We start from the raw sequence: 112,079 nt of genomic DNA on the forward strand, positions 1-112,079 counted from the left end.
CTGGTCGCGATACTCGCGCAGGTAAGCGAGCACCTTGCGGTTGCCCGGCTCGAGGAATCGCAGCATGCCGCGGCCGAACGCGCGCGAGCTGTTGCGCATCGCGATCAGCCGCCGCGTGAAGTTCAGCAGCGAATGCGGGTTGCGCGCCTGCGCTTCGACGTTGATCGCCTGGAAGCCGTAGATCGGGTCCATGATCGGCGGCAGGTAGAGCTGCTGCGGGTCGGCGCGCGAGAACCCGGCGTTGCGGTCCGGCGTCCATTGCATCGGCGTGCGCACGCCGTCGCGGTCGCCGAGGAAGACGTTGTCGCCCATGCCGAGCTCGTCGCCGTAATAAAGGATCGGCGAACCGGGCATCGTCAGCAGCAGGAAGCTCATCAGCTCGACGCGGTCGCGGCTGTTCTCGAGCAGCGGCGCCAGCCGCCGCCGGATGCCGACGTTGATGCGCATGCGCGGGTCGTTGGCGAAGAACTGCCACATGTAGTCGCGCTCGCGGTCGGTGACCATCTCGAGCGTCAGCTCGTCGTGGTTGCGCAGGAAGATCGCCCACTGGCAGTTTTCGGGGATGTCCGGTGTCTGGCGCATGATGTCGACGACCGGGAAGCGGTCTTCCTGCGCGACCGCCATGAAGAGCCGCGGCATCAGCGGGAAGTGGTAAGCCATGTGGCATTCGTCGCCGTCACCGAAATACTCGCGCACGTCCTCGGGCCACTGGTTCGCTTCGGCGAGCAGCACGCGGCCGCGGTAGTGCGCGTCGATGCATTTGCGGATCTCGCGGATCACGTCGTGCGTTTCGGGCAGGTTCTCGTTGTTCGTCCCTTCGCGCTCGCGCAGGTACGGAATCGCATCGAGGCGGAAGCCGTCGACGCCCATGTCGAGCCAGAAGCGCATCGTGCGCAGCACTGCCTTCAGCACGTTCGGGTTCTCGAAGTTCAGGTCCGGTTGGTGGCTGAAGAAGCGGTGCCAGTAATACGACTTCGCGACCGGATCCCACGCCCAGTTCGACGTCTCGGTGTCGGTGAAGATGATGCGCGTGCCGCTGTAGCGCGTCGGATCATCGCTCCACACGTAATAGTTGCGCTTCGACGACCCGGCCGGGGCGCGGCGCGCGGCCTGGAACCACGCGTGCTGGTCCGACGTGTGGTTGACGACCAGTTCGGTGATCACGCGCAGGCCGCGCCGGTGCGCCTCGCGGACGAATTGCCGGAAATCCGCGCGCGTGCCGTACGCCGGCAGTACTCCGTGGTAGTCGGCGACGTCGTAGCCGTCGTCCTTCAGCGGCGACGGGTAGAACGGCAGCAGCCAGATCGTGTTGACGCCGAGGTCGCGGATGTAGTCGAGCTTGCGCGTCAGACCGTTGAAGTCGCCGACGCCGTCGTCGTTGGCGTCGAAGAACGCCTTGACGTGCAGCTCGTACACCACCGCGTCCTTGTACCAGAGCCCGTCGTCGGTTTCCTTGTCCGGCGCGGCCATTGCGGGCAACAGATCCATCGTCGACAGCCTTTACAGGAAGTAGTCGAAATCGCGTTCGCTGCGCACGCGGCGGCGCAGCACGAAAAGGTGCGCCGGAACGCGCTGCGGGTCGAGGCGCACGAAGTTGCGCGCGCTGCTCCACAGATAACGCGCACCGGACAGCAGGTCGTGCATCTGGAAGCTCGTCCCGGGCGTGATGCCCAACGCGCCGAGGTCGAGGTCGAGCCAGCCCGAATGGACGTTGTGCGGATCGAGATTCGCGACGACGACGACGATGTTGTCGCCTGCCTCCGCCGTCTTCGAGTACGCGATCAGCTGGTCGTTGTCGATAGGCAGGAAACGCAGCGACGTGTTGTCATGCAGCGCCGGATTGTCGCGGCGCACGCGATTGACGCGCCCGATCAGCGCGGCGAGGCTGTCGGGCCGATCGAGGTCCCATTCGCGCAGCTGATATTTCTCGGAATTGAGGTATTCCTCGCTGCCCGGCTCGCGCGGCACGTGCTCCATCAGCTCGAATGCCGGACCGTAGATGCCGTAGGTCGCCGCCAGCGTCGCCGCGAGCACGAGGCGCACGACGAACGCCGGCCGGCCGCCCAGCTGCAGATATTCGGGCAGGATGTCGGGCGTATTGGGCCAGACGTTCGGGCGGAAGTAACCGGCGCCTGGGCCGTGCGCGAGCTCGGTGAAATAATCGGTGAGCTCGGCGCGCGTGTTGCGCCACGTGAAGTACGTGTACGACTGCGTGAAGCCGAGCTTCGCGAGCCGGTGCATGACGCGCGGCCGCGTGAAGGCTTCGGCGAGGAAGATCGTGTCCGGATGATCGTGGCGGATGCTCGCGATCGCCCATTCCCAGAACGGAAAAGCCTTGGTGTGCGGGTTGTCGACGCGGAATATCCGCACCCCTTCGGCGATCCAGTGGCGGAAGATGCCGGCGAGCGCGTGCCACATCGCCTGCCAGTCGCCGGTCTCGAAGTCGAACGGGTAGATATCCTGGTATTTCTTCGGCGGGTTTTCGGCGTACTGCACGCTCCCGTCGGGCCGGCGGCGAAACCACTCGGGATGCTCGGCGACCCAGGGATGGTCCGGCGCGCACTGCAGCGCGATGTCGAGCGCGAGCTCGACGCCGTGTTCGCGCGCCCGCGCAATCAGGTAGCGCAGGTCCTCGACGGTGCCGAGCAGCGGGTGCACCGCAAGATGACCGCCTTCCGCGGCGCCGATCGCCCAGGGGCTGCCGACGTCGTCCGGCCCGGCGACGAGCACGTTGTTCGGTCCCTTGCGCCGCTCGCGGCCGACCGGATGGATCGGCGGCAGGTACAGCACATCGAAGCCCATCGCGGCGATGTCGGCGAGACGGTCGGCGCAGCTGCGCAGCGTTCCGTGCGCGCCGGCGACGGGCGCGGTCGACCGCGGGAAAAGCTCGTACCACGCGCCGAAGCGCGCGAGCGGACGGTCGATGTCGAGCGGCAGCATCGGGTGGACGGCAGCGAAGCGGCGGTCCGGATGGCGTGCCGCGATCTCGCCGAAGCGCGCATCGAGCCCCAGCGCCTTGAGCGCCTGCGCATCCGCGCCTTCGGCCTGGCTCGCGTCGCGCAGCCGCCGCGCCCACGCCGCGAGCCGCTCGCGGTCGTCGCCGATCGTCGCGCGTTCGGCGGTCTCCTCGATCAGGTCGGCGCCGATCAGCCCCGCCATGCGGATGTCGTCGGGCTCGATGCGCCGCGCGAGATCCCGGCGCCACGACTCGAACGCATCGACCCACGCCGTGACCGTGTACCAGCAGCGCCCGATCTCGCCGAGCCTGATGCGCCCGCGCCAGCGGTCGTTGCCGATTGCCGTCATCGGCACCACATGCCACTGCTCGTCCTGGTCACGCCGCCAGCACAGCATCGCGAGCACTGCGTCGTGACCATCGGCGAAGCAGTCGGCCTCGACGTCGAACTCGTCACCGGCGACGCGCTTGACGGCAAAGCGACCGCCGTCGACCTGCGGCGTGACCGATTCGATGACTGCGCGAATCCGCCCTTCGTCCGGCACGCGGCGCGCATCATCGATTACGTCAGCTGTCCGGGCGCGCATCGTCGACCTCCGGAATCAGGAACAGCACCGCCAGCGGCGGCAGCGTCAGCGTCAGCGACTGGTAATGGCCGTGCGCAGGCACCGGCACGGTTTCGACGCCGCCCAGGTTGCCCGCCCCGCTGCCGCCGTACAGCGTCGCGTCGCTGTTGAGGGCCTCGCGCCAGAACCCGGCGCGCGGCACGCCAAGCGTGTAGTTCGGCCGCGTCACCGGCGTGAAATTGCAGATGACGAGGACAGTGGCGCCGTTGCGCGACTTGCGCAGGAACGACAGCACGCTGTTTTCGCTGTCGTCGCTGTCGATCCACTGGAAACCGGCTTCGTCGAAATCGAGCTCGTGCAGCGCGGCGCGCTCGCGATACAAGCGGTTCAGGTCGCCGACCCAGTGCCGCAATCCGGCGTGTTCCGGCCGGTCGAGCACCCACCATTCGAGTTCGCCCTCGTGCGTCCATTCGCGCCGCTGGCCGAACTCGCCGCCCATGAACAGCAGCTTTTTGCCGGGATGCGCCCACATGTAGCCGAACAGCGCGCGCAGCCCGGCGAACTGCTGCCAGCTGTCGCCGGGCATCTTGCCGATCAGCGAGCCCTTGCCGTAGACGACTTCGTCGTGGGACAGCGGCAGCACGAAGTTCTCGTGGAACGCGTACCAGATCGAGAACGTGATCCGGCCGTGGTGGAACTTGCGGAACAGCGGGTCGTGGCGGAAATAGTCGAGCGAGTCGTGCATCCAGCCCATGTTCCATTTCATGCCGAAGCCCAGGCCGCCGACATACAGCGGGCGCGACACCATCGGCCACGCAGTCGACTCTTCCGCGATCGTCTGCACCCCCGGGTGGTCACGATACACCGCCTCGTTGAGCCGCCGCAGGAACGCGACCGCGTCGAGGTTCTCCCGGCCGCCGTAGCGGTTCGGCACCCACTCGCCGTGCTGGCGGCCGTAATCGAGATACAACATCGACGCGACCGCATCGACACGCAGCCCGTCGATATGGAAGCGTTCAAGCCAGAACAGCGCGGACGACAGCAGGAACGCACACACTTCGTGGCGCCCGTAATTGAAGATGCACGAATGCCATTCCGGGTGGAACCCCTGGCGCGGGTCCGCATGTTCGTACAGGTAGGTGCCGTCGAACTCGGCCAGGCCGTGCGCATCGCTCGGAAAATGCGACGGCACCCAGTCGAGGATCACGCCGACGCCCGCCTGGTGCAGCGTGTCGATCAGGAACATCAGGTCGTCCGGCGTGCCGTAGCGCGCCGTCGCGGCAAAATAGCCGGTCGTCTGGTAACCCCACGAACCGTAGAACGGGTGCTCCGAGAGCGGCATCAGTTCGACATGCGTAAAGCCCCACTCGACGACGTACGCGGCGAGCTGCGGCGCGATCTCGCGGTAGCCCGGCAGCGCACCGTCCTGCGCGCGACGCCACGAGCCGAGGTGCAGTTCGTAGATGCTGAACGGCGCATCGAGCGCGTTCGCACGGGCGCGCCCGGCCATCCACGCGTCGTCGGCCCAGCGGTGAGCGCTGCGCCACGCGCGCGAACCGGTCGCCGGCGGTACCTCCGCATACTGCGCGAACGGGTCGGCCTTCTCGGCGACGCGCCCGTCCTGGCACACGATGCTGTACTTATAGACGTCACCCGCCGCGACGCCGGCGACGAAACCTTCCCAGATGCCCGACCCGTCGTCACGCGGACGCAGCACTGCGGCATCGTCGCGCCACGCATTGAAGCTCCCGATCACCGCTACCGCCCGCGCGTTCGGCGCCCACACGGCGAAATGCGCGCCGGCCTCGTCTAACTGGCAGCCGAGCTTGTCGTAGAGCCGGCCGTGCGAACCCTCCCGGAACAGGTAGATGTCGTGTTCGGAGAGGCGGCTGTGCGTCGTCGTGGCGTCCATCCGGTCCCCCGCCTGGTCAGCGGATCCGTTCGATCGCGGCGCCCGCACTGCGGACCGGGGAGCCGGGCGCGCGGGGCGTGCCGTTGCGCATCGCCTGCAGGGCGCGGCGCTCCTCCTCGATCTCGCCCGCGGTGCGCACGCCCAGGCGCCGGAACAGCGGCAGCGGCGGGCACCAGCCCTGCAGCGCATGCTGCAGCAGGAACGCGCCGACGAGCGCGGGCAGCGCCAGGAAGCGGCGATCGACGAACACCGCCAGCGCCGTGCCGGCGAGCACCACCGAAGCGGCATTCGCTTCGAGCGTACGCTCGATGTCCCACTCCTCGTCCAGTTCCGCGAGCCGCCGGTCGATCTGCGCCGGCCCGCCGAGCGACGCGCGTTCGACGTTCTCCTGTGTGAGCTGCCGGATCCGTTGGTTGATGTGGGCTGCGGTATGCGCCGGGACGCGGTCTACGGTCGATGACAACATGGCTGCCTCCTGAAAGCTCAAAGCGCTAAGAGCGGACGCGAACGGGGCCGGGCCGGCAAAGCAGCAGCCTTGCCGTCGCGGCGCTGTCGCCATCCGCAAGCGCCGTGCCTTGGCGTCGCAGGCCGGTCAGGCCACTTCGAGCCAGTGCAGGCTGAACAGGCGTGCCGCATCGATCCAGTATCCGCGCGGCACAAACCCCGCCTGTTCGGCCAGCGAGCGGAACCCGTCGATGGTGTACTTGTAGGAATTCTCGGTGTGCAGCGTCTCGCCGGCGGCGAAACGGAATTCCCGGCCGGCAACCCGCACCCGCTGGGCGGCGAGGCTGACCAGATGCATTTCCACGCGTCGCGCGAGCGGCTGGTAGAACGCGTAATGGGCGAAACCGTCGTCGGTGAAATCCGCACCGAGCTCGCGGTTCGCCCGTGCCAGCAGATTCTTGTTGAAGGCCGCAGTGACACCCGCTGAATCGTTGTACGCGGCATGCAGAAGCGCCGGCTCCTTGACCAGGTCGACGCCGATCAGCAGACCGCCGCCCTCCAGCAAAACCGCAGCCATGCCGAGGAATCCGGTCGCCTCTTCCGGCGCGAAATTGCCGATCGTCGAACCGGGAAAAAAACCCACACGACGCTGCGCCCCGGGCAGGCTTGCCGGAAGATCGAACGCACGCGTGTAATCGGCGACGACCGGCCGGATCTCGAGCCGCGGGTAATCCGCCCTCAGCCGGCCCGCGGCCTGCTGCAGATGTTCGCCCGAGATGTCGACCGGAACGTAGGCACGCGGCCGTTGCAGCGCGTCGAGCAGCCGCCGCACCTTGCGGCCCGAGCCCGCGCCGAACTCGACGAGCTCCACGTCCGGACCGATGAGCCCGGCCAGTTCGGCTGCGTGGCGTTCGAGAAGGGCGAATTCGACGCGGGTCGGGTAATACTCCGGCAGCGTGCAGATGCGGTCGAACAGCGCCGAGCCTTCGGCGTCATAAAAAAACTTGCACGACACCTGTTTCGGTATCGTTGCCAGTCCGGCAAGCAGCGCATTGCAGAAGTCGTCATCCTCCGCCCCATCCGGCAGGGGATGCTGCGCCCCATCTGTTGTCGGTGCTTTCCACAACGGGCCTTTGCCCGGGTCACTCATCTGCATCGGCGTCCCCCTGCAATCGTCCGGCACCGGCCGCGGAGGGGGCCAGCCGCCTCGGGCGCATGGCAAAACCACGGCCCGGTTTTTCCAGTGTAGTAGGACAAGCGCGCAAGCGAACCCGTCGCATCGCTCCGAACGGGGTGCATTTGCCGTACGCCCGGCCTACTTGCGGTCCTGCTCGCGCTCGCCCGGAGACTTGTTCATGTCACGCCGTAAGGCCGGATCGTTCATATCGGGCCAGTGCTTCTCGTCGAAGCCCCGGCTCGTGTCGAACCCCTCGCGCGACTCCTTGAGCATGACCTTCTCATCGTCCGTAGAAAACTCGAACGAAGACAGCGGAAGCGGAATCAGCTTGTCGTCGGCGCTCCACGCCTTGTCCAGATCGAGCACGGCATACGGCACCGTTCCGTCCGCGAGGCTTACGACGAGATCCTTGATTTCGCCCGCGTTACGCTTCTCGCGGTCCTCGACCTTGACGTCGAGCAGCTTGCTGGCCTGCATCAGTTGCGGATTCGGTCCGAGTGCGGTGGGCCGGTCGGTCTTGAAATACTCGTCGACGCTGCGGCGATACGAATCGACGCCCCAGTCCGGCCAGTTGCCCGGCCCGAACCCGGGCGCTGCCTCGAGCCTCGAGCGTTGGATGTCGAGTATCAACTCGTCCTTGCCCGGGCCCCACCGCAACATGCTCACCGGATAAGCAAAGAGCTTGTCGGCAATCCCCGCGATGCCGCCGAACGACAACACCGCGTAATGCGCCGTCTGGTTTCGCACATCGACGACGAGGTCCTTGATCTCGCCAAGCTTTTCGCCGACCGGATTCTTTACTTCGGCGCCGATCAGCTTGCTCGCTCGCGCAACGCGCGACTGGGCGGCGGTAGCGGCGTCCGGGGCAGCGGCCGGCGGCGCTTCGCGCGTCGAAGTCGCGGGGGGAGCCGGGCGTTCTTCGGCAGCGTGTCCCATGTAGGCGGGCAGCCCGACGGCCGTTGCCGCGAGCGCAGCGATCAATTTGCGCTTGGTCCTTGCATTCATATTCATTTCGATCCCTCCTCATGACGGAGTGCGATGGAGCTACTACCCCCTCCCCGGGTCGGGCTCCCGCCCCTGCCTCGGCGAAGCAAGCGGAGGGCCCGACTGTCATGCGCGGAGCGCAATCGTCCTGCAATACCCGGTGCAACAACTACACGGCCTTGTAAGAAGCACCCGGCGACCCTGCTCGGCCCGCGCCGGTCACGCGCGCCCGTCCCGACAGCCTCCGGCCATGCCGCCAATGCGGCCCGGCATCCCGATTGCAGCAGCGCAAGCCCATCTTTGGCAGGAAATCCGCATGCAGCATCTCTTGCTGGACGTTCTGCAACCGCAGACGATCGTCGTGTTCCGGGCGCTGCAACTGGGCGACATGCTGTGTGCCGTGCCTGCGCTGCGCGCATTGCGTGCAGCCTGTCCGCACGCGCGCATCACGCTCGTCGGCCTGCCCTGGGCGGCGGCGTTTGCCACCCGCTACCCTCGCCATGTCGACGATTTCGTCGCTTTTCCCGGCTTTCCGGGCCTTCCGGAACAGCCTCCCGATTCGGCCGCACTGCCCGGGTTCCTTGCCGCGATGCGGGCGCGGCGAGCCGGTCTGGCGATCCAGATGCATGGCAACGGCACGATCACGAACCCGCTCGTCGCGCAGTTCGGCGCACGGTTCAACGCCGGTTTCGGCGCTCCGGGCAGTGGCGACGGGGCGTTCCTGCCGTATCCCGACGACGGCGCGGAGATCCGGCGTCTGCTCGCGCTGATGCGCTTTCTCGGCGCCCCGCCCGTCGGCGAGCAACTGGAGTTTCCGCTGACCGCTGCCGACCATGCCGAACTCGCCGCGAGCGGCGTCGCCGCGGGCCTGCGGCCGAATGCGTACGTTTGTCTGCATGCCGGCGCACGAGCAGTGGAGCGGCGCTGGCCGCCGGAGCGCTTCGCCGCGATTGGCGACGCCTTGCACGACGACTGCGGCCTGCCGCTGGTGCTGACCGGCTCGCAATACGAGACCTCGATCACCGCTGCGGTGACGGCCGCGATGCGCGCTCCCGCGATCGACGCTGCGGCGCCGATCTCCGCCGGCGCCCTTGCGGCGCTGCTGGGCGGCGCGCGGCTGCTGGTGTGCAACGACACCGGCGTCGCGCATCTCGCCGCGGCGCTGAAACTGCCGTGCGTGATCGTCTTCCGGGCCTCCGAGATCGCGCGCTGGGCGCCGCTCGATCGCGCTCTGCATCGACCGGTATGGGCGCCGGCGGCGCGCGATGACGGGGTCCAGCACGGCGGCGACGAAGACCTCACCGAAGTTCTGGCGCAGGCGCGAGCGCTGCTGGCGATGCCTGCGCGTCACGCCACAGTTCCAGCGCCAGCTCCGTGACTTCGGCGGCCTCGACGTCATCGACGAACGACGGGTCGTGGTCACATCGGCTGTCCAGGTTTTCGCTGCCGCAGACCGGGCATTGCAGCCGCAGCGACAGTGCATGCCGATGTCCTGCAGCGGTCAGCGGACCCGAAACGAACAGGTTCTTCAGCCAGTAGATTCCCACCGTCCGCGTGCCGACCGCGTGCGCGAGATGGAGCGGCCCGCTGTCGCTCGCGACGACGAGTTCCGCACGTCGCAGCAACGCCGCAAGGCCGTCGAGCGACAACAGGCCGCCTGCATCGAGGGCGGGCATCCGCATCGCCGCGACCACTCCGGCGCTGAGCTGCCGCTCATCGGCGCTCCCCTGCACGACGACGAGCGCGCCGGCCCGCACCAGCGCGTCGCCGACTTCGGCGAAGCGATCGATGCTCCAGCGCCGCCGCGCGTCGCTCGCACCGGGGCTCAACACCGCGAGCGGATGCGGCGGCAGAGGCAAGTGCTCGTCGAGCTCCGTCTCGTCGCGCTCCAGCACCGGCAGCGGCGGCTCGAGCGCCGCGGTGCGCGCTCCGGCGAGCGCGGCGACTTCGAGCAGCCGCAGGCGCTCGTTGTGCCAAGGCACGTACGGCAATGAACGCTCGAGCGCCGCGGCGCCAGGCGCACGCAGGCCGATGGTGTGTCGCGCATCCAGACGCAGCAGGAACGGATTCGAATACCTTCCGCCGCCGAACATCTGGCAGGCGAGATCGAAGTTGCGCCGACGCAGCAGCGCGCAGAACGAGTCGATCGCGCCTTCGTCGCAGATGGCGCCGGGTGGGGCCCCCACGCCCGGAACCGGCGGCAGGGCAACGACCTCGTCCACCAGCGGCGTACGGCCGTCGAGAAAGACCTTGTGCCACGGCTTGCCGAGCAGCACGATCCGGGCTTGCGGGTAGGTTTCCCTGAGCGCCGCAAGCGCCGGCAGCGCGAACACGAAGTCGCCGACGCCATTGGGCCGAAGCACCGCGATCGTCGCAACTTCGGCGAAACGCGCGGGAGGAGCGTTGCCCGCCGACCCCGTCATCGTGCCTCCAGCTTCGTGCGCAGCACGCGGGGAGCATCGACGTCACGCCGCGGCACCGTCGTCGCGAGCTCCTGGTGGTAGGCGCCCGACGGGATGATGCCGCAGCCTCCGTCGCGCGCCATGACTCGCAGCTGCGCGAACACGTCCTCGCCGCAGTGCTCGGGGGGCAGCTCGCGCCAGAATTCGAATCCGCCCGCAGCCTCCAGCTTCGCCCGGTCGAACAGCACGCAGCCGCCGACCCACGCGACACGATAGAGCCGCTGCCGGCCCGGCGTGAGGCCGAGATTCGTCTGCACGTGGTACAGGTTCGCAGCACTGTGCAGCTGGTGGCGTGCCCACTCCGGACTGTCCGGCAGCACCTCTTCGGGCTCGACCGGACCGTCCCAGAACTCGATGCGCTGCTGGTGCGGCCGCCGGTCCGCGGCATGACTCAGCCCGATCAATGCGCTGCCGACGAAGCCGCAACCCTGCTCCCGGATCGCCTTCAGCAGACGCTCGACGAGATCCGGCTCGACGAGGACGTCGTCGTCGAGAAACAGCACATAGGGCGCCTGCGCCTGGGCGAGCAGGAAATGGCGCTGCTCGGCGAGGCCCCGGCGCGGCAGGTGACGGTGGAACTCGACGGCATGCCCCTTGGCGGCGAGAAGCCGCACGACCGCCCGCACTTCGGACGAGGCCTCGACGTTGGACGTGGCGCCCTGGTCGGACACCACGATCCGCAGCGCACCGATGCTTTGCGCGAAAAGCGAAGTCAGCGTCACGGCGAGCGCCGCAGGCCGGTCGCAGGTCGGGATCAGCACATCCACGGCGAACGGCGTCTTCGCCGGCGCCGCACCATTTTCCGGGCGCGAGCGGCGGTACAGCTCGGGATTCAGCGACGGATCGTTGTACATCTTGAACTGCCGGTAGGTCCTGAAGCGCGCGACGCCGCAGCTCGCTTCGTCCAGCAGTCGGTCGAGACAGGCGGCGAGGTCGGTGCGCTGCGCGACCAGCGTCGCGAGCTTGTCGGCACACCGCTGCATGTGCTCGGCGCCGGCCTCGCGACGTTGCGATGCTTGGCGCATGTGATGGATCTTCAACGCCAGGATCGACAGCCGGTCGATGATCGCACCCGCGGTCTCGCTCGACAGCCGCGCATCGGGAGCGGGTGCCGACGCGACGCGCTCGAGAGCCGCGAGAAGGCAATCGTCCAGCGCCTCGACCGCGTCATTGCGCCGCTGGTTCAACGCATCGATGGTGCGCTTGCAACGCACGATTTCGTCGTCCGGCACGTCGGTGCGTCGCGCCCGGTCCTCTTCGCGCCACAACGCCGTGTTGGTGCGGTGGTTTTCCTCGATCCACTGCCACCACGGCGCCGGCTCGGCAGGCGACGGGGCATCCCCGCCGGCAAGGAGACCATCATGAAACGCGACGACGGAGGCGGCCTGCAGTTCAACGCGCGAAGCCGAATCAGCCGAAGCCGTCGCGGCTGCGGTTCCCTCAGCCAAGTTTGCCAATCTCCGCAGACACCGAGACGGGACTCTCATACTGTCGATCCGGAATCCGCTCGAGCGCCTCCATCACGTTCGCGTCAGCGCCTTTCTTGCGCGCCTGTTCGACAAGCTCCTGCTTCCCGACCGGGTAATCCAGGCCGCCGAGGAATTTCTGAACCTGGACCGGGTTCGGCACCGCTTGGCCCGACGTCGTTTCGTCTTTCTGCTGGCTGGCCATGATCGTCTCCTGAAGTGGCACTGGGCCAGCCTCGTGCAATCGCAATGCCCGTGGCGCTCCCCGTGCCGCTACAGGTTCCGCGTTCCCAGCCTGAAAACCGTTACAACGCCACCGCCAACCTTACCCGGTCATCGCCCCGTGATCTCCCGCGCGACATGGCGCCCGATCGCCATCGCCGCCGTGAGACCGGGCGATTCGATGCCGAACAGGTGAATGAGTCCGCGCACGCCATGCCGGCTCGGCCCGTCGATGCGGAAATCCGCATCCGGCATACCAGGGCCGGCGATCTTCGGACGCACGCCGGCATATCCCGGCACCAGCCGTCCATCTTCGAGCGCCGGCCACCAGCGGCGGATCGCGGCGTAAAAACGCTGCGCCCGCGCGGGATCGACGTCATAGGCAGGGGTATCGATCCATTCGACGTCCGGTCCAAACTTCGCCTGGCCGCCGAGATCGAGCGTCAGATGAACACCAAGCCCGCCGGGCTCGGGGATCGGATAGATCAGCCGCGAGAACGGCGCCTTGCCGCTCAAGGCGAAATACACGCCGCGCGCGAACCACGCGCGGGGCAGGTCTTCGGCGGTCGGGCCGCTGAGACGATGGCCGAGCGCCACGGCGTCGAGGCCGGACGCGTTGATGACCCAGCGCGCGCGCAGATCGCTCTCGCGCTCGCCGCCAACCTGCAGCACCATGCCTATGGAATCGGAATATCCATCGAGGACCGGACTGCCGAATGCGAACATCGCACCATCGCGCTCGGCGTCACCGAGCAGCGCAAACATCAGCGCGTGGCTGTCCACAATGCCGGTCGATGGCGACAGCAGCGCCGCGTGGACGTCCAGCGCCGGTTCAAACGCTGCAACTGCGGCACGATCGAGCTCGCGCAGGTCGCCCACCCCATTGGCTTCGGCACGCCTCCGGATCTGCCGCAGCGCGGCGGCTTGTTCGGCGCGCGCCGCGACGACGAGCTTGCCGCAGCGCGCGTACGGGATCGCCCGCTCGTGGCAGAACGCGTAAAGCATTTCGCGTCCCTCGACGCACAACCGCGCCTTGAGCGACCCGGGCGCATAGTAAAGGCCGGCGTGGATCACTTCGCTGTTGCGCGAGCTCACGCCGGTTCCGAAAGTCGCTTCGCGCTCGATCACGACGACTTCGCGCCCGGCAGCGGCGAGCGCGCGGGCGCATGCGAGACCGACGACGCCGGCACCGATGATCGCGCAATCGATGGTCTCCATTCCGTTCCTCCACGAGTTCTTTCCATTGCCGCAGGAGTACACCGCAGACATCCGCAGCCATGAAAACGGTTCCCCGTCGATCATGACCCCACGAATCCGGCCGGCCTTGAAGTCGGGTCAATACCAGAAAATTCGGGAATATCCGCGCCAGTATCGATCGGCTGGAGGGCTTCAGCGAGCCAGGGGAGCGGCCTCAGGACGGGACACGCCTCACCCGACGACTGCCACCGGGAAAATGGCAAGAGGAGATGGCATATAATGAAAAGCCACATTCCCCAAGTCATTGAAAGAAATGGAAAATGTGGCTCTTGAATGCTTATGGCGGAGAGGGTGGGATTCGAACCCACGGTAGGCTCGCACCTACGCCTGATTTCGAGTCAGGTACATTCGACCACTCTGCCACCTCTCCGCGTCCCGCGATCGTCTCGCGGGAGGGCGCATTATACGTACACGATCGATATCAAACAAGAAATAACTTCGCATGCCGAGCGGCATTTCAATGGCATGGACTGGAAGCGGACGGGCACGCTGGCGCCGCTGCTACTCGAACAACTGGGGACGGCCCGGCGTTTTCTCGAGGCTTCAGCCGCGGGGTTCGAGCACCTCGATCCCGCCCATCCACGGCACCAGGACCTTCGGCACGACGACCGAGCCGTCGGCCTGCTGGTAGTTCTCGAGCACGGCGACGAGCGTCCTGCCGACTGCCAGGCCCGAACCGTTCAGGGTGTGCACCAGTTCGTTCTTGCCCTGCGTGTTGCGGAACCGCGCCTGCATGCGGCGCGCCTGAAAGGCCCCGGTGCATGAGCACGACGAAATTTCGCGGTAAGTTTTCTGCGCCGGCAGCCACACTTCGAGGTCGTAGGTCTTGGCGGCGGAAAACCCCATGTCGCCGGTGCACAGCACGACTTTGCGATACGGCAACTCGAGCTTGCGGAGGATCGCCTCGGCGTGACCGGTCAGTTCCTCGAGCGCCGCCCATGACGCATCCGGATGTTCGATCCGCACCAGTTCCACCTTGTCGAACTGGTGCTGGCGGATCATGCCGCGCGTGTCACGACCGTAACTGCCTGCTTCGGAACGGAAGCACGGCGTGTGGCCGACGAACTTCAGCGGCAGCACATCGTGCGCGAGCAGCTCGTTGCGCACGATGTTCGTGATCGGGACTTCCGCGGTCGGGATCAGGTAGAAACGCCCGTCGTCCTTCATGACGGAAAACAGCTCGGCCTCGAACTTCGGCAGCTGGCCGGTGCCGAACATGCTGTCGGGGTTGACGAGATAGGGGACGTGGACCTCGGTGTAGCCATGTTCGCGGGTATGCACGTCGAGCATGAACTGGGCGAGCGCGCGATGCAGCCGCGCGAGGCCGTCGCGCATCAGTGCGAAACGCGAGCCCGAGATCTTCGCCGCAGTTTCGAAATCGAGTCCTCCGAGCCCGCTTCCGATATCGACGTGATCGCTGACCTCGAAGTCGAATTCCCGCGGCGTGCCCCAGCGGGCGATCTCGACGTTCGCCGACTCGTCACGGCCCGGAGGAACACTGTCGTGCGGCAGGTTCGGCAGGCCGGCGACGAACGCATTGATCCGCTCGAGGAGCGTCGCCAGCGCCTGTTCGTTCGCCTTCAGCTCGTCGCCGATGCCCCCGACTTCGGCCATCGCCGCCGAAGCGTCCTCTCCTCTGCTCTTCAGGACGCCGATCTGCTTCGACAGCGTGTTGCGGCGCGCCTGCAGGTCCTGGGTGCGCGTCTGCAGGGTCTTGCGCTCATTCTCCATGGACTGGAACGCGGCGGCGTCGAAATTTGCCCCCCGCGCGGCAAGCGCTGCCGCAACGGCGTCGATCTGGGTGCGTAGAAGCTGGATATCAAGCATGGCAATTCCGGAACTCGAGTGGATTCAATGGGAAAGCGGGGTTTTCTGGCAGGACATCTTCGGGCACCGCGCCGCTTTGTTCGCCGGCCTTTCGTCGGCCTCGTGAAGAGCTTGCGGCGATGCACAAATCCATTAATGGAATCAATCGTTTATAGCCGCTGCGATGGACAGGATTTCCTTGCATTCCGCGCCCTGTATCTTAAGCTTAGTAAGCCAACACCGCGGAAGACGGTGTGCGCAACACTAGAGGAGATCCCGATGTTGTCCATTAGAGACTGCCTTGATTATTGCGATTTGACCGATGACGAAGTTGCGCTCGTTGCAGAACACGAGGGCATTCCCGAAGGCGCCGCCGCGCAAGTTGTATGCGGCATGGTGCAAACCCCGGAAGGGGTGTTGATGTTGACGACCTACATGCAAGACCTTATCGAGCGAGCCACCAAACGTGGCGATCTCGAAAGGGCCGAGCGGGCAAGGAATGTGCGCGCCCGCTTCATGGCCGACCACCCCCTCCCGCACTGAAAGCTGTTCCTCCGCATCAATCCGCGTCTCGACTCGCGTCCTTCGGGACGCGCGTAGCCGCTTGGTTGTCGAGCTCGCGCAGATGCTCGAGCTTTGCCGCGATCCGCGCTTCCAGTCCGTACTGCGTCGGGCGATACCATCCGGGCGCCTTCATGCCGTCGGGCAGGTAGTTTTCGCCGGCGGCATAAGCCTCGGGTTCGTCATGCGCATAGCGATAAGCCTTGCCATGGCCCAGTTCCTTCATCAGGCGGGTCGGAGCGTTGCGCAGATGCAGCGGCACCGGACGCGAGACGTCCTGGGCGACGTGTTTGCGTGCGGCATTATAGGCTTTGTAGACTGCGTTGGATTTCGCCGCGCAGGCCAGGAAGACCGTTGCCTCGGCGAGGGCCAGTTCACCTTCGGGAGACCCCAGCCGTTCGTACGTCGCACAGGCGTTCAACGCGATTTCGAGTGCGCGCGGATCGGCGAGCCCGATGTCCTCGGTCGCCATGCGGATCAGGCGCCGTCCGAGATAGAGGGCATCCGCCCCCCCGTCCAGCATCCGGCACAGCCAATAAAGAGCGGCATCCGGATTCGAACCCCGCACCGATTTGTGCAGTGCAGATATCTGGTCGTAGAACGCTTCGCCTCCCTTGTCAAAGCGTCGCAGGCGAGTCGATAGCGCTTCGTCGACAAACTCGGGCGTCACCGTCACCACGCCTGCGGTTTCGGCGGCGACCTGAACCTGCTCGATGAGGTTCATCAGGCGCCGTGCGTCACCGTCGGCAAAACCGATCATGCGCTCGCGCGCGGCGGGCGCAAATTCCAGTTGCGGACACGCCAGCAGACGGGCGCGTTCGAACAGTTCGCCCTGCGCTTCGTCGTCGAGGGGTTCGAGCACGTAGACTGCCGCGCGCGACAGCAACGCCGAATTGACTTCGAACGACGGATTCTCGGTCGTCGCGCCGATCAGCGTCACGACGCCTTGCTCGACGTAAGGCAGAAACGCATCCTGCTGCGCCTTGTTGAAGCGATGCACCTCATCGACGAACAGGATCGTGTGGCGTCCGCGCGCCTTTTCAGTCTGCGCGTGCGCGACCGCTTCGCGAATGTCCTTGACTCCGGAGAACACCGCCGACAGTGCGATGAATTCCGCATCGAAAGCCTGCGCCATCAGGCGTGCAAGCGTCGTCTTGCCGACACCCGGAGGTCCCCACAGGATCATCGAATGCAGCTTGCCGGATTCGAAGGCGAGCCGCAGCGGCTTGCCGGGACCGAGCAGGTGGCGCTGGCCGGCGACCTCGGCGAGCGTCGTCGGGCGCATCCGCTCCGCGAGCGGTACGCGCGGCGGCTCGACGTCGTCGAAAAGGTCCGCCATCCGCGTCGCGCGTCAGTCGCCGATGACGTCGGCGCCCGCGGGCGGGACGAAACGGAACAGCGACGGATCGGGACGCGCGTTCGGTTCAAGCGACGTGAACACGATCATCGTCGTCTGGCCGAAGTTGTCCTGCAACTCCATGCGCTTCAACAGCTCCCCCGCGAGGCCCAGGCGTATCGACTGGAAACTGCTTTCCGCGTGCTTCGGTGTCGCCAGGACCCAGTCGAGCCCGTCGCCCGAGCCCGCTTCGGCGAGATCGAAGTCGCGGTCCAGCGTGCCGCTGCCCGCCAGGATCGCGGCCGGCGTGCTCCCGAGCGCGTCGCCGAGGCGCTTCACGGTGACCTGGTTCAGATCCCGGTCCCACGACCACAGTTTCTCGCCGTCGCTGACGAGCAGCTGCGGATACGGCTTGTCGTAGCTCCAGCGGAATTTGCCGGGCCGCAGGAACACGAAGCTGCCGCTCGCCTGCTGCGCCCGGCGCCCCGACGCGGACGACACGGTCTGTTCGAATTCGCCCTGCGCGCTGCGCGCGGTGTCGACGAACTCGCGCAGCTGCTCGACGCCGCTCGCCGCTGCCGCCGCTCCCGATGATATCCAGGCGGCTGCCGCGCACAGCAGCATGCGGGCCGTGAACGCTGCCGGACCCATGCCCCGATGTCTCATTCGGTCTCCTTCACCGGCGCAATCACTTCGCGATTGCCGTTGCTGCCCATCGTCGATACCAGGCCGGAACGTTCCATCTGTTCGATCAATCGTGCGGCGCGGTTGTAGCCAATGCGCAAATGTCGCTGCACGAGCGAAATCGACGGTCGCCGCGTCTTGACGACAATCTCCACGGCCTGGTCATAGAGCGGATCGGCCTCGCCATCGCCGCTGTCTCCGCCGCCGAGCGCGCCGTCAGCCTCCTCCTCGGCGGCCGAAAGAATCCCTTCGACATAATCCGGCGGACCGCTGTGCTTGAGATGGTCGACGACCTTGTGCACCTCGTCGTCGGCGACGAACGCGCCGTGCACCCGCACCGGCAGGCCGGTGCCGGGCGCGAGGTAAAGCATGTCGCCCATACCGAGCAAGGCTTCCGCGCCCATCTGGTCGAGGATCGTGCGCGAGTCGATCTTGCTCGACACCTGGAACGCGATGCGCGTCGGCACGTTCGCCTTGATCAGGCCGGTGATGACGTCCACCGACGGGCGCTGCGTCGCGAGAATCAGGTGGATGCCCGCCGCGCGCGCCTTCTGTGCAAGCCGCGCGATCAGCTCCTCGACCTTCTTGCCGACGACCATCATCATGTCGGCGAGCTCGTCGACGACGACGACGATGTGCGGCAGCGTCTCGAGCGGCTCCGGGTTGTCCGGGTTGATCGCGAAGGGGTTCGTCAGCGGTTTCTCGGCTTTCGCTGCGTCGGTGACGGCCTTGTTGAAGCCGGCGAGGTTGCGCACACCGACTGCCGCCATCAGCTTGTAGCGCTTGTCCATCTCGACGACGCACCAGTTCAGCGCGTTCGCCGCGTGCTTCATGTCGGTGACGACCGGCGCCAGCAGGTGCGGGATGCCCTCGTAGATCGACAATTCCAGCATCTTCGGGTCGACCATGATCAGCCGTACCTTCTCGGGCTCGGCCTTGTACAGCAGCGACAGGATCATCGCGTTGATGCCGACCGACTTGCCCGAGCCGGTCGTGCCGGCGACGAGCAGATGCGGCATCTTCGCGAGGTCTGCGACGACCGGCTGCCCGCCGATATCCTTGCCGAGCGCGACCGTCAGTGTCGAATGCATGTCCTGATACGCCTTCGAGCCCAGGATTTCGGACAGGCGCACCATCTGCCGTTTCGGGTTCGGCAGCTCCAGCGCCATGCACGACTTGCCGGGCACCGTCTCGACGACGCGGATCGACACCAGCGACAGCGCGCGCGAAAGATCTTTCGCCAGATTGACCACCTGGCTGCCCTTGACGCCGGTCGCCGGCTCGATTTCGTAGCGCGTCACGACCGGCCCGGGATAGGCCGCCAGCACTTTCACCTCGACGCCGAAATCCGCAAGTTTCGCTTCGATCAACCGCGATGTCGATTCCAGCAATTCGGCTGACGGCGGCTCGACGTCGGCAGACGGTTGATCCAGCAGCGCGAGCGGCGGCATCGATCCGGCCGGCAGATCGACGAAGAGCGGCTGCTGCCGGCCCTTCTCGACGCGCTCCGGTTTCGGCGTGTCGACCATCGCAGGCTCGATCCGCGCCGGCTCGATGCGCACGGACCGGGACGGTGCCGCTTCGGCTTTGCGCCGCTTCGGCTCGCCAAGCGCGTCGCCCTTCTGCGCGACCGGTTGCGCCGCCTTGCGCTCGGTTCGGCCACGCCATGCCTGCCGAAGCGTGCTGCACCCGCGTTCGACCGAAGTGCCGATCCGCTCGACGAGCGACAGCCACGAGATCCCGGAGAAAAGACTCAATCCGGACGCGAACAGCGCCAACAGCAGCAGGGTGCCGCCCGTAAAGCCGAGATAACGCTGCACCGCGGCGCCGAGTTCCATGCCGATGAGGCCGCCGGGCGCCAGCGGAATGCTTGCGCCGTGCGAGTGAAAACGCAGCGACTCGAGCGCGCTGCTCGCGACCAGCACGACGAAGAAACCCACCAGAACGATGAAGAACGACCGCCTGTCGAGGCGCAGGTCATGCTTCAGCCGGCGAAAGCCCCACACCAGCCCGTAGCCGAGAAAAACCACCCACCACCACGCGGACACGCCGAACAGGTAATACAGCAGATCCGCGAGCCACGCGCCAAAGCGCCCGCCCGGGTTGGCGATACGCGACACTTCGGCGGCGTGCGACCAGCCCGGATCGGCCTTGCTGTAGCCGAGCAGCACGAGGCCGACGTACAGCGACATCACGCCGAGAATCAGCCAGCGGGCTTCCTGCAACAGCAGCGAGATCTTTTCCGGCAAAGGTTGGGAACGTGAGGACAGGCGGGACGACATGAGGAGAAACTTGAGGGCGAAGGGAAACGACGGTGCGTAATTATATGCGATCCGTCAAAACGGCCGTTGCCGCTGTTGCGAAGGGAAACAGACCCGCCCGATTCAGACGCTCTGCAGGCGATCGCGCAGCACGATGCCGGCGCCGGTTTCCTCGATAAGCCCCTGCGCCGCGAGGTCCTTCATGACCCTGCTGACCATCTCGCGCGACGCCCCGATCATTTTCGCGATGTCCTGCTTCGTGATCTTGCGCACCACCACCACCGCCCCGTTCACTTCCTCCGACATTTCGAGCAACAGGCGCGCGACGCGGCCGTAGACGTCCATCAGCGCGAGGCTCTCGATCTTGCGATCGGCACTGCGCAGGCGGTCGGCGAGGTTGGCCATGATGCGCCAGGCCACTTCGAAGTTGCCCTGCAGGATCGTGCGAAAATCGTTCTTCGCGATCATCACGAGGTCGGAAGGCATCACCGCGACGACGGTCGCCGAGCGCGGCTGCTCGCCGAACATGCTCATCTCGCCGAACAGTTCGCCCTGCCCCAGAATCGTCAGGATCACCTCACGGCCATCTTCGTCGCTGACGACGACCTTGAGGCTCCCCGTCAGGACCAGGTAGACAAAATCGCAGCGCTCGCCTGCATGCACCACGCTCTGCCCGCGCGGGATGCGGCGCATCATCGCCAAGCGGGAAACCGTGGCCAGGGTGTCGTCGGACAAGCCCTGAAACAGCGAGAAGGTCTTCAAGGCGGTGGTGGAAACCGCGGTGGGCTGTGTCATGGCGACTCCGGAATGTGCTCGAACGGGCGTATCAGAAAACGGGAAAACTGGCGACGCACAATATCACTGATTTTACCGGAATCCGCGATTGACTTTCCCGACCGAACCCCAGCATCGCGTGGCGTCGATGAGGCACCTGCACTGATGAAAAACGCTTTTCGCGATCGTCCCGCACTATGGACATCATTGAATCGGCGGGACAAACCCCTCGGCTATAATCCCGCTGTCGCCAACCAGAAAGAAGATCACGCTATGACAACCAAGCACGCCCGCCTGCTCATCCTCGGCTCCGGCCCGGCCGGTTACACGGCCGCAGTGTACGCCGCCCGCGCCAACCTCGATCCGGTCCTGATCACGGGACTGGCGCAGGGCGGTCAGCTGATGACCACGACCGATGTCGACAACTGGCCCGCGGACGCCGATGGCGTGATGGGGCCTGACCTCATGGCCCGCTTCCAGAAGCACGCCGAACGCTTCAATACCGAGATGGTCTTCGATCACATCCACACCGTGAAGCTCGGCGAGAAACCGTTCCGGCTCGTCGGCGACGCCGGCGAATACACTTGTGACGCGCTGATCATCTCGACCGGCGCGACGGCGAAATATCTCGGCCTCCCGTCCGAAGAGAAATTCTCCGGCCGCGGCGTCTCCGCATGCGCGACCTGCGACGGTTTTTTTTACAAGAACCAGGACGTTGCAGTGATCGGCGGCGGCAACACGGCAGTCGAAGAAGCGTTGTACCTCGCCAACATCGCGAAGAAAGTCACGGTTGTGCATCGCCGCGAGAAGTTCCGCGCCGAGAAAATCCTCATCGACAAGATGATGGAGAAAGTCGCCGCCGGAAAGATCGAACTCGCGCTCAACTCGACGCTCGACGAAGTGCTGGGTGACAACACCGGCGTGACCGGCATGCGGGTCAGGGATGCGAATACCGGTGCGACCCGCGACGTCGCGCTGCAGGGCGTGTTCATCGCGATCGGCCACAAGCCGAACACCGACATTTTCGAAGGCCAGCTCGAGATGGAAAACGGCTACATCATCACCAAGGGCGGCCGCGAAGGCGACGCCACGGCGACCAGCGTGGCCGGCGTGTTCGCCGCGGGCGACGTGCAGGATCACATCTACCGTCAGGCGGTGACATCCGCAGGCACGGGCTGCATGGCCGCACTCGATGCGGAGCGCTACCTGGACACGCTCGCCGGCTGAGCACGACGATGACCCGGCGGCTTCCCCCTGCTGCACCGAAACCGGGAAGCCGGACCGGGCGAACATCGCATGCCTTCGAAGAACTTGCCGCCTTGCGCGGCAAGCTGAAACCGGCCGCGAGCAGCCAAAAGCCTGCGAAGCCGGAGATGCCCCACCCGGGTGCGGCAAAAAACACCCGCGACGCGACGGCCGCCGGAGTTCTCCCCGGCGCGTCCGCCGATGACGATCCGGCGCTGTTCCGCGAGGCTGTGCGGGATGTCGCACCAATCACGAAAGGGTGCGGACGAGCGGAAATCGAGACGCCGAAGCCGGCACCGGTACCGCGTCCGCAACCGCTCGAACCTGACACCCCCTCTCCCGCCGTGCGCGCGTCCCTCGATGGACTCGAGGACGCAGCGCTCTTTCGCTCGGCGACCGGCGACGTGACGCCGCTTCGCGACACCGGTCACGCGGAGCTCGGTCGCGCCCGTCCGTCGCCGTATCCACTGCACATGCGCGACGAGGACCGGCATCGCATCGAGACGGACCCGGCGTCGCTGCTGTTGCCGCCCGATCACGACGCGCTCGATCCGGCGGAGCTTTTCCGTCATGCGGTGCGCGGCGCCCGACAGATCGAATCACGCGACCGGGTCGAGCTGCAGCCTCCGCCGCCCCGCCCGGAGCCATTGAAGCACAGCGAAGACGAGCAGGCTGCGTTGCGCGAATCGCTCGACGCGCCGATGAGCCTCGAAGACCGGCTGGAAATGGGGGACGAGGCGATCTTCCTGCGCCCCGGCCTGCCACGCCGCGTGCTGATGGACTTGCGCCGCGGGCGCTGGGTGCTGCAGGGAGAAGTGGACCTGCACGGCTACAATCGGGACGACGCCCGCGAAGCGCTGGCACGCTTTCTCGCGGCGAGCCTGCAGCAGGGGCGCCGCTGCGTGCGGGTGATTCACGGCAAGGGGCTGGGGTCACCGGGCAAACTGTCGATCCTCAAGCACCTGTCGCGCGGCTGGCTCGCGCAACGCGAGGAAATCCTCGCGTTCTGCCAGGCCGGCCCGAACAAAGGCGGCTCCGGAGCGCTGCTGGTGCTGCTGAGGGCCGGCAATCCGCCGAAGGAGTGAACGCAGCCCGCAAGCCGGAAGGAAGCAATCAGATTGCGGCTTCGTCCGTTTCGCCGGTGCGGATGCGCACGACCTGCTCGACAGCCGTGACGAAGATCTTGCCGTCGCCGATCTTGCCGGTGCGCGCAGCCTTGATGATCGCTTCGACCGCCTGGTCCACGAGGTCGTCGCCGAGGACGATTTCGACCTTGATTTTCGGCAGGAAATCAACGACGTACTCGGCGCCGCGATACAACTCGGTGTGGCCTTTCTGGCGGCCGAAGCCCTTGACCTCCGACACGGTCAGACCAGCGATGCCGACTTCGGACAGCGCTTCACGGACCTCGTCGAGCTTGAACGGCTTGATGACGGCTTCGATTTTCTTCATGTAATTTCTCCTCGAGGGCTGGCGGACGCCGATTCGGCTCGGTCCTGCGCAGTCAGTATTCGTCCTGATAGCGCGATGTTATCGGATAACGCCAGTCCCTGCCGAAACCGCGCCTCGTCACCCGGATGCCGACCGGCGACTGGCGGCGCTTGTATTCGTTGCGCTTGAGCATCGCGACGGTGCGCCTCACGTCGGCTTCGGGGAAGCCGCGCGCGATGATCTCGCGCGGCGACTCGTCACGCTCCATGTAGGCCTCGATGATCGCGTCGAGCACGTCGTACGGCGGCAGCGAATCCTGGTCGGTCTGGTCCGGTTTGAGCTCGGCCGACGGCGGCCGGGTGATGATGTTCTCGGGCATTACCGGACTGACCGTGTTGCGCCAGCGCGACAGGCGGAACACGAAAGTCTTGTACAAGTCCTTCAGCACCGCGAAGCCGCCTGCCATGTCGCCGTACAGCGTCGCGTAGCCGGTTGCCATCTCGCTCTTGTTGCCGGTCGTCAGCACGATCGCGCCGGTCTTGTTCGACAGCGCCATCAGGATCATGCCGCGGATGCGGCTCTGCAGGTTTTCCTCGGTGGTGTCCGCCGGCAGCCCCTCGAACTGCCGGGCGAGCAGGTCGGCGAACGTGTTCATCGCCGGCTCGATCGGGATTTCGTCGTAGCGCACGCCGAGGTTCGCGACCAGTGCGCGCGAATCGTCGAGGCTCATCTGCGCCGTGTAGGGCGAAGGCATCATCACCGCACGCACCCGCTCCGGCCCGAGCGCGTCGACGGCGATGCACAGCGTCAGCGCGGAGTCGATGCCGCCGGACAGGCCGATGATCGCGCCGGGAAAACCGTTCTTGCCGAGGTAGTCGCGCACACCGGTCTTGAGCGCTTCGTAGACTTCCTCCTCGATCGGCCGTGCGGGAACGATTTCGCCCGGCTCCCAGCGTCCGCCGCGAAAATGCAGCACGTCGAGCCGCTCCTCGAACGAAGCCGCCTGATACCTGACTTGGCCGTCCGCGTCGAGCGCGAACGATGCGCCGTCGAACACCAGTTCGTCCTGGCCGCCGACCATGTTGCAATAGACCACCGGCAGGCCGGTGTCGGCGACGCGCCCGCGCAGCACTTCGTAGCGGCGCGCGAGCTTGTTCATGTGGTACGGCGATGCGTTCAGGCCGAGCAGCAGTTCCGCGCCTTCGGCACGCACCAGTTCGGCCGGGCCCGACTCCCACAGGTCGGCGCAGATATTGACGCCGAGCTTCACGCCGTTCAGTTCGAACACGCACGCGTCGAGGCCGCGGTCGAAATAGCGTTCCTCGTCGAACACTTCGTAGTTCGGCAGCAGATGCTTGTGATAGGTGGCGAGGACTTCGCCGTCGCGAATCACCGACGCGGCGTTGTAGCGCCAGTCGCGCCGCTCTTCCGGATGCCCGAGCACCAGCGTGATGCCGTCGGTGTGCAAAGCGATGCGTGCCACTTCGCGGCTGCATGCGCGGTAGAAATCCGGGCGCAACAGCAGGTCTTCGGGCGGATAGCCGGATAGCGCCAGTTCAGGCGTCAGCAACAGGTCGGCGCCAGCCGCGCGAGCCTGGTCGAGAGCGCGGATGATCCGGTCGGCATTGGCCGTGAGGTCGCCGACGGTAAAATTGAGCTGGGCGACAGCGATAGCGAGCGTTTTGTCCATGGGCGCAACTATACCGTTTCAGCCTGCAATCGGCGGACCACGAGCCCCACTCGATCGGCCGTTTTTCACCCACAGGGGGCGTGGGGAAAGCTGTGGATAAGACGTGAGCAAGCGCTACAAATCCCCTGCCCGCAAGGAAAATACGAAGTTGCGCAATAATTGGGCAGCTGGGCGGACGCTGCGGCACGCGACAAACGAATCGCGCCGGCCGCGGTCCCACCGATCGCTTCGATCACCACCGGGCTGCCAACGTGCCGACATACCGCTTTCGCCGCTTCGATGATGTGATCGGCATCGATCCCGCCGCCTGGGATGCGCTCACCAACGGACAGGTCTGCGTGTCGCACGCCTTCCTCGCCGCCCTCGAGGCGACGGGCTGCGTCGGGGCGGGCACCGGCTGGCTGCCGCGCCACGCAACGCTGTGGGAAGGGCCGCAGCTGGTCGCGGCGATGCCGTTGTACGAGAAGCACCACTCGTACGGCGAATACGTCTTCGACTGGGCGTGGGCCGAGGCGTATGCGCGCCATGGCCTCGCCTACTATCCCAAGTGGCTTGCGGCAGTGCCGTTCACGCCGGTGCCCGGGATGCGCCTGCTCGGCCGCGACACCACAAGCCGCAAAGCGCTGTTGCAGGCAACGCTGGCGTCGGCCGAGGAAAGCGGTTTGTCGTCGCTGCACGTGCTTTTCCCCACCGAAACCGAGGCTGGATGGATGCGCGAAGCCGGCCTGCTGATCCGCCAAGGCGTGCAGTTCCACTGGTTCAACGCGGGTTACCGGGATTTCAACGACTTTCTCGGCAGCCTGAATCACGAAAAGCGCAAGAAAATCCGCCAGGACAGGCGCCACGCCGCCGCCCATTCGCTGACGTTCCGCTGGCTCGACGGCACGACGGCGAACGCCGCCGACTGGGCGTTCTTCCATCGCTGTTACGCGGCGACTTACGCGCTGCACCGCTCGACGCCCTATCTCGGCGCGCCGTTTTTCACGCAGCTGGCGTCGCGCGCGCCGCACAGCGTGCGCCTGCTGCTCGCCGAACGCGAGGGCAAGCCGGTCGCAAGCGCCTTTTTCCTGTGCGACGGCGAAGCGCTTTACGGCCGCTACTGGGGCGCGACCGAACATCTGCCGTTCCTGCATTTCGAGTTGTGCTATTACCGCGCGATCGACTACTGCATCGGCCACCGCCTGAGCCGCTTCGAGGGCGGCGCACAGGGCGAGCACAAGCTCGCGCGCGGGCTGCAGCCGGTCGTCACGCGCTCCGCGCACTGGATTCGCGAACCGCGCTGGCGCGACGCAGTGGACCGCTTTCTCGCGCAGGAAACGGCGGGCATCGACTTCTACCTCGACGAACTTACCGAGCGCTCGCCGTTTCGTGCCTCGCGAAGGACAGCGCCGGAATGAAAAACAGCCCGCGCTCGGCGGGCCGTTTTCGGACAAGACAGCTTGCAGTGTATTTATTTTGCGGCGTTCTTCAGGCCGTTGAGGATTTCCTGCTTCGCATCTTCCACGGTGCCCCAGCCGAGCACCTTGACCCACTTGCCCGGCTCGAGATCCTTGTAATGCTGGAAGAAATGCACTGTCTGCTTCATCAGCAGCTCGGGCAGGTCGTCAGTGGTCTGGACCTTGTCGTACAGCGGCGTGAGCTTCGACACCGGCACAGCGACGACTTTCGCGTCCTGCCCGCCGTCGTCTTCCATCTTCAGCACGCCGACCGGACGGCAGCGGATCACCACGCCCGGCATCAGCGGAAACGGGGTCACCACCAGCACGTCGACCGGATCGCCGTCGCCGGCGACGGTGTGCGGCACGTAGCCGTAGTTGATCGGGTAGCGCATCGACGTGCCCATGAAGCGATCGACGAACACCGCACCGCTGTCCTTATCCACTTCGAACTTGATCGGCTCGCCCTGCGCCGAAATCTCGATGATGACGTTGATGTCGTTCGGCACGTCCTTGCCGGCCTTCACGAGCTCGAAACCCATAATTCCCTCTCCCATGGAAAATGTGGCGCGGATTATAAGGGGAAACGCGTCGCCCGTCGCTGCTCGCAACGCCCATCGGACCGCGCTCCCGGTTTCGCGCGACCGACCCTCGGCGCGGTGTTCGAAGCGGGCCGGACCGGCGTCGCCGCAACATCGTCACGTGACGAACACCACGGGCCACAGCAGACCTGAGGTGATAGCATCACGCCCGGCTGGCCTCTTCGGAGGACGGCCTCAGCTTTCCGACCTCGTTCCTCAACGCCAGGTGCGGCTGAGCGGCGAGCGGCAGTTTTCGATAGAATCCCGCGGTTTGCTTTCCCGATCGCCCACCCAATCATCGCGCCACTCATGACAGAAATCGCTCCTGCCCTGCCCGCTCCGGACAACCTCGACGCGCTCCGGCTCGAGGTCGCCGGGATCATTGTCGAAGCGCTCAACCTCGAGCAGGCGCCGGCTTCGATCCCTCCCGACGACTCCCTGTTCGGCGAAGGCCTCGGGCTCGATTCGATCGACATCCTCGAAGTGGCCCTCGTGGTGTCGAAACGCTACGGCTTCCAGCTGCGCGCCGATGACGACGACAACATCAGGATCTTCCGTTCGCTGCGCAGCCTGACCGGATACATCGCCAGCCACCGCACGCAATGAAGCTCGATTTCGCGCGCGGCACGCATCGCGTCGCACTGGTCTGCGTCGTCGTCGCCTGGGCGGTGGCGGCCCATTACACCACCGCGCTGGTCGAGACGTCCTCGTGGGGAGCGCTGCTCGGCATCGCGCCGTTTGCGTTTGTCGCCGCAACATTCGCCTGGCACTCGCCGTTGCGCACGGTGCTGCTCGCGCTGCTGGCTTTCGCGGCGCTCGGGCTCGCGCTGCTGTGGCCGACGCTCGCGCGCAACGTCGGCTGGATGTATTTCATCCAGCATGTCGGCACCAACGCCCTGCTCGGCATCGCGTTCGGCCGCTCGCTGATCGGCGGGCGCGAGCCGATGTGCACGCGCGTCGCGGCGCTCATCCACGGCGCACCCGGCCCCGTGCTTGCCCGCTACACGCGCGGCGTGACGCTCGCCTGGGCGCTGTTCTTCGGCCTGATGACGATGGTGTCGATCGCGCTGTTCGCGTTCGGTCCGCTCGACGTGTGGTCCGCTTTCGCGAACCTGCTGACTTTTCCGCTCGTCGCGCTGATGTTCGCTGGCGAATACGTGGTGCGCCTGCGAGTCCTGCCGCCCGAAGAGCGCAGCGGCATCCTCGATGCGGTGCGCGCCTACTGGCAACCCCCGGCAAACCCCGCACTCGCAGCATCGCGCAGAACGCCGGCGACGCGTCGGGGCCACCGATGAGCGACGTTGCGCCGCCCCTGCCGCTGCTGGGCCATGCGTGCCTGGACGCCGCCCTTGCGTGGCGCCACGGCGAACGCATCAGCGTCGCGCGCTTCCTCGGCGACGTGCACCGGCTCGCCGCGTTGCTACCGCCGGGGGGCCACGTGCTCAATATCTGCGCCGACCGCTACCGCTTCACCGTGGGCCTCGCCGCGAGCCTGCTCGCCGGCAAGGTCAGCCTGCTGCCGTCCACGCACACCCCTGAAACCGTACGCCAGCTCGCGGCGTTTGCGCCCGATGCGTTCTGCCTCGCCGACGGCGCGTGCGACATCGACCTGCCGCAGTTCCAATACCCCGAACTCGCCGGCCCAGACCATGCCGGCCCGGTGCCCGCCGTCGCCGCCGACCAGCTCGTCGCCTGCGTGTTCACTTCCGGCTCGACCGGCATGCCGGTGCCGCACCGCAAGACCTGGGGCGCGCTGGTGCGCAACGCCGCGGCCGAAGCCGAGCGCCTCGGACTGTCCCCCGCCGCGCCCCATGCGATCGTCGGCACGGTGCCGCCGCAGCACATGTACGGTTTCGAGTCGACGGTACTGCTCGCACTGCAGGGGGGCGGCGGCTTCTGGGCCGGACGTCCGTTCTACCCGGCCGATATCGCCGCCGCGCTCGACACCGTGCCACGCCCGCGCGTGCTCGTCTCGACGCCGTTTCACCTGCGCACGCTGCTCGCCGCCGATGTGGCGCTGCCGGTCACCGATCTCGTCGTCTCGGCGACCGCCCCGCTGTCGGGCAACCTCGCCGCCGAAACCGAAGCGCGCCTGCGCGGCCCGCTGCTGGAAATCTACGGCTGCACCGAAACCGGCCAGACTGCGACGCGGCGCACCGCGCTGACAGCGGAATGGCAGCTTTTTCGCGACGTCCGCCTGAGCGTCGAGGACGGCCAGGCGTGGGCGTACGGCGGACACGTCGAGCAGCGCACCGCGCTCGGCGACATCCTCGAACCGACCGCCGCCGACCGTTTCCTGCTGCACGGACGTTCGGTCGATCTCGTCAACATCGCCGGCAAACGCAGTTCGCTGAGCTACCTGAACCACCAGCTGAACGCGATTCCGGGCGTAGTGGACGGCAGCTTCGTGATGCCGGACGACGAGCAGATCGATGGGGCGACGCGCTTGTGGGCGATCGTCGTCGCACCCGGGCTCGATCGGGGCGCGCTGCTGCACGCGTTGCGCGAGCGCATCGACCCGCTGTTCCTGCCACGCCCGCTGCTGTTCGCCGACCGGCTCCCGCGCAACGCGACCGGCAAGCTGCCGCGCGCGGCGCTCGACGAGCTGTGCCGCCGCTTGCGCAGCGATCCGGCATGAAGTTCGAAACCGCGATCGTCGTCGCGCCGGACCATCCGGCGTTTGCCGGGCATTTCCCCGGCCAACCGATCCTGCCCGGCGTCGTGCTGCTCGGCTGGGCGACCGGCGCGCTCGGCATCGCCCTGGGCCGGCGGGTACCGCCCTGCCAGATCGCCGCGGCAAAGTTCCTGCAGCCGGTTAGTCCCGGCACCTCGCTGCTGATTCGCCATGTGCGCGAGCTGGGGGGTGCGTGGCACTTCGAGATCCTCGCCGGCGACGCAACGGTCGTATCCGGCACATTGAGAGTGGCAGCGTCGTGACTCGCACCCGAACCGCAGCTGCGCAGCCCGACGACCTGGAGGGTTCGGCGGACGCGCGAGCGCCCGCCGCCGACACCGCCTGGACGCGCCGCCCCGAGCGCAGCAACCAGCCGATGTTGCGGCTGATGACATGGATTTCGCTGCGTCTCGGACGTCGCGCCGGACGGCTCGTGCTGCGGCTCATCGCCGGCTATTTCCTACTGTTCGCTCCCACCGCGCGGCGTGCGTCGCACGCGTACCTAGCGCGCGTGCTCGAACGCACACCGCGGCCGGCCGAATTGTTCCGGCATTTCCTCGCCTTCGCCACGACGATCCACGACCGCATCTATCTCCTCAACGAACGCTTCGACCTGTTCGACATCCGCATGCATGGCGGCGAACTGATCCGCGACATCGTCGCCGACGGCAATGGCGTGTTCCTGATCGGCGCCCACCTCGGGAGCTTCGAGGTGATCCGCGCGGTCGGGCGCCAGCAGCCGGGGATCCGGGTCGCGATGGTGATGTACGAAGACAACGCGCAGAAGATCAACCGCACGCTGGCCGCGATCAATCCGGCGGCGCAGCAGGACATCATCCCGCTCGGCCGACTCGATTCGATGCTGCAGGTGCGCGAACGGCTCGACGACGGCATGCTCGTCGGCATGCTCGCCGACCGCAGCGTCGGGCCGGACGCAGTCGAACGCGTCGATTTTCTCGGCGCGCCGGCGAGCTTCCCCGCCGGGCCGTGGCGCATCGCGGCGATGCTGAAACGCCCAGTGATCCTGATGGTCGGTCTCTACCGCGGCGGCAACCGCTACGACATCCACTTCGAACACCTCGCCGATTTCACTGCCGTCACGCGCGAAACCCGCGGCGCGGCGCAGCGCGACGCGATCGTCCGCTATGCCGCGCGGCTCGAACATCACGCGCGGCACGCGCCGTTCAACTGGTTCAACTTCTTCGACTTCTGGCAACCGGCGCGCAGCCGGGACGCCGACTGACGTCCGGGAGCCGCTGGTGCGACGAGCCGGACTGATCCTGCTGCTTTGTGCTGTCGCGATCACGGCACCGCTCGCCGCCGCCGAGGCGTGGACGATCGAACAGCTGATGCACACGCTCGGCCAGCAGCGCTCCGGACAGGCGCACTTCGTCGAACGCAAGTACCTCGCGATCCTCGACGCCCCGGTCGAATCGTCCGGCGAGCTGCGCTTTCGCGCTCCCGACCGGCTGGAGAAGATCACTCTCGAGCCGCGCCGCGAATCGCTGGTGCTCGAAGGCAACACCCTGACAGTGGTGCGCGGCGAGCGTCGCCACATCGTGCAGCTGTCCGATTACCGCGAGATCGCCGCGTTCATCGACAGCATCCGCGCGACCCTCGCCGGCGACCAGGCCGCGCTCGATCGGATCTACGCGGCAAGCCTCACGGGCACGCCGCAGGACTGGACGCTGACGCTGCTGCCGCGCGAGCCGAAAATGGCCGAAGTCGTGTTGCGCATCGCGATCAACGGCAGCCATGCTCAATTGCGCGGCATCGAGATCCTGCAGGCCGACGGCGACCGCTCGGTGATGGAGATCGTTTCGGAGCGCGCCGCGCGATGACGCGACGCCTCGTGCCCGCGCTGCTGGCGTGGCTCGCGTTCGTCGGCCTGTCCGTCGCGGTCGTCAGCCAGACGCGCTTCACGAGCGATCTGTCGGCTTTCCTGCCGGCCAGCCCGACCGCCGAACAGCAGGTCCTCGTCGATCAGCTGCGCGACGGCATGGTGTCGCGCCTGCTGCTGCTCGGCATCGAGGGCGGCGACGCCGCGACGCGCTCGGCGCTGTCGCGCGAGCTTGCGCGACGGCTGCGGGCCGACACTGCGTTCGGCGTCGTTGCCAACGGCGAACCGGTCCACCGCGAGCGCGACCAGGCCCTGCTGTTCGGCAACCGCTACCTGCTCAGCCCCGCCGTCACGCCGCAGCGCTTCGGCGTCGAAGGCCTGCATGCCGCGATCGGCGAGTCGATCGACCTGCTCGCCTCGCCGCTGGGCATGCTGACGAAGGCGCTGCTGCCGCGCGATCCGACCGGTGAGATGATGCAGCTCCTCGAACGTCTCGACGGCGACGCCCGGCCCGCGCTCGTGGACGGCACGTGGGCGTCGCGCGACGGGCGGCGTGCGCTGCTGCTCGCGCAGACGCGCGCCGCCGGGTCCGATCTCGACGCCCAGCAGGAAGCGATCGCGAAAGTGCGCGAAGCGTTCACGGCCGTCGCGCAGGCGCAGCACGCCGATGCGCGCTTGCTGCTTTCCGGTCCGGGCGTCTTCGCCGTCGCCTCGCGGGCGACGATCCAGGACGAAGTGCTGCGGCTGACGCTGGTGTCGATCACGCTGATCGTCACGCTGCTGCTGTTCATCTACCGTTCCGCGACTGCGCTGCTGCTCGGACTGCTGCCGGTCGTCTGCGGGGCGCTCGCCGGAGTCGCCGCGGTGAGCCTCGGTTTCGGCGTCGTCCACGGCATCACGCTCGGCTTCGGCACGACGCTGATCGGCGAAGCGGTCGACTACGCGATCTACCTTTTCATCCAGTCCGGGCCGGCAGGCGAGCGCAACGAAGCGGAGCGCCGACCCGGCATCGCGGCGTTCTGGCCGACGATCCAGCTCGGCGTGCTGACGTCGATCTGCGGCTTCGCGACGCTGCTGTTCTCCGGCTTCCCGGGGCTCGCGCAGCTCGGCCTGTATTCGGTCGCCGGCCTCGTCGCGGCCGTCGCGACGACGCGCTTCGTGCTGCCGCATCTGCTGCCATCGGGCTTCGCGATCCGCGACGTCACTCCACTCGGAGTGCAGCTGCAGCACCTGCTGGTGAACGCACGCCACCTGCGCTGGGGAATCGTGGCGCTGGCGCTGGCCGCCGCGGCGGTGATCCACGTCAACCGCGACCGGGTGTGGAACCGCGAGCTCGCCGCCCTGAGCCCGGTCCCGGCCGCCGACCAGGCCCTCGATCTCGCGCTGCGCAGCGATCTCGGCGCCCCCGACGTGCGCCATCTCGTCGTCGTCAGCGGCCGCGACGCCGAAGCGGCGCTGCAGGCCGCCGAGGCGGTCGGCGCGCGCTTGCAGCAGCTCGCGAACGAAGGAGCGATCGGAGGGTTCGAGAGTCCGGCGCTGTATCTCCCGTCCCCGGCGACGCAGCTCGCCCGCCGCGCGAGCCTCCCCGAACCCGCCGAACTGGGCCGCCGGCTCGAACTCGCGACGGCTGGCCTGCCGCTACCGGCCGCGCACCTCGGGCCGTTCGTCGTCGATGTCGCTGCCGCGCGCGAACGGGCGCCGCTGACGCGCGCCGATCTCGACGGAACGAGCTTCGCCCTCGCCGTCGATTCGCTGCTGATCCCGCAGCGAGACCACTGGATCGCGCTGCTGCCGTTGCGCGCCCCGACCGACGGCCCTTTTGCGCATACGATCGACCCGGACCGGCTGCGCACCGCGCTCGAAGCGACCGACGCACAGGCGCTGTTCATCGACCTGAAAGGCGAATCCGACCGCCTCTATTCCGGTTACCTCAACGAAGCGCTGCTCCTCGCGCTCGCCGGCGTCGCCGCGATCGTCGCGCTGCTCGGGCTCATGCTGCGCTCGGCAACCCGCGTGCTGCGCGTGCTCGTGCCGCTCGTCGCAGCGGTGCTGGTCGTCGTCGCCGGCCTCGTGCTCGCCGGCGTCACGCTGACGATCCTGCATCTGGTCGGGCTGCTCCTGATCGTCGCGGTCGGCTCGAACTACGCCCTCTTCTTCGACGGCAGCGAAAGCTCGGGAGGGCCGGCTCCCCGCACGCTCGCATCGATGCTGTTCGCGAACCTGACCACTGTCGCCGGTTTCGGCGTGCTGGCATTCTCGTCGGTGCCGGTACTGCAGGCGATCGGCGGCACCGTCGGCCCCGGCGCGATCCTCGCGCTGCTGTTCGCGGCAGTCCTGTCGCGCCCCTGATGCCTCGCCGCTACCGCCCGACCCCGCTGATCGGACTGTCCGTCGCGCTGCACGGCGCGGCCGCCGGCAGCCTGCTGCACCCGGACGCCTGGCCGTGGGCGGCCGGCGCGCTCGCAGCGAACCACGCGCTGCTGACCGCTGCCGGCCTGCTGCCCCGCTGCCGCCTGCTCGGCCCGAACTGGACACGCCTGCCGACTGCAGCCGCCGCACGCGGCGAAATCGCGCTGACGATCGATGATGGTCCGGATCCCTACGTGACGCCGCGCGTGCTCGACCTGCTCGACCACCACGGCGCACGGGCGAGCTTCTTCGTCATCGGCCGGCACGTCGGACAACATCCGGTGCTCGCGCGCGAGATCGTCGCCCGCGGCCACACGCTCGAAAACCACAGCGAACAGCACCTGAAGAGCTTCTCGCTGCACGGACCGCGCTGGTGCGAGCGCGAGATCCGGGCCGCGCAGCAGACGATCGCCGATTGCTGCGGCGCCGCCCCGCGCTTCTTCCGTGCACCGGCCGGGCTGCGCAACCCGTTCCTCGAACCAGTGCTGGCCCGCCTCGACCTGCAGCTCGCCGCGTGGACGCGCCGCGCTTACGACACCCGCAATGACGACGCGGAAAAAGTCGGCGACCGTCTGCTCGGCGGGCTCGCCGGCGGCGACATCCTGCTGCTGCACGACGGCAACGCCGCACGCGGCCGGCACGGCACGCCGGTGATCCTCGACGTACTGCCGCGCCTCCTCGCCGCCTGCGAGACCGCGGGACTGCGCCCGGTCACTTTGCGGGCGGCGATCCGGTGAGCGACGCGGTGTTCCGCACCTTGCTCGATGCAGCGAGCGCCAAGTACCGCCCGGCGGGTCCGTTCGCGTACCACTTTGCGCGCGGCAAGCTCGGAGCGGACCCGCTGTTCCGCATGCTGCTGCAGCGCGGCATGTTCCCCGCCGCAACCCGTGTCGTCGATCTGGGTTGCGGCCAGGGGCTTCTTGCGTCGTGGCTGCTCGCCGCGCGGCGCCTCCACGACTGCGGCCGATGGACGGGGGAGTGGCCGGCGCCGCCGAAGCTGCTGGGGCTGCGCGGCATCGACCGCAATCTCCGCGATGTGGCGCGTGCGCGCCGCGCGCTCGCCGCGGAGGCGGCAATCGTCGAGATCCGGCAAGGCGACCTCGCGACGCTCGAGGCGCCCGACTTCGGTCCGGTCGACGTCGTCACGATTCTCGACGTCCTGCACTACCTCGACTTCGCCGCGCAGGAAAGCCTGCTGCGCAAGGTCCGGGCCGCGCTGCCTGCCGGCGGACTCCTTTTCGCTCGTGTCGGCGACACGGACGCCGGCCTGCCGCACCGCCTGTCGACAGCGGTCGACCTCGCCGTCGCGTTCGCCCGCGGGCACCGTCTGCCCCGGCTCTACTGCCGATCGTCGCGAAGCTGGATCGCCCTTCTCGAAGGACTCGGCTTTTCCGTGCACGACGAGCCGATGGGCACCGGCAAATCGTTCGCGAACGTGATGCTCGTCGCACAGGTGCCGCATTGAAGCGGGCGCGGCGCTTCAGGCGCGTTGCCGCGATTTGTTAAACTAGCGCCTTTGTCCGACGCCCGAGCCGCCGTGAACCCGCTGTTGATCTCCCGCTACACCGCCACCTCCTGCCTCGGCAGAGGCATCGGGCCGATGCGCGATGCGCTCGTCGCGGGCCGTTCCGGCCTGAAACCCTGCGACTTCGATGGCGTTGCGCTCGAAACCTGGGTTGGCGAAGTCGCCGGCGCGGACGACGAGACGCTGCCCTCGCATCTGCGCCGTTTCGACTGCCGTAACAACCGGCTCGCGCAGATCGGCTTCGAACAGGACGGGTTCTCCGACGCCGTGCGGGGCGCCATGGGGCGCTACGGTGCCGAGCGGATCGGCGTGTTTCTCGGCACGAGCACGGCCGGAATCCTCGAAACCGAGCTCGCCTACCAGCGCCGCGATCCGGCCAACGGCGCGCTGCCGGCCGGTTTCAACTACGCCGGCTCACACAATCCGTTTTCGGTAGCCGCGTTCGTGCAGGCCGCGTTCGGACTTGGCGGGCCAGCCAGCGTCGTGTCGTCAGCCTGCTCGTCGAGCGCAAAAGTGTTCGCGTCGGCGCGACGCATGATCGAAGCGGGACTGATCGACGCGGCGATCGTCGGCGGCGTCGATTCATTGTGCCTCACGACGCTGTACGGCTTCGCTTCGCTCGAACTCACGTCGAGGCAGGCGTGCCGGCCGTTCGACCTGAGGCGCGACGGCATCTCGATCGGCGAAGCGGCCGCGTTCGCATTGCTCGAACGCGTCGACGGGCCGCTCGCCGACGATGCCATCCTGCTCCTTGGCGTCGGCGAATCGAGCGACGCCTATCACATGTCCTCGCCGCACCCCGAAGGCCTCGGCGCGCGGCGGGCAATGGAAGCGGCGCTCGCCGCCGCCGGGCTGGAGTCGGGCGACATCGATTACATCAACCTGCACGGCACTGCGACGCCGAGCAACGACAGCGCCGAAAGCAGGGCCGTGCGCGCGCTGTTCGGTGCAGCGACCGCCTGCAATTCGACGAAAGGAGCTACCGGCCATACGCTCGGCGCAGCCGGCGGCGTCGAAGCAGTGATCGCCGCGCTGGCGCTGCGCGACGGCTTTCTTCCCGGTAGCCCCAACACCCGTGAACCGGAGCCGGACATGAATTACCTCCTCGCCAGCCGCCCGGCACGCGTCCGGCGCGTGCTCAGCAACTCGTTCGGGTTCGGCGGCACGAACTGCAGCCTCGTGATCGGCCGCGCGCAATGACCGGTCCGGCCCATTCCCTGCCCGGCGCGTGGATCAGCGGCATCGGCCTGCTCGGCCCGGGCCTGCCCGACTGGCCGGGCGGCGCCGCGATCCTCGCCGGCGAGGCGCTCTGGGTGCCGGCGAAGACCGTGCTCAGCGCACCGGAACAGCTCCCCGCCGCCGAACGCCGCCGTTCGGTGCGCGTCGTCAAGCTCGCGCTGACCGTCGGCCTCGAAGCCGTGAGCGCGGCCGGAGCCGACGCATCGGCTCTCGCGACGGTGTTCAGTTCGTCCGGCGGCGACGGCCACAACTGCCACCTGATTTGCGAAGCGCTCGCGTCCGACGACCGCCAGGTTTCGCCGACCCGTTTCCACAACTCCGTGCATAACGCCGCTGCCGGCTACTGGGGCATCGCAACCGGCGCATCGCCCCCCGCAGCGGTATTGTGCGCGTTCGACGGCAGCTTCGCAGCGGGGCTGCTCGAGGCGCTGGTACAGGTCAGCGTCGACCGCGTGCCGAGCCTGCTGATCGCCTACGATGCCGACTACCCGGAACCGCTGCGCGCGGCGCGCCCGGTGCCTGATGCGTTCGGCATGGCGCTGCTGCTGACGCCGGAACCGGGCGCACCCCACTTCGGCCGCATCCGTGCCGGGCTGACGACTGCTACGGCCGACACCCTCGCCGATCCGGCGCTCGACACGTTGCGCCGCGCGATTCCCGCCGCCCGCAGCCTGCCGCTGCTCGCCGCGATCGCGCGCGGCGAATCGGGGCGGATCGTGCTCGACTATCTCGACCACGCCCGCGTCGCGGTGGACTTCACCGCATGACCTCGCAACCAGCGACGCTGGACCGCGCCGCGATTGCGGCCCGCATTCCCCATCACGGCACGATGTGCCTGCTCGACGCCGTCGTCGCGTGGGACGCCGAATCGATCCACTGCCGTGCGACGAGCCATTGCGACTTGGCGAACCCGCTGCGCGACGCGGGCAGCCTGCCAACGACTGCCGCAATCGAATATGCGGCGCAGGCGATGGCGGTCCACGGCGCGCTGCTCGCGCCGGCCGGCGGCACGCCGCGCGCCGGCTACCTCGCCAGCGTGCGCAGCGTCGAGCTCGCTGTAGCCCACCTCGACGGGATTGCAGGCGAGCTCGAAATCCGTGCGAAGCGGCTGACCGGCAACGACAGCCAGGTGTTGTACGGTTTCACCGTCTGCGCCGCGGGTACGACGCTCGTTTCCGGGCGTGCCGCGGTGATTCTCGATGCAGGCGCGCCGGGCGCCGGCCTTTCCCGGAGCCCCCCTTGAAACGCGCACTGGTTACCGGCGGCAGCGGCGGCATCGGTGCCGCGATCTGCCGCCGCCTCGCAGCCGACGGCTACCACGTCTTCGTCCATGCCCACCGCAACCTCGACCAGGCGCGCGCGCTCGTCGACGACATCCGGGCGGGCGGCGGCAGCGCGACGCCGGTGGGGTTCGACGTCACCGATGCCGCTGCGACATCGGCCGAGCTCGAGGCGCTGCTCGCCGAAGCGCCGATCCAGATCCTCGTGAACAATGCCGGCATCCACGACGACGCGGTGTTCCCGGGCATGCGCGCGCAACAGTGGCAGCGCGTCATCGACGTGTCGCTGAACGGGTTCTTCAACGTCACCCAGCCGCTGACGATGCCGATGATCCGCACCCGCTGGGGGCGCATCATCACGATCTCGTCGGTCGCGGCGATCACCGGCAACCGCGGGCAGACGAACTACGCCGCGGCGAAAGGAGCGCTGCATTCGGCGAGCCGCTCGCTGTCGCAGGAACTCGCGAGCCGCGGCATCACCGTCAATGTCGTCGCGCCTGGAATCATCGACACGGCGATGAGCGAAGACACGTTCGACGCCGCCGCGATCGCCCGCCTGGTGCCGATGAAGCGCGCCGGCCGCCCGGCCGAAGTCGCCGACCTGGTCGGTTTTCTCGCGTCCGAGCAGGCCGCGTATATCAGCGGCCAGGTGATTTCGATCAACGGCGGGATGATCTAAGTTTGAGGGTCGGCGCGCTTGTCGCGGCCGGAAGCGTAGCGCCGCGCCGCAAGCAGCGGCAGGCGCAGCAGGAAGCCGAAGAACAGCCGCGTGTGCATCCACGTCAGCAGCAGGTTGTCGCGCAGGTAGTTGAAATGCGATACGCCGCCCTCATCCGGCGTGAAGTATCGCACCGGTGCCTCCAGGTTCACCGGCGGCACGCCGGCCCAGCTCATGCGCACGACCGCTTCCGGGTCGAAATCGAAACGCCGCATCCAGCGCTGCCCGCGCATCACGCGCGCGAGCGGCCCGATCGGATAGACGCGAAAGCCGAACAGCGAATCGCCGATGCCCGTCCACAAGGTTTCGAGATTGGCCCACCAGTTCGACACGCGTCGGCCCCGCACGCGCAGCGCTGGAGCGCTGGCGTCGAACACCGGCACGCCCAGGATCATCGCCTCCGGCCGCCCCTGCGACGCCGCCATGAAGCTCGGGATCAGCTCGGCCGGGTGCTGGCCGTCCGAATCCATCGTCAGCACGTGCGTGAAGCCTTCATCCGCGGCAAGTTCGATGCCGTGGAGCACCGCCGCGCCCTTGCCGAGGTTTTTCGGCAGCACGATGACCCGCAGCCCCGGGTCGTCGTTCGCCATTGCCTGCAGGGCCTGAGTCGTGCCGTCGGTGCTGCCATCCACGACGACCCACACCGGCAGCCATTCCCGGCGCGCTGCGCGCACGGTGTCGAAAACCTTGCTTCCCGGGTTGTAGCTGGGGATCAGCAGCAGGTGGGTCGAGGCGGATTCAGCCGCGCTCAGCGCTGGCTGCAGCGTCGTCGTGCCGTCGGGGCGACGCTGCGGATGCCGGAAAGTCGGGAAGCGTTGCATGCTGGAGTTCCGCCGCAAAGTAGTGTTCGAGTTCCCGCATGAATTCCTGCACATTGCGTGCCGGCTCGAAGCGCCTGCCGAGCCGCACCCGGTAGGTGACCGGCATTTCAGGCCGGCGGAACAGCGGCCAGCCCTTGCACAGGTAGGGCGACGCGGTTTCGATGAAGATCGTCTGCACCGGCACTTTCGCGCGGCGTGCGATCAGCCCGACACTGCTCATCAATGGGTTCACAGGCAGTCTAGTCGTGCGCGTTCCTTCCGGAAAGACCAGCAGGTGACTTCCGGCGGCCAAGTCTTCGGTCGCGCGCATGACCATGCGCAGCGGCGAATCGTTGCGGATGTAACGTGCAAGGCGTGCGCCTGCGCCGAGGAAAACGTTGTCCATCAGCCCCGCCTTCATGATGCACGCGACGTCGGGCAGGCGCGAGATCACCATCACGGCGTCGAGCAGGCACGGATGGTTCGGGGCGAGAATCAGCGGCTCCTGCCCGCGCAGCGCATCGAGTTCGCGCAGATCGAAGCGGCACGCACCGATCAAGGTCAGGAAGCGCAGATAGCCGTGGAAGATCCAGCTGATCACGCGTCGCCCGAGCCGCCGCCCGAGTAAGCCTGGCAGCAGCGCCTGCAGCGCCATCGCGAACGGCGTCCACAGCAGGCACACCGTCCCGAGATAGAAGAGGCCCAGGTGCAGCAGCACGGTTTCGTGCACGACGCGCAGCCAGCTGCGCCGGATTGCGCGCTCACTCATCGGCCGGCACCCGCTGCGAGGATTCGCCGATCAGCCAGGTCACTGCGAAGCCAGCGGCGAAGTAATTGCGGCTCGTCACGAGCGGGCTGTCGAGGAATACCGCGCCAGCCAGAGTGTCGTAGCGGACGAAAGCGCCGGCCCACCCCCCCGCAAACCGCTTCGACAGCGCTGCGAGGAACTGCGTGCCGGCATAGCCGCCTTTTGCGTCGTATACGGGTCGCGCGGCAGTCGCATCACGCACATCGACGCCATAGAAATAACGGTGCTGGCGGCGGTCGCCGAACACCGGACCGGCGACGAGCCCGAGCGTCCAGCCGTCCATCCCGGGAGGGTCGCGCCAGTCGAGGTTGAGCTGCGGCGTGAACTGCCAGCCAGTCGATTCGGGATGGCTTTCGACCGTCACCCCGACGCGCAGCGGCAAGCGTACGCGCAGCTTGCGGCGCTCGTCGGCGCTCTGCCACAATCGCACGTCGAGCGAGGGTCCGATCTCCACCGTCGGCTCGAGATCGTCCATACCGGCGCGCACGTCCACGTCCTCGCTGCTGGCCGGGGGCGACGCAGCAAGGCTCAGACTGAGCTCGGCCCGCTCGGAGTCGAAGAACGTGCCGCGCAGGCCGCGCCGGTCCGCTTTCAGGAATTCGCCGCGGTAGATCACGTACGGCACGGGAAGCACGAACACGCGGTTCTCGTCCGAGCCGCGATACGCCGGAAACTGCAGCACGCCGACTCCCGCACCGAGTTCCCACAGGGGCTTTTCCTCGTCTGCAGCGATGCACGCCCCAGCCGCCACGAACATGCCTGCCATGACGACGACTGCACGTGCCAGGCGCGGCAGGCGCCTTCGACGGCGCACGGCGGTCATCCGGCCACGGCCAGAACATACGCTCCCGAGTCCGGGCCGCTTGCCGTCGTGATCGAGCAGACCGAAACCCGACCGAACTCCACACCTGCCATCATGTCTCCCGGATGAATCTTCATTTCGCTGATCGCGCGGAATTATACCGACTGCCCTCCTCCGTTTCATCTTGCACCGCACCCGGTTCTGCATGACATAATCAAGGCGTTTGAGCACCTTCTGAACGAAGCCCGTCGCAGCCCGATCATCGACATGGCGTTCGTAACGATGTACAAGCGGCGCGAACTCGCCACCCTGGCAACCGGGGAGGCGTATCAGAATCCGGTGTTCGCAAGGGGGATGGTCGCGACCCTGGATGATCATCTTGCGTACATGAGCAGAAGATAAGGGGGCGCAATGTTGCGTTTTTTTCGTGCACTAGGAATGGCATGGGCTGCGATGTCAAACACGACGCGACTTGTCGTGGGGAGTGCAGCGTTTTTCGCGGCGGTCTCAATCGTCGGCAGCATTCAATCCCAACAAAGGGAAGAAGCGCAACTTGCCGAAGAGCGCCGCACTGAAGAAGCCACTAAGGACCGAGTGCAGGCCGAAAAATCCCGCCGCGCAGCTTTAACACCCGAGCAGCGCGCGGCCGAAGAAGCCGAGAAAGCGCGACTTACAAAGGAGAAGGAAGATGCTGCAGTTCGCGCGAAAGCTGCCGAAGATGCTCGCGTTGCGGAAGTCAAGCGCCAAGCCGCTGAAGCAGAGGCTAAGCGTAGCGACTGGACTTACAGCGACGCCGCCGACAAGGTCTCAGGCAAGACAATCAAGAATGCCGGGCTCCGCAGCGAAAATCTCGAATTTCTTGCGTTCCCATACTCTGGCGGAACGCGCGGAAATCTTCAGATCAGAAGACACCCAAGGTTCGGGACGGATGTGATTTTCTATACCTCCAATGGGCAAGTGCAATGCAACGCCTATTCTTCATGCAAGGTCCATCTTCGGGTTGACGACAAGCTGACCATGTCGTTAAGCGGCAACCCTCCTGAAGATCACGACCCTACGGTCGTGTTCCTCAACAAATCGGTGATTGGCACCCTTCGCAAGTCATCAAAGGTCGTCTTGACCGTCTCCATGTTTCAGGAAGGTGAGCGGTCATTCGAGTTTCGAACGCGGAATCTGGACTGGAAGTAGTGAGATGACCAATGATTGAATTCGTCGCATTCTGGATACTCATGGCTGGCGCCTGCGCCGTTGTGGCCGGCAGCAAGGGGCGATCGGTCATCGGCTGGCTATTGCTTGGCGCGCTGTTCAGCGCCGTCGCGCTCATCGTCGTCGCCGTCATGCCGTCGCTCAAGCCGGCCGTCGACGCGCCATCTGTCGAGACCCACAAGAAATGCCCGTTCTGCGCCGAGCAAGTCCGACGCGAGGCGATCGTCTGCAAGCACTGCGGCCGTGACTTGGCGCCACATGACGAGGCTCTGCGCCTCACTGGAAGTCCGGAAGGTGTTGCCTTGGTTGCTGCGGCAGAGGCTGGCAACTGGGGGAGTGTGTTTTCACTACTCAACGGTGGGGCCGATCCTAATGCGCTCGACAGCCAAGGAAGGACCGCGCTCGATGTCGCCGAATCACGGAAGGACGAACAGATCGCCAACCTGTTGCGATCGAAAGGCGCCGAACCCCTGCCCCATGACTGACACTCACCATCCTGCGCCGCCGAGGCCCGGCGAGGGGGCCGCGTTTCCAGTGAATTCCCTTGAATGATTGCTGTCGACGAAGCGCTGCGCCTCATGGGGATGCCGAAAAAAGTGTATGGCGCGCCGCAGTGGAGGTCCCGCATCAATCACGCGGGCCATGTCTTCCTGCAGGGGCAGTTCGAAGATGAGGATGGCGCGCTCATTGCCGGACTGTCGCTGCAGATCGAGATCAAGGCACCCATCATTATCCAGCGGTGCCTGTACCTCTTCACGCTGTTTTCCTTCCGGCACGGGGCCAAGCACCGGGCCTATCAGCTTGAGGTTGCCCCAACCAACAAGCGCACCCATAATTCACCGGAAGGTGCCCTTTTCGGCCCGCACGAGCATGTCGGCCCTCGCGTTGAAAAGGTCGATGCCGTAGGGTGCGGAGACTTCAACGGGGCCGCAGAGTATTTCGCGCAACGCTGCTCGATTGCGCGGCCTCTTCCGATTCCGACGCTTGAACTGCCATGAATTGCACCGCCCTCGCCCGCCAGTTTGCTTTCGACTGCACGCCTCTTACGGGCCTGCACGGCGAGCCGGTGTTCGAGTTGGGAACGCCGTTCTCGTTCGACGATGGCACTGCCATTTGTCTGTACGTGATCAACCGCGCGCCGCTTGTCGAGATCAACGACGAAGCGCTGGCGCTCCATCATTTGTCGGGAATGGGGCTCGATCCGTGGAACCCGCGGCGAATGACTGCGCTGCGCGAGCGGATTCACCCTTTCGGCGTAACGCTCTGCAACAACGGCGCCCTGTCTCTGCTCACCCAGGAAACCCAACTTGGATGGCATGTGCCGCGCTTCATCTCTGCAGAGCTTGCAGTCGCGCAGTGGGCGCGCGAGCAGATGGGGGGCACGGAAGAGTCGCGCAACCTGGCCGAAGAGGTCGAGATGTACCTGCGCGCCTGGCGCCCGCATGCCGACCTCATTCGCCATCCGCGCCAACGGGGCATCTCCGGCCACGAACATCAGTTCGATTTTCTGCAGAATGACGAGCTGATTGACGTCATTACGCCTCACCACAACGCAACCGGCGGTCTGATGCGCAAACTCGTCGACGTGCTGAATGCGGGCGACGAGAGCGCCCCAAAGGTTCGCGTTATCGTCGACGACCGCACTGACCCGGCCCGAGCGGGCATCGAAATGCAGATCATCGCCTCTCTGGCGAAAGCAATGCCGCTCTCCAAGCTCCTCGATCGAGTGCATTCCGGGTCAGCCTGACCTCGATACACGCTCATGACGGATTAGGTGACCCGCGCTGAGTTCGGCGCCGCGATGTCGAAGATCGACGCCCGGTTTGCGTCGGTCGAAGGTCGCATGGACTCGCTCAGAGATGCCGTGGCTGAGATGCGCACCGATCTTCACGAGATGGACGCCTCGATCAAGACGTGGATGCTCGGCACCGTGCTGGCCATCCTCGGCACGATGCTGGCCGCCATCTTCGGCATCGCCCAGATAATGAAGCCGTTCCAGCAGTCCGTCGCATCACAGCCGGCTCCGATCATCATCAACATCCCGCCATCACAGGCCGCGCCTCCCGCGCCTGCACAGTAAGCCAGCCTCTCGGCATCGGCCAGCCCGCCCCGCGCCTAGCCGGTACGGTAAGGTGTTGATGGTTTGTTGAAGGCCGCATCCTGCAAGGGATTGCGGCCTTTTCTATGCACGGAAAAAACTCCCGCGCATCAAACCCCCGAAAACAAAGGGCTGCCGGCACTTCGGCAGCCCTCAATCAACACCTTAAGTTACCGGCTAGGCCCCGCGCGGGCTTTTTTTACGCGACGAACGCCTCCATCGGCAGATGAAACCGCTCCGACAACGCCTTCACCTGGCGCAGGTTGAGGGATCGTTTCCCGGACAGCACTTCCGACACAACCGACTGAGAGCCCACTTCGGGTAAATCGGACTGGCGAATGCCGCGCTCTGCCATCAGTTGACGCAGGAATTCATGCGGTGCCATCGGCGGCCACGGATGTGCGCGCTCTTCGTACTCGCGGATGCGGTCCGCGACGATCGATAGCAGCCCGAAAACCGGATGTGATTCATTGCCGCCGAAGCGCTCGAACGCCTCGGCGACGAACGCCAGCAACGCCTCATAGTGCGACTCGTCGCGGACCGGCGCCCCCAGGCCGAGCGCATCACTCACGGCGGCCCACGACTCGATTACATCCGTCACGCTCATTTCCACTCTCCTTTGTCGTACTCGGCATGCGTCAGCACCGCCTTCACCCACAGCAACTGTGCAGCGAAGGCGATTGATGCGATCAAGCGGTACTTGTTGCCGCCGATGTTGAACACGAAGCGGTCTCCGACCTTATCGAGACTCCCGAAGGTCGCGCGAAGCGCCGAGAAACTGTCGTAACGCCCCTTTTCGACCAGATGCCGGAAAGCCTGCAGCGGCGCTTCCGCGTCTGGGTGGAGGGTTGCGAACTCACGCAGCGCCTTGTTTGAGCTCAGCTTCATGAAAATATTATATAGCAATTTGCGATATTACACCCCGGCGAGTCACGGCAGTTCGCGCACCCGCAGGTAACGAGGAAAACGCGGCAGGCCTTTCGCGGTGAGCTCGCGGTAACGGTAGGTCACGGTCGCGCCGATGGCCGGCGGGGCGCGCCGCTGCGCGTCGGAGAATCCGGTTCCGATGCGAAAGCGACGCCCGTCGGGCGTTTCGACTTCGAGCGCCCCGAGCATGCCCTGCAGCCGGCCCTTGCCCGGCCGATGCGCCACGACGCGCGCTTCGGCGTCCAGCCAAGGCGTCAGCTTCAGCAGCACAGCGCTGCGCCCGGCGACCCACGTCGCATCGGCGCGATGCAGCATCAGGCCTTCTCCACCGGCAGCGACGACACGCTCGAAGCGGCGCTGCAGCGCTGCGGCGTCGGCGACGCGAAACTGCTCGACTGCATTCAGCCACGATGGCCTACCGGCCGTGACTGCCCTGATCCTGGCGATGCGCTCGGTGAAGCTGCCGGGCGCTTGCGGCATCTCGAACACCATGTAGCGCACCTGCCGCCATTCGTCGTCGACCGGTTGCTGCTTGCGCACGACGCCCGACAGCTGCTCGAAGCTGCGCCGGCCGATCCACAACTCCCCGTCGAGCGCCTGGCGCGGCAACCCGTCAACGAACCATTGCGGCGCCGCGATCGGCTGCCCGCTGCGAAAGCGCAGCACCCGCCCGTCCCACAGGGCTCTCACGCCGTCGAGCTTTTCGCTGACCCAGTACGCTGCCGGATCGACGTCGGCGCGATAAACCATCGCGAGCGTCGCGGCAGGCCCGCTGGCCGTCTCGGCGGGTGCTGGCAGCGGCGATGCGAGCAACAAAACAGAAAGAAGCGTGGCAAGGACCTGCGACCGGAAGCTGTTTTCGCGGTTGACTCGGCCGATGCGGCGAAAACGGGAAAGCGACAGCGAGAACGGATTCATCGGGCGCGAGCCTCCGGGTTATGATGCGATTGGCATTTTACGGCCTTTCGCGCGTGACAGCACCGCGATCGGCGCCCGACGTTTTGGGGCCTCGTCCCTTCGCGCGCCCTGCAGAAACGCGCGGCGCGGAGGGGACGCCGATCACGCTTCGCCGCTACAATTCCTTCCCCGGATTCTCCGCCACCGCTCCCCCGCCCCTACCCCCGATGCAGCCCTCCGCCCTCCTCCTGCTCGGCCCCACCGCCAGCGGCAAGACCGCCTCCGCGCTGGCCCTGGCGCGCGTGCTGCCGATCGAGATCGTCAGTGTCGATTCAGCCCTCGTCTATCGCGACATGGACATCGGCACCGCAAAGCCCACCGCAGCGGAACGCGCCGCCTGCCCGCACCACCTGGTCGACATCGTGTCGCCCGAAGAAAGCTACTCGGCGGCGCACTTTCGTCGCGACGCGCTGCGGCTAATCGGCGAGATCCACGCACGCGGGCGCATCCCGCTGCTCGCCGGCGGCACGATGCTGTACTTCAAGGCGCTGCGCGACGGGCTGTCGGACCTGCCCGCTGCCGACGCCGACCTGCGCGCCGACATCGACGCCGCTGCGGCGCGCCTCGGCTGGCCGGCACTGCATGCGCAACTCGCACAGATCGATCCGGACGCCGCCGCGCGGCTCGACTCGGCCGACGCGCAGCGCATCCAGCGCGCGCTCGAGATCGTGCGTCTGACCGGACGGCCGCTCGCCGAAAGCTACGCCCGGCGCGAGGCCGCGGCGCTGCCGTTCCGCATGCTGCCGATCGCGCTCGTGCCGTCGGATCGCGCGGTGCTGCATGCACGCATCGAGCAGCGCTTCGACCAGATGCTCGCGGCCGGCCTGATCGACGAACTGCGTGCGTTGCGCGCGCGCTACACGCTCGACGCGACGCTGCCGTCGATGCGCTGCGTCGGCTACCGGCAGGTGTGGGAATATCTCGACGGCGGCGACGATTACGACACGATGCGCTTCAAGGGCATCGCCGCGACGCGCCAGCTCGCGAAGCGCCAGCTGACGTGGCAACGGCAGTTCCGCGACAGCTGGCCCGGGCTCGTCGAGCTCGACTGCCTGCGCCCGGACCTGACCAATGCTGTCAACACCGCCGCCGCACGCCTGCTCACCCGCTCACGGCATGCCGCGCACTAGCGCGACGCCGAACAGCCACACGACCGCGAGCGCATACGCCACGAGGCAGTAACGCAGGTTCGCGCGCGCGAGCCCGAGCGCCGGCAGCGCGAAGCGCCCTTGCAGCGACAGATGCACGCCAGCCATCGGGTTCAGTGCGAGGCCGATGCCCCAGCTCATCAGGAACATCAGCGCGAGCAGCAGCGGGTCGGGCGCGAGCGGCGCGAGCCACGCCGACGCGATGACGATCGTCACCACTGCGTGCACGCCGATCGCCGACAGCGCGATCATCAGCCCGAGCACGAGCGCCGCCTGCAGCGGGCCGAAACGCTCGAACGGCAGCCAGCCGGAATCGGTCTGCATCAACGCCTGCAGGCCGGTCGCCAACACGCCAGCGGCGAGGAACAGCATCAGCTCCCCCGACATCGCCGGCAGGCGCCGGTGGGCGTGATCGATGATGCGCTCGAGCCCGTCTCCCGCTCCGCTGCGCACGAACACCGCCGCCACGCTGATCGCCAGCGCCGCGCCGCTGATGATCGCCAGCGACGACCACGCCGGCAGCAGGAAATGCCCGGCGCTCACGATGCCGGTCAGCGCGAGCGGCAGCCACAGCGCCGACAGGCGCATCGGAAAACCGACGAAGTCGGGATCCTCGCCCGCTGCTGCCGGCGGCAGCGTCCGCCCCGCAACCCACACCAGCACCGCAGCCAGCGGAGCGCCGGCGAGCGCGACGTCGGCGAGGCGCGCGTGCGGCGCGTACGTCAGCGCGACAGCCATGGCGCCGAAGAACGGCGACCACAGCGCCGCGAGCATGAACGGGCGTGCGATCGCAGCGGCCTGCCGGGGCGACAGCCGCCCCGCCTGCGCGAGCCGCTCGGCAACGATGAAAATCACCGACATGTTGATGACGGCGCCGAAAACATGCACGCCGGCCATCGTCTGCCACAATGCGCGTCGCCCACGCGGAAGGGGCCGGTCATCGCCGTCCCCCATGCCGACGAGTTGCAGAAAGCTCACCGCGGCGAGCATGCCGAGCAGCGGCGTGTTCTTCGTCAGCAGGCCGCTCCACGAAGGGCTCTGGCCGCGCCACAGCGCAACCGCGAGCGCGACGGCGCCGAGCCCGGAAAGGATGATCGCGAAGCGGTGCTGCTTGTGGTCAAGGCGCGGCCACAGCGCGATTCCCGCACCCCACGCGGCGAGGCCGGCGGGCCAGGCCGGAAGGCCGGTGCGTGCGCCGTACGCGAGCGACAGCAGCACCAGTCCCATCATCAACCACGCAGCGAGAGCCGAACGCGGCCGCGAAAGGACTTGGTGAGGCTGCGAATGCGGCACTTATTCAGTCGCCACGACCGGCTGCTCGGCCTCGATGCGGGTGCGCTCGCGGCGGGCGAGGAGCGTATAGACGGTCGGCACGACGAACAGCGTGAACACCGTGCCGAGCAGCAGGCCGCCGACGATGACCCAGCCGATCTGCTGGCGGCTCTCGGCGCCGGCGCCGGTCGCGAGCGCGAGCGGAATCGAGCCGAGCACCATCGCTCCCGTCGTCATCAGGATCGGCCGCAGCCGCAGCACCGACGCGTCGATGACCGCCTCCGTCAGCGCGGCGCCGTCGTCGCGCAACTGGTTCGCGAACTCGACGATCAGGATGCCGTGCTTGGTGATCAGGCCGACCAGCGTGACGAGACCGATCTGGCTGTAGACGTTCAGCGTGCCGCCGGTGAAATACAGCGCCGCGAGCGCGCCGGTCATCGACAACGGCACCGTCAGCATGATGATGAACGGGTCGCGGAAGCTCTCGAACTGCGCCGCGAGAACGAGATAGATGAACGCCAGCGCGAGCACGAAAGTCAGCGCGAGGCTCGCCGAGCTGGTCTTGAATTCGCGTGACTGGCCGTCGTAGTCGATCGCATAGCCGGCCGGCAGCACGCGCGCGGCCGTCTGTTCGAGAAACGCCAGCGCTTCGCCGAGCGCAAGATCCGGCCCGAGGTTCGCCGAGATCGTCACCGAACGCCGCTGACCGAAATGATTGAGCTCGCGCGGGCTGACCGTCTCGCGCACCTGCACGAGGTTCGCGAGCGGCACCATCGCGCCGCTCTTGCCACGCACGTAGATCTCGCGGATATCGCGGGCAATGGCGCGGCTTGCCGCTTCGACCTGCACGATCACGTCGTACTGTTCGGCGTCCTTCTTGTAGCGCGTGACCTGCCGCCCGCCGAGCATCGTCTCGAGCGTGCGGCCGATTACGTCGACGGGAATGCCGAGGTCGGCCGCGCGGTCGCGATCGACGTCGACAGCGAGTTCCGGCTTCGTCAGCTTCAGGTCGGTGTCTGGCGACACGAAGCCCGGATGGCCGCCCAGCTCGTCGAGCATCCGTTCGGTGTAGCGCGCGAGTTCGTCGTACGACTCCGACGTCGTGATGACGAAGCTGACCGGGCGCGAGCGCGAACTCTGCCCGAACGCCGCCGGCAGTACCGGGAACGCGAGCAGCCCCGGCACCGCCGAGAGCTTCGGCCGCAGCTCGCCGGCGATCTCGGCGGCGCTGCGCTCGCGCTCGGCCCAGTCCGTGAAGCCGGCGAACGAGATTCCCTGGGACACCGTCGGGTTGCCGGAGATGACGAGGTAGCGGTCGACTTCCGGTGTCTGGGCGAAGATCGCCTCGACCTGTTCGGCGTAGCGCCCCATGAAGTCGATCGTCGCCCCTTCCGGTCCGGAAAAGATGCCGACGACGCGACCACGGTCTTCGACCGGCGCGAGTTCCGTCTTCAGCGTCTTGAGCAGCACGAGCGACGAGCCGGCGACGACGACGAACGCGAGCACCACGGCCCAGCGCATTTGCAGCGCGACGATCAGCGCGCGGCGGTAGCCGTTGGTCAGCCCGCCGAGGAACCGCTCGATCGCGTTGTAGAAACGCCCATGCCGCTGCTCGTGGCGCAGCAGCTTCGAGCACATCATCGGCGACAGCGTCAGCGCGACGAAGCCCGACACGATCACCGCGCCGGCGAGCGTCAGCGCGAACTCGGTGAAAAGCTTGCCGGTGCGCCCGGTCATGAACGCGACCGGCGCATAGACCGCGGCGAGCGTGATCGTCATCGCAACGACGGCGAAGCCGATCTCGCGCGCGCCGCGAAAAGCCGCCTGGACCGGCTCCATACCGTCCTCGACATGCCGGTAGATGTTCTCGAGCACGACGATCGCGTCGTCGACGACGAGGCCGATCGCGAGCACCAGCGCGAGCAGCGTCAGCGTGTTGATCGAGAAGCCGAACACCAGCATCAGCGTGAACGCGCCGACGAGCGACACGGGGATCGTCACCAGCGGCACCAGCATCGCGCGCCAGTTGCGCAGGAAGAAGAAGCAGATCACCGCGACCAGCAGCACCGCCTCCCAGATCGTCGCGAACACCGATGCGATCGAGCGTTCGATGAACACGGTCGTGTCGTTCGCGATGCTCATCGTCATGCCTTCGGGCAGTTCCGCCTCGAGCACCGGCATCATCTCGGCGAGGCCGCGCTTGAGGTCGAGCGGGTTCGCGACCGACTGCTTGATCAGGCCGAGCGACACCGCCGGCTTGCCCATGAAACGCACCAGCGTGCGCTCGCTCTGCGCGGCGACCTCGACGCGGCCAACGTCGCGGATGCGCACCGGGCGCCCGTCGGCCGTCCCGGGTTCGCGCACGACGACCGCCTCGAACTCCTGCGGTTCGTCGAGATCGGTCTGCGCGACGACGGCGAACTCGCGCTCGCGGCTTTCGATGCGCCCGGCCGGCAGCTCGACGTTCTGGCGCCGGATCGCGTCCTCGACGTCCTGCGGCGTGAGGTTGAACGCCGCAAGCCGGTCGCGGTCGAGCCAGATGCGCATCGAATAGCGGCGCTCGCCGAACACGCGCGCGTCGGCGGCGCCGGAGAGCGTCTGCAGCCGTGGCTTGACGATGCGGCTGGCGATGTCGCTCAGTTCTAGCGACGAGTGGCGATCCGACGAGAACGCGATCCAGATGATCGGGCTCGCGTCGGCCTCGACTTTCGCGATCACCGGCTCGTCGATGTCGTCGGGCAGCTGGCGGCGCGCGCGCGACACGCGGTCGCGCACGTCGGCCGCGGCGCTGTCGGCGTCGCGCTCGATGCGGAAACGGATCGTGATCTGGCTGCGCTCCTGGCGGCTGATCGACTGGATCACGTCGACGCCTTCGATCCCGGCGAGCGAATCCTCGAGCGGTTTCGTGACCTGCGACTCGACGATCTCGGCGCTCGCGCCGGTGTAGGTCGTATCGACGGTGACGACCGGTTCGTCGATGTTCGGGTACTCGCGCACCGTCAGGCGCGAATACGACATCAGCCCGACGAGCAGCACCAGCAGCGACAGCACTGTCGCGAACACCGGACGCTTGATACAGACCTCGGACAGGATCATCGCGTACCTCCGCTCAACCGGGTCCGTCGGCGGCCCCTGCCGAAGGCGCCTCGCCGGTCCCGTCCGCGCGCACGACGCGCACCGGCGCCCCGTCGCGCAGCTTGAGCTGGCCCGCCGTCACGACGACGTCGCCGGCCTGCAGGCCGCGCACGACTTCGACGCGCGTGCCGCGCCGTATGCCGGTCGACACCTCGACGCGCTGCGCCTTGCCGTCGACGACGCGATAGACGAACTGCACGTTGCCGGGCGCCGACACCAGCGCCTCCTCGGGCAGGATCGCGACGTCGGAGCGCTGCTGCAGGATCAGCCGCACGCGCGCGAACATTCCGGGACGCAGCCGCAGGCCTTCGTTCGGCAGTGTCGCGCGCATCACGACGGAGCGCCCCTGTTCATCGACGAGCGGGTCGATCGCGGCAACCCGCGCTTCGAAGCGCTGCTCGGGAATCGCGTCGGATGTGATTTCGAGCGTCTGCCCGGGGCGCACGCGCGCGAGATAGTTTTCCGGCAGGCGGAAATCGACTTTCAGCGTCGCGATGTCTTCGAGATTGACCAGGTCGTCGCCTTCCTTGACGTAGTCGCCGATGCTGACGTTGCGGATCCCGACGACGCCGGCGAACGGCGCGCGGATGCGGGTGCGCTCGAGGTGCGCTTCGACGAGCGCCATGTTCGCGCGCGCAACTTCGAGCTGCGAAGCGGCTTCGTCGCGCGCGGTGTGGCTGAGGAACTTGCGTTTGAAGAGATCGTCAGTGCGGCCGTAATTCGCCTCGGCGAGCGCGAGGTTCGCCTTCGCCTGCTGCACTTCGGCCTGCTGCACCGCTGCGTCGAGTTCGATCAGCACTTCGCCGCGCCGTACCGGCCCGCCTTCGCGAAACCGGATCGCGGCGATGCGTCCGGCGACTTCGGGCCGCAGCACGACCGATTCGTTCGAGCGCAGCGTGCCGACCGCAGTGACGTCGTCAGCGACCGTCTCGGACGTCACCGTGACGGTCTCGACACCGACCGGTTCGGCCCTGGCCACCGCCCCGGCTGCGCCGCCACTGCCCCGTTCTGCTGCGGGAGCCGCCCCCGCCGGCTGCGGCGCCGCCGGCGTGCGGTTCGCGTAATACGCGTAGCCTGCAAGCGCGGCGAGGCCGACGAGGCTGAGGGCGACGATCAGGCGACGAGGGGCGGGCATTGCGGCCGGCCTCAGCCGACCGTCGTCTGCGCCGCGCCTTCGGCCCGCGACTCGATCCGGCCGAGCCGATAGACGATTTCGCCTGCGGCCTCGAGGTTCTGCACTGCCGCGCCGGCCTGCGCCGCCGACACGATCACGACCATGCCGACGCCGCAATTGAACACACGATACATTTCCTGCGCGTCGACGTTGCCAGCGTCCCGGAGCCACTGGAACAGCGGCGGCAGCGTCCACGACGACACGTCGAGACGCGCGGCTAGGCCATCGGCGAGGATACGCGGCACGTTCTCGAGCAGGCCGCCGCCGGTGATGTGCGCCATCCCCTTGACGACGCCGGGGATCGCCTGCATCAGGCCGAGCATCGGCTTCACGTACAGGCGCGTCGGCTCGAGGATCACGTCGCGCAGCGGACGGCCGTGGAAGTCGGCATCGAGGTCCGGCTTGGCAAGGTCGATGATCTTGCGGATCAGCGAGTAGCCGTTCGAATGGGCGCCGCTCGACGCGAGGCCGAGGACGACGTCGCCCGGGACGATCCGCGATCCGTCGATGATCTCGGACTTCTCGACTGCGCCGACCGCGAAGCCGGCCAGGTCGTATTCGCCGTCCGGGTACATGCCGTGCATCTCGGCGGTCTCCCCGCCGATCAGCGCGCAGCCGGACAGCTCGCAGCCGCGCGCGATGCCACTGACGACCGCTGCCGCGGTATCGACGTCGAGCTTGCCGCAGGCGAAGTAGTCGAGGAAGAACAGCGGTTCGGCGCCCTGGACAAGGATGTCGTTGACGCTCATCGCGACCAGGTCCTGGCCGACGGTGTCGTGCCTGTTCAGCTGGAACGCGAGCTTGAGCTTCGTGCCGACACCGTCGGTGCCCGACACCAGCACCGGCTCGCGGTACTTTTTCGACAGCTCGAACAGCGCGCCGAAGCCGCCGATGCCGCCCAGCACTTCAGGGCGCATGGTGCGTTTGGCGAGCGGCTTGATGCGGTCGACGAGCGCGTCGCCGGCATCGATATCGACACCGGCGTCGCGGTAGGAAAGCGAAGGTTTCGGGGAGCTCAAGTGGGTTCCTCTGGCATGCGGAAGGCGGGGTTCGGCCGGACCCGGCGAGCGGGAAACTTGAGGCCGCAACGCCAAGTGGCTACATTTACGGGTTTCGCGGGTCGCTCCGGCACTTGCCGGGCATCCGCGCCAAGCTCGCGATTTTACTCGAAATGACCCAATCCCGCGCCGACCGTCTGCAATCCGCCGTGTGGGCCGGCGTCGCGCTTGCGCTCGTCGCGCTGCTCTACGCGCTCGGGCCGATCCTCGCGCCGTTCGTGATCGCGGCGGTGTTCGCATACATCTGCGACCCGGCGGTGAACTGGATGGTCCGGCGCCGCATCCCGCGCCCCCTCGCGGTGCTGCTGGTGATCCTCGGCCTGGGCGCGATATTGCTGCTGCTGCTGCTGATCCTCGCGCCGATGATCTATCGCGAGGCGATCGCGCTCGTCGGCCGCCTGCCGGACCTGATCGAGCTGCTCAATTCGCGCGTCGCACCGCGACTGATGGAGCGCTTCGGCATCGACTTGCAGCTCGATGCAGCGTTCGTGCGCACCTGGATCACCGAGAACTGGAGTACTGCGCAGGACCTGGTGCCGGTCATCCTCGGCCATCTGCGCCAAGGTGGCAGCGCATTGGTCGGCCTCGCGGCGCTTGTGCTGCTGATCCCGGTCGTGATGTTCTACCTGCTGCAGGACTGGCCGCACCTGGTCACGAACGTGCAGGCCATCATCCCGCGCCCGATGCTGCCGCGCACGCTGCGCATCTTCCACGACATCGACTCGGTGCTGTCGCAGTTCCTGCGCGGCCAGCTCTCGGTGATGCTGCTGCTCGCGGTGTTCTACAGCGTCGGCCTGTGGCTCGCCGGACTGAAGTTCGCGCTGCCGGTCGGCGTCATCACCGGCCTGCTCGTTTTCATCCCGTATGTCGGCTTCGGCGGCGGCCTGATCCTCGCGATCCTCACTGCACTGCTGCAGGCCGACGGCTGGTCGCCGCTGATCGGCGTCGCGATCGTGTACGGCCTCGGGCAGGCGATCGAGAGCTTCGTGCTGACGCCCTACCTCGTCGGCGAACGCATCGGCCTGCATCCGGTTGCGGTGATTTTCGCGCTGATGGCGTTCGGCCAGCTGTTCGGCTTCGTCGGCGTGCTCGTCGCGCTGCCGGCGAGCGCGGCGATCCTCGTCGGCTTGCGTGAACTGCGCGCTGCGTGGCTCGCGAGCCGCCTCTACCGCGGCGACCCCGAATCGCGCATCGAGGAGATCGGCAAGTGAAGCAGCTCGTGCTCGACATCCGCCCCGATGCGCCGCCGACGCTCGACAACTTCGTCGTCGGCAGTAACGACGAACTGGTCGCCGCGCTCGACGCAATCGGACCACGCGCCGCTCACCTGTATCTTTGGGGCCCCCCGGGCAGCGGCCGCAGCCATCTGTTGCGCGCGGCGGTCGCCCGCGCGCACGTGGCAGGCCGTCCGGCCCTCTATGTCCCGGCCGCCGAAGCGGGTGACGAACTGCCGCAGACCGGCGGGGCGCTGCTCGCGGTCGACGACGTCGAGGCACTCGACGCAGCGGCGCAGGTGGCGCTGTTCAACGCATTCAACCGCGCGCGCGGTAACGGCCAGACGCTGCTCCTGGCCGGCGCGGCCGCCCCGCTGCAGCTTGCAGTGCGCGAGGATCTGCGTACCCGCGTCGGCCAGTGCCTGGTCTATGAAGTCCGCCCGCTCGACGATGAAGCGCGCGCGGCGATCCTGCGCACGCTCGCCGAGCGTCGCGGGCTGCCGCTCGCCGACGAAGTGACCGATTTCCTGCTGCGCCATGGCCGCCGCGACCTGCCGAGCCTGCTCGCGGTGCTCGATGCGCTCGACACCGCGTCGCTCGAACGCAAGCGTGCCGTCACGCTGCCGCTGCTGCGCGAGATGATCCACGCCGGACTCGACATATGAGCCCGGGCGCGCATCCTCGCGTCGCGCCCGGCACGCCTGCTGCCCCCGACCGATCCGGACCCCGGACCCCATTCAAGGAAACCCGCTTGGACCTCGTACTTTTCGACCTCGACAACACGCTGCTCGATGGCGACTCCGACTTCGCATGGGCGCAGTTTCTCATCGCCAAGGGCGTGCTCGACCGCGAAGTGCAGGAAGCGAAGAACATCGGCTTCTACGAGCAATACAAGGCCGGCACGCTCGACATCTTCGAGTTCCTCGACTTCCAGCTCGCTCCGCTCGCGCGCCATCCGCGCGCGCAGCTCGACGCGTGGCACCGCGAATTCATGGCGACGGCCGTCGCACCCATGATCACCCACAAGGCCCGCCGGCTGGTGCGCGAACAGCTCGACCGCGGCGCGCTGGTCGCGGTCGTCACGGCGACAAACAGCTTCGTCACCGGCCCGATCGTGCGCGAATTCGGCATCGCCCATCTCATCGCGACGATTCCGGCGCAGGAACATGGCGCCTTTACCGGCAAGCCGCGCGGCACTCCGGCGTTCAAGGCGGGCAAGATCGAGCGTGTCGACAGCTGGCTCGAGTCGATCGGCCTGTATCACGGCAGCTTCTCTCGCTCGTGGTTCTACAGCGACTCGCACAACGACCTGCCGCTGATGGCGCGCGTCACCGATCCGGTCGCCGTCGACCCCGACGACACGCTGCGCGTGCATGCGCTCGGCAAGGGCTGGCCGGTCATCTCGCTGCGGTAAGGTGGCAGCAGTGCCCTGCAAGGCCTGCGCATCGGTTATGATTGCACGCTTATGTTGACCGCTCCGCCCTCTTTCCAATGATCCGCAAGCTGCTGCGCAAAGTCTTCCAGCGCGCCGCGCTGCCAGTCGTGAATACCGAACCCGCGCTGATTCCCGTCGCTCAGCATGGCGTTCGCCGCGAGCAGCTCTCGCCGGTCGCGCGCAAGGTCTGCACCGTGCTCCAGGAACACGGCCACAAGGCCTTCGTCGTCGGCGGCGCAGTGCGCGATCTCCTGGTCGGCCACCCGCCGAAAGACTACGACGTCGCGACGAGCGCGACGCCGGAGGAAGTCCGCGCGCTGTTCCGCCGCTCGCGCATCATCGGCCGCCGCTTCAAGATCGTGCATGTCATGAGCGGGCCGGAGACGATCGAAGTGTCGACGTTTCGCGCGAGCCAGGTTGCCGAGAGCACTGAAACCGACGAACACGGCCGGGTGCTGCGCGACAACGTCTTCGGCTCGCAGGCCGAGGACGCGACACGGCGCGACTTCACCGTCAATGCGTTGTACTACGATCCGACGACCGAGCAGATCGTCGATTATCACCACGGCGTCGCCGACCTGAAGCAGAAAACGCTGCGCATCATCGGCGACCCGCGCGCGCGTTACCGCGAAGACCCGGTGCGGATGCTGCGCGGCGTGCGGCTCGGCGCCAAGCTCGGCCTGACGCTCGACCCTGCCGCGCGCCACCCGATCCGCGAGATGGCGTCGCTGCTCGAAAACGTGCCGGCCGCACGGCTCTTCGACGAAATGCTGAAGCTGCTGTTCTCCGGGTACGCGCTGAAATGCCTCGAACAGCTGCGCGAGGAAGGCCTGCACCACGGCCTGCTGCCGCTGCTCGACGTGATCCTCGAACAGCCGATGGGCGAACGCTTCGTCAGGCTCGCGCTCGAGAATACCGACGAGCGCGTGCGCCAGGACAAGTCGGTATCGCCGGGCTTCCTGTTCGCGACGCTGCTGTGGCACGAAGTGCTTGGCGCGTGGGAAACGCGCAAGCGCAACGGCGAGCACACCCAGCCCGCGCTGTTCGCAGCGATGGACGACGTGCTCGAAGCGCAGGCCGGCAAACTCGCGATCACGCGCCGCATCGTCGGGGACATCAAGGAAATATGGGCGCTGCAACCGCGCTTCGACAAATGCAGCGGCAAGACGCCCTACCGCCTCATCGAACAGCCGCGTTACCGGGCAGCATGGGACTTCCTGCGCTTGCGCGCGCAGTCGGGCGAAATCGACCTGGCGCTCCCCGAATGGTGGGACCGGTTCGCACATGCGGGTCACGACGCGCGCGAAGCCCTGCTCGCCGAGGCAACCGGCCGCGGCGAAGCGCCCGAGCGCAAGCGGCGGCGCCGCCGGCGCAAGCCGGCCGAGGCCGACACCGCCGCCGTCGACGCATCATGAAACGATCCGGCCCCGGCCGGACCGGCGCCACGCACGCTCCTGTGCGCGCTTTCGTCGCGCTGGGCTCGAACCTCGGCCAGCCGGTCGCGACGCTCCGGACTGCATTCGAGGCCCTCGACAGGTTGCCCGACACCCGCGTCGTCGCCCGTTCGGCGCTGTACCGCACCGCCCCGGTGGGTGTGCGCGGGCAGCCGGACTTCTTCAACGCGGTCGCTGCGCTCGACACGGCACTGCCCGCGCGGGCGCTGCTCGACGCCTTGTTCGCCATCGAGGCGCAATTCGGCCGCACCCGGGCATATCCGCAGGCGCCACGGACGCTGGACCTCGACCTGCTGCTCTACGACGACGGCACCGTCACTGAACCCGGACTCGAAATCCCGCATCCGCGCATGCACCTGCGCGCTTTCGTGCTCGTCCCCCTCGCGGAAATCGCTCCGGCGGCGACGATCCCGGGCCGCGGGCGCGTCGCCGACCTCCTGCCAGGAGTACGCGACCAAACAATTGAAAGGCTGCCGGACTGACGCCTCCGATGAAGATTGACTGCCTTTGGGCCGCGTTGTATATGCTTGGTGCGGTATATTTCATTTTCCGCAACTAGAGACGGGTCCGGCACATGCTCGACAAGGCGCGCTACATCGTCATCGAAGGGCCGATCGGCGCCGGCAAGACCTCGCTCGCGCGCCGGCTCGCGGAGCGGCTCGATGCCGATACGGTGCTCGAGCAGCCGGAGCAGAACGCGTTTCTCGGGCGTTTCTATCAGGACCCGCAACGCTGGGCGCTGCCGACCCAGCTGTCCTTCCTGTTCCAGCGCGTCGACCAGCTTGCTGCGCTGGCCGAACGCGCCGACGCGCACCCGCGCATCGTATCGGACTTCATTCTCGACAAGGATCCGCTGTTCGCGACGCTCAATCTCGCCGACGACGAACTGGCGCTCTACCGCCGGATCTTCGACAGCATGCAGCCGGCCGCAGTGCGGCACCCCGACCTCGTGATCTATCTCCAGGCGAAACCCGAGACGCTGGTCGAACGTATCCGGCGCCGCGGCGTGGAAAGCGAACGCCGCATCACCGAACGTTACCTGGAACAGGTCGCCGAGCGCTACGCGCGGTTCTTCTACGATTACGACGCAGCGCCGCTGTTCGTCGTCGACGCCGAGATCCTCAACCCGGTCGAGCAGGACGATGACTTCGAGCTTCTGCTCGACCGGCTGCGCAACATGCGCGGCTACCGCGAGTTCTTCGGCTACGCCGGCTGACCGCCTCGTCGCCCGCAGCTTTTCACAACCCCCTTTTCGCAGACCCCCTTGTGCGCCGCGACATTTTGCGGAAAACTCCGGCTCTCCTCAGGAGTCCCCCATGAGCTACCTCCAGGACGACAAACCCGTCACCCTGTTCGAAATTGGCAAGATGCGCGCCGAAGGGCGCAAGATCAGCATGCTCACCTGTTATGACGCGAGCTTCGCGTCGCTGCTCGAGCGCGCGGGAGTCGACATCCTCCTCGTCGGTGATTCGCTCGGCAACGTCGTGCAGGGACAGAAGTCCACGCTGCCCGTGACGCTGGAGCACATGATCTACCATACCGAATGTGTCGTGCGCGGCTCCACCCGCCCGTTCATCGTCACCGACATGCCGTTCGGTGCGTATCACGAGAGCCCGTCGCAGGCGATGCACAACGCAGCCAGCCTGCTCGCCGCCGGCGCGCAGATGGTCAAGCTCGAAGGCGGCACCTTCATGGCCGAAACCGTCCGTTTCCTCGTCGAACGCGGCATCCCGGTATGCGCCCACATCGGGCTCACGCCGCAGTCCGTGCACCAGCTGGGAGGTTATCGCGTACAGGGCCGCAGCGAGGCCGCAGCGGCGCAGCTGAAAGGCGATGCGCTGGCGCTGGAACAGGCCGGCGCCGCGCTGATGGTCATGGAAATGGTCCCCGCCGCGCTCGCTCGGGAAGTCACCGCGAGCCTCGCCTCGATGGCGACGATCGGCATCGGCGCGGGCCCGGACTGTGACGGCCAGGTGCTCGTGCTGCACGACATGATTGGCGTCTATCCGGGCAAGAAAGCGCGCTTCGTCAGGAATTTCATGACCGGGAAGACTGACATCGACGAAGCTGTCGCGAGCTACGTCCAGGCCGTCCGGGACGGCAGTTTTCCGGCCGCCGAACACTGTTATTGAGCTGCGCCCTTCCCGCTCCGAGACCTCGCCATGCAGATCCACACCACCATTCAGAGCTTGCGCGCCGCCCGCGCTGCGGTCAGCGGCAAAGTCGCCCTCGTGCCCACGATGGGCAACCTGCACGACGGGCACATCGCGCTGATGCGGCAGGCCACAGGCCATGCCGATTCAATCGTCGCGAGCATTTTCGTCAACCGCCTGCAGTTCGGCCCGCGCGACGACTTCGACCGCTATCCGCGGACGTTCAAGGCCGACTGCGAAAGGCTGGAGGCGGCGGGTGTCGCCCACGTGTTCGCGCCGGATGAAGGCGAGATGTACCCGCAACCGCAGCAGTACCACGTCGACCCGGCGCCGGCGCATGTCACCATCCTCGAAGGCGAGTTCCGCCCGGATCACTTTCGCGGCGTCGCGACGGTCGTGCTGAAGCTCCTCAACATCGTGCGCCCGGACGTCGCGCTGTTCGGCAAGAAGGACTACCAGCAGCTGATGGTGCTGACGAACATGGTGCGCGAACTGGCCGTCGCAGTCGAAGTCGTGCCGGGCGAGACGATCCGCGCGACCGACGGGCTCGCGCTGTCGTCGCGCAATGGCTACCTGTCCGCTGAAGAGCGCGTCGAGGCGCCGCGGCTGTACCGCGAGCTCGCCCGCGTCCGCGATGCGGTGCGGGACGGCGATCGCGATTTCCTGAAGCTCGAAACCGAGGCGGTGGCCGGACTCGCCGCGCACGGCTGGCACCCCGACTACATCGCCGTGCGCCGCCGTGCGGACCTGCAGCCTCCGGGCGACGCCAACGATCCGCTGGTCGTCCTCGCCGCGGCGAAGCTCGGCCACACGCGGCTGATCGACAATCTCGAAATCTGAACGGCATCGGGCGCCGCCAGCCTGCTTGCACGCACAGGTGGTGCTTGCGTCCGCGCCGAAGTCGATTCAAGCTATGACGGCGTGTTCGCGGCGGTGCCGGCCGGCACGGCAGCCAACGACAAGAGGAGGGAAGCAGCAATGACCACCATGACAGTGCGGCAGATTCTGGAAACAAAAGGCGCGGGCGCACATGCGGTGTCACCGGGCGTCAGCGTGTTCGATGCGCTGGCAGTCATGGCCAAGCATGACATCGGCGCCGTCCTGGTGACTGAAAACGATCATCTCACCGGGATATTCACCGAACGCGACTACGCGCGGAAACTCGTACTGAAAGGCCTCAGTTCGAAAGAGGCGACGGTCGGCGAGTTGATGACGCCGAACGTCTGCACGATCACGCCGTCACACACCGTCGATGAAGTCATGAACATCATGACCGAGAACCGCTTTCGTCACCTGCCGGTCGTCGAGCGCGGCAAGATCGCCGGCATCGTGACGATCGGCGACGTCGTCAAATCGATCATCGTCCAGCAGGAAGAGACGATCAGCCACCTGTCGAGCTACATCGCCGGCGACATCACGAACTGAGCGGCAGCGACGACGCAGCCTGCAGGATCGGCGATCGGCCGCGCGGGCGACGGAGCACGCTGCGGCCGGCCGTGCCCGCCTCATCTTCCGATTCCGGCGGGCTGCGCCAGCTTCCCTAGCGACCGTTCTGCAGCGCCTTGTCGATGATCTCCGCGACGTCGGGTGACAGTCCGACGACGCTGCGCACGCGCTCTAGCTGCACGCCGACACGATCCCGGATTTCCGGGGTAAACCGGCGCCAGCTCTCGAGCGCCCGCGCGACGCGCGACGCGACCTGAGGGTTACGTCGGTCGAGCGCAAGCACCTGGTCTGCCCAGAACACATAGCCGCTGCCGTCCGGCAGATGGAACTCTGCCGGATTGGCGCGGAAAAAACTTCCCAGCAGCGCATAGACCTTGTTCGGATTCTCGATGCTGAAATCCGGATCGCCCATCAGCCTGCGCACTCGTTCGAGCACCGGCGCGGCTTCGGCATTCCAGCGCCACGCGCCGGCCTGCAGCGCGAACCACTTGTCGAGCACGAGCGCGTCGTCACGGTAGCGGCGGTGAAACGTGTCGAGCGCCGCTTCGCGCGCCGGATTCGCGCTGTTGACCAGCGCGGCGAGCGCGCCGAAGCCTTCCGTCATGTTGTCGAAACGCGCGAACTGCGCGTGCGCCCGCTCGAGACCCTCACCGACTCCGGCAGCGGCCAGGTACTTCAGCGCGAGGTTGCGCAGCGCGCGTCGTCCCGCATCGGCCGGGTGATAGCGGTACGGCCCGGTCACTTCATGCTTGCGGTAAAGCGTCAGCCACTCGTCACTGAGCGCCCCGCCCAGTTCGCGCATCAGCGCCATCAGCGCCGCGCGCAGCAGTGCCGGATCGGCCACTGTCATCCGTTCGAGCAGATAGGCTTCGGCAGGTAGCGCAGCCGCCTGGGCCCTGAAAGCGGGGTCGAGCGCGTCGTTCGTCAGCAGGGCGCGGAAGGCGCTGACGAAAGCGTCGGGCACCGCCAGCGGACGGCCTGCGGCGGCATCAGCAGCGAGCGCAAGGATGACCCGTTCCGCATAGCGCTGCGCCGCGTCCCAGCGGTTGAACGCATCGGAATCGTGGGCCATGCGGAACGCGAGGCGCGCGTCGTCATCGTCGAGCTCGAGGATCACCGGGGCGGAAAAACCGCGTAGCAGCGAAGGCACCGGCTCGAAGTCGAGGTCCGTGAACTCGAAGCTTTGCTCCGCTTCGGTCAGTTCGATCAGTTTCGTCGTCGCGCCGTGGTTGTCGGCCTGCAGCCGCAGCGGCAGGTCGGTGCCGTCCGGGCCAATCAGGCCTACCGCGACCGGTATCACGAGCGGCAGCTTTTCAGGCTGGCCGGGCGTCGGCGGCGTGTGTTGCGTCAGCGTCAGCGTGTAGCTGCGGCTTTCGGCGTCATAGTGCCCTTGCGCCGTGACTCGGGGCGTGCCGGCCTGGCCATACCAGCGCATGAACTGGTCGAGGTCGCGGCCGTTCGCTTCGGCCATGCAGTCGACGAAATCGTCGCAGGTCACCGCTTGGCCGTCGTGGTAGCTGAAGTACAGGTCCATGCCGTTGCGAAACCCTTCCGCCCCCAGCAGCGTGTGCAGCATGCGGATGACTTCGGCGCCCTTCTCGTACACCGTCGCGGTGTAGAAGTTGTTGATTTCCTGGTAGCTGTCCGGGCGGATCGGATGCGCCATCGGTCCCGCATCCTCAGCGAACTGCGCAGTGCGCAGCACGCGCACGTCGTCGATGCGCTTCACCGCCCGGGCCGACGCAGCAGCGGCCTCGCCCCCCGCCTCGGCCATGCGTCCGAGCATGTCGGCAGAGAACTGCTGGTCGCGGAATACCGTCAGCCCTTCTTTCAGCGTGAGCTGGAACCAGTCGCGGCAGGTCACGCGGTTGCCGGTCCAGTTGTGGAAGTACTCGTGCGCGACGACGCTTTCGATGTTCTCGTAATCGATGTCGGTGGCCGTGTCGGGCTTCGCCAGCACGTACTTCGAGTTGAAGATGTTGAGGCCCTTGTTCTCCATCGCACCCATGTTGAAGTCGCTCACGGCGACGATCATGAAGCGGTCGAGATCGAGTTCGAGGCCGAAAGTCTCCTCGTCCCAGCGCATCGAATGGATCAGCGAATCCATCGCGTGCCCGGCGCGGTCGAGATTGCCGTCTTCGACCCACACCTGCAGCAGCACCTCGCGCCCGGACGCGGTGTTCACCCGCCGTTCGAGCGACACCAGGTTCGCCGCGACGAGCGCGAAGAGATATGACGGCTTCGGAAACGGGTCCTCCCACCTGGCGTAGTGTCGGCCCCCGTCGAGCGGTCCCTGTTCGATCAGGTTGCCGTTCGACAACAACACCGGGCACGTCGCCGTGTCCGCCTCCAGCGTGACGGTGAAACGCGTCATCGCGTCGGGCCGGTCGGGAAAGAAAGTTATCCGGCGAAAACCTTCCGCTTCGCATTGGGTGAAGAAGCCGCCGCGAGACAGGTAGAGACCCGAAAGCGTGGTGTTCGCCGACGGGTCGATGCGGGTGGCGATTTCGATTTCTGCGCTTTCTCCCTCCAGCGCGATCTCGATTCCGTCAGCGGTCCGCCTGATTGCATCGGGCGCCGGTTGCGCTCCGTTGACCGTCAGGTCGAGCAGCTCGATGTCTTCACCGAAGAGCCGCAGCGGCGCCGCGGGCGCCAGCGCGTTGCGCACGCAGCGCAGACGGCTTTTGACGATCGTCGCCACCGGATCGAGGTTGAAGTGCAGGTCGAGGTGGTCGATCCGCCACGCGAGGGGCACATAGTCGGATCGAAGAATGCTGGGGGCGTTTTCCGTTTTCATTGTCGTCTCCGGTCGAGCCGGATCCAGTCAGGCAAATTCAAAGTATACGCAGGATTTGCGACGGGACGAATGCGGCGCGCGGAAGGCGTCACACGGAGCGGGAAGACCGTGGCGGTTCATGCCAGGGAGCAGGAAGCCGCTTCGCGCTGCCGCCTCAACCAGCACCAGCCACGCAGGTCCGCCGCAGTGCCCGGTCAGGCTGGCCGAAACACGATGCATGTTCCCGCCAACCGGTCATGCAGGAACTGGCGGTCGCGGTCCACGAGCGCCCATGCCAGCCCCAGACCGAAGCACAGCACGGAAGGCCAGGCGAGCGTGTAGCGCAGCCAGGCTGTCGCGACAGGCAGTGCACGTCCGTCCGTCGCCCTCACGAGTTGCAGGCGCCACGTCTGCATCGCCAGTGTTTGGCCACGCCGTCGCCAATACCAGACGAAGTACGCTCCCAGCACCAGATACACATGCAGCCACGCGAACCATCCCGCGGGAGCGACGTTCAGGACGACGCCGAGCACAAGATAGGGAACCATGAATGTCAGCCCGAGGACACCGAGCAGGAGCAGCGATTCGTACAGCATACTGGCGAGACGGCGACGCAGGCCGGCCAGCTCGACACGGGGGCGCGGCGGCAAAAGTGTGTTCAATCGAAGATCCAGTCTGGCTAGAGTTTCATTTGTCGTCCGCGCGCAACGGCGAGCGCGGTTCGGCGCGGCGATCGCGCCTGTCGTGCTGCGACTGGCGTGCCTCCGGCGGGATGCTGCGGTAGCGCTGCCATAGCTCGGGCAGCGCCTCCCGCTTGTCGGGAGGAATGTTGCGCAAGGTCCGGTACTGGTCGCGCGCGCGTTCGCGCTGTTCGGGCTGGAGATCGGCCCACGCCTTCATGCGGGCGCGGATGCGCTCCTGCTCCTCGCGCGTGAGCCGGCCGTAGCTGTCGGCGATGCCGATCCATTTCTGCCGGTGGGGCTCGCTCATGCCGTTCCAGTCGCCGGCGAGCGGCGCGAGGATTTCCCTCTGTTCGGCGTTCAAGTCGCGCCATCCGGGCGCTCCGATCGGCGTGACCGCTCCCGCAGCGCCGGCAAGAATCAGCGTTGCGATCAGGATTGCGAGTCTTGCTGCAGCCATGCCTTGAAATCCGCGTCGAGATAAGCGTCGATCGGCAGGTCGTCGATCAACAGCGCCGTGTCCACTTTCTGAAGCGAATTGACGCGCGACCAGGTCACCCAGTAATCCCCCGCAAGCACCGTCGCGAGGACCGCGAACACCAGTACGGCAGGCCTGAGCACGGCGGGAAGCATCAGGCGAAAACGAAGCTTCCGGCCGAAAAACCATCCCGGCCTTCCGGCAGGGGAGCTCGCACGAAGCGCTTCTTCGCGTGCACTGCGGAGCCGACGAGCGAGCTCGCCGTCGATTTCGCGGGTTGCGGCCGAAAGATGAACCGCGAGCTTGTGCCCGAACTCCTGTTCGTTCATAACACGATCCCCTTTGCCTTGAGGGCTGCCGCCAAGGTTTGCGTGGCGCGCGAACAGTGGGTCTTCACGCTCCCCTCCGAACACCCCATCGCAGCGGCGGTTTCGGAAATATCCATTTCCTCCCAGTAACGCAGCAGGAAGGCTTCGCGTTGACGATTGGGCAGGCGGGCGATTTCCCGCTCGATTGCCGCCATCATCCGCGCACGCTCGAACTGCGCGTGCGGCGTGCCGGCGTGAGCGGCATCGGAGTCGGCGGTCAGCGTATCGAGAGGATCGCTGTCGTCGTCGGCTCCCGACGTGAATGACGACAGCAGCGTGGTCCACGCGTTGCGCACTTTCTGCCGCCGCAGCGCGTCGTAGATCACGTTCTGCAGGATGCGCTGGAACAGTAGCGGGAGTTCGGCGGGCGGACGGTCGGCGTAGCTGACCGAGAGCTTGAGCATCGCGTCCTGCACCGCATCCAGCGCTGCCTCGTCGGTCCTCAGCGCGTACACGGCCTGCTTGAACGCACGCTTTTCGACGCCTTCGAGGAAGGTCGAGAGTTCTACCCGGGAAGCCAGCTGTGAATCCTTCAGAAGCCCGACTGTTCAGTGCTTTGCTGCAATGCGGCGGCCACCTTGACCAAATGTCGAGTGACCGGTAACGTTCGACGTTTAGAACGTAACAACGAGCGAGTTTGTAATGGTGCTGACTGGTGCGGAAATTGTAATCAGGTGTCTTCAGGAAGAAAAGGTCGAATACGTGTTCGGCTACCCTGGCGGCGCCGTCCTCTTCATCTACGATGCACTTTTCAACCAGGACAAGGTACGCCACGTACTGGTGCGCCACGAACAGGCCGCAGTGCACGCAGCCGACGGCTTTGCCCGCAGCACCGAAACCGTCGGCGTCGCGCTGGTGACTTCCGGCCCCGGCGCCACCAACGCGATCACCGGCATCGCCACCGCCTATTGCGACTCGATCCCGATGGTGATCATCAGCGGCCAGGTTCCGACCGCCGCGATCGGACAGGACGCATTCCAGGAAGTCGACACTGTCGGCATCACGCGCCCGTGCGTCAAGCACAACTACCTCGTCAAGGATGTCCGCGACATCGCGACGACGATCAAGAAGGCGTTCTACCTCGCCAAGACCGGCCGTCCGGGGCCGGTGCTGGTCGACATCCCCAAGGATGTCTCGATGCACAAATGCGAATTCGAGTACCCGAAAGAGGTCTCGATGCGTTCGTACAATCCGGTGCTCAAGGGCCACCAGGGGCAGATCCGCAAAGCCGTGCAGCTGCTGCTCGAAGCCAAGCGCCCGATGATCTACACCGGCGGCGGTGTCGTGCTGTCGGATGCGGCCGAACAGCTCACCAAACTCACCCGCCTGCTCGGGTTCCCGATCACCAACACGCTGATGGGTCTGGGCGGCTACCCGGCGAGCGACCGCCAGTACCTTGGCATGCCCGGCATGCACGGCACCTACGAAGCCAACATGGCGATGCATTACAGCGACGTGCTGCTCGCCATCGGCGCGCGCTTCGACGATCGCGTCATCGGTGATCCGGCCAATTTCGCCGAGGAGCCGCGCAAGATCATCCACGTCGACATCGATCCGTCGTCGATCTCGAAGCGCGTCCGCGTCGATGTCCCGATCGTCGGCGATGTCAAGGAAGTACTCGAAGAGATGATCCGGCAGATCGAAGCCTCGTCCGCCCGCCCGGACGTCGAAACCGTCGGCACGTGGTGGAAGCAGGTTGACGAATGGCGCCGCCGCGAGTGCATGAAGTTCAAGAACTCGGACGAGATCATCAAGCCGCAGTTCGTGATCCAGAAGCTATGGGAAGTGACCGGCGGCGACGCCTTCATCACATCCGACGTCGGCCAGCATCAGATGTGGGCCTCGCAGTACTACCGCTTCGACAAGCCGCGCCGCTGGCTCAACTCCGGCGGCCTCGGCACGATGGGCGTCGGCCTGCCGTACGCTATGGGTGCGCAGCTCGCGCACCCCGGGTCCCAGGTCGCATGCGTCACCGGCGAAGCGTCGATCCAGATGAACATCCAGGAATTGTCGACGTGCAAGCAGTTCCGGCTGCCGATCAAGATCGTGAACCTGAACAACCGCTACCTCGGCATGGTCCGCCAGTGGCAGCAGCTCTTCCACGGCGAGCGCTACTCCGAGTCCTACATGGATTCGCTGCCCGATTTCGCGAAGCTCGCCGAATCCTACGGTCACGTCGGCTTCAGGATCGAAAAGCCGGCTGACGTGGAAGGCGCGCTGCGTGAAGCTTTCGGCCGCAAGAACGACCTGGTGTTTCTCGACTTCCAGATCGACCAGACCGAAAACGTTTACCCCATGGTTCAGGGCGGCAAGGGTCTCACCGAGATGATCCTGTCCGCCGAAGACCTGTAATCACCGTTCGTTTCGCGGCGCGCGCCGACACCCCCGGCGCGCCGTGCGACGGGGCGCTTACCGGCCCCCGCCGCCGCGGATGCCGGCTTCCGGCAGTCCGTATCCGCGGAAGCACGGTTCAATCGTAGACCTCGAAAGAGAACATCATGAGACACGTCATCTCCCTGCTGATCGAGAACGAATCCGGCGCGCTGTCGCGTGTCTCGGGATTGTTCTCGGCGCGCGGCTACAACATCGAATCGCTGACCGTGGCGCCCACCGAGGACGCCTCGATGTCACGCATGACCATCGTCACGTCCGGCTCCGACGACATCATCGAGCAGATCACCAAGCAGCTCAACAAGCTCGTCGAAGTCATCAAGGTCGTCGACATTTCCGAATCGGCGCACATCGAGCGCGAGCTGATGATCACGAAAGTCCGCGCAACCGGCAAGGACCGCGACGAGATGAAACGCATGGCGGACATCTTTCGCGCCCGCGTCATCGACGTGACCGACACCTCCTACGTGATCGAACTCACCGGCAACCAGTCGAAGCTCGATGCCTTCATCGATGCCATCGAGCCGGCGCTGATCCTCGAAATCGTCCGCTCCGGCGTATGCGGCATCGGCCGTGGCGACCGCATCCTGAAAGTCTGACGCCGAACTCATCTGCCAAAATCACCCGCCGGCCGAACCATTTGCGACCGGTGCGAGCGCCGCTATCATGGCGGGCGCCGGAAGCACTCCCCATCGAAAGCTGAAAGGAACAACATGAAAGTCTATTACGACAAGGACGCCGACCTCTCCCTGATCAAGGGCAAGCAGATCACCATCGTCGGCTACGGCTCGCAGGGTCACGCGCATGCGCAGAACCTGAAGGATTCCGGCTGCAAGGTCACGGTCGGCCTGCGCAAGAGCGGCGCCTCCTGGAAGAAGGCCGAAGCCGCCGGTCTCGACGTCCGGGAAGTCGCAGAAGCCGTCAGCAATGCCGACATCGTCATGATCCTGCTGCCCGACGAGAACATCCCCGGCGTCTATTACAACGACGTCGAGCCGAACATCAAGCAGGGCGCGACGCTCGCGTTCGCGCACGGCTTCAACGTGCATTACAACCAGGTCGTGCCGCGCGACGACCTCGATGTCATCATGGTGGCGCCGAAGGGCCCAGGCCACACCGTGCGTTCGGAATACCTCAAGGGCGGCGGCGTGCCGTCCCTGATCGCGGTGCATCAGGACCGCTCCGGCAAGGCCAAGGACATCGCGCTGTCGTACGCCGCGGCCAACGGCGGCACCAAGGGCGGTGTCATCGAGACGAACTTCCGCGAAGAAACCGAGACCGATCTCTTCGGCGAACAGGCCGTGCTGTGCGGCGGCGCCGTCGAGCTCGTGAAAATGGGCTTCGAGACGCTGACCGAAGCCGGCTACGCGCCCGAGATGGCCTACTTCGAGTGCCTGCACGAGCTCAAGCTGATCGTCGACCTGATGTACGAAGGCGGCATCGCGAACATGAACTACTCGATCTCGAACAATGCGGAGTACGGCGAGTACGTGACCGGCCCGGAAGTCATCAACGAGCAGTCGCGCGAAGCGATGCGCGCCGCCCTGAAGCGCATCCAGACCGGCGAGTACGCGAAGATGTTCATCCAGGAAGGCCGCACGAACTACCCGTCGATGACGGCGCGCCGGCGCCTGAACGCAGCGCATCCGATCGAGCAGGTCGGCGGCCAGCTGCGCGACATGATGCCGTGGATCAAGAAGAACAAGCTCGTCGATCAGTCGAAAAACTGAGCTGTCTCGAACAACAGGCCGGGTTCCGCGTCTTGCCGGAACCCGGCCTTTTTTTATCTCGAGGACATCATGTCCAACAATTACCCCCATCCGCTCCTCGCCCGCGAAGGCTGGCCTTTCATCGCGATCGCCCTGGCGGTCGCGCTGGTCATCAACGGCGCGGCCGGCTTCGGCTGGGCGCTGCCGTTCTGGCTGCTGTTCATCTTCGTCGTGCAGTTCTTCCGCGATCCGCCGCGGCCGATCCCGCAGGGCGCGAAAGACGTGCTGTCGCCTGCCGACGGCCGGATCGTCGCGATCGAGCCGGTACGCGATCCGTATCTCGACCGGGACAGCGTCAAGATCAGCGTGTTCATGAACGTGTTCAACGTTCACTCGAATCGCAGCCCGGTCGATGGCGAAGTCGTCGCACGCTGGTACAACGCCGGGCGTTTCGTCAATGCCGCGCTCGACAAGGCCTCGGTGGAGAACGAACGCAATGCGCTGCACCTGCGCACGCGGGACGGGCACGACGTCACCTGCGTGCAGGTCGCCGGCCTGATCGCACGGCGCATTCTGTGCTACGTCGAAGCGGGAGCGTCGCTTGCCCGTGGACAACGCTACGGCTTCATCCGTTTCGGCTCGCGCGTCGATGTCTACCTGCCCGCGGGCAGCCGCGCCCGGGTGACGATCGGCGACAAGGTTTCGGCATCGAGCACGATTCTGGCCGAGCTGCCCTGATGATTGCGCGGGGCATTTCATGACATCCCGGGGCTGCGCTAGAATCGGCATTCGGCATCCCGGCCCATAGCGGAACACGCCTCTTCATGCCCATGATCTCCCCCGAGAAACGCCGGCGCGGCATCTACATCCTGCCGAACCTCTTCACCACCGCGGCGCTGTTCGCCGGTTTCTACGCGATCGTGCAGGCGATGAACCTGCGTTTCGAACATGCGGCGGTGGCGATCTTCGTCGCGATGGTCCTCGACGGCCTCGACGGCCGTGTTGCGCGCCTGACCCACACGCAGAGCGAGTTCGGCGCCGAATATGATTCGCTTTCCGACATGGTTTCGTTCGGCGCGGCCCCGGCATTGGTGATGTACGAGTGGGCGCTCAAGGACATGGGGAAACTCGGCTGGATCGCGGCGTTCATCTATTGTGCCGGCGCGGCGCTGCGATTGGCCCGCTTCAACACCAACATCGATGTCATCGACAAGCGCTACTTCCAGGGGCTGCCCAGTCCTGCCGCCGCGGCGTTGATCGCGGGGCTGGTGTGGGTGATCATCGACAACGGGCTGACGGGCGAAGACGTGCGGTGGTTCGCCGCGGCGCTGACGATCTTCAGCGGTCTGTCGATGGTCAGCAACGTGCTCTTCTGGAGCGGCAAGAGCATCAACCTGCGCAAGAGCGTGCCGTTCATCGTCGTCATCGCGCTGGTGCTGGCCTTCGCACTGGTGTCGAGTTACCCGCCAGGCGTACTGTTTGCCCTTTTCCTCGGCTACGCCGTCTCCGGCTACGTGGTCTACATCTGGCGCTTCATGCAGCGACGGCGCACGCAAGAGGCGGCCGTCGAACCGCGAGACGACGAACCGCCGCCCTGATCCGGCCGCACCACCCCTGACGATTCGCCGGCGGATGCCGCTCCCTCAGGCGCGCAGCTCCGCAGTCAAGCGTTTCAGGTCGAGCGTGCGGGCACGCTGGGCGATTTCCGGCGCATAGCGGTCCTGCAGGCCGCGCGCGCTGTCCGTCAGCTGAGCGAAACTCGTCTTCAGCGCCGCCGTGTCGAGCTTGCGCCCGTCCGCGTAATAGCGCTTCGCGACATGCCCCAGCGCATAGGTCGTCGCGAACGAGAACGCCGAGCCCGTCGCCTCGCTGCCGATCGTCCGGCCCGCGCGGCCCAGCACCTTGCCGAGCAGCCCGCCGACGAGCTTGCGGCCGAACTGCTCGACGTACTGCGACGTCAGGCCGACTCCGACGGTCGCGAGAAAATCGGCGATGTGCCGCCGGTCCAGTTCGAAGCCGTACGTCTTGCCAACGCGATACACGAGCCGCGTCTGCAGTGGGATGATCGCCATCGACGCCAGCGACTCGGGCAGCAATTCCAGCGCGCCGTTGAGGATCGCGGCGTTGAGGATCATCTTGTCGAGTTCGGCCTGGTCGGGTCCAGCGGCAGCGGGTATTTCGGGGATTGGCTTGTCTACCGGCGCTTCGGCAAGCGCATCGGCGTCGCGCACGATTGCCGCCCACGCGGCCCGCGCGAGTCCCAGCACGCCGCTGAGCCGGTCGAGAAAAGCCGTCTCGCCGGCGTCATGCACGCCGTCCGCATCACACACCCCGACCGCCATCTCGAACGCGAGCTGGCGCAGTTCCGGACTGCCGAGCGCTTCGACCGCCTGTTCGAGGCTGATGCGCTTGAGCAGCACGTCCTGATAGATCGGCATGAAGTCGATGCCGGCTTGCGCCGACAGCGACTCGGCGACGCGGCGCACGTGTTCGCGCTCGCGCGGGTCCTGGTGCCCGTCGGCAAATGCCGCCATCAGGCAGATCGTGATCAGGGAGCGGGTCTGTTCGGGATTCATCGATATCTCTCACGGTACGTTGGAAAATTGGAAGGCCGGGCTCGCGGCGAAACCTACGCCGCCGGCAGCGTGAGCACGACGCGCAGGCCGCCGGCCAAGGCAGGGTCCAGCCGCACGTCACCACCATAGAGCTGCGCGAGGTCACGCACGATCGCCAACCCGAGCCCAGAGCCGGGCGTGCGTTCGTCGGCGCGCACGCCGCGACCGAACACGGATTCGCGCTCCGGCGCAGCAAGCCCTGGGCCGTCATCCTCGACGACGATCACGAGCTGGTGACGCTCGACCGCCACGCGAATCTCGACACGGTGACGCGCCCATTTGCAGGCGTTGTCGACGAGGTTTCCGAGCATTTCCTGGAAATCCTGCTCTTCGCCGCGAAAAGCGGGATCACCGGCGCAGGCTTCGATCGCAATCTCGAGGTCGCGTTCCGCATGCAGGCGTTTCATCACCCGTACCAGCGATTCGACCAGCGGAAGCACCGCCGTGCGCATTCCGGGCACTTGCACTGCAGCGGCGGCGCGCGCGCGCGCCAGATGATAGTCGACCTGGCGCCGGGCGGTCGCGACCTGCTCGGCGACGAGACGTGCGAGCGGGCCGTCCTCGCACGCCGCGGCGTTGCCGAGCACCGCCAGCGGCGTCTTGACCGCGTGGGCGAGATTGCCCGCCTGCGTGCGCGCGCGGGTAACCACTTCGGCGTCGTGCTGCAGCAGTGCGTTGAGTTCGTCGACAAGCGGCTGCACTTCGTTCGGATAGGCGTCGTTCAGGCGCCGCGTGCGACCGTCGCGCACTTCGCCGAGCGCGCTGCGCAACCGGCGCAGCGGCGCAAGTCCGACCGATACCTGGAGCACCGCTGCAACGACGAGACCGGCCGCCAGCACGCCGAGCGCGATCGCAAGCAGGCCGACGAACTCGCGCACCGGGTCGGTCATGGCGCGCTCGTCCGCGGCGACGATCAGGCGCAGCGGCTGATCGGGGAAAGCAGCCGGCCGGACTACGCGCTCCATCATCACCACGTGGGCGCGGTCCGGTCCGACGATGCGGTGGACGTGGAGTTCGCCGTCGGCCGGGCTGTCCGGCGGCACGCGGAGCGTCGTGTCCCACTGCGAACGCGAACGCAGCACCGCGGGCAGCGCCCCGTCCCCAGTGCGGTCGATTTGCCAGTAAAGTCCCGAGTACGGCTTCTGCAGCCGCGGGTCGCTCAGTTCGGCGCGCAATTGCGGGGTGCCGTCGATGGCGAAATCGAGATTCGCGGTGAGCTGGTCGAGATGGATGCGCAGTTCGGCTTCGAACCGCTCCGCGACGTGGTGCCGGAAAAGATCGGCGAGAACGAACCCGGTCACCGTCAGCGTCCCGAGGATCCACACCAGGCTGCCGGCGAGCAGGCGCAAGCGCAGCGAACCGGGCGGTGCGCCGAACATGTTCACGCGGGACAAACCATGCGGTAGCCGAGGCCCCTGACTGTTTCGATCATCCCGGCGGGAAGCTTCTTGCGCAGACGACCGATGAAGACTTCGATGGTATTCGAATCGCGGTCGAAATCCTGGGCGTAGATGTGCTCGGTGAGATCGCTGCGCGACACGATCTCGCCCTGGTGGTGCATCAGGTAATCCAGCACGCGCAGTTCGTGGCTGGTCAGGTTCACCGCGTCGCCATTCACGCTGACACGTCCGGCACGCGTGTCGAGCAACACCGGACCGCACGCGAGCTCGGCGCTGGCGTGGCCGCCGGCGCGCCGGATCAGCGCCCGCAGGCGCGCGAGAAGCTCTTCCATGTGGAACGGCTTGGTGAGGTAGTCGTCGGCACCGGCATCGATCCCGGCGACTTTTTCATGCCAGTTGTCGCGTGCGGTAAGGATCAACACGGGCATCGTGCGTCCTGCGGCGCGCCATTTCTTCAGCACCGTGATCCCGTCCATCAGCGGCAGGCCGAGATCGAGCACCACCGCGTCGAGCGGCTCGACGTCGCCGATGAAGTGGGCATCCCGCCCGTTGTCGGCACGGTCGACCGCGTAGCCGGCAGCGGCGAGCGCTTCGACAAGCTGCGCGGCGAGTGTCGGTTCGTCTTCGACGACCAGGATATGCATCAGCGCTTTCCCCCTGTTCCCGGTGCACGTTCGCGATCACGCAGGACGACTCCGTCGCGTGCGTCGATCTCCAGTTTGACGAGCGCCCCGCCCGCCTTCAGCACCTTGATTTCGTATATCCAGCGGCCCTTTTCCTGTTCGAGCTCGACTTCGATGACCTGTCCCGGGTGATCGCGCTCGACGTTGTCGAGTATCCGTTGCAGCGGCATCACCTCGCCCTGCTCGACCGCGCGGCGGGCGCGATCGTGGTCGTGCTCGTCATCGGCGAGAAGAGCAGACGGTCCCAAGGCAAGGACGGACGACACGATGACGGCAATGAGGGAAACGAAGCGCACGAGTGACTCCTGGTTGTAGCGATCTGCTGCGAGTGTTCCGGCAGCCCCGTTTTTAGCAGCGTCGCCATGAACGCACCGTGAACGGCTGCTTCAGCTTCGGTTCAGGTAGGTCTTTCCACACTGCAGTCACGGTTCGCAATGGCCCTCACCAGCCCTCTCGCCCGGAACCACAGTGCCGCCACGACAAGGATGAAAACATGACCCCCACACGCTATGCAATCGGTTTCCTTTGCGCCTTCGGCCTCGCATCGACGGCAATCGGCGGCCCGCGGGAAACCCTGATCGATCGCTATGCCGCAGCGGCAAAGGCAGCCGATCCGAGTTTCGTCGGGTTTTCGGCCGCCCGCGGCGAAACCCTGCATCGCACGCAACACAACATGGGCAAGGCCGACACCCCGGCCTGCACGTCCTGCCACGGAAACGACACGCGCAGCGCCGGCCGCACCCGCACCCGCAAGCCGATCGAGCCAATGGCGCTGTCGGTTTCACCGGAGCGTTACAAGGACGCCGCGAAAGTTGAAAAGTGGTTCAAACGCAATTGCGACGAAGTACTGGGCCGCGAATGCACTCCGCTCGAAAAGGGGGACTGGCTCGCCTACATGATGAATCAGTGATCGCCCTTCCCCACCCTTCCGCGCCCTGCCGAATCGTTTTGCCTCCCACGAAAGGAGAATCGCATGGACATACCCGTACGTCCGGTCGTCGCCGGCCTGCTCGTCATCGGCCTGACCGCCGCGGTGCTGACCAAGGCCCGCGCCGGCGGCGACGATTATTTCCCGCCCGTCAAGGACAAACCCACTGTCGACGAATGCGGCAGCTGTCACATGGCGTTTCCGCCGGCGATGCTGCCCGCTGCATCGTGGCGACGCATGATGGTCGAGCTCGACGACCATTTCGGCGACAACGCCAGCCTCGACCCCCAGACGGCCGCTCATGTCACACGCTATCTCGTCGACAACGCCGCTGACGCGGGCGGGCGCCGCTACGGTCGCAAGCTGATGAAAGGCGTGGCGGCCGGGGCTTCTCCGCAACGCATCACCGAACTGCCGAAATGGGTCCGCGAGCATGACGAGGTGTCCCGCAGCGAGTGGCAGCACAAGGACGTCGGCTCGAAGGCCAACTGTCCCGCATGCCACGTGGACGCCAACGACGGCTATTTCGAGGACGACTGAGCAATGCGCGGACGATGAACGCAGCATGAACAAGGGCTTCAGGTTTCGTTCAGCACCACCCCCGCACAATGGCTTCACGGTCACACCCCGGCCGACAACCGAGAGACACAAGGAGATTCGATCATGCGCACTTCCCACCTCGTCACCGCCATCGCCATCAGCGCCGGTCTGCTCGCCACGGGCGTCACGGTCGCGCCGGTATTCGCCCAGAACACCGTCACCGACAGTGCCGCCGAACGGGGCAACTGGCTATCGATTCCGCAGATCCACGACAAGGTCGTCGCTGCCGGTTACCGCGACATCAGCGAGATCGAACGCGAAGACAACGCATACGAAGTCAAGGCTATCGACCGCGATGGACGCAAGGTGAAACTCGTCGTCGATCCGACGAACGGCGACATCGTCCGTACCGATCGAAAGGGGCGCGACGGGCGCCGTGGCAACGACTCCAGCGGCCGACCCACGAGTGATTCGGAGCGCGGCCTGGAGCGCGGCACCGAACGGAACTCCGAACTCGACCCCGGTGCCCGCCTGGCCCGCCCCGACCGCGGGGTGTGAGCGAACGGCCCGGTTCGGCCAATGCCGCCGCCGGGCCATTTTTCCGACCCCCGTCACGCGGGCACGGCCATGAAGACCCTACTCGCCAGCTTCCTCGCGCTCGTGACCGTCGCCTGGGCAGTCACTTCATCATCGAACCCCGCCGAAGGAGCGTCCCTGCCTTGGGTCGTGCGGCAGGAGGCGCTGTACCTCACCGGACTGTGGGCGTTCTCGCTGATGTCGCTGGCAATCATGCTGGCGACGCGGCCGGCCTGGCTCGAGCGGCCGCTGGGCGGCATGGACCGGATCTACCGCGTGCACAAATGGGCCGGCATTCTCGCGATCGGCTTCGCTGCGCTGCACTGGCTCGTCGAGATGTCCGACGGCGTCATCAAGTCTGTCGTCGGCCGCGAAGGCCGGCTGCCGAAGGAACACGAAGGCGGCTTTCTCGAAGTCATGCGCGACGTTGGCGAGGATTTCGGCGAATGGGCGATCTACGCGCTGATCGCGATGCTCGTGCTTACGCTGTGGAAGCGCCTGCCGTACCGGCCGTGGCGCTACCTGCACCACGCGATGCCGGGGCTGTACGGCATGCTCGCGATCCACGCCGCTTTCCTCGCACCGCTCGACTACTGGACGAGCGCGATCGGCGCGCTGCTCGCCCTGTTCATCGCCGTCGGCACCGTTTCGGGCCTGCGCTCGCTGTCGGGACGCATCGGGCGGGGGCGCCAGGTGAGCGGCGATATCGAAGCCGTGCGCGAACAGGCATCCGGCCTGACGGAGGTCGTCTGCCGCCTCGAGGACCGCTGGCGCGGCCATCGGCCCGGGCAGTTCGCGTTCGTCACGTTCGATCACATCGAAGGCGCCCACCCTTTCACAATTGCCTGCGCCGACCGCGGCGACCGGCACATCACGTTCCAGATCAAGGCACTGGGTGACTATACGCAGGGCCTGGCGGCACGGCTCGCTGCCGGCCAGCCGGTAAAGATCGAAGGCCCGTACGGACGCTTCGACTATCGCCGCGGCAGGCGCAAATCGGACCAGGTCTGGATCGCCGGCGGCATCGGCGTCACGCCTTTCCTCGCGTGGCTCGAGTCGCTGCAGGAAGCCCCGGCCGAAGCTCCGGTCGCGGACTTCTATTACTGCACACGCCAGCGCGACGACGACCCGTTCGTTGCGCGCCTCGAGTCGCTGTGCGCCGCGCTGCCGACGATCCGCCTGCATGTCGTCAGCACCGACCGCGACCGGCCGCTGACCGCAGAAGCGCTGCATGCCCGCCATGCCGGCGAGCGCCAGCCGGAAATCTGGTTCTGCGGACCGCGGGCTTTTGCCCAGTCGCTGCGCAGCGGACTGCGTGATTTGGGCATGAAGCGCGTGCGCTTTCACCAAGAGGCGTTCGAAATGCGCTGAAGGCGCTCGCAATCGCGAGGATCGACAAAAACAATCGGCCGCGCGCTTGCGCAATTTCCGGCGCCTGTTTTATAGTCCCGAGCATGACTTTCGAACGCGACCCCTCCCTCCTGTCGCTTCGCCTTCTGCCGGCGGGCCTGCTGCTCGGCCCGCTGCTGCGCCCCGCGCGCTAAATACATTCCCCTCCCTTCGTGTTGTTTGCCTGCTGCCGGCGTGAAAGCGCCGGCGCTTGTCATATCCGCTTTCGCTAGCCAATTTCCCCAGGAGCCGACGATGAAAGACCACTTGATCGTATTCGATACCACCTTGCGTGACGGCGAACAAAGCCCCGGCGCATCGATGACTCGCGATGAGAAGCTGCGCATCGCCCGGCAACTGGAGCGGATGCGCGTCGACGTCATCGAAGCCGGTTTTCCTGCCGCCTCGAATGGCGACTTCGAGTCGGTGCGCGCGATTGCCGAAGCGATCAGGGAATCGACAGTCTGTGGCCTCGCCCGCGCGAACGAAGCCGACATCCGCCGCGCCGGTGAGGCGATCGCTCCCGCCGCGCGCGGACGCATCCACACTTTCATCGCAACCAGCCCGATCCACATGGAAATGAAGCTGCGCATGTCGCCCGACCAGGTCGTCGAGCAGGCGGTGCGTGCGATCGGCTGGGCGAAGGAATACACCGACGACATCGAATTCTCGGCCGAGGATGCCGGCCGCTCGGAGATCGATTTCCTCTGTCGTATTTTCGAAGCCGTCATCAAGGCCGGCGCGAAGACGATCAACGTACCCGACACCGTGGGTTACAACGTCCCCGAGCAGTATGCGCACACCATCCGCACGCTGATCGAGCGCGTGCCGGGTGCCGACAAGGTCGTCTGGTCGGTGCATTGTCACAACGACCTCGGTCTTGCCGTCGCGAACTCGCTCGCCGCAGTCATGGCCGGCGCGCGCCAGGTCGAATGCACGCTCAACGGACTCGGCGAACGGGCCGGCAACGCGGCCCTCGAAGAACTGGTGATGGCAGTGCGCACGCGCCAGGACGTGTTTCCGTGCGACACGCGCATCGACGCGACGCAGATCGTGCCGGCGTCGAAGCTGGTGTCGGGCGTCACCGGCTTTCCGGTCCAGCCGAACAAGGCGATCGTCGGCGCGAACGCCTTCGCCCATGAATCCGGCATTCACCAGGACGGCGTGCTCAAGCACCGCGAGACGTACGAGATCATGCGCGCCGAGGACGTCGGCTGGGGCGCGAACAAGCTCGTGCTCGGCAAGCATTCCGGACGCAACGCGTTTCGCAGTCGCCTGCAGGAAATCGGCATCGTCGTGGCGTCCGAGGAACACCTGAACCATGCGTTCGCGCGCTTCAAGGAACTCGCCGACAAGAAGCACGAGATCTTCGACGAGGATATCCAGGCGCTGATGAGCGACGAGGTCGTCACTCCCGACCAGGAGCACTACCGCCTCGTCGCCTCGCGCTTCCATTCGGAAACCGGCGAGACGCCGCGGGCCGACCTCACGCTGTCCGTCGATGGGCAGGAGACGCGGACTTCAGCCGAAGGATCCGGCCCTGTCGATGCCGCGTTCAAGGCGATCGAGGCGATCGCCGGCAGCGGCACCGAGTTGCTGCTGTATTCGGTCAATGCGATCACCACCGGCACTGACGCGCAGGGCGAAGTCACCGTTCGCCTGGCCAGGGAAGACAAGGTCGTCAACGGACAGGGGGCCGATACGGACATCATCGTCGCGTCGGCGAAAGCCTATCTCAATGCGCTGAACAAGCTGCACAGCAAGCTCGAGCGGCTGAACCCGCAGTTGTAAACCACGGTAGCCGCCGGCGATGACGCCGGCGGCTACCGTCAGGCGTTCTTCGGCCGCTGGCGCGACGGGGCCGAGAGCCGGGCATACAGCACGGTGCTCGCAAACAGCAGCATCGCGAGGACCGCTTCGGCGATCGCGAGGGCTCCTGCCAGGCCGGGATCGGCTGCGCGCACGACTCCTTCGACGAGGTATAGCAGCACCAGCATCGACAGCCACTGGTAGGTGTAGCGCCGCCCTTTCAACACGCCGAACAGCGCCGGCATCAACGGCAACACTTTCAGCATCATCCACGAGCCGCCCGGCCGCAGCGGCGCGAGCCGGATTTCCCACAGCAGGCACAGCGCGATCAGGGCGACGAGCAGGACGCTCGATGCGAGGTTCAAGGCGCGCAGCGTCATCCCCCCTCCGCGAGTTTCAGCGCGCTCGACGCGAGGCGCCGCCCGAGCGCCACCGCGAGGCGGATCTCGTCGCCGCTCGGTTCGGGATTGCCATCCGCGCCCGAGACATGACTCGCGCCATACGGCGTGCCGCCACTTCGCGTGGCGTTGAGTTCGGGCTCGGAATACGGCAGGCCGACGATCAGCATGCCGTGGTGCAGCAGCGGCAGCATCATCGACAACAGCGTGGATTCCTGCCCGCCGTGCAGGCTGGCGGTCGACGTGAATACCGCTGCCGGCTTGCCGGCAAGCGTGCCATTGACCCAGGCGCCGGCGAGCCCGTCGAGAAAATACTTCAGCGGTGCGGCCATGTTGCCGAACCGGGTCGGGCTGCCGAGCGCAAGGCCGATGCACTCCTGAAGGTCGCGCGCCTCAGCATAAGGCGGCCCGGAAGCGGGAATCCCGTCCTCGACCGCTTCGCATACCGTCGATACGCGCGGCACGGTGCGCATACGCGCGGCGACACCCGGCACTTGGTGGATGCCCCGGGCGACGTGCTCGGCGAGCGCGCGCACCGAGCCGCGATGGCTGTAATACAGGACGAGGATTTCTTTCATATGGACAGCCGCAGCTAGAATGACGGAATTATACGCGCCACCCTCGCGCCGCCCGGAACCCACTCGATGATGCCGCTGACCGCCGCCCGCGAGTTCATGCGCCTGCTGACCGGACGTTTCCTCGCCACCCGCTGCCCGCAGGTCGCCGGCAGCCTCGCCTTCACGACGCTGCTGGCGATCGTTCCGCTGCTCACGGTGATCATCGCGCTGTTCAGCAATTTTCCCGCGTTCTCGCGGCTCGGCGAGTCACTGCGCACTTTCCTGCTCGAAAACCTCCTGCCCGACCGTGCCGGGCAGATCATCGCGACCTACGCATTCCAGTTCTCGCAGCAAGCGGCCGGGCTCACGCTGATCGGCACCGTGCTGCTGGTGCTGACGGCGCTGATGCTGCTCATGACGATCGACCACGTGTTCAATCACATCTGGGGAGTGCGTCGTCCGCGCCCGCTCCTCACGCGCCTCATGGTCCACTGGTTTGCACTGACCTTGGGCCCGCTTGCGCTCGGCGGCAGCGTGCTCGCCACCGGCCATCTGGTCGCGACATCGATCGCGCTGGCCGGCGAAGGGTCGTGGGTCGGCGCAACGTTTGCCCGCCTCGTGCCGACCGTCCTGCTCGGTTCGCTGTTCAGCGTTCTGTACTACGCGGTCCCGAACCACCCGGTGCGGATGCTCCACGCGCTCGCCGGCGGCATCGCCGCAGCGATCGTGTTCGTGCTGATGCAGCGGCTGTTCGGACTCTTCATCGTCCGCATACCGACGTATACGCTGATCTACGGCACTTTCGCGGTGCTGCCGATCTTTCTCGTCTGGCTCTATCTGTCGTGGGTCGTGATCCTGCTCGGTGCCGCGCTGTCGGCGACCCTGCCCAGCTTCTTCGAGCGCGCGCGCATCCTGCGTGCATTCCCCGGCGATCGGGCCTGGGCCGCGGTGACGATGCTCATCGCGCTGGCCGACGCCCAGCACGCCGGCACGACGCTTCCATTCGCGACGCTGCAAGCCGGTGCGCGCGTCAGCAGCAACGAAGGCGAGGCCCTGCTCGGCGAAATGCGCGACGCGGGCTGGGTTGCGCACACCGAAGAGGGGAACTGGCTGCTGAGCCGGCAAGCCGCACAGATCGGTCTGGCAGCGGTCGTGAACCGCTTTGCGCTGTCGCCGGCCGCCTGGCGCGAAGCTTCGGACGGCGACGAGGCGTCGCGGCGCATCGCCGAGCGGCTCGCCACGGCCCTGCATTCCGCCGATCTGCCGCTGTCCGCGCTGACTTCAGCGGGGAACCGGGTTCAGACGGGGTAGAGATCGATTTCGTACTGGAAGATTTCCACGCTCGCCGTCTGCATGTCCAGACCGAGGACTCGCGCCTGCGCGACATACAGGTGATCGCTCTCCTGCACGAGGCTGAACGCGCGCGACGTGCAGGTGCCAGCCGGGGCGACGAGCGCCGGATGGCGGCGCAAGGGGGGCACCGGCGCCAACCGCAGCGCTGGGACCATCGCATTCGTGTCGCCGCCGCCAAATCCCACCGAGACGGCGCTCCACCCGGATGCGATCACCTGCAGCCCGAGCTCGACCCGATCCGGGCTGTCGTTGCGAATCCAGCGCACGAGGCACAGCGTCCAGGCCTCGGCGGGATCCCGGCGCAGTGCCAGCGGCATCCCCGCCGCCACACTGCCCGTCACACCCGACACCGCGATGATCGCGTACCCACCCGAACTCTCGTTGATCACGGTCCATTCGACAACGCCCGCAGCGTCGGCAGCATCGCCGCTCACATCCCGGATCGCCTGCAGCCCGACACACACCTGCACGGGATATCGGCCGGAGCGCCGCACCTCGGTGCGGCTCGGCGGAGACATCCAGCGCTCGCGCATCCGCCCGAGCAGCGACAGCGCCTCGTCCGGAGTCAGCCCGACCGGCAGTCCCGGCCCTTCCACGCCGAACGCCTCACTGTCCGGCGCAAACCCCACCGACTCCTCGGGAGAAATGCCCGCCCTGAGCCATTCGAGCTTCGGCAAAAGCGCACGGGCGACGCCGTAAGCGGAGAAATACAGCAGCTTGTCCGACAGGGGCGGCTTGCCGCGCGCCATCGCCACCGGCGGAGCGCCCGCCGCCTGGTCGATCCAGAATGCGGCCGAGAGCGGCAGGAGTGGCACGCGCGAAAACTCCGCCGCGACTGCCGCCTGTCCGAGGAAATCGTGCGCCCACACGACTTCCCGGGCGGTCAGGGTTTCCGGTTGCAGCGCGGCGAGCGCCAGGAGACGCTTGAACTGCAGCGCCACGTCCGCTGCAGCGGTGCCGGCAAGCGCATCCCCATTTCGGTCCGCATTGTCGCCGGCGACAACGAGTTCGCAAGCGAGGCGCCACAACTCGCCCGGAGCCGGTCTGCCGCACATCATCGCGACCAGGCAGGCTTCCTCCACCAGCCGCAACGCTCGTGCGCAGTAGACGTCCGGATCGCTGCATGTCCGTACTCCCCCGTCACGCACGACCGCCATCACCCGCTGCAGACTTCCGGCGATCTCCAGCAGCGCGACGGTCAGTTCGGCTGCCGCGGCGTGCTGGCTGCGCGGCAGCGGCAGCGCCGCGGCGAGAAGCCGGGACTTGAAACGTTCGCAGACATCGAGCACCCGCGCTTCGAACTGTTCGACGCACTGGAGGAATTGCGCGTTGCCGACCGACAGCGCCGAAAGTGCGGTGAAATGGGCGCGCAGTCTTTCCAGGTCCACGACCGGGTCGTCGGCCGGCTCCCCATCGAGCCACGCAATTGCCGCGGCGATGCAAGCCGGAACGGGTTCGGGGAAAGTCATGCGGATGGGGTTCCGTCCAAAATACCCGGCATTCTATTCAAGAATCACGGCGCTGCGCGCCTTGCACCGCCTCCGCACCCGGGAACATCGACCGTGCGTGAATTGCGTCACGATGAAAACGGCCCACGATGAAAACGGCCCTTGCCCCCGTCGAGCATATGCCCTACAATCGTCGGCTTTTCGCACCTACTGATCAGGACACCCAAATGGTCGTCATTCGCCTTGCCCGTGGTGGCGCCAAAAAGCGCCCGTTCTACAACATCGTCGCCGCCGATTCGCGCAACCGTCGCGATGGGCGCTTCATCGAGCGCGTTGGTTTCTATAATCCCATGGCTGCCGAGTCCGAAAAGGGCCTGGTCGTCAACGCCGAGCGCCTGGAATACTGGAAGCAGCACGGCGCGCAGCTGTCGCCGACGGTGCTCCGTCTGGCCAAGCAAGCAGCGAAAGCCGCTGCCTGAACGTTCCCCGAGCGTTCCGGCGGCTTGCCGACATGATCGTGCTGGGGCGAATTGTCGCCCCTTTTGGCGTCAAGGGATGGGTCAAGGTTCATCCTTTCGGGGATGATCCGCTGTCCTGGGGCGAGATGCCGCAGTGGTGGCTCGCAGACGACGCCGACGCGCCCGAATCGGCGTGGCAGCCGGTCACGCTCGCGGGCTTCAAGGAGCACGGCGCCGGCCTGGTCGCGGCTTTCGTCGGCCACGACGATCGCAATGCGGCCGAAGCGCTTCAGGGCCGTTTCATCGGCGCCCCGCGCGAAGCGCTCCCCAAACCCGACGTGGATGAATATTACTGGGGCGACCTCATCGGACTGGCGGTGGTCAACCAGGCCGACGAAGCACTCGGCACGGTCGAAGCCCTGATGTCTACCGGCGCCCACGACGTACTGCAGGTGCGCGACGGCGACGACGAACGGTTGATTCCGTTCGTCGCGGCCTACGTGCTCGACGTGGATCTCGCAGCGCGAACGATCCGTGTCGATTGGCAAAAGGACTGGTGAAGGCAGCGTGAACACCCCGGCGGCCGCAAGGCGCTTCGATGTGATCACGCTGTTCCCGGAGATGTTCGCAGCGCTGACGGCGAGTGGCATCACGCGGCGAGCGCTGGAGCGCGGTCTCTACGAGATCGCCTTCCACAGCCCGCGGGATTTCGTCTCCGACCCGCACCGCACGGTGGATGACCGCCCGTATGGCGGCGGGCCGGGGATGGTGATGCTGGCCGAACCGCTCGAAAAAGCGATCGGCAGGGCAAAAACGGCGCAGGAGCAGGCGCTCGGCGCCGCGGGACGCGTGATTTACCTGTCACCGCAAGGCCGACCGCTGGATCATGCCAAGGTCGTGGAGATGACTGCTCTGCCGGCGCTGACGCTGCTGTGCGGACGGTACGAAGGGGTCGATCAACGGCTGATCGATCGCTGCGTCGACGAAGAACTGTCGCTCGGGGATTTCGTCCTTTCGGGCGGCGAACTGCCGGCGATGGTGCTGCTCGACGCGATCGTACGCCAGCTGCCGGGGGCGCTGAACGATGCGGACTCGGCGCAGGAAGACTCGTTTGTGGATGGCCTGCTCGACTGCCCCCACTACACGAGACCGGAGATTTACGCAGGGGAGCGTGTACCGCAGGTACTGCTCTCCGGCAATCATGCCGCGATCCGTCGCTGGCGCCTCAAGCAGGCGCTGGGCACGACCTGGCGACGGCGCCCCGACCTGCTGCAGGGGCGCACGCTGAGCAAGGAAGAATTGTCGCTGCTTGGAGAATTCAGGCACGAACAAGAAGGGGTCGAAGGCGACATCGCCTGAAGGCCCGCATACAAACCGCATGCATCAGGCTTCTAGCCTGCTCTGCTTGCAAGGCCAAGTGCCATTGAAACGACAGGAGTCGCAAATGAACCTGATTCAGCAGCTCGAACAGGAAGAAATCGCCCGCCTCACGCAGAACAAGACCATCCCCGCGTTCGCTCCCGGTGACACCGTGATCGTGCAGGTGAAAGTCAAGGAAGGCACGCGCGAACGTCTGCAGGCCTACGAAGGCGTCGTGATCGCGAAGCGCAATCGCGGCCTGAACTCCAACTTCATCGTCCGCAAGATCTCCTCGGGCGAAGGCGTGGAACGCACGTTCCAGACGTACTCGCCGCTGGTCGACAGCATCGAGGTGAAGCGCCGCGGCGACGTGCGCCGCGCCAAGCTGTACTACCTGCGCGAGCGCTCGGGCAAGTCGGCACGGATCAAGGAAAAGCTCAACTACAAGGCGCCGGCCGCGAAGAAAGCTTGAGCGGACGTCGATCGGTAGCTGGAAACGGGCCTTGCGAGGCCCGTTTTTTTGTCCACCTCACTGTCCACCTCACTGTCCACCTCACTGTCCACCTCACTGTCCACCTCACTGTCCACCTCACTGTCCACCTCACCGCTCGACTTCACCGCTGGGCGGGCTTCCGCCGCCGCCCGGCGTTACGTCAGCGCCGTTCGACCCAGACCAGCATCCCTGCTGCGGCAGCAAGGAACAGCGCGCTCGGCGTCAGTGCCGCCAGCGCGGGTTGCCAGCTGTTGATCACGCCGAGGCTCGAAAAGAGGCCATTCAGCAGGTGGAAGCCGATACCGAGCATGACGCCGAGAAACACTTTCATGCTGACTCCCCCCATGCGGTCGTGGGTGAAGGAAAACGGCAGCGCCAGCGCCATCATGACGAGCGCCGCGAACGGATAGACGAGCTTCTTCCACAGCGCGATCTCATAACGGTCGGCGTTCTGGCGATTCTCGCGCAGGTGGCTGATGTACGCGAAGAGCGTCGTCACCGACATGCGTTCCGGAACGACCATCAGGACGCTCAGGACTTGTGGCGTCAGGTCCGACCGCCACGTGAGCTCCGTCAGATCGACGACGTCGGTGTGGTCACCGAGGAATCTCGTCTGCCGCACCCCTTCGAGCAGCCACCCCTGCTGCGCGGCGTCGTAACGCCCGGTCGCCGCCTCGCTGATCGACAGCAGCGCGTGTTGCGCGTCGAAATCGTAGATCCGCACCTTTTCCATGCTGCGGTCTGGCAGCACTGTGCGCACATTGACGACGCGCAGACCGTCCTTGACCCACAGCCCGGAGCGCAACTGGTTCGACACGGCTGAATGGGTCGCCGTGAGCCGCCACTGCTGCGCCGCCTGCTCGGCAGGCGGTGCGACGTATTCGCCGATGACGAACGTCAGCACGACGAAGATCACGCCAATCCCCCCGAGCGCGCGCAGCATCGCTGGCGTGGACATCCCGGAAACTCGCATGACGGTGATTTCGGAGTGACGCGCGAGCGTCGTCAGCGCGTACAGCGTGCCGATCAGCACCGCCACCGGCAGCAGCTCGTACACCCGGCCCGGGATGAGCATCACGACGAAAATCAGCGCGTGGTGCAGTTCGTAGCCGTCCTTGCCGACCACATCGAGCTCGTTGATGAAGTCGAAGAACACGAACAGGCCGAGGAAGGCCAGCAGCACCATCGCCGTCGCGCCGAAGATTTCCCGCGCGAGATAGCGGGTCAGCACGCGGTTCATGCGCGAGCTCGCCAGAACGGGGAAATCGCCAGTCGCCGATAGAACATCAGCGCGAGAACCGCGAGGACGACGACGTGCGGCAGCCACACCGCCAGTTCGAACCGCAGCCGGCCCTGCGACACCCAGGCCTGGAACACACTGATCGCGTTGCTGTAGACCAGATACGTCAGGATCGCGAACAGCAGGTTGTTCGCGCGTCCCGCGCGAGGATTGACAAACGACAGCGGGATCGCCATCAGCGCCAGCAGCAGCGCGGCGACCGGCATGCCGATACGTCCGAGCAGTTCGCCGAGCTTGCGGGGCGTCGGGTCGGCCAGCAGTTCCAGCGTCGGAGTCGTGCTGGTACGCGACGCCGGACCTGCCGCCTCGCGTTCCTCGACGAGGACGCTGTAGCGGTCGAATTCGAGCACGCGGTATTCAGGCGACCCGGGCTCACCCTCGTAGCGCCGGCCTTTCTCGAGGACGACGAAGCGGTCGCCCTCCGCGTCGGTGCGCAACGACCCTTCGGCCGACACGATGACGTCGAGCCGTCCGTCCTTCTCGGTGCTGACGAAGACGTTGCGAACCTTGCCGTCCTCGCCCGCTCCCGTCTCGACGAAGAACACCCGCTGCGCGCCGACCGACTCCCGGAACACTCCGGGCGCAATGCGCGATGCGTCGTTGCGCGAATCGATTCGCGCCTGGTATTCCGCGCTTTTCAACTGCGCCCATGGCGCGACGAACAACGTCACAGCCGCGATCGTGAGCACGATCGGCAACGCAAAGCGCAGCACGGGACGGATGAACGCGGTCAGCGGCAGCCCGGAGGCGAACCAGACGACCATCTCGGAATCGCGGTACGAGCGCGACAGTGACAGCAGCACCGCGATGAAAACCGTCAGCGACAGCACGATCGGCAAGCGGCTCAGCGAACCGAAGCCGATCAGCGCGAGCACCGCATCGGACGGCAGGCGCCCGCCGGCAGCCTGGCCAAGCAGGCGAATCAGCACCACGGTGATCAGAATGGCGAACAGCGCCACGAACACGCCGGCGGCCGACTGGAAGAACTCACGCTGAAGAGCGCGGCTGAAAATCATCGCGCGAAGGATTCGATATGCGTTGGGGAAAGTGACTTTTGACGCATTCGCCGGGGACGGGCCATAATCGGCGGCAATCGGAACGTCGCGTCTATCAAAGGAGCTGTGCGTGGAATTTACCATAAAGACCGGGACGCCGGAAAAACTCAAGACCGGCAGCGTGGTTGTCGGCGTCTTTGCCGACGGACAGCTCGGCGACGCAGCAGCCGCTCTCGACAAGGCCTCGAAGGGAAAATTCGCGGCGATTCTCGGCCGTGGCGATCTCGAGGACAAGGCCGGTTCGCTGCTCGCGATCCACGACCTGCCGGGCAGCGCCTGCGAACGCGTGCTGGCCGTGAGCCTCGGCAAGCGGGACGAGTTCGGCGACAAGGCGTGGCGCGACGCGCTCGTCGCCATCGGCAAGGCTCTCGCTTCGGGTGCGGCGAGCGACGTCGCGGTATGCCTCACCGACACTCCGGTACCCGGGCGCGACATCGACTGGGTGCTGCAGCAGCTCGTCCGCGCGATCGCCGATGGCGCGTACCGCTTCGATGCGACGAAGAGCAAGGACAAGGGCAAGGACTCGAAGCGGCGCGGCGCGGGCAAGGTCGTACTGCTCACGCGCGAGATCACGGCGAGCATGGAGGCAGCGATCCAGCGCGGCCAGGCGATTGCGGAAGGCATGGCGCTGGCGAAGGATCTGGGCAACCTCCCCGGCAATTTCTGCACGCCGAGCTATCTGGCCGACACGGCGGTTGCGCTCGGCAAGCAGTACAAGCTCAAGGTCGAAGTGCTCGACCGCGACGACATGGAAAAGCTCGGCATGGGCTCGCTGCTGTCCGTCGCGCGCGGCTCGCACCAGCCGCCCAGGTTCATCGTCATGCACTACAAAGGCGGCAAGTCGAAGGACAAGCCGGTCGTGCTGGTCGGCAAAGGCATCACTTTCGACAGCGGCGGCATTTCGCTGAAGCCCGGCGCCGAAATGGACGAGATGAAGTTCGACATGTGTGGCGCGGCGAGCGTGCTGGGTACGTTCAAGGCGATCGCGCGGATGGCGTTGCCGATCAACGTCGTCGGTCTGATCCCGACGACCGAGAACATGCCGGGCGGCGGCGCGACGAAACCGGGCGACGTCGTCACGTCGATGAGCGGACAGACGATCGAGATTCTCAACACCGACGCCGAAGGCCGGCTGATCCTGTGCGACGCGCTCACTTACGCCGAACGCTTCAAGCCCGCCTGCGTCGTGGACATCGCGACGCTCACCGGCGCCTGCGTCGTCGCGCTGGGCAAGATCCCGAGCGGACTGCTGGCGAACGACGACGCGCTCGCGCGCGAATTGCTCGACTGCGGCACCGTGTCCGGCGACCGCGCGTGGCAGCTGCCGCTGTGGGACGAATACCAGGAGTTGCTGAAGAGCAATTTCGCCGACATGGGCAACATCGGCGGGCGTTTCGCCGGCACGATCACGGCAGCCTGCTTTCTCGCGCGCTTCACGAAGGCGTACAAATGGGCGCACCTTGATATCGCGGGGACTGCGTGGGTGTCTGGCGACGCCAAGGGCGCAACGGGACGGCCCGTGCCGCTGCTCGCCGAGTTCCTGATCGCCCGCAGTCAGGGCGCGCCCGGCTGAACGCGGCGTCGACGGTCATGGCGCGGGTGCAGTTTTACCACAACGCCGAGAACCCTCTCGCGCTGGCGTGCGAACTGGCTGCCCGCGCCTACGCGAGCGGGCGGCGGGTCGCGGTGCGGGTGCCAGGCCCGGCCGCGGCGCGCGAGCTCGACCAGCTGCTGTGGAGCTTTGAGCCGCTGCTGTTCGTCCCCCACGTGATGGCGGACGCGCCCCTGGCAGCCCGGACTCCGGTCGTCATCGGCGACGCTGCACGGACGACCAGGTGGCCGCATGCCGAGCTGCTGTTCAATCTCGCCGACGATATCCCGCCCGATTTCGAGCGCTTTCGCATGCTCGTCGAGATCGTCGGCCAGAGCGAAGCCATGAAGATCCCGGCGCGGGCACGCTGGGCACACTACAAGCAGCGCGAACTACCGCTGCAGGCGTTCGATGCGGTACGGCGGGAGGCGTTATGAGCAGTTGGGGCGCGCCGCCGCGCATCGACCCGGACGACGACCTGAAAGCTGCCGACGAACTCCTCGACAAGGCCAATGCGCTGCTGCACCGGCACAAGGGCGCGGATCTTCCGGAACCCGATGAATTCGTCGCGCTCGACGACGACGAACTGCCGGTTTTGACCGACATTGTCGACCCGTCTGAACTGGAAAGGCTGGAGTTGGCCGAACCGCGGCCCGCAGCGGCCACGCTGGAGGAGTCCGTCCCGATCGCGGCGAGCGAGCTCGCCGAACAGCTCGTCAGCCTCGACTCCGCAATTTCGCGTGAAATTGAAAACTGGTTCGCCACCGAACTGCCGCAACTGCTGTCGCGCGAACTCGACAAGCTCGCCGATCGCCTGCGGGTCGAAACGCTCGCCCACCTGCGCGCGACCCTGCTCCCTGCCTTGTCAGAGCGCATCTCGGGGAGCCTGAAAGGCGGTCCGGGCAGCGACTCCGGATCTCGCACGCTCTCGCGCGACAAATAGAGACGGTGTCTGGGCGCTCGCGGACACCCCGAGCGGGGCCGGAATTTCTCCAGCTCCGAGCCTTGGCGCGTGAGGTGCAAGACTCAGCTCTCCTTGAAGGCGCGGTTCATGCTGTCGATGATCGGGTCGAAGAGGTAGCGCATGGCGCTGCGCTTGCCGGCCACGATTTCGACCTGTGCGAGCATGCCCGGGATCAGCAGGCCGCGCTCCACCTTGTCCAGTTCCTTCGCATCGATCTCGACCCGGGCCTTGTAGAAGGGGCGGCCCTGGGCGTGCTCGTCGCGGAAGGTGCTGCCCGATACATGCGTCACCTTGCCAATGAGGCTGAGATGCGAGCGCGCCTTGTAGGCGGTCAGTCGCACCCGCGCCTCCAGCCCCGCCCGCACCACATCGATGTCGTCGGGCAGGACGCGTGCCTCCACGACCAGGCGTTCAGCGACCGGCACGACATCCAGCACCGCGCCTCCCGGCGGCACGACGCCGCCGACCGTGGTGTAGCGCAGATCATTGACGATACCGTCCTGTGGTGCCACGAGGCGCTTGCGCGCCAGCCGGTCGCGCGCCACCGTCACTCGCTCACGCGCAGCCGCCGCGGCCTCCTGGGCACGGCGCAGTTCTTCCAGCAGCGTGCTCATCCAGTCATTCTTCAGCTTCGCGATCGCCACCTCGGTATCGGCCAGCCGCTGGCGCGATCGCGCGATCTCAGCCGAGTTTTCCGAGAGCCGGACGGCACTTTCGGCCTGCTGACCCTGCAGCTGCAGCAGGCGCGGGCGCGAGATGAAGTTCTTCTCGAACAGCCGCTGGTTCAGCCGGCTCTCCTCTTCGGCATTCGCCTGCAGCTCGTCCAGGGCTGCTCCCTTGCCTTCCCAGCTCTGCAGCTCGCGGCGGATGCCGTCGACGCGCACATTCAGACCGGCCTCTTCCTTTCTCAGCGCGTCCTGGCGCGATTCGAACAGGCGCACCTGCGCCATCACGCTCGGCGCAGCCGCCACCTCGGGCGCAGGCCGGTAGGGACGACCGTCACGCTCGGCCTCCAGTCGCTGCACCAGCGCCTCCTGCGCAGCACGATCGGTTTCGGCGATACCGAGCTGCGCGCGTGCCTCGGTATCCTCGAGCCGCACCAGTTCTGTTCCCGCTCTGACGGACTCCCCTTCGCGCACCAGGATCGCCTGGATGATGCCGCCTTCCAGATGCTGAACGGTCTTCACCCGCCCCGCCGGAATCACCTCCCCCTCGGCAATGGCGCCAGAATCGAGTTCGGCGAAAAAGCCCCATAGCAGCAGAAACCCGAAGAAGCACCCCGCGACCGCGTAGAAAGCGCGCGTATCGAAGCGGGTATCGGTCGGAACGACGGCCCTTTCCCGGTTCGCGCCATCAAACGCCGACACGTCTGACTCCCGGGACCGCCCGCGCTGCGGCCGGCCGCTGCAGGCGCGCGAGCACCTCCTCGCGTGGCCCGAAGTGCTGCACCTGCCCGTCCGCCAGCACCGCCAGCATGTCGACACGGGCGAGCACCGAGGGACGATGGCTGATCATGACGATCGTCGCGCCGCCCTCGCGGGCCCGGCCGACGGCCTGCAGCAAGGCGGTTTCGCCTTCGTGGTCCAGGCTCGCGTTGGGCTCGTCGAGGACGATCAGCCGCGGCTGCCGGAAAAGCGCTCGCGCCAGCCCGATGCGCTGGCGCTGTCCGCCCGACAGCGTCGTCCCACCGGCGCCGATCCGGGTGTCGTAGCCATCGGCGAGGCGAAGAATCATGTGATGGCAGCCGGCCATCTGCGCTGCTGCGACCACCTCGGCATCATCTGCCTGGCCGAAGCGCGCGATGTTGTCGCGGATCGACCCGGCGAAGAGCTCGACGTCCTGCGGCAGGTAACCGCAGTGCCGGCCGAACTCCGCCCGGTTCCAGGCGAACACGTCGGCACCATCGAGGCGTACCGAACCGGACACGGGCTGCCAGATGCCGCAGATCAGCTTGGCCAGCGTGGACTTGCCCGCAGCCGAAGGGCCGATGAGCCCCAGCCAGCAGCCCGGTTCGAGGGTGAAACTGATTCCCTTGATCGTCGGCTGACCGGCCCCAGGCGGCGCATAGACCAGGCGTTCGACACTGAGCTCGCCGCGCGGCACGGGCAGCGACATTGCCGATTCAGTGCGGGGAAAGTGCTCCAGTGCGGTATTGATGCGGTCGATCGCGGCCCGCGTCGACACGAGGCCTTTCCAGACCCCGATCATCGCCTCCAGCGGTGCGAGGCCGCGCGCCGCCAGGATGCCGGCCGCGACCATGACGCCGATAGTGATTTCGTCGTGGATCACGTACCACGCACCTGCAGCGGCAAGCAGCAGGTTGAGCAGCAGGCGTACTCCCTTCACCAGCCCGGACAGGTGCGCGGCCCGCTCGGCTGCCGCGCTCGCCAGGCTCATCGACTCGGTCTGGGCGACCTGCCAGGAGACCCGCATCGCGGTGCGCATCCCCATCGCCTCGACGACTTCGGCATTCTGCATCACGCCTTCGACGCGGCGCTGAGCATCGATACCGGCCTCGCCGGCCGCGCGCAACAGCTTGCCGGTCAGGCCGTCGGTGGCCAGCGCGAGCGCCACCAAGGTCACCATGCCCGCCAGCATCACGTTGCCCAGCCCCGCGTGCATCGCATACACGCCGACCAGGAAGACCGGGACCAGAGGTGCGTCGATCAGGCTCACCAGGCCCTGCGCTCCGGTAACGAACGAGCGCACCGTCTGCAGATCGCGCAGCGCCTGCGCCGAGGGTTCGGCCAGGCGCGCCGAATGGGCGATCGAGGCATCCATCAGGCGCGGCCCCAGCGCCAGCGCGTAGGCATTCCCCACCCGCAGCAGCATGCGGGCGCGAAGGGTATCGATCAGCGCCGACAGCGACAGGGCGACGGCGACGATCAGCGTCAGCAGCCACAGGGTATCGAGGCTGCGCGACGTCAACACCCGGTCATACACCTGGAGCGAATAGAGCGGCAGCGCGAAGATGAGCAGGTTGATGGCGATGCTGGCGACAGCCACGGTCACCAGCGAGCGACGGTCGATGCCTGCGAGCGCGGGGGAGCGCAACAACGTCGCGAGCGACTTAATCATCGAAGAACGGTCCGGGGTGGGATCCACGACGTCGGCCCGAATCGTACCGGTCGCGTGCGAGGGAAGTGCAAAGCCGCTCCCGCCGAGGTGTTTGCGCGCGGAGGATGGGCGGCGATCCGGGGCGAAGCGGCGATGCTCGCCCCGGCACGATCAGATGACGTAGAAGTCTGCGTGGGTGACTGCGAGTCCGGGGGTCAGCTGGGCGAACTGCTGGGCAGCCATCGCGCCGGTACCGTCGGCGTCGTAATAGAGGGCGCCCGTTTCGCCGTCGTAGATCACCCGGTCCGTCGCATCGTGCGCTTTCGTACCGGCATGGAAAGCAGCATTGCTCATGGCACCTGCAGCACGCAGGCCGGTGAAGATGCTGTTCTGCAGGTAGATCACATCGTCCTTCGGCGAGAAGTCGGTGATGCGGTCGACGGCGCCGACAAAGGGCGCGTCGAACACGAAGATGTCCGCTCCGGTTCCGCCGCTCAGCACGTCTGCGCCCGCTCCACCCCACAGGCGGTCGTTGCCGGTACCGCCGTCCAGCTGGTCGGCGCCCGCTCGGCCGTACAGTTTGTCGGCGCCGCCGAGGCCGAGGATCACGTCGCTGCCGGTCGTCCCCTTCAGCGTGTTCGCCCCCGACGTGCCGGTGATCGTGGCAGGCTGAAGCGTCGGCGCGGGTTCGGATGCCGTGGTGCCGCCACTGGCGACCGGGTCCACCAGGTCGAGTTTCACGTTCCGGGTGCCGATCGTCGCTTGCTGGGTCGTCGTAGCGAATCCGCTCCCGGAAAACGTCACGCTGTAGGTGCCGGCGGCCAGCCCGATGTCGTAACCCCCTGCTGCCGTCGTCGTCGTGGTCGTCACCGCTCCGGTGGTGCTGTTCCTGGCGCTGATGGTGATGTTGCCCAGACCTTCGCCGATGTCGTAACGCCGGTCGCCGTCCAGATCGTCGAAGGCGACACCGGTCAGGAAAGGGCTGGACGCGGTACGGGCGAAGTTCTGCGTGACGAACGCGCCCTCGTAGCTGCCGTATTGGCCGACCTCGAGACCGACGCCGATCTCGCGGTAGGTGTCGTTCAGCAGGTTGGCGCGGTGGCCAGAGGAATTCAGCAGGTTGGTGTGAAGTTGCAGCACCTCGTCCTGCAGCCCCGCAGGAGCGCGCGTGCTCATCCAGGCAATGTTCTCGGCCCACGCCCACGAGCCGCTGAACACGTAGCCCGCCGCCTTCATGCGCTCACCTGGACTCGATCCGCCTGCGCCGGTATGCGAGAAAGTATCGGTCGCGATCATCCATGAACTGTGCTTCTCGGCCGATTCGTTCAGATCGCCATCGAAGGCGAGCGGCTGGACGCCTACCCTGGCGCGTTCACTGTTGATGAGTTCGAGCATGTACTGCTCGTAGGCATTGGCTTGCGACATGCGTGCTGTCCTGATGTTATTCGATTCAAGGAGTCGGATGGTGCAGGCACTGCGCTCCCCTTTGGTGCCGCACCCGGGCGTTGTTCACAACTCTGCCCTCAAAACAAGGCGAGACATTAAACATGAGCTGTCCCGACCCTGCAACCCGCTGATCCGCTTGAAAAATGTAAGTAAGAGTGGCGAACGCCGGCTAATCGGTGAGCGACGGGCGTGGCGCGACACCGGCGTTCCGATGCAGGTTGCCCAATCGACTTGTCACGTTCCGGGAGCCCGGCCTCGATCCGCTATAATCCGCCTTTTGCCTTCAAGCCCCAGAGCACACCATGGAATTGGCCAAGAGTTTTGAGCCCGCGGCGATCGAAGCCCGCTGGTACCCGGAATGGGAATCGCGCGGTCATTTCGACGCCGGCCTCGACAAGTCGAACCCGAACGCGTTCTGCATCCTGCTGCCGCCGCCGAACGTCACCGGCACGTTGCACATGGGCCACGGCTTCAACCAGACGATCATGGACGCGCTCACGCGCTACCACCGCATGCGGGGCTTCAACACGCTGTGGCAACCCGGCACCGACCACGCCGGCATCGCGACGCAGATCGTCGTCGAACGCCAGCTCGACGCGAAAGGCGTCTCACGCCACGACCTCGGCCGCGAGAAGTTCGTCGAGAAAGTGTGGGAGTGGAAGGAATACTCGGGCGGCACGATCACACGGCAAATGCGCCGCCTCGGCACGTCGCCAGACTGGAAGCGCGAGCGCTTCACGATGGACGAAGGCCTGTCGAAGACCGTCACCGAGACTTTCGTGCGCCTCTACAACGAGGGCCTGATCTACCGCGGCAAGCGCCTCGTCAACTGGGACCCGAAACTCGGCACGGCCGTGTCCGACCTCGAAGTGGTGTCGGAAGAGGAAGACGGCTTCCTGTGGCACATCACCTATCCGTTCAGCGACGGGCCGGTCGGTGACTTGAAAGGCCTGACCGTCGCGACGACCCGGCCGGAGACGATGCTCGGCGACGTCGCGGTGATGGTGCATCCGGAAGACGAGCGCTACGCGCACCTGATCGGCAAGACCGTGCGCCTGCCGCTGTGCGAGCGTGACATTCCGATCATCGGCGACGACTACGTCGACCGCGAGTTCGGCACCGGCTGCGTCAAGGTCACGCCGGCGCACGACTTCAACGACTACGCCGTGGGCCTGCGCCACAATCTTCCGATGATCAGCATCCTGCGGCTCGACGCGCACGTCAGCGACGACGCTCCCGAAAAGTATCGCGGCATGGACCGCTTCGTCGCGCGCGAAGTCATCGTGCAGGATCTCGAGGCGCAAGGGCTCCTCGCCGGCATCAAGCCGCACAAGCTGATGGTGCCGCGCGGCGACCGCACGAGCGCGGTCATCGAGCCGATGCTGACCGACCAGTGGTTCGTCGCAATGACGAAACCTGGCGCGGACGGCAGGAGCATCACCGCGAAGGCGCTCGAATGCGTCGCGTCGGGCGAGATCCGCTTCTATCCGGAGAACTGGATCAACACCTACAACCAGTGGCTCAACAACATTCAGGACTGGTGCATCTCGCGCCAACTGTGGTGGGGCCACCAGATTCCGGCGTGGTACGCGGACGTCGAAGGCGACAGCCGCGTGTGGGTCGCGCACGACGAAGCCGAGGCAAAATCGCTCGCCGCGAAGGACGGCTTCACCGGCCGCTTGCGCCGTGACGACGATGTGCTCGACACCTGGTATTCGTCCGCACTATGGCCGTTTTCGACGCTCGACTGGACCGCGGAGTGGCCAGAGAAGTCGAACGACGCGCTCGACCTCTACCTGCCGTCGTCGGTGCTCGTGACCGGATTCGACATCATCTTCTTCTGGGTCGCCCGGATGGTGATGATGACGAAGCACATCACCGGCAAGATCCCGTTTCGCGACGTCTATGTGCACGGCCTGATCCGCGACGCGGAAGGCCAGAAGATGTCGAAGTCGAAAGGCAACGTGCTCGACCCGATCGACCTCATCGACGGCATCTCCGCCGACGAGCTCGCGAAGAAGCGCACCTTCGGCCTGATGAACCCGAAGCAGGCACAGAGCATCGAGAAGAAAACGCGCAAGGAATTCCCGGAAGGCATCCCCGCGTTCGGCACCGACGCGCTGCGCTTCACGTTCGCGTCGCTCGCGACTCCGGGGCGCGACATCAAGTTCGATCTGTCGCGCTGCGAAGGCTACCGCAACTTCTGCAACAAGCTGTGGAACGCAACGCGCTTCGTGCTGATGAACTGCGAAGGCCAGGACTGCGGCATCAGTGCCGCGGCCGGCAGCGCCGCGTGCAACACCGCGAACCTCGATTTCTCGTTCGCCGACCGCTGGATCGTGTCGAAGCTGCAGCGCACCGAAGCCGAAGTCGCACAGCACTTCAGGGACTACCGCTTCGACCTCGTTTCGAAAGCGGTGTATGAATTCGTCTGGGACGAATACTGCGACTGGTATGTCGAACTCGCGAAAGTGCAGATCCAGAGCGGCACTGAAGCGCAGCAGCGTGCGACGCGCCGCACTTTGCTCCGCGTGCTCGAGACCGTGCTGCGCCTCGCGCATCCGCTGATCCCGTTCATCACCGAGGAGCTGTGGCAGACGGTCGCACCGCTCGCCGGGCGCAAGGACACCGACAGCATCATGCTGGCCCGCTACCCCGAGGCGGACCTGTCGCGGCTCGACGAAGCAAGCGAAGCGAAGATCGCCGAGCTGAAGGCGATCGTAGGCACCTGCCGCAACCTGCGCAGCGAGATGAATATCTCGCCAGCCCAGCGCATGCCGCTCGTCGCCGCAGGCGAGGCAACGATACTCACGAGCTACGCGCCATATCTTGCCGGCCTTGCGCGACTGTCGGAGGTCGCCGTCGTCGACGAGATCGGCACCGACGAACTCGCTCCGGTCGCCGTCGCCGGCCGCTTCAAGCTGATGTTGCGCGTCGAAATCGACATCGCTGCCGAGCGCGAGCGCATCGCGAAAGAGATCGCGCGGCTCGAAGGCGAGATGACGAAAGCCGAGAGCAAGCTCGCCAACGAGAGCTTCGTCGCACGCGCCCCCGCCACAGTCGTGCAGCAGGAACGCGAGCGGCTCGCCAGTTTCGTTGCGACGCTCGAAAAACTGCGTCCGCAACTGGAAAAACTCGGCGCACGCTGAGCGGGCAACAGTCCCACACCAGGGGCCGCCTGCCGTCACTGAACAGCCCCTTTTTCATGGCCCCGAGAGGCGGCGATAGAAAAAGGGGCCGCGGAATCCTACTTGCGCCGCAGGAAGAATTCGAAAGCCCGATCGGCCGTCTCGCCCTGCTGCAGCAGATCATTGCCGGTCTGCTTCGCGAACGCCTGGAAATCCTTCACCGATCCGGGGTCCGTCGCGAGCACGCGCACCACCTGGCCCGGGGTCATTTCCGCGAGCATCTTCTTCGTACGCAGGATTGGCAGCGGGCAGGTCAGCCCGCGTGCATCGACTTCCTTGTCGAAATCCATCAGTCCCTTCCTCGTCGCATTCTCGATCGATCAAGCGCCGGATTCTAAAGGCTCGCCCCCCTTCGCGAAAGGCGACCTGCGCGCCTCATGAGAAAACGCCGCACCGCCCCAAGTTTTCTTGTTCCCCTCGGGGGGCGGAAACTGCAAAGCCGTTTCCTGGAGGCGCTCAGTTCCCCTCGCGCCTGTCGAGGCGGCGTTGGTGTTCCTCGGCTTTCAGCTCGCGCATCCGCGCATCGACGGCGGAAAGCTCGTAGAAGTCGCCGTCCCCGGCCCGCCGTGCGAGGTCGAGTTGCTCGATCGCCGCAGGCAGACTTCCCTGCAGCACGTACACTTCGGCCTGGGCGCGATGCTGCGCGGTGCGACGACCAAGCGCCGCCTCCGAGCGTGCGACGAGCGTCCACATGCGGTCATCATCAGTGCGACGCAGCGCGTCCGCACGCGCCATCGCGGCCGCCTCGTCGGCGCGGCCGGCCTGCAGCAAGGCATCGATCAGCGCGTAGCGCAGCGCGCGGCTGTCGGGGAATCGCGCCTGCGCCGCCTCGAGGATCTTCACCGCGGCGGCGGGGTCACGCGCCGCAAGCCGCAACTCGGCCGCGAGCGATTCGATGAACGGCGATGCGGGAGCGTCGCGCCGCACCACGTCGAGCGCCTTGGTCGCCTCATCGATCCGCCCGGCCGCGAGCAGCGCGCGCGCCAGACCGTAGCGCGCCGCGGCGTCGGCCCCGGGTTTCGCCGCCAGCGACTGGAATTCCCGCACTGCGTCGAGCGGCGCGGCCGCGGTGACGCGCAGCTTCGCCCGCACGAACCCGAAATCCTGCGAATCCGGCACCTGCCGATAGCGCATCTGCGCGACGCGGTTGCCCATGTCCGAAATCCGCTCGCCGGTCAGCGGGTGGGTGCGCAGGTAGCTCGGCGCATTGTTCTCATAGAAACGGCTCGCGCGTTGCAGACGCTCGAAGAAACTCGGCATGCCGCGCACGTCGTAGCCCGCCCCTTCGAGCGTCTGCAGGCCCAGGCGGTCGGCCTCGCGTTCGAAGTCGCGCGTGTAGCCGAGCTGCGACTGGATCGCCCCCGCCTGCCCGGCGGCGATCGCCGCCTCGCTGATCTGCGAATTGCTGCGCGCCGCGAGCACCGCGACGAGCAGCGACGCGAGCATCACCATGCTCGACTGGCTCTGCTTGCCGACCAACTGGGCAATGTGGCGCTGCGTCACGTGGGCAATTTCATGCCCCAGCACCGAAGCCAGCTCGGATTCCGATTCGGCCGCCAGGATCAGCCCGCTATGCACGCCGATGAAGCCGCCGGGCAGTGCGAAGGCATTGAGCGTTGCATCGCGGATGACGAAGAAGGCGAACTCCTGGTACGGCGCCGCGCTCGCCGTCACGAGGCGCTGGCCGAGGCGATCGACGTAGTCCTCGATTTCGGCGTCGTCGAGATAGGCGGCATCGCGGAAACGGATCTCGCGAATGATCGATTCGCCGATCCTGCGCTCGGCGAGCGGAGAAAGCTCGGACGCCGCGACGTCGCCGAGATCCGGCAGATCGGCCGCGTTCAGGCGCGGCATCATCGCGACGCACAGCAGCAGGATAAAAAGTCGTTTGATCATCGGGTGCTATGATACCCATCCACTTCCAACCGTTCCGCGCGGAATGTATCGCGCTATGGCCGCGACGCGCACAGAGCTCATGACCCAACCCGGCACGCCTCCGATCGTCACCCCGATCCTCACCCATTTCGACGCCGACGGACAGGCCCACATGGTGGATGTCGGTGACAAGCGCGAAACCCGTCGCGTCGCGGTCGCACAAGGCCGGATCACGATGCAGCCGGCCACTTTTGCGATGATCCAGTCCGGCACCGCGAAGAAGGGCGACGTGCTCGGCATCGCCCGTATCGCCGCAATCCAGGCCTCGAAGCGTGCAAGCGAGCTGATTCCGCTGTGCCACCCGATTCCGCTGACGCGCGTCGCAGTCGAGTTCATACTCGACGAGCCGGCCAGCTCGATCGCCTGCAGCGTGACCGCGGAGACCGTCGGACGCACCGGTGTCGAGATGGAAGCGCTCACCGCGGTCAGCGTCGCGCTGCTGACGATCTACGACATGTGCAAGGCGGTCGACCGCGGCATGCGCATGGACTGCATCCAGCTCGTCGAAAAACTCGGCGGCAAGTCGGGGCACTGGGTCGCCGGCAACGCCGGGTAGCCGATCCTTGCCGCCTTGTGCAGCGGCGGTGTGACTTCCCCAGGAAACGCGTTCCCGGGGACTGCGGATTTCGCCTCGGCCGCAATCGCGGCAACCGATACCCGAACCTTGCACGTTGACGATTCCGAACTAGAATAGGGGTGTGCCCCGCGTGGTCGGTCAAAGTCTTTCGGAGGCAGTATTTCGGAAAGACAAGCGTAATTGCAGACCGGCCATAACGCGGGGCTATTTCTTTGTCGCCGGCCGGAGATGCAGCTTCTGCTTCCGGCAAGCACGGCGACCGATGCTAAGGAAGTTTCCCCAGCCCGACCGCCCAAAGGTGGGCCGCAATCAACGCGCGCCACGGCGAGAATTCTGCAAGCCAGCGCTTCGCCTGTCCTTCGGTGACGCTGTCCGGGCAGTCGAGCACTGCCTGCAGGCTGCGGCGCACCACGACGTCGCCGTGCAGTGATCCATCCAGCCAGCCGAAACCTCTCAGCAGCGCGTAATCGATCGTCCATGGCCCGATGCCGCGCACTCGCATCAGGCGCTCGCGGATCTCGTCGACCGGCAGCGTCGCGATCCACGTATTGAGCGGCAGCTCGTCTTCGGCGACGAGACGGCCGAGCCTGATCAGCGTCTGCGCTTTCGCCTGCGAGAAACCAGCTGATCGCAGATCCGCCTCGTTCAACCCGGCCACCCGTTCTGCATCGGGATAGCAGGCGAGGCCGACCGAATGGCGCAGCCCGGCGACTTCGATCAGCCGGCGTCGTAGCGAGATCGCCGCCCGCACGCTGATCTGCTGCCCGGTGATCGCCCAACTGAGCGCTTCAAACGGACTCGCCGACAGCGGCACTCGCAGCCCGGGATGGCGGGCGATGAGCGGGCCCAGTTGCGGATGGTCGCGATAGGTCCGTTCGAACACCTCGACCTGCTGGGTCAGGCCCAGCATGCGCGGCAGCAACTGTGCGAGCGCCGCAGGTGCAGCGGCGCCCGGCGCCCCGTCGATCGCGAGTTCGGCGCTCGCCTGCGCGCTGTCGAAGCGGATCGTGAGGCATGCCGGGCGGCCTTCCCACACGACGCCTTTCTGCAGCGTTTGCCCCTCGACTCGTTCCGCAACTGCGAGCGGGTCGCGGCGATGGAAAGCGAGCACATCGTCGGTGCGGAAATCGGCCGGCAGCCCGACCTCGCAGGACACGGTCGCCGTCATCGCCCGGCCTCGCGATCGAGCAGCGCACGCTTGCGTTCGATCCCCCAGCGGTAACCCGACAGTTGGCCGTCGTTGCGCACTGCGCGATGACATGGGATCGCGACCGCGAGGAGGTTCGCGGCGCATGCCCCGGCCACTGCCCGGGCCGCTTTCGGCGCGCCGATTCGCCGCGCGATCTCGGCGTAGCTCGCTGTCTGCCCGGGCGGAATCTCCCGCAGCACCTGCCACACACGCTGCTGGAACGCTGTGCCGCGAATGTCGAAGGGCAGATCCAGCCTGAGCGCGGGAGATTCGACGAACCTCACTACGGTCGCGACAGTCCGCTCGAAATCGGCATCCCCGCTGATCAGCGCAGCATGCGGAAAGCGATCCTGCAGATCACGCGCGAGCCGCTCCGGATCGTCGCCGATCAAGATCGCGCACACCCCCGGCCCGCTCGCTGCGACGAGAATCGCTCCCAGCGAACATTCGCCGGTCGCAAACTGGATCTCAGCCGAGGTCACTGCCGCGAGCATTTCATGCTTTGTCGTCATGATCCTGAATTCTTTCCGCGATTCGCTGGCTAAAATCTACCCGTCACCGGGTAACGATACACTCCAGCCCTGGCTCTTGAACCCGGTGGACAGCGAAAACGTGGCACAGGTCCGCGCCGCCCGTCCCCTGACAGGTCGCTCTTCGAATCCGGCCCGGAGAATCGAACCCCCTGGCCGTGCGGCGCGACGTTCCGTGCTGTTGCTCGGCATTACATTACTTGTGAACCGATGGAGGAAGTACGGTGACGCAACGCAAGCGGGTTCTGTTCGTCTCCGAGACCGTCACGCTGGCTCACATTGCACGCCCCTATGCGCTTGCCCGCGGCCTTGATCCGACGATCTGGGAAGTTGTTTTCGCCTGCGCCGACAACTATCCCAAGCTCTTCCCCGACTGGCCGTGGCAGCGGGAGACGATCCAGTCGATCCCGCCCAGCGTGTTCATGAATCGTCTGGCGCGGGGCCGCCGGCTCTATTCGCTGGATACCCTGCGGCAGTATGCGCGCAAGGACCTCCGCGTGATCGAGACCGTGCAGCCGGACATCGTCGTCGGCGACTTCCGGCTTTCGCTGTCGGTCAGCGCCCGCGTCGCCGGCATACCCTACGTCGCGCTTACCAACGCATACTGGAGCCCCTACGCCTCGCGGCATCGTTTTCCGGTGCCCTGCCTGCCGATGACGCGCATCATCGGGCTGCCGCTCGCCACCGCGCTGTTCACGATGGCCCGGCCGGCGGCGTTCGCGTGGCACACCCTCCCGCTCAACCGCCTGCGCCGCGAATACGGGTTGCCGAGCCTCGGGCTCGATCTGCGCCGCGTCTACACCGATGCCGATGTCACACTCTACGCCGATGTGCCGGAACTCGTTCCGACCTCAGGGTTGCCGGACAACCATCGCTACATCGGCCCGATCGAATGGTCACCGCCGATCGCGATGCCCGAATTCACGTTACAGGATCCGGGCAAGCCCCTGGTTTACGTGACGATGGGCAGTTCAGGGGCGGGCGCACTCCTGCCGCGCATTCTGGATGCGCTGTCAGGCATCGACTGCCACGTCGCGGTCGCAACGGCAGGCATCCCGCTGCGCGAGATTCCGGCCAACGCGATGGTCGCCGACTATCTCCCCGGCGACCGCATGAGCGCGCGCGCGAGCCTCGTCATCTGCAACGGCGGCAGCCCGACGAGCCACCAGGCGCTCGCCCACGGCGTGCCGGTGCTCGGAATACCGTTCAACCTCGATCAGCATCTGAATATGGACTACCTGACCATCTATGGCGCCGGGCATGTGTTGCGACCGGAGAAAGCCACGGCAGCCGTGTTGCGGGCGGCCGCGAGGACATTGCTGCAAGACGCCACGATCCGGCACCGGGCCCGGGAGTTGGCCCGGATCATTCGGCGCCATCACCCTGCCGACACACTGGCCCGCACCATCACCGAAATCACCGAGGCGAATTCATGAGAAAAATATCGCTGCCGCAGATCGCGACCTTCGTCACGATCCTGTCGATTGTCCTGGCGCTGGCTGCGGGCACCGCGTGGGCAACTCTAGGGAGTCTGCCGTTGGGAGATTTCCGCGGCATCGCCGTCGTCGCAGCCGCGGCCGTCTTCCTGGTCGCCTATGGCATCACCGCGTACCGACTGTTCCTGTGGTTGTTGCCGTTGCCCGAAGGGGATATCCCGCGCGGTTCGCTGAGCGAGTTCATCTACCATGTCTATCTGCTGTTCTTCCTCATTCTCTTCTATCCGATCATGCGCAGCGGCGCCGTGCCGGTGCCCATCCTCCGCCTTATCTACCTTGCGCTTGGGGCACGCCTGGGGGAAAACACCTACAGTTCGGGAATCATCCTCGACCCGATCTTTGTCGAGATCGGCAGCAACAGCATCGTCGGCCAGTTCGCCCTGCTCGTCCCCCACGTCATCGAGGGCGACAAGCTTGCGCATTATCCAATCCGGATCGGCAATGATGTGACCATCGGCGCCCATTCCTGCGTGCTGGCCGGCGTCACGATCGGCGACGGCGCGATCGTCGCCACCGGCGCGGTAGTATCCAAAGGCACCCGCATCGGCCCTGGGGAGGTGTGGGGCGGCGTGCCCGCCCGGCGCCTGAAGGCGGGCGTCGGGCCGGATGAATGAACCCGGCTCTCGCCGCGTCGGGATCATCATTGCCTTGGCTGCGCCTATGCCGGATAGCCCCATTCCTCGAAGTACCTGCCCCATGCCTGCGATATCCTTTTCTTCAACTCGGGCGAGAGATCGGAGAGTTCGCTCTTCTGGTAATGCCTGATTGTTCCCAGATAGGAATTCAACGACGGCTCCAGCGCGTCAAATCCGGGCAGGTTGAAGTGACGGTAGATCGACCGGATCTGCAAGACCGGATCCTTCTCCAGCGCCTCATAGGACAGCTCGAAAAACCGCTCCTTCGGCACCAGCGGCCGCTCCTCCAGGAAAACGTCATGCATGACGCGGTATTGCTCGATGACTCTGCGCTCCAGCCCGGAGTTATCCGGCCGCTGTAGCTGCATCATCTCCTGCATGATCCTGATCGAGCGCATGTATGACTTGAAAACGACATAGGGATTGCGGTGGATATGGATGAAGGATGCCTCGGGAAACAGTTCGAGTAACAATTTTACCCGGCAGGTATGGGGCGGCGATTTCAGGACGGTCCGGCGGTCGTTTGCCAGCGTCAATTTCTTCATCAACAGCAGCAAGCCTTCCCGCCACCGCGCGAGTTCCCCTTCCGGCACATTCCTGAGCGTCAGGTATTTGTCGCAGGGAAACCCGGCTCGCGGAAAGACCACATCCAGTATCGGAGACAGGCAGGGCTCCCGCAGCTACGCGCTCATCATTACTCGTCGTCATCCTCATCCTCTTCAGGCACTTGGAAGCCGAGCAGTGCGGCCCGAAACTCATCGGATGTTGCTGCCAGCAGCCGCTTGGTCTTGATGCTCGTCTTGATGGACTTATCGAGCCGGATGAGATTGAGCACCATGTGGCGCACCAGCGCCAGGTTATGGGCAATGTGGCCGATGCGGCCCCTTGCGTAGTCGTCACCGAACTGAACATCCAGACACCAGTGCAGCCGATGGCGAGTAGGCCGGGGGAGTCGCACCCCCAGCCTCTCACAGAACGGTGCGTGAACCTCTCGATTCACACCGCTCCCATCAAGCGAACGCACCGACCATCCCTCGTTGCCAGTGCACGAAGAGGTACGACTGCTTCTCGGCGAGACCTTCGAGAAAGCGAGCCGCGCGGATCTTGTGGCCCTTCAGCCGTCTGTACTTCTTCATCGCCCATGCCACCAACGTTTTGTTGAAGTGCCGCAGCACGGGGTACATCGCCGAGCGACAGAATTTCCCGTAATACTCCAGCCAACCCCTGAGGAGCGGGTTATGCAGGCGGGCAATGTCTGCCAGACTCAGGTCTGTTCGATTCCGATAGTTCAGTTTGCGTGTCTTCTGCCGCATCGCCGTGACGACACCACCCTGTGGCGTGCCCTTGGTACGTTCCTCCAAGGTTCCGTCCGCATGTTGCAGCGGCGCTGTCAGCCAGCGCTTGATGTACAGCATGGCCCACTCACATTTGACATGCTTCTTGAGCGCCCGAAGGAGCAGCACGTGGTCGATGTTGTCGAACAGGCCCTTGATATCGAATTCCAGCACCCAGGGATACTGCCAGCAACGCTGACGCGTTACCGCCACGGCCTCCAACGCCGATCTTCCGGGACGATACCCGTAGGAGTCCGGCAGAAACCGCGCCTCGAGTTCCGGCTCGATCACCCGCTTGACCACCATCTGCGCCACGCGATCGGCCACCGTCGGAACGCCCAATATGCGCACCCCACCATTCTTCTTCGGAATGGCGACCGCTTTGACCGGCGGCGGAAAGTAGCTTCCCGAGGACATCCGATTCCAGATCTTGTAGAGATTGCCCTTCAGATCCTGCTCGAACGCCTCGATCGACTGCTGATCCACACCGGCCGCGCCCGCATTGGCTTTGACCGCTTGATACGCTTCGTACACCTGCCACTTGTCGATGGCAAATGGTTTTGTTGTTGCACTCATCCGTCTCCTCCTGTTGCCAGTTGGACGCCGAATGCAACCGCTTGACTCGACCCCTTCGCTCCAGCCGCATTACCGGCCTTCCCCACTACTACGGGTCGATCCGTCCCAGTGCTGCGCATCGGTACTCTCGCCTCGTGGTTTCTGCCACTTGTGCTTCTCCCTTGACATCGCAACGACTGGTTCCCGCAGTTCCGCACGGAAGCCTGGATCAGCTTCACGCCCCCTATACGCCGGCCGCCGCTTGCCCAGTAATCAGGTGCCCGGCAAGCTTGTCCCAGGAAGTGGAAACGCCCCTGGTTTTGACGACAATTCTTTGGATAACGACGCGTCATCGAGGGTTCACTTTCGTTCGTCTCTCTGATCCTTACCTGCTCGGGGTACGTCCCCGACGCTTTGACCCCAACGCTCACCACCGACGGCTCTTGACCGCAGCAGCTTGGGGTGGTTTGAAGCCCGCTCCTGAAAGCCGACTCCGAGGGACCTACCCTCATCTTCCGTGCAGCTTCGACACAGTTTGTCGGTTCATGCTGAACCTCCTTGCTGTGTGCCTGCGGCACACTTTCGACCGCCCAATGGCTGCGCACGGCCTGCGCGATTCTGGCGGCATCTGCGGGCAGGGAACTGATGTAGTAATGGCGCTCGACGCTGGTCTTGCCGTCGACGGTGCGTTCGCGCTCGACGAGCGCAAACGATTGCAGCCCGGCCCACTGCTCGGACTTGTACAACTGGCTGACCGCATCATAGGCCCAGCAGCGGCGCACCTCCACACGGCCGTGGCCCTTGGTTTGTTCTTCGAAATGCGAAGCCGGCGCGATCTTTTCCGCCACGCCGGCCAGGGTGAGCAGAATCGAGTCGGTCAGCGTGGGGGGGTTGTCTTTGACGCACAACACGTAGTCTGCGCCACGACTACGGATGGTGCGGGCAATCGCTGCCTGGGTGCCCATCGCATCGATCGTGACGATGGTGCCTTCGAGCGCCAGCATGGCGAGCAACTCGGGAATCGCTGTTATCTCGTTGCTCTTCTGATCGGTGGCGCGCTGCCCCAGCACCAGACCCATCCCGGCGGCAAAGGCGCTGACCATGTGCAACGGCCCCGACGTATCCTTGCCGCCACTGCGCCGACTGGTCTTGCCATCGATGGCCACCACGCTGTCCGGCGCCAGCGCCGGCACCAGCACGCCCACCCAGCGCAAAAAGGCCGCCTCGAAGGCCGCGGGATCGATCATCGCGAGCACCCGGCAGAACGTGTCATGCGAGGGCACGCCCGCCTTGAGCTTCAGGAACTTGCGCAGCCAGGCCAGGTTGGACTTGCCCCACAGCGCCACATCCACGAAATCGTTCGCCCCGCACAGCACCGCGCACACCGCCACCGTCAGCAACTCGGACAGATCGTGCCTGGCCTGCCGCTTGCTGCGCGGGTCGGGTACCGACACGAACACTTCGCTCACGGGCATCAACTGGCCTGTCTTCATGGGAGTCCCAAAAAGACAGTAAGCTACACAAAATATGACGTTGTGAACAGGGGCTCGCTAAGCGCATGATCGTAAACGGTTTACCTGTACCGGTTATGCATTTTAGGTGCAATTGCCCTGGGATTCGTGACCTGATAGAAGTTCGGATACGCGAATTGCGGATCCAGCGAAAGCAGGTTGTGAAGATGCGTCGTCCCGCTGCGCCAATGCCCGAGAACGAATATCGGGGGCTTGATCCGGACGTCGCGAATTCTCGCTTGGAATTCCCGGGTTTCGCGCGCGCCTTGCACCGATGTCGCAATGCTGTTGAGCGTGACGAACACCGCCCGCGGCCAATAGCGCGGCGCAATCCTGAACCGGTGCCGCCGCGCAAAGACATCCAGGCCGAAAACGTGAACCCGCTGACGGGGGTAAACACGTTCCTGACGAGAAAGACCCTGAGCGCTTCAGCCGCCTGCTCCATACCAGGTTCCTCGAACGATTACCAAGAAGTGCGTTGCTTGGCCAAACGTGCCATGCGCTGAACGGGGCGCAGCTCGATTTCCTGCGTTCTCGCCTGCGGTATCGCACGAGCGTGCCGCGGTTCGACACCGCATGATCGCATGCCTTCGCAGGTGGCGTAGTCGCGACGTCACATCCTGGCCGGCGGTCGGCCGCTTGCTCGCCATGGATCAGTCCGAGCGCACGCGGCACGCGCAATCCCCCGTTTGCGTCGCCTGTTGTCGAAAAACTTTACACTCGCGGGCCCTGCCAACCGGGAAGACCCACGACAGAAATACTTTTCCTTTTGAATACAATCGACTGCAAATCTGGCCCGGAGTTTGCGTTATTTCGTTGGCGTCAGCACCTCTTCGCTGACAGCCGAGCACATTCTTCATCAGCTTCACGAAGGAGGCAACAATGAAAACGCAACTCAAGACAGCATCGGCGGTCGGCGCGGTCCTCGCGGCGATGGCCATGTCGCCGCAGGCCCAGGCCATCGACACGCTGGTCCAGTTCTCTACCACAGGTGTGGGCGATGGCGTCACCGACGGGGCGGCCGGCGGCTATGACGTCGTCGGCATCAACGAGTTCGACTGGCAGTCGTCCGGCGATCTGGTGATCCTGGACAACCTGACCGGGACCGGCTCCACCGCGAACGGCGCGCTCACCGACTCGTTCGCCACCTGGGCGGGCGCCGCCGTCGTCGGCGACACGGTGACCTTCGAGATCCAAGGCCAGGCCCGCCTGAATGACATGACGGATAATGGCGGCGGCAGCGTCGCGCCCCCGACGCTGGATACCAACGGCGCCGCCGGCGGAGACGCGGGCTTCGAGATCACCGTGGCGTTTGAGGCCACCGAGACGGCGACGCTCATCGCCGCAGGGATTCTTCAGTTCAACACCATCAACGGCACGTATTCGTATTTCTATGACGACACCCCGGACTCCGATGTGGACAGCGGCACCGGCTTCACTGACGGCATCGCCTTCCTGTCGGGCGATATCGTCGCCGTATCGGGAACATTCGACGGCACTAACGGCAGCAATCTTCTGACCAACACCGTCACCAGCTACGATTCGAGCTATATCCAGACCGATCCGACGTCCAACCAGCCGATCAACGACACGACTTTCGATACGTTGGTGTCTCTACGCTCGACAGGCGAGGCCGCGGCCCACGATGCCGGGGATACGATCGGCTTTCCGCAATATACCGTTGTGGCCGCCGACATTGGCTTTAAAGCCGATGCCAATTCGGAGTTCTCCGCGGTTCCCGAACCCGGCACCCTGATGCTGCTGGGCAGCGGCCTGCTGGGCTTGGCGGGACTGCGCCGGCGCTCGACCAAGGAGGGTGCAGCCTGAGTGCCCACCGAAGGCTGTCTGCGCCTGCGGCGCAGACAGCCTTCGGATGAGCATTGCGTCAATTTTCCGCATGAGGTCTCGTATGAATACGCAGATCAAAGCACTAACGGTGGCGCTGGGCTTCCTGCTTTGCGCCGTATCGCCCGCGACGCATGCAGAGTTCTCGACCAACGTCCAGTTCAGCACCGGCGGCAACGGCATCTACAACATCACGGGGATCAACGAATTCGACTGGCAATCTTCCGGCGACCTGGCCGTCGTCGACGCTTTGCCCACCCCCGCGACAGCGAACGGGGTCCCCGTCACCACGTTCTCCGCCTGGGTCGCCGGCGCGGTGGTTGGGGATACGGTAATCATCAACATCCACGGCCATGCCCGGTTGAACGCGATGCTCGACAGTCAGGGCGGTAACATCTCGCCTCCCACCCTGTCGAAGAACGGGGCGACCTGTGATGCCGGCAGCGGGTGTTTCGAAATCACCGTCGCGTTTTCCGCCGAAGAGTCGGCCACGCTGATAGCCCCCGGCATCATCCAGTTCACCGCCCTCACCGGGGACTACAAATTCTATTTCGACGACACCCCCGATTCGAATGTCGGCAACACGGATTCCGTCTTGCCGGGCAATTTCATCGACGGCGTCGCCTTCCTCGAGGGCACCATGGTGGGTGTTTCCGGGACGTTCCAGCAAGGGGTCGGCGGGAGCAATCTGATCCGCAACACGGTAGACAGCTACAACACGAGCTACATTCAGACCGACCCCGCTTCATCGACGGTAGCGCTCGCCGACACCACCTTCGACACCTTGATTACCCTCATCAGTCCGTTTGACGCATTCGTGCCCGATGGCGACCCGATCGGCCTGGCACCCTACACGGTGCTGGCCGCCGACCTGGTGCTCAAGGCGGATGCCAACTCGGAGTTTTCCGCGGTTGAAGTGGGCGAGGAAGGTTGCCGGATGACCGGCGGCGGCGTGGATGGCAAGGGCGAAATCGTGCCTGGCAAACTGGCCACCGCCCTAACCACCGGCGGCAATCGCTATACCTTCGGCGGCCAGATCGGCGCCCCGACGGCATCCCAGCCGCAGCCGTTCGGCGAATGGACGCACCACCAGCAGAACGGTCCTGCTGGCGACTTCGTGTTGCATCTCGGCACGGCGAGCGCACCGGCAGAAACCAAGGTAGTGACGGTCACCTGCCGCGACCCGTTCAACTGCAACCCCGCGCGGCCCGCCCCGTTCAAGCAGCTTGATTTCACTGGTATCGGAGCGTTCAAGAACGTGCGCAACGGACCACTGAAGAATGATCCTTCCGTGGTCCCCGGGAATGGGGGAACATTGCACTTCGTCAGAGTCCATTTCGAGGACCTTGGCGAACCCGGCGCCGGCGGCAAGCAGGTCGACAATGAGGAGACGTGCAAGGCGCTGCATCCGATCGGCGCGCTGGTGGGGGATCCGGCCAC

111 protein-coding genes, 1 tRNA gene and 2 pseudogenes (2 of these 114 cut by a window edge) are annotated in these 112,079 nt (G+C 66.2%); 59 read left to right on the forward strand and 55 right to left on the reverse strand.

Features of this window, described 5'->3' with window-relative positions:
- From treS to EBN1_RS19745, 6 genes are all read right to left on the reverse strand, one after another.
- Positions 1-1,488 carry the 5' end (the start) of a maltose alpha-D-glucosyltransferase gene (gene treS, locus EBN1_RS19720; protein WP_011239750.1) on the reverse strand. Its footprint begins 1,857 nt before the window's first position, so 1,488 of the gene's 3,345 nt are visible here — the first part of the coding sequence; its start codon is at positions 1,486-1,488; its stop codon lies beyond the left edge, outside the window.
- A 12-nt stretch (positions 1,489-1,500) separates the two neighbouring features.
- Complete coding sequence (locus EBN1_RS19725) at positions 1,501-3,543, reverse strand: alpha-1,4-glucan--maltose-1-phosphate maltosyltransferase (RefSeq protein WP_011239751.1); 2,043 nt, start codon at positions 3,541-3,543, stop codon at positions 1,501-1,503.
- Complete coding sequence (glgB, locus tag EBN1_RS19730) at positions 3,524-5,434, reverse strand: 1,4-alpha-glucan branching protein GlgB (RefSeq protein ID WP_041646623.1); 1,911 nt, start codon at positions 5,432-5,434, stop codon at positions 3,524-3,526. Before glgB ends, EBN1_RS19725 begins: the two co-directional genes overlap by 20 nt.
- 16 nt (positions 5,435-5,450) lie before the next feature.
- Positions 5,451-5,900 (reverse strand): YgaP family membrane protein, encoded by a 450-nt coding sequence (locus EBN1_RS19735; RefSeq protein WP_041646624.1) that lies wholly within the window; start codon positions 5,898-5,900, stop codon positions 5,451-5,453.
- 126 nt (positions 5,901-6,026) lie between these two features.
- Entirely contained in the window at positions 6,027-7,034 is a 1,008-nt protein-coding gene (gene egtD / locus EBN1_RS19740) for an L-histidine N(alpha)-methyltransferase (protein ID WP_011239754.1), read from the reverse strand.
- Positions 7,035-7,193: 159 nt separating this feature from the next.
- Complete coding sequence (locus EBN1_RS19745) at positions 7,194-8,066, reverse strand: PRC-barrel domain-containing protein (protein ID WP_011239755.1); 873 nt, start codon at positions 8,064-8,066, stop codon at positions 7,194-7,196.
- Positions 8,067-8,355: 289 nt separating this feature from the next.
- On the opposite strand from EBN1_RS19745, the gene EBN1_RS19750 reads away from it, so the two are divergent.
- Positions 8,356-9,417, forward strand: a complete 1,062-nt coding sequence (locus tag EBN1_RS19750; RefSeq protein WP_041646625.1) for a glycosyltransferase family 9 protein — start codon at positions 8,356-8,358, stop codon at positions 9,415-9,417.
- Here the strand turns inward: EBN1_RS19750 and EBN1_RS19755 are convergent.
- The 6 genes from EBN1_RS19755 to serS all read right to left on the reverse strand — a co-directional run bounded on the left by EBN1_RS19755 (position 9,338) and on the right by serS (position 15,273).
- Entirely contained in the window at positions 9,338-10,462 is a 1,125-nt protein-coding gene (locus tag EBN1_RS19755; protein ID WP_011239757.1) for a glycosyltransferase family 9 protein, read from the reverse strand. The two genes, EBN1_RS19750 and EBN1_RS19755, sit on opposite strands and share 80 nt — an antisense overlap.
- Complete coding sequence (locus EBN1_RS19760; RefSeq protein WP_011239758.1) at positions 10,459-11,949, reverse strand: DUF4254 domain-containing protein; 1,491 nt, start codon at positions 11,947-11,949, stop codon at positions 10,459-10,461. Before EBN1_RS19760 ends, EBN1_RS19755 begins: the two co-directional genes overlap by 4 nt.
- The gene (locus tag EBN1_RS19765; protein ID WP_049780321.1) at positions 11,942-12,172 is read right to left on the reverse strand and encodes a DUF2795 domain-containing protein; all 231 of its coding nucleotides are present in this window, start codon (positions 12,170-12,172) and stop codon (positions 11,942-11,944) included. The genes EBN1_RS19760 and EBN1_RS19765 overlap by 8 nt, the downstream gene beginning before the upstream one ends.
- Positions 12,173-12,300: 128 nt before the next feature.
- Positions 12,301-13,458 carry an NAD(P)/FAD-dependent oxidoreductase gene (locus tag EBN1_RS19770; protein WP_241762881.1) on the reverse strand — a complete coding sequence of 386 codons (1,158 nt, stop codon included), beginning with the start codon at positions 13,456-13,458 and terminating at the stop codon, positions 12,301-12,303.
- A gap of 268 nt (positions 13,459-13,726) precedes the next feature.
- Positions 13,727-13,816 (reverse strand) — tRNA-Ser (locus EBN1_RS19775).
- Positions 13,817-13,989: 173 nt separating this feature from the next.
- Positions 13,990-15,273, reverse strand: coding sequence for a serine--tRNA ligase (gene serS / locus EBN1_RS19780; RefSeq protein WP_011239761.1), 1,284 nt, complete (start codon positions 15,271-15,273; stop codon positions 13,990-13,992).
- A gap of 258 nt (positions 15,274-15,531) precedes the next feature.
- On the opposite strand from serS, the gene EBN1_RS19785 reads away from it, so the two are divergent.
- Complete coding sequence (locus tag EBN1_RS19785) at positions 15,532-15,795, forward strand: hypothetical protein (protein WP_041646626.1); 264 nt, start codon at positions 15,532-15,534, stop codon at positions 15,793-15,795.
- A gap of 16 nt (positions 15,796-15,811) precedes the next feature.
- On the opposite strand, the gene EBN1_RS19790 is transcribed toward EBN1_RS19785, so the two are convergent.
- The 4 genes from EBN1_RS19790 to EBN1_RS19805 all read right to left on the reverse strand — a co-directional run bounded on the left by EBN1_RS19790 (position 15,812) and on the right by EBN1_RS19805 (position 20,889).
- On the reverse strand, positions 15,812-17,152 hold the full coding sequence (locus EBN1_RS19790) for a replication-associated recombination protein A (protein WP_011239763.1): 1,341 nt from the start codon (positions 17,150-17,152) through the stop codon (positions 15,812-15,814).
- A gap of 12 nt (positions 17,153-17,164) precedes the next feature.
- The gene (gene lolA, locus EBN1_RS19795; RefSeq protein ID WP_011239764.1) at positions 17,165-17,815 is read right to left on the reverse strand and encodes an outer membrane lipoprotein periplasmic chaperone LolA; all 651 of its coding nucleotides are present in this window, start codon (positions 17,813-17,815) and stop codon (positions 17,165-17,167) included.
- A complete protein-coding gene (locus EBN1_RS19800) occupies positions 17,812-20,115 on the reverse strand; it encodes a DNA translocase FtsK (protein WP_011239765.1) in 2,304 nt (767 codons plus the stop codon). Before EBN1_RS19800 ends, lolA begins: the two co-directional genes overlap by 4 nt.
- Positions 20,116-20,217: 102 nt before the next feature.
- Complete coding sequence (locus tag EBN1_RS19805; RefSeq protein WP_011239766.1) at positions 20,218-20,889, reverse strand: Crp/Fnr family transcriptional regulator; 672 nt, start codon at positions 20,887-20,889, stop codon at positions 20,218-20,220.
- Positions 20,890-21,141: 252 nt separating this feature from the next.
- On the opposite strand from EBN1_RS19805, the gene trxB reads away from it, so the two are divergent.
- The gene (gene trxB / locus EBN1_RS19810; protein WP_011239767.1) at positions 21,142-22,095 is read left to right on the forward strand and encodes a thioredoxin-disulfide reductase; all 954 of its coding nucleotides are present in this window, start codon (positions 21,142-21,144) and stop codon (positions 22,093-22,095) included.
- 146 nt (positions 22,096-22,241) lie between these two features.
- The gene (locus tag EBN1_RS19815; RefSeq protein WP_241762779.1) at positions 22,242-23,198 is read left to right on the forward strand and encodes a Smr/MutS family protein; all 957 of its coding nucleotides are present in this window, start codon (positions 22,242-22,244) and stop codon (positions 23,196-23,198) included.
- Positions 23,199-23,226: 28 nt separating this feature from the next.
- Here EBN1_RS19815 and EBN1_RS19820 read toward each other — a convergent pair whose 3' ends face one another.
- Entirely contained in the window at positions 23,227-23,565 is a 339-nt protein-coding gene (locus tag EBN1_RS19820; protein ID WP_011239769.1) for a P-II family nitrogen regulator, read from the reverse strand.
- A gap of 52 nt (positions 23,566-23,617) precedes the next feature.
- Entirely contained in the window at positions 23,618-25,234 is a 1,617-nt protein-coding gene (locus tag EBN1_RS19825) for an NAD+ synthase (RefSeq protein ID WP_011239770.1), read from the reverse strand.
- Between the two features lie 251 nt (positions 25,235-25,485).
- On the opposite strand from EBN1_RS19825, the gene EBN1_RS19830 reads away from it, so the two are divergent.
- Positions 25,486-26,631: a GNAT family N-acetyltransferase gene (locus EBN1_RS19830; protein ID WP_011239771.1), complete on the forward strand. Its 1,146-nt coding sequence runs from the start codon at positions 25,486-25,488 to the stop codon at positions 26,629-26,631.
- 53 nt (positions 26,632-26,684) lie between these two features.
- Here EBN1_RS19830 and ppa read toward each other — a convergent pair whose 3' ends face one another.
- Positions 26,685-27,212: an inorganic diphosphatase gene (ppa, locus tag EBN1_RS19835; protein WP_011239772.1), complete on the reverse strand. Its 528-nt coding sequence runs from the start codon at positions 27,210-27,212 to the stop codon at positions 26,685-26,687.
- A gap of 348 nt (positions 27,213-27,560) precedes the next feature.
- On the opposite strand from ppa, the gene EBN1_RS19840 reads away from it, so the two are divergent.
- The 13 genes from EBN1_RS19840 to fabG all read left to right on the forward strand — a co-directional run bounded on the left by EBN1_RS19840 (position 27,561) and on the right by fabG (position 38,897).
- Positions 27,561-27,857 (forward strand): phosphopantetheine-binding protein, encoded by a 297-nt coding sequence (locus tag EBN1_RS19840; protein WP_011239773.1) that lies wholly within the window; start codon positions 27,561-27,563, stop codon positions 27,855-27,857.
- Positions 27,854-28,546 (forward strand): COG4648 family protein, encoded by a 693-nt coding sequence (locus EBN1_RS19845; protein ID WP_011239774.1) that lies wholly within the window; start codon positions 27,854-27,856, stop codon positions 28,544-28,546. Before EBN1_RS19840 ends, EBN1_RS19845 begins: the two co-directional genes overlap by 4 nt.
- Positions 28,543-29,889 carry an AMP-binding protein gene (locus EBN1_RS19850; protein WP_011239775.1) on the forward strand — a complete coding sequence of 449 codons (1,347 nt, stop codon included), beginning with the start codon at positions 28,543-28,545 and terminating at the stop codon, positions 29,887-29,889. Before EBN1_RS19845 ends, EBN1_RS19850 begins: the two co-directional genes overlap by 4 nt.
- Positions 29,886-30,188, forward strand: a complete 303-nt coding sequence (locus EBN1_RS19855) for a 3-hydroxyacyl-ACP dehydratase FabZ family protein (protein ID WP_041646629.1) — start codon at positions 29,886-29,888, stop codon at positions 30,186-30,188. Before EBN1_RS19850 ends, EBN1_RS19855 begins: the two co-directional genes overlap by 4 nt.
- Complete coding sequence (locus EBN1_RS19860; protein ID WP_241762780.1) at positions 30,185-31,168, forward strand: LpxL/LpxP family acyltransferase; 984 nt, start codon at positions 30,185-30,187, stop codon at positions 31,166-31,168. Before EBN1_RS19855 ends, EBN1_RS19860 begins: the two co-directional genes overlap by 4 nt.
- A 16-nt stretch (positions 31,169-31,184) precedes the next feature.
- Positions 31,185-31,766 (forward strand): LolA family protein, encoded by a 582-nt coding sequence (locus EBN1_RS19865; RefSeq protein ID WP_011239777.1) that lies wholly within the window; start codon positions 31,185-31,187, stop codon positions 31,764-31,766.
- Positions 31,763-34,114 carry an MMPL family transporter gene (locus EBN1_RS19870; protein WP_011239778.1) on the forward strand — a complete coding sequence of 784 codons (2,352 nt, stop codon included), beginning with the start codon at positions 31,763-31,765 and terminating at the stop codon, positions 34,112-34,114. Before EBN1_RS19865 ends, EBN1_RS19870 begins: the two co-directional genes overlap by 4 nt.
- Positions 34,114-34,911: a polysaccharide deacetylase family protein gene (locus EBN1_RS19875; RefSeq protein ID WP_011239779.1), complete on the forward strand. Its 798-nt coding sequence runs from the start codon at positions 34,114-34,116 to the stop codon at positions 34,909-34,911. Before EBN1_RS19870 ends, EBN1_RS19875 begins: the two co-directional genes overlap by 1 nt.
- Positions 34,908-35,639 carry a class I SAM-dependent methyltransferase gene (locus EBN1_RS19880; RefSeq protein WP_011239780.1) on the forward strand — a complete coding sequence of 244 codons (732 nt, stop codon included), beginning with the start codon at positions 34,908-34,910 and terminating at the stop codon, positions 35,637-35,639. Before EBN1_RS19875 ends, EBN1_RS19880 begins: the two co-directional genes overlap by 4 nt.
- Positions 35,640-35,711: 72 nt before the next feature.
- The gene (locus EBN1_RS19885; RefSeq protein ID WP_011239781.1) at positions 35,712-36,899 is read left to right on the forward strand and encodes a beta-ketoacyl-[acyl-carrier-protein] synthase family protein; all 1,188 of its coding nucleotides are present in this window, start codon (positions 35,712-35,714) and stop codon (positions 36,897-36,899) included.
- Entirely contained in the window at positions 36,896-37,705 is an 810-nt protein-coding gene (locus EBN1_RS19890; RefSeq protein ID WP_011239782.1) for a beta-ketoacyl synthase chain length factor, read from the forward strand. The genes EBN1_RS19885 and EBN1_RS19890 overlap by 4 nt, the downstream gene beginning before the upstream one ends.
- A complete protein-coding gene (locus EBN1_RS19895; protein ID WP_011239783.1) occupies positions 37,702-38,181 on the forward strand; it encodes a hotdog family protein in 480 nt (159 codons plus the stop codon). Before EBN1_RS19890 ends, EBN1_RS19895 begins: the two co-directional genes overlap by 4 nt.
- Complete coding sequence (gene fabG / locus EBN1_RS19900; protein WP_011239784.1) at positions 38,178-38,897, forward strand: 3-oxoacyl-ACP reductase FabG; 720 nt, start codon at positions 38,178-38,180, stop codon at positions 38,895-38,897. Before EBN1_RS19895 ends, fabG begins: the two co-directional genes overlap by 4 nt.
- Here the strand turns inward: fabG and EBN1_RS19905 are convergent.
- Genes EBN1_RS19905 through EBN1_RS19915 form a run of 3 tightly spaced genes read right to left on the reverse strand, consistent with a single transcriptional unit; the run spans position 38,894 to position 41,358 of the window.
- On the reverse strand, positions 38,894-39,757 hold the full coding sequence (locus EBN1_RS19905) for a glycosyltransferase family 2 protein (protein WP_011239785.1): 864 nt from the start codon (positions 39,755-39,757) through the stop codon (positions 38,894-38,896). The genes fabG and EBN1_RS19905 overlap by 4 nt on opposite strands.
- Positions 39,675-40,505: a lysophospholipid acyltransferase family protein gene (locus EBN1_RS19910; RefSeq protein ID WP_049780322.1), complete on the reverse strand. Its 831-nt coding sequence runs from the start codon at positions 40,503-40,505 to the stop codon at positions 39,675-39,677. The genes EBN1_RS19905 and EBN1_RS19910 overlap by 83 nt, the downstream gene beginning before the upstream one ends.
- Positions 40,498-41,358, reverse strand: coding sequence for a MipA/OmpV family protein (locus EBN1_RS19915; RefSeq protein WP_241762781.1), 861 nt, complete (start codon positions 41,356-41,358; stop codon positions 40,498-40,500). The genes EBN1_RS19910 and EBN1_RS19915 overlap by 8 nt, the downstream gene beginning before the upstream one ends.
- Before the next feature lie 255 nt (positions 41,359-41,613).
- Here EBN1_RS19915 and EBN1_RS19920 point away from each other — a divergent pair, with 255 nt between their 5' ends.
- The 6 genes from EBN1_RS19920 to EBN1_RS19945 all read left to right on the forward strand — a co-directional run bounded on the left by EBN1_RS19920 (position 41,614) and on the right by EBN1_RS19945 (position 44,632).
- The gene (locus EBN1_RS19920) at positions 41,614-41,748 is read left to right on the forward strand and encodes a hypothetical protein (RefSeq protein ID WP_277813117.1); all 135 of its coding nucleotides are present in this window, start codon (positions 41,614-41,616) and stop codon (positions 41,746-41,748) included.
- Positions 41,749-41,799: 51 nt separating this feature from the next.
- A complete protein-coding gene (locus tag EBN1_RS19925) occupies positions 41,800-42,534 on the forward strand; it encodes a cell envelope integrity TolA family protein (protein ID WP_041646631.1) in 735 nt (244 codons plus the stop codon).
- A gap of 11 nt (positions 42,535-42,545) precedes the next feature.
- A complete protein-coding gene (locus EBN1_RS19930; RefSeq protein WP_049780323.1) occupies positions 42,546-43,037 on the forward strand; it encodes a hypothetical protein in 492 nt (163 codons plus the stop codon).
- A 63-nt stretch (positions 43,038-43,100) separates the two neighbouring features.
- Positions 43,101-43,550, forward strand: coding sequence for a hypothetical protein (locus EBN1_RS19935; protein ID WP_049780324.1), 450 nt, complete (start codon positions 43,101-43,103; stop codon positions 43,548-43,550).
- Positions 43,551-43,618: 68 nt separating this feature from the next.
- Positions 43,619-44,299: a DUF1828 domain-containing protein gene (locus EBN1_RS19940; protein ID WP_162014372.1), complete on the forward strand. Its 681-nt coding sequence runs from the start codon at positions 43,619-43,621 to the stop codon at positions 44,297-44,299.
- 54 nt (positions 44,300-44,353) lie between these two features.
- Positions 44,354-44,632, forward strand: a complete 279-nt coding sequence (locus EBN1_RS19945; RefSeq protein ID WP_157866662.1) for a hypothetical protein — start codon at positions 44,354-44,356, stop codon at positions 44,630-44,632.
- A 217-nt stretch (positions 44,633-44,849) separates the two neighbouring features.
- Here EBN1_RS19945 and EBN1_RS19950 read toward each other — a convergent pair whose 3' ends face one another.
- Genes EBN1_RS19950 through EBN1_RS19960 form a run of 3 tightly spaced genes read right to left on the reverse strand, consistent with a single transcriptional unit; the run spans position 44,850 to position 46,495 of the window.
- A complete protein-coding gene (locus EBN1_RS19950) occupies positions 44,850-45,257 on the reverse strand; it encodes a helix-turn-helix domain-containing protein (RefSeq protein ID WP_011239792.1) in 408 nt (135 codons plus the stop codon).
- Complete coding sequence (locus EBN1_RS19955; RefSeq protein ID WP_041646633.1) at positions 45,254-45,538, reverse strand: type II toxin-antitoxin system HigB family toxin; 285 nt, start codon at positions 45,536-45,538, stop codon at positions 45,254-45,256. Before EBN1_RS19955 ends, EBN1_RS19950 begins: the two co-directional genes overlap by 4 nt.
- Positions 45,539-45,580: 42 nt before the next feature.
- Entirely contained in the window at positions 45,581-46,495 is a 915-nt protein-coding gene (locus EBN1_RS19960) for a DNA ligase (protein ID WP_011239794.1), read from the reverse strand.
- Positions 46,496-46,701: 206 nt separating this feature from the next.
- Here EBN1_RS19960 and miaA point away from each other — a divergent pair, with 206 nt between their 5' ends.
- The gene (miaA, locus tag EBN1_RS19965; protein ID WP_041646634.1) at positions 46,702-47,664 is read left to right on the forward strand and encodes a tRNA (adenosine(37)-N6)-dimethylallyltransferase MiaA; all 963 of its coding nucleotides are present in this window, start codon (positions 46,702-46,704) and stop codon (positions 47,662-47,664) included.
- On the opposite strand, the gene EBN1_RS19970 is transcribed toward miaA, so the two are convergent.
- From EBN1_RS19970 to purM, 4 genes are all read right to left on the reverse strand, one after another.
- Complete coding sequence (locus EBN1_RS19970) at positions 47,644-48,912, reverse strand: hypothetical protein (RefSeq protein WP_041646635.1); 1,269 nt, start codon at positions 48,910-48,912, stop codon at positions 47,644-47,646. The two genes, miaA and EBN1_RS19970, sit on opposite strands and share 21 nt — an antisense overlap.
- A 63-nt stretch (positions 48,913-48,975) precedes the next feature.
- Entirely contained in the window at positions 48,976-52,050 is a 3,075-nt protein-coding gene (locus EBN1_RS19975) for an efflux RND transporter permease subunit (protein WP_011239797.1), read from the reverse strand.
- Positions 52,051-52,063: 13 nt separating this feature from the next.
- Complete coding sequence (locus tag EBN1_RS19980; RefSeq protein ID WP_011239798.1) at positions 52,064-53,224, reverse strand: efflux RND transporter periplasmic adaptor subunit; 1,161 nt, start codon at positions 53,222-53,224, stop codon at positions 52,064-52,066.
- An 11-nt stretch (positions 53,225-53,235) separates the two neighbouring features.
- Positions 53,236-54,282 (reverse strand): phosphoribosylformylglycinamidine cyclo-ligase, encoded by a 1,047-nt coding sequence (gene purM, locus EBN1_RS19985; RefSeq protein ID WP_011239799.1) that lies wholly within the window; start codon positions 54,280-54,282, stop codon positions 53,236-53,238.
- A 152-nt stretch (positions 54,283-54,434) separates the two neighbouring features.
- Between purM and EBN1_RS19990 the strand changes: the two genes are divergently transcribed.
- The 9 genes from EBN1_RS19990 to EBN1_RS20030 all read left to right on the forward strand — a co-directional run bounded on the left by EBN1_RS19990 (position 54,435) and on the right by EBN1_RS20030 (position 62,002).
- Positions 54,435-55,532, forward strand: coding sequence for an AI-2E family transporter (locus tag EBN1_RS19990; protein ID WP_041647705.1), 1,098 nt, complete (start codon positions 54,435-54,437; stop codon positions 55,530-55,532).
- Positions 55,529-56,200 carry a DnaA regulatory inactivator Hda gene (hda, locus tag EBN1_RS19995; RefSeq protein ID WP_011239801.1) on the forward strand — a complete coding sequence of 224 codons (672 nt, stop codon included), beginning with the start codon at positions 55,529-55,531 and terminating at the stop codon, positions 56,198-56,200. The genes EBN1_RS19990 and hda overlap by 4 nt, the downstream gene beginning before the upstream one ends.
- Positions 56,201-56,286: 86 nt before the next feature.
- Complete coding sequence (locus tag EBN1_RS20000; protein ID WP_011239802.1) at positions 56,287-56,949, forward strand: histidinol-phosphatase; 663 nt, start codon at positions 56,287-56,289, stop codon at positions 56,947-56,949.
- 77 nt (positions 56,950-57,026) lie between these two features.
- The gene (gene pcnB / locus EBN1_RS20005) at positions 57,027-58,385 is read left to right on the forward strand and encodes a polynucleotide adenylyltransferase PcnB (RefSeq protein WP_011239803.1); all 1,359 of its coding nucleotides are present in this window, start codon (positions 57,027-57,029) and stop codon (positions 58,383-58,385) included.
- A complete protein-coding gene (folK, locus tag EBN1_RS20010; RefSeq protein ID WP_011239804.1) occupies positions 58,382-58,906 on the forward strand; it encodes a 2-amino-4-hydroxy-6-hydroxymethyldihydropteridine diphosphokinase in 525 nt (174 codons plus the stop codon). Before pcnB ends, folK begins: the two co-directional genes overlap by 4 nt.
- 92 nt (positions 58,907-58,998) lie before the next feature.
- Entirely contained in the window at positions 58,999-59,640 is a 642-nt protein-coding gene (locus EBN1_RS20015) for a deoxynucleoside kinase (protein ID WP_011239805.1), read from the forward strand.
- A 100-nt stretch (positions 59,641-59,740) separates the two neighbouring features.
- A complete protein-coding gene (gene panB / locus EBN1_RS20020; protein WP_011239806.1) occupies positions 59,741-60,556 on the forward strand; it encodes a 3-methyl-2-oxobutanoate hydroxymethyltransferase in 816 nt (271 codons plus the stop codon).
- Between the two features lie 30 nt (positions 60,557-60,586).
- The gene (gene panC, locus EBN1_RS20025; RefSeq protein WP_011239807.1) at positions 60,587-61,417 is read left to right on the forward strand and encodes a pantoate--beta-alanine ligase; all 831 of its coding nucleotides are present in this window, start codon (positions 60,587-60,589) and stop codon (positions 61,415-61,417) included.
- 138 nt (positions 61,418-61,555) lie between these two features.
- Entirely contained in the window at positions 61,556-62,002 is a 447-nt protein-coding gene (locus tag EBN1_RS20030) for a CBS domain-containing protein (RefSeq protein WP_011239808.1), read from the forward strand.
- A 115-nt stretch (positions 62,003-62,117) separates the two neighbouring features.
- Here the strand turns inward: EBN1_RS20030 and pepN are convergent, their stop codons facing one another.
- The 5 genes from pepN to EBN1_RS20055 all read right to left on the reverse strand — a co-directional run bounded on the left by pepN (position 62,118) and on the right by EBN1_RS20055 (position 66,861).
- A complete protein-coding gene (pepN, locus tag EBN1_RS20035; protein ID WP_011239809.1) occupies positions 62,118-64,820 on the reverse strand; it encodes an aminopeptidase N in 2,703 nt (900 codons plus the stop codon).
- Positions 64,821-65,014: 194 nt separating this feature from the next.
- Positions 65,015-65,461 (reverse strand): RDD family protein, encoded by a 447-nt coding sequence (locus EBN1_RS20040; RefSeq protein WP_011239810.1) that lies wholly within the window; start codon positions 65,459-65,461, stop codon positions 65,015-65,017.
- 25 nt (positions 65,462-65,486) lie between these two features.
- Positions 65,487-65,939 (reverse strand): DUF3106 domain-containing protein, encoded by a 453-nt coding sequence (locus tag EBN1_RS20045; RefSeq protein ID WP_041646637.1) that lies wholly within the window; start codon positions 65,937-65,939, stop codon positions 65,487-65,489.
- Complete coding sequence (locus EBN1_RS20050) at positions 65,912-66,286, reverse strand: DUF3619 family protein (RefSeq protein ID WP_041646638.1); 375 nt, start codon at positions 66,284-66,286, stop codon at positions 65,912-65,914. Before EBN1_RS20050 ends, EBN1_RS20045 begins: the two co-directional genes overlap by 28 nt.
- Entirely contained in the window at positions 66,283-66,861 is a 579-nt protein-coding gene (locus EBN1_RS20055; RefSeq protein ID WP_241762883.1) for an RNA polymerase sigma factor, read from the reverse strand. The genes EBN1_RS20050 and EBN1_RS20055 overlap by 4 nt, the downstream gene beginning before the upstream one ends.
- 106 nt (positions 66,862-66,967) lie before the next feature.
- Here EBN1_RS20055 and EBN1_RS20060 point away from each other — a divergent pair, with 106 nt between their 5' ends.
- The 5 genes from EBN1_RS20060 to pssA all read left to right on the forward strand — a co-directional run bounded on the left by EBN1_RS20060 (position 66,968) and on the right by pssA (position 72,023).
- Positions 66,968-68,677, forward strand: coding sequence for an acetolactate synthase 3 catalytic subunit (locus EBN1_RS20060; protein ID WP_011239813.1), 1,710 nt, complete (start codon positions 66,968-66,970; stop codon positions 68,675-68,677).
- A 146-nt stretch (positions 68,678-68,823) separates the two neighbouring features.
- Positions 68,824-69,315, forward strand: coding sequence for an acetolactate synthase small subunit (ilvN, locus tag EBN1_RS20065; RefSeq protein WP_011239814.1), 492 nt, complete (start codon positions 68,824-68,826; stop codon positions 69,313-69,315).
- A 114-nt stretch (positions 69,316-69,429) separates the two neighbouring features.
- Positions 69,430-70,446, forward strand: a complete 1,017-nt coding sequence (gene ilvC / locus EBN1_RS20070; protein WP_011239815.1) for a ketol-acid reductoisomerase — start codon at positions 69,430-69,432, stop codon at positions 70,444-70,446.
- A 69-nt stretch (positions 70,447-70,515) separates the two neighbouring features.
- Complete coding sequence (locus EBN1_RS20075) at positions 70,516-71,163, forward strand: phosphatidylserine decarboxylase (RefSeq protein ID WP_011239816.1); 648 nt, start codon at positions 70,516-70,518, stop codon at positions 71,161-71,163.
- A gap of 86 nt (positions 71,164-71,249) precedes the next feature.
- The gene (gene pssA, locus EBN1_RS20080) at positions 71,250-72,023 is read left to right on the forward strand and encodes a CDP-diacylglycerol--serine O-phosphatidyltransferase (protein WP_011239817.1); all 774 of its coding nucleotides are present in this window, start codon (positions 71,250-71,252) and stop codon (positions 72,021-72,023) included.
- Positions 72,024-72,068: 45 nt separating this feature from the next.
- Here the strand turns inward: pssA and EBN1_RS20085 are convergent, their stop codons facing one another.
- From EBN1_RS20085 to EBN1_RS20100, 4 genes are read right to left on the reverse strand one after another with little or no spacing between them, the layout of a single operon-like run.
- Positions 72,069-73,001 carry a YcjF family protein gene (locus EBN1_RS20085; protein ID WP_011239818.1) on the reverse strand — a complete coding sequence of 311 codons (933 nt, stop codon included), beginning with the start codon at positions 72,999-73,001 and terminating at the stop codon, positions 72,069-72,071.
- A gap of 53 nt (positions 73,002-73,054) precedes the next feature.
- Positions 73,055-74,419 (reverse strand): sensor histidine kinase, encoded by a 1,365-nt coding sequence (locus tag EBN1_RS20090; RefSeq protein WP_041646640.1) that lies wholly within the window; start codon positions 74,417-74,419, stop codon positions 73,055-73,057.
- 2 nt (positions 74,420-74,421) lie between these two features.
- Entirely contained in the window at positions 74,422-75,084 is a 663-nt protein-coding gene (locus tag EBN1_RS20095) for a response regulator transcription factor (RefSeq protein WP_011239820.1), read from the reverse strand.
- The gene (locus EBN1_RS20100) at positions 75,084-75,419 is read right to left on the reverse strand and encodes a PepSY domain-containing protein (protein WP_041646641.1); all 336 of its coding nucleotides are present in this window, start codon (positions 75,417-75,419) and stop codon (positions 75,084-75,086) included. The genes EBN1_RS20095 and EBN1_RS20100 overlap by 1 nt, the downstream gene beginning before the upstream one ends.
- Positions 75,420-75,496: 77 nt before the next feature.
- Here EBN1_RS20100 and EBN1_RS20105 point away from each other — a divergent pair, with 77 nt between their 5' ends.
- The 5 genes from EBN1_RS20105 (at position 75,497) to EBN1_RS20125 (ending at position 80,347) form a co-directional block, all read left to right on the forward strand.
- A complete protein-coding gene (locus EBN1_RS20105; protein ID WP_241762782.1) occupies positions 75,497-76,033 on the forward strand; it encodes a DUF1924 domain-containing protein in 537 nt (178 codons plus the stop codon).
- 63 nt (positions 76,034-76,096) lie between these two features.
- A complete protein-coding gene (locus EBN1_RS20110; RefSeq protein WP_011239823.1) occupies positions 76,097-76,591 on the forward strand; it encodes a diheme cytochrome c in 495 nt (164 codons plus the stop codon).
- Between the two features lie 123 nt (positions 76,592-76,714).
- Positions 76,715-77,149: a PepSY domain-containing protein gene (locus tag EBN1_RS20115; RefSeq protein ID WP_011239824.1), complete on the forward strand. Its 435-nt coding sequence runs from the start codon at positions 76,715-76,717 to the stop codon at positions 77,147-77,149.
- A gap of 69 nt (positions 77,150-77,218) precedes the next feature.
- The gene (locus EBN1_RS20120) at positions 77,219-78,538 is read left to right on the forward strand and encodes a ferredoxin reductase family protein (RefSeq protein WP_011239825.1); all 1,320 of its coding nucleotides are present in this window, start codon (positions 77,219-77,221) and stop codon (positions 78,536-78,538) included.
- Positions 78,539-78,811: 273 nt separating this feature from the next.
- Positions 78,812-80,347: a 2-isopropylmalate synthase gene (locus tag EBN1_RS20125; protein WP_011239827.1), complete on the forward strand. Its 1,536-nt coding sequence runs from the start codon at positions 78,812-78,814 to the stop codon at positions 80,345-80,347.
- Between the two features lie 38 nt (positions 80,348-80,385).
- Here EBN1_RS20125 and EBN1_RS20130 read toward each other — a convergent pair whose 3' ends face one another.
- Together EBN1_RS20130 and wrbA are read right to left on the reverse strand one after the other, a co-directional pair.
- Positions 80,386-80,745 carry a DUF2069 domain-containing protein gene (locus tag EBN1_RS20130; protein WP_011239828.1) on the reverse strand — a complete coding sequence of 120 codons (360 nt, stop codon included), beginning with the start codon at positions 80,743-80,745 and terminating at the stop codon, positions 80,386-80,388.
- Positions 80,742-81,341 carry an NAD(P)H:quinone oxidoreductase gene (gene wrbA / locus EBN1_RS20135; protein ID WP_011239829.1) on the reverse strand — a complete coding sequence of 200 codons (600 nt, stop codon included), beginning with the start codon at positions 81,339-81,341 and terminating at the stop codon, positions 80,742-80,744. Before wrbA ends, EBN1_RS20130 begins: the two co-directional genes overlap by 4 nt.
- A gap of 66 nt (positions 81,342-81,407) precedes the next feature.
- Between wrbA and EBN1_RS20140 the strand changes: the two genes are divergently transcribed.
- Entirely contained in the window at positions 81,408-82,631 is a 1,224-nt protein-coding gene (locus tag EBN1_RS20140; protein ID WP_011239830.1) for a YihY family inner membrane protein, read from the forward strand.
- Here the strand turns inward: EBN1_RS20140 and EBN1_RS20145 are convergent.
- Complete coding sequence (locus tag EBN1_RS20145; protein WP_041646642.1) at positions 82,619-84,142, reverse strand: hypothetical protein; 1,524 nt, start codon at positions 84,140-84,142, stop codon at positions 82,619-82,621. The two genes, EBN1_RS20140 and EBN1_RS20145, sit on opposite strands and share 13 nt — an antisense overlap.
- A gap of 206 nt (positions 84,143-84,348) precedes the next feature.
- Between EBN1_RS20145 and rpsP the strand changes: the two genes are divergently transcribed.
- The 4 genes from rpsP (at position 84,349) to rplS (ending at position 86,410) form a co-directional block, all read left to right on the forward strand.
- The gene (gene rpsP / locus EBN1_RS20150; RefSeq protein ID WP_011239832.1) at positions 84,349-84,600 is read left to right on the forward strand and encodes a 30S ribosomal protein S16; all 252 of its coding nucleotides are present in this window, start codon (positions 84,349-84,351) and stop codon (positions 84,598-84,600) included.
- Between the two features lie 32 nt (positions 84,601-84,632).
- A complete protein-coding gene (rimM, locus tag EBN1_RS20155) occupies positions 84,633-85,139 on the forward strand; it encodes a ribosome maturation factor RimM (protein WP_011239833.1) in 507 nt (168 codons plus the stop codon).
- Positions 85,140-85,146: 7 nt separating this feature from the next.
- Positions 85,147-85,938, forward strand: coding sequence for a tRNA (guanosine(37)-N1)-methyltransferase TrmD (gene trmD / locus EBN1_RS20160; RefSeq protein WP_011239834.1), 792 nt, complete (start codon positions 85,147-85,149; stop codon positions 85,936-85,938).
- An 85-nt stretch (positions 85,939-86,023) separates the two neighbouring features.
- The gene (rplS, locus tag EBN1_RS20165; protein ID WP_011239835.1) at positions 86,024-86,410 is read left to right on the forward strand and encodes a 50S ribosomal protein L19; all 387 of its coding nucleotides are present in this window, start codon (positions 86,024-86,026) and stop codon (positions 86,408-86,410) included.
- 181 nt (positions 86,411-86,591) lie between these two features.
- Here the strand turns inward: rplS and lptG are convergent, their stop codons facing one another.
- Both lptG and lptF read right to left on the reverse strand, forming a co-directional pair.
- A complete protein-coding gene (lptG, locus tag EBN1_RS20170) occupies positions 86,592-87,671 on the reverse strand; it encodes an LPS export ABC transporter permease LptG (RefSeq protein WP_011239836.1) in 1,080 nt (359 codons plus the stop codon).
- Positions 87,668-88,747, reverse strand: coding sequence for an LPS export ABC transporter permease LptF (gene lptF / locus EBN1_RS20175; RefSeq protein ID WP_011239837.1), 1,080 nt, complete (start codon positions 88,745-88,747; stop codon positions 87,668-87,670). The genes lptG and lptF overlap by 4 nt, the downstream gene beginning before the upstream one ends.
- 109 nt (positions 88,748-88,856) lie before the next feature.
- On the opposite strand from lptF, the gene EBN1_RS20180 reads away from it, so the two are divergent.
- From EBN1_RS20180 to EBN1_RS20190, 3 genes are read left to right on the forward strand one after another with little or no spacing between them, the layout of a single operon-like run.
- The gene (locus EBN1_RS20180; protein ID WP_011239838.1) at positions 88,857-90,359 is read left to right on the forward strand and encodes a leucyl aminopeptidase; all 1,503 of its coding nucleotides are present in this window, start codon (positions 88,857-88,859) and stop codon (positions 90,357-90,359) included.
- 17 nt (positions 90,360-90,376) lie between these two features.
- A complete protein-coding gene (locus EBN1_RS20185; protein ID WP_011239839.1) occupies positions 90,377-90,814 on the forward strand; it encodes a DNA polymerase III subunit chi in 438 nt (145 codons plus the stop codon).
- Entirely contained in the window at positions 90,811-91,320 is a 510-nt protein-coding gene (locus tag EBN1_RS20190; protein WP_011239840.1) for a hypothetical protein, read from the forward strand. Before EBN1_RS20185 ends, EBN1_RS20190 begins: the two co-directional genes overlap by 4 nt.
- An 83-nt stretch (positions 91,321-91,403) precedes the next feature.
- Here EBN1_RS20190 and EBN1_RS20195 read toward each other — a convergent pair whose 3' ends face one another.
- The 3 genes from EBN1_RS20195 to EBN1_RS20205 form a co-directional block, all read right to left on the reverse strand.
- The gene (locus EBN1_RS20195; RefSeq protein ID WP_011239841.1) at positions 91,404-92,708 is read right to left on the reverse strand and encodes an HlyD family type I secretion periplasmic adaptor subunit; all 1,305 of its coding nucleotides are present in this window, start codon (positions 92,706-92,708) and stop codon (positions 91,404-91,406) included.
- Entirely contained in the window at positions 92,695-94,419 is a 1,725-nt protein-coding gene (locus EBN1_RS20200) for a type I secretion system permease/ATPase (RefSeq protein ID WP_011239842.1), read from the reverse strand. Before EBN1_RS20200 ends, EBN1_RS20195 begins: the two co-directional genes overlap by 14 nt.
- 150 nt (positions 94,420-94,569) lie before the next feature.
- Positions 94,570-95,823: a CAP domain-containing protein gene (locus EBN1_RS20205; RefSeq protein ID WP_011239843.1), complete on the reverse strand. Its 1,254-nt coding sequence runs from the start codon at positions 95,821-95,823 to the stop codon at positions 94,570-94,572.
- A gap of 323 nt (positions 95,824-96,146) precedes the next feature.
- On the opposite strand from EBN1_RS20205, the gene EBN1_RS20210 reads away from it, so the two are divergent.
- A complete protein-coding gene (locus EBN1_RS20210) occupies positions 96,147-98,993 on the forward strand; it encodes a valine--tRNA ligase (RefSeq protein ID WP_011239844.1) in 2,847 nt (948 codons plus the stop codon).
- Between the two features lie 98 nt (positions 98,994-99,091).
- Here EBN1_RS20210 and EBN1_RS20215 read toward each other — a convergent pair whose 3' ends face one another.
- Positions 99,092-99,322 (reverse strand): sulfurtransferase TusA family protein, encoded by a 231-nt coding sequence (locus EBN1_RS20215; RefSeq protein WP_041646643.1) that lies wholly within the window; start codon positions 99,320-99,322, stop codon positions 99,092-99,094.
- A gap of 166 nt (positions 99,323-99,488) precedes the next feature.
- Positions 99,489-100,928, reverse strand: coding sequence for a beta-barrel assembly-enhancing protease (locus EBN1_RS20220; protein WP_011239846.1), 1,440 nt, complete (start codon positions 100,926-100,928; stop codon positions 99,489-99,491).
- 79 nt (positions 100,929-101,007) lie between these two features.
- On the opposite strand from EBN1_RS20220, the gene moaC reads away from it, so the two are divergent.
- Positions 101,008-101,523, forward strand: coding sequence for a cyclic pyranopterin monophosphate synthase MoaC (gene moaC / locus EBN1_RS20225; protein WP_041647712.1), 516 nt, complete (start codon positions 101,008-101,010; stop codon positions 101,521-101,523).
- Between the two features lie 286 nt (positions 101,524-101,809).
- Here moaC and EBN1_RS20230 read toward each other — a convergent pair whose 3' ends face one another.
- Both EBN1_RS20230 and EBN1_RS20235 read right to left on the reverse strand, forming a co-directional pair.
- Positions 101,810-102,712: a DNA-3-methyladenine glycosylase family protein gene (locus tag EBN1_RS20230; RefSeq protein WP_011239848.1), complete on the reverse strand. Its 903-nt coding sequence runs from the start codon at positions 102,710-102,712 to the stop codon at positions 101,810-101,812.
- Positions 102,709-103,245 (reverse strand): methylated-DNA--[protein]-cysteine S-methyltransferase, encoded by a 537-nt coding sequence (locus EBN1_RS20235; RefSeq protein ID WP_011239849.1) that lies wholly within the window; start codon positions 103,243-103,245, stop codon positions 102,709-102,711. The genes EBN1_RS20230 and EBN1_RS20235 overlap by 4 nt, the downstream gene beginning before the upstream one ends.
- Positions 103,246-103,487: 242 nt before the next feature.
- Between EBN1_RS20235 and EBN1_RS20240 the strand changes: the two genes are divergently transcribed.
- Both EBN1_RS20240 and EBN1_RS20245 read left to right on the forward strand, forming a co-directional pair.
- Entirely contained in the window at positions 103,488-104,699 is a 1,212-nt protein-coding gene (locus EBN1_RS20240; protein ID WP_011239850.1) for a glycosyltransferase, read from the forward strand.
- Positions 104,696-105,373: a DapH/DapD/GlmU-related protein gene (locus tag EBN1_RS20245; protein ID WP_041646644.1), complete on the forward strand. Its 678-nt coding sequence runs from the start codon at positions 104,696-104,698 to the stop codon at positions 105,371-105,373. The genes EBN1_RS20240 and EBN1_RS20245 overlap by 4 nt, the downstream gene beginning before the upstream one ends.
- 44 nt (positions 105,374-105,417) lie before the next feature.
- Here the strand turns inward: EBN1_RS20245 and EBN1_RS20250 are convergent, their stop codons facing one another.
- The 5 genes and pseudogenes from EBN1_RS20250 to EBN1_RS23010 form a co-directional block, all read right to left on the reverse strand.
- Positions 105,418-105,951 carry a sulfotransferase family protein gene (locus tag EBN1_RS20250; protein ID WP_011239852.1) on the reverse strand — a complete coding sequence of 178 codons (534 nt, stop codon included), beginning with the start codon at positions 105,949-105,951 and terminating at the stop codon, positions 105,418-105,420.
- 137 nt (positions 105,952-106,088) lie between these two features.
- Positions 106,089-106,328 (reverse strand): annotated as a pseudogene (locus EBN1_RS20255) (transposase); the annotation flags it as partial.
- 76 nt (positions 106,329-106,404) lie between these two features.
- Positions 106,405-107,304 (reverse strand): group II intron maturase-specific domain-containing protein, encoded by a 900-nt coding sequence (locus EBN1_RS20260; protein ID WP_011238249.1) that lies wholly within the window; start codon positions 107,302-107,304, stop codon positions 106,405-106,407.
- Between the two features lie 557 nt (positions 107,305-107,861).
- Positions 107,862-108,776, reverse strand: a pseudogene (locus EBN1_RS20265) (ISAs1-like element ISAzo3 family transposase); the annotation flags it as partial.
- A gap of 80 nt (positions 108,777-108,856) precedes the next feature.
- Entirely contained in the window at positions 108,857-109,099 is a 243-nt protein-coding gene (locus tag EBN1_RS23010) for a sulfotransferase (RefSeq protein ID WP_041646645.1), read from the reverse strand.
- Here EBN1_RS23010 and EBN1_RS20270 point away from each other — a divergent pair.
- The 3 genes from EBN1_RS20270 to EBN1_RS20280 form a co-directional block, all read left to right on the forward strand.
- Complete coding sequence (locus EBN1_RS20270) at positions 108,983-109,300, forward strand: hypothetical protein (protein ID WP_197531913.1); 318 nt, start codon at positions 108,983-108,985, stop codon at positions 109,298-109,300. The two genes, EBN1_RS23010 and EBN1_RS20270, sit on opposite strands and share 117 nt — an antisense overlap.
- Before the next feature lie 376 nt (positions 109,301-109,676).
- Positions 109,677-110,621, forward strand: coding sequence for a flocculation-associated PEP-CTERM protein PepA (gene pepA, locus EBN1_RS20275; protein WP_011239855.1), 945 nt, complete (start codon positions 109,677-109,679; stop codon positions 110,619-110,621).
- 82 nt (positions 110,622-110,703) lie between these two features.
- On the forward strand, positions 110,704-112,079 hold the 5' portion of the coding sequence (locus EBN1_RS20280; protein WP_041646646.1) for a hypothetical protein. 151 nt of this gene lie beyond the right edge of the window; only the first 1,376 of its 1,527 coding nucleotides appear in the window; its start codon is at positions 110,704-110,706; the stop codon falls past the right edge of the window.

Source organism: Aromatoleum aromaticum EbN1 (assembly GCF_000025965.1).
Classification (GTDB): Bacteria; Pseudomonadota; Gammaproteobacteria; order Burkholderiales; family Rhodocyclaceae; genus Aromatoleum; species Aromatoleum aromaticum.

Bases quoted from the DNA above. Each gene is read 5' to 3' on its own strand.
- EBN1_RS19725 (WP_011239751.1), bottom strand. From the start codon at position 3,543: ATGCGCGCCCGGACAGCTGACGTAATCGATGATGCGCGCCGCGTGCCG.
- glgB (WP_041646623.1), bottom strand. From the start codon at position 5,434: ATGGACGCCACGACGACGCACAGCCGCCTCTCCGAACACGACATCTAC.
- EBN1_RS19735 (WP_041646624.1), bottom strand. From the start codon at position 5,900: ATGTTGTCATCGACCGTAGACCGCGTCCCGGCGCATACCGCAGCCCAC.
- egtD (WP_011239754.1), bottom strand. From the start codon at position 7,034: ATGCAGATGAGTGACCCGGGCAAAGGCCCGTTGTGGAAAGCACCGACA.
- EBN1_RS19745 (WP_011239755.1), bottom strand. From the start codon at position 8,066: ATGAATATGAATGCAAGGACCAAGCGCAAATTGATCGCTGCGCTCGCG.
- EBN1_RS19750 (WP_041646625.1), top strand. From the start codon at position 8,356: ATGCAGCATCTCTTGCTGGACGTTCTGCAACCGCAGACGATCGTCGTG.
- EBN1_RS19755 (WP_011239757.1), bottom strand. From the start codon at position 10,462: ATGACGGGGTCGGCGGGCAACGCTCCTCCCGCGCGTTTCGCCGAAGTT.
- EBN1_RS19765 (WP_049780321.1), bottom strand. From the start codon at position 12,172: ATGGCCAGCCAGCAGAAAGACGAAACGACGTCGGGCCAAGCGGTGCCG.
- EBN1_RS19770 (WP_241762881.1), bottom strand. From the start codon at position 13,458: ATGTCTGCGGTGTACTCCTGCGGCAATGGAAAGAACTCGTGGAGGAAC.
- serS (WP_011239761.1), bottom strand. From the start codon at position 15,273: ATGCTTGATATCCAGCTTCTACGCACCCAGATCGACGCCGTTGCGGCA.
- EBN1_RS19785 (WP_041646626.1), top strand. From the start codon at position 15,532: ATGTTGTCCATTAGAGACTGCCTTGATTATTGCGATTTGACCGATGAC.
- EBN1_RS19790 (WP_011239763.1), bottom strand. From the start codon at position 17,152: ATGGCGGACCTTTTCGACGACGTCGAGCCGCCGCGCGTACCGCTCGCG.
- lolA (WP_011239764.1), bottom strand. From the start codon at position 17,815: ATGAGACATCGGGGCATGGGTCCGGCAGCGTTCACGGCCCGCATGCTG.
- EBN1_RS19800 (WP_011239765.1), bottom strand. From the start codon at position 20,115: ATGTCGTCCCGCCTGTCCTCACGTTCCCAACCTTTGCCGGAAAAGATC.
- EBN1_RS19805 (WP_011239766.1), bottom strand. From the start codon at position 20,889: ATGACACAGCCCACCGCGGTTTCCACCACCGCCTTGAAGACCTTCTCG.
- trxB (WP_011239767.1), top strand. From the start codon at position 21,142: ATGACAACCAAGCACGCCCGCCTGCTCATCCTCGGCTCCGGCCCGGCC.
- EBN1_RS19815 (WP_241762779.1), top strand. From the start codon at position 22,242: ATGCCCCACCCGGGTGCGGCAAAAAACACCCGCGACGCGACGGCCGCC.
- EBN1_RS19820 (WP_011239769.1), bottom strand. From the start codon at position 23,565: ATGAAGAAAATCGAAGCCGTCATCAAGCCGTTCAAGCTCGACGAGGTC.
- EBN1_RS19825 (WP_011239770.1), bottom strand. From the start codon at position 25,234: ATGGACAAAACGCTCGCTATCGCTGTCGCCCAGCTCAATTTTACCGTC.
- ppa (WP_011239772.1), bottom strand. From the start codon at position 27,212: ATGGGTTTCGAGCTCGTGAAGGCCGGCAAGGACGTGCCGAACGACATC.
- EBN1_RS19840 (WP_011239773.1), top strand. From the start codon at position 27,561: ATGACAGAAATCGCTCCTGCCCTGCCCGCTCCGGACAACCTCGACGCG.
- EBN1_RS19845 (WP_011239774.1), top strand. From the start codon at position 27,854: ATGAAGCTCGATTTCGCGCGCGGCACGCATCGCGTCGCACTGGTCTGC.
- EBN1_RS19850 (WP_011239775.1), top strand. From the start codon at position 28,543: ATGAGCGACGTTGCGCCGCCCCTGCCGCTGCTGGGCCATGCGTGCCTG.
- EBN1_RS19855 (WP_041646629.1), top strand. From the start codon at position 29,886: ATGAAGTTCGAAACCGCGATCGTCGTCGCGCCGGACCATCCGGCGTTT.
- EBN1_RS19870 (WP_011239778.1), top strand. From the start codon at position 31,763: ATGACGCGACGCCTCGTGCCCGCGCTGCTGGCGTGGCTCGCGTTCGTC.
- EBN1_RS19875 (WP_011239779.1), top strand. From the start codon at position 34,114: ATGCCTCGCCGCTACCGCCCGACCCCGCTGATCGGACTGTCCGTCGCG.
- EBN1_RS19890 (WP_011239782.1), top strand. From the start codon at position 36,896: ATGACCGGTCCGGCCCATTCCCTGCCCGGCGCGTGGATCAGCGGCATC.
- EBN1_RS19895 (WP_011239783.1), top strand. From the start codon at position 37,702: ATGACCTCGCAACCAGCGACGCTGGACCGCGCCGCGATTGCGGCCCGC.
- EBN1_RS19905 (WP_011239785.1), bottom strand. From the start codon at position 39,757: ATGCAACGCTTCCCGACTTTCCGGCATCCGCAGCGTCGCCCCGACGGC.
- EBN1_RS19910 (WP_049780322.1), bottom strand. From the start codon at position 40,505: ATGAGTGAGCGCGCAATCCGGCGCAGCTGGCTGCGCGTCGTGCACGAA.
- EBN1_RS19920 (WP_277813117.1), top strand. From the start codon at position 41,614: ATGGCGTTCGTAACGATGTACAAGCGGCGCGAACTCGCCACCCTGGCA.
- EBN1_RS19925 (WP_041646631.1), top strand. From the start codon at position 41,800: ATGTCAAACACGACGCGACTTGTCGTGGGGAGTGCAGCGTTTTTCGCG.
- EBN1_RS19930 (WP_049780323.1), top strand. From the start codon at position 42,546: ATGATTGAATTCGTCGCATTCTGGATACTCATGGCTGGCGCCTGCGCC.
- EBN1_RS19935 (WP_049780324.1), top strand. From the start codon at position 43,101: ATGATTGCTGTCGACGAAGCGCTGCGCCTCATGGGGATGCCGAAAAAA.
- EBN1_RS19945 (WP_157866662.1), top strand. From the start codon at position 44,354: ATGTCGAAGATCGACGCCCGGTTTGCGTCGGTCGAAGGTCGCATGGAC.
- EBN1_RS19950 (WP_011239792.1), bottom strand. From the start codon at position 45,257: ATGAGCGTGACGGATGTAATCGAGTCGTGGGCCGCCGTGAGTGATGCG.
- EBN1_RS19955 (WP_041646633.1), bottom strand. From the start codon at position 45,538: ATGAAGCTGAGCTCAAACAAGGCGCTGCGTGAGTTCGCAACCCTCCAC.
- EBN1_RS19960 (WP_011239794.1), bottom strand. From the start codon at position 46,495: ATGAATCCGTTCTCGCTGTCGCTTTCCCGTTTTCGCCGCATCGGCCGA.
- miaA (WP_041646634.1), top strand. From the start codon at position 46,702: ATGCAGCCCTCCGCCCTCCTCCTGCTCGGCCCCACCGCCAGCGGCAAG.
- EBN1_RS19970 (WP_041646635.1), bottom strand. From the start codon at position 48,912: ATGATGGGACTGGTGCTGCTGTCGCTCGCGTACGGCGCACGCACCGGC.
- EBN1_RS19975 (WP_011239797.1), bottom strand. From the start codon at position 52,050: ATGATCCTGTCCGAGGTCTGTATCAAGCGTCCGGTGTTCGCGACAGTG.
- EBN1_RS19980 (WP_011239798.1), bottom strand. From the start codon at position 53,224: ATGCCCGCCCCTCGTCGCCTGATCGTCGCCCTCAGCCTCGTCGGCCTC.
- EBN1_RS19990 (WP_041647705.1), top strand. From the start codon at position 54,435: ATGACCCAATCCCGCGCCGACCGTCTGCAATCCGCCGTGTGGGCCGGC.
- pcnB (WP_011239803.1), top strand. From the start codon at position 57,027: ATGATCCGCAAGCTGCTGCGCAAAGTCTTCCAGCGCGCCGCGCTGCCA.
- folK (WP_011239804.1), top strand. From the start codon at position 58,382: ATGAAACGATCCGGCCCCGGCCGGACCGGCGCCACGCACGCTCCTGTG.
- EBN1_RS20015 (WP_011239805.1), top strand. From the start codon at position 58,999: ATGCTCGACAAGGCGCGCTACATCGTCATCGAAGGGCCGATCGGCGCC.
- panB (WP_011239806.1), top strand. From the start codon at position 59,741: ATGAGCTACCTCCAGGACGACAAACCCGTCACCCTGTTCGAAATTGGC.
- panC (WP_011239807.1), top strand. From the start codon at position 60,587: ATGCAGATCCACACCACCATTCAGAGCTTGCGCGCCGCCCGCGCTGCG.
- EBN1_RS20030 (WP_011239808.1), top strand. From the start codon at position 61,556: ATGACCACCATGACAGTGCGGCAGATTCTGGAAACAAAAGGCGCGGGC.
- pepN (WP_011239809.1), bottom strand. From the start codon at position 64,820: ATGAAAACGGAAAACGCCCCCAGCATTCTTCGATCCGACTATGTGCCC.
- EBN1_RS20045 (WP_041646637.1), bottom strand. From the start codon at position 65,939: ATGGCTGCAGCAAGACTCGCAATCCTGATCGCAACGCTGATTCTTGCC.
- EBN1_RS20050 (WP_041646638.1), bottom strand. From the start codon at position 66,286: ATGAACGAACAGGAGTTCGGGCACAAGCTCGCGGTTCATCTTTCGGCC.
- EBN1_RS20060 (WP_011239813.1), top strand. From the start codon at position 66,968: ATGGTGCTGACTGGTGCGGAAATTGTAATCAGGTGTCTTCAGGAAGAA.
- ilvN (WP_011239814.1), top strand. From the start codon at position 68,824: ATGAGACACGTCATCTCCCTGCTGATCGAGAACGAATCCGGCGCGCTG.
- ilvC (WP_011239815.1), top strand. From the start codon at position 69,430: ATGAAAGTCTATTACGACAAGGACGCCGACCTCTCCCTGATCAAGGGC.
- EBN1_RS20075 (WP_011239816.1), top strand. From the start codon at position 70,516: ATGTCCAACAATTACCCCCATCCGCTCCTCGCCCGCGAAGGCTGGCCT.
- pssA (WP_011239817.1), top strand. From the start codon at position 71,250: ATGCCCATGATCTCCCCCGAGAAACGCCGGCGCGGCATCTACATCCTG.
- EBN1_RS20085 (WP_011239818.1), bottom strand. From the start codon at position 73,001: ATGAATCCCGAACAGACCCGCTCCCTGATCACGATCTGCCTGATGGCG.
- EBN1_RS20090 (WP_041646640.1), bottom strand. From the start codon at position 74,419: ATGTTCGGCGCACCGCCCGGTTCGCTGCGCTTGCGCCTGCTCGCCGGC.
- EBN1_RS20095 (WP_011239820.1), bottom strand. From the start codon at position 75,084: ATGCATATCCTGGTCGTCGAAGACGAACCGACACTCGCCGCGCAGCTT.
- EBN1_RS20110 (WP_011239823.1), top strand. From the start codon at position 76,097: ATGGACATACCCGTACGTCCGGTCGTCGCCGGCCTGCTCGTCATCGGC.
- EBN1_RS20115 (WP_011239824.1), top strand. From the start codon at position 76,715: ATGCGCACTTCCCACCTCGTCACCGCCATCGCCATCAGCGCCGGTCTG.
- EBN1_RS20120 (WP_011239825.1), top strand. From the start codon at position 77,219: ATGAAGACCCTACTCGCCAGCTTCCTCGCGCTCGTGACCGTCGCCTGG.
- EBN1_RS20125 (WP_011239827.1), top strand. From the start codon at position 78,812: ATGAAAGACCACTTGATCGTATTCGATACCACCTTGCGTGACGGCGAA.
- EBN1_RS20130 (WP_011239828.1), bottom strand. From the start codon at position 80,745: ATGACGCTGCGCGCCTTGAACCTCGCATCGAGCGTCCTGCTCGTCGCC.
- wrbA (WP_011239829.1), bottom strand. From the start codon at position 81,341: ATGAAAGAAATCCTCGTCCTGTATTACAGCCATCGCGGCTCGGTGCGC.
- EBN1_RS20140 (WP_011239830.1), top strand. From the start codon at position 81,408: ATGATGCCGCTGACCGCCGCCCGCGAGTTCATGCGCCTGCTGACCGGA.
- EBN1_RS20145 (WP_041646642.1), bottom strand. From the start codon at position 84,142: ATGACTTTCCCCGAACCCGTTCCGGCTTGCATCGCCGCGGCAATTGCG.
- rpsP (WP_011239832.1), top strand. From the start codon at position 84,349: ATGGTCGTCATTCGCCTTGCCCGTGGTGGCGCCAAAAAGCGCCCGTTC.
- rimM (WP_011239833.1), top strand. From the start codon at position 84,633: ATGATCGTGCTGGGGCGAATTGTCGCCCCTTTTGGCGTCAAGGGATGG.
- rplS (WP_011239835.1), top strand. From the start codon at position 86,024: ATGAACCTGATTCAGCAGCTCGAACAGGAAGAAATCGCCCGCCTCACG.
- lptG (WP_011239836.1), bottom strand. From the start codon at position 87,671: ATGAACCGCGTGCTGACCCGCTATCTCGCGCGGGAAATCTTCGGCGCG.
- lptF (WP_011239837.1), bottom strand. From the start codon at position 88,747: ATGATTTTCAGCCGCGCTCTTCAGCGTGAGTTCTTCCAGTCGGCCGCC.
- EBN1_RS20185 (WP_011239839.1), top strand. From the start codon at position 90,377: ATGGCGCGGGTGCAGTTTTACCACAACGCCGAGAACCCTCTCGCGCTG.
- EBN1_RS20190 (WP_011239840.1), top strand. From the start codon at position 90,811: ATGAGCAGTTGGGGCGCGCCGCCGCGCATCGACCCGGACGACGACCTG.
- EBN1_RS20200 (WP_011239842.1), bottom strand. From the start codon at position 94,419: ATGATTAAGTCGCTCGCGACGTTGTTGCGCTCCCCCGCGCTCGCAGGC.
- EBN1_RS20205 (WP_011239843.1), bottom strand. From the start codon at position 95,823: ATGTCGCAAGCCAATGCCTACGAGCAGTACATGCTCGAACTCATCAAC.
- EBN1_RS20210 (WP_011239844.1), top strand. From the start codon at position 96,147: ATGGAATTGGCCAAGAGTTTTGAGCCCGCGGCGATCGAAGCCCGCTGG.
- EBN1_RS20215 (WP_041646643.1), bottom strand. From the start codon at position 99,322: ATGGATTTCGACAAGGAAGTCGATGCACGCGGGCTGACCTGCCCGCTG.
- EBN1_RS20220 (WP_011239846.1), bottom strand. From the start codon at position 100,928: ATGATCAAACGACTTTTTATCCTGCTGCTGTGCGTCGCGATGATGCCG.
- moaC (WP_041647712.1), top strand. From the start codon at position 101,008: ATGACCCAACCCGGCACGCCTCCGATCGTCACCCCGATCCTCACCCAT.
- EBN1_RS20230 (WP_011239848.1), bottom strand. From the start codon at position 102,712: ATGACGGCGACCGTGTCCTGCGAGGTCGGGCTGCCGGCCGATTTCCGC.
- EBN1_RS20235 (WP_011239849.1), bottom strand. From the start codon at position 103,245: ATGACGACAAAGCATGAAATGCTCGCGGCAGTGACCTCGGCTGAGATC.
- EBN1_RS20245 (WP_041646644.1), top strand. From the start codon at position 104,696: ATGAGAAAAATATCGCTGCCGCAGATCGCGACCTTCGTCACGATCCTG.
- EBN1_RS20260 (WP_011238249.1), bottom strand. From the start codon at position 107,304: ATGAGTGCAACAACAAAACCATTTGCCATCGACAAGTGGCAGGTGTAC.
- EBN1_RS20270 (WP_197531913.1), top strand. From the start codon at position 108,983: ATGCCCGAGAACGAATATCGGGGGCTTGATCCGGACGTCGCGAATTCT.
- pepA (WP_011239855.1), top strand. From the start codon at position 109,677: ATGAAAACGCAACTCAAGACAGCATCGGCGGTCGGCGCGGTCCTCGCG.